General features: G+C 70.4%; 104 protein-coding genes and 2 pseudogenes (2 of these 106 cut by a window edge). 56 read left to right on the top strand and 50 right to left on the bottom strand.

The window, feature by feature from the left end; translation table 11 throughout:
• Both AB0C16_RS20630 and AB0C16_RS20625 read right to left on the bottom strand, forming a co-directional pair.
• Positions 1–570: the 5' portion of a DNA alkylation repair protein gene (locus AB0C16_RS20630; protein WP_357685134.1), read on the bottom strand. The gene continues 111 nt to the left of window position 1, outside the view; the window shows 570 of its 681 coding nt (coding positions 1–570); its start codon is at positions 568–570; its stop codon lies beyond the left edge, outside the window.
• The gene (locus AB0C16_RS20625; RefSeq protein WP_357685132.1) at positions 567–1,229 is read right to left on the bottom strand and encodes a TetR/AcrR family transcriptional regulator; all 663 of its coding nucleotides are present in this window, start codon (positions 1,227–1,229) and stop codon (positions 567–569) included. The genes AB0C16_RS20630 and AB0C16_RS20625 overlap by 4 nt, the downstream gene beginning before the upstream one ends.
• Before the next feature lie 156 nt (positions 1,230–1,385).
• Here AB0C16_RS20625 and AB0C16_RS20620 point away from each other — a divergent pair, with 156 nt between their 5' ends.
• Both AB0C16_RS20620 and AB0C16_RS20615 read left to right on the top strand, forming a co-directional pair.
• Positions 1,386–2,942: a glycoside hydrolase family 3 N-terminal domain-containing protein gene (locus tag AB0C16_RS20620; protein ID WP_357685130.1), complete on the top strand. Its 1,557-nt coding sequence runs from the start codon at positions 1,386–1,388 to the stop codon at positions 2,940–2,942.
• Positions 2,943–2,946: 4 nt separating this feature from the next.
• Positions 2,947–3,618, top strand: a complete 672-nt coding sequence (locus AB0C16_RS20615) for a pentapeptide repeat-containing protein (protein WP_357685128.1) — start codon at positions 2,947–2,949, stop codon at positions 3,616–3,618.
• Between the two features lie 106 nt (positions 3,619–3,724).
• On the opposite strand, the gene AB0C16_RS20610 is transcribed toward AB0C16_RS20615, so the two are convergent.
• Positions 3,725–4,396 (bottom strand): NIPSNAP family protein, encoded by a 672-nt coding sequence (locus AB0C16_RS20610; protein ID WP_357685127.1) that lies wholly within the window; start codon positions 4,394–4,396, stop codon positions 3,725–3,727.
• Positions 4,397–4,659: 263 nt separating this feature from the next.
• Here AB0C16_RS20610 and AB0C16_RS20605 point away from each other — a divergent pair, with 263 nt between their 5' ends.
• Positions 4,660–5,457, top strand: coding sequence for a hypothetical protein (locus AB0C16_RS20605; protein ID WP_357685125.1), 798 nt, complete (start codon positions 4,660–4,662; stop codon positions 5,455–5,457).
• Between the two features lie 7 nt (positions 5,458–5,464).
• Here the strand turns inward: AB0C16_RS20605 and AB0C16_RS20600 are convergent, their stop codons facing one another.
• From AB0C16_RS20600 to AB0C16_RS20585, 4 genes and pseudogenes are all read right to left on the bottom strand, one after another.
• Positions 5,465–6,211, bottom strand: coding sequence for an SDR family oxidoreductase (locus tag AB0C16_RS20600; RefSeq protein ID WP_357685123.1), 747 nt, complete (start codon positions 6,209–6,211; stop codon positions 5,465–5,467).
• Positions 6,212–6,224: 13 nt separating this feature from the next.
• Entirely contained in the window at positions 6,225–6,497 is a 273-nt protein-coding gene (locus AB0C16_RS20595) for a hypothetical protein (RefSeq protein ID WP_357685121.1), read from the bottom strand.
• Positions 6,498–6,638: 141 nt separating this feature from the next.
• Positions 6,639–7,934, bottom strand: coding sequence for a DUF2252 domain-containing protein (locus AB0C16_RS20590; protein WP_357685119.1), 1,296 nt, complete (start codon positions 7,932–7,934; stop codon positions 6,639–6,641).
• Positions 7,935–8,013: 79 nt separating this feature from the next.
• A pseudogene (locus tag AB0C16_RS20585) lies at positions 8,014–8,088 on the bottom strand (flavin reductase family protein); the annotation flags it as partial.
• Between the two features lie 630 nt (positions 8,089–8,718).
• Between AB0C16_RS20585 and AB0C16_RS20580 the strand changes: the two are divergent.
• The 3 genes from AB0C16_RS20580 (at position 8,719) to AB0C16_RS20570 (ending at position 11,049) form a co-directional block, all read left to right on the top strand.
• Entirely contained in the window at positions 8,719–9,456 is a 738-nt protein-coding gene (locus AB0C16_RS20580; protein WP_357685117.1) for a GntR family transcriptional regulator, read from the top strand.
• A gap of 200 nt (positions 9,457–9,656) precedes the next feature.
• Positions 9,657–10,259 (top strand): GNAT family N-acetyltransferase, encoded by a 603-nt coding sequence (locus tag AB0C16_RS20575; RefSeq protein ID WP_357685115.1) that lies wholly within the window; start codon positions 9,657–9,659, stop codon positions 10,257–10,259.
• 109 nt (positions 10,260–10,368) lie between these two features.
• Positions 10,369–11,049 carry a copper homeostasis protein CutC gene (locus AB0C16_RS20570; protein WP_357685113.1) on the top strand — a complete coding sequence of 227 codons (681 nt, stop codon included), beginning with the start codon at positions 10,369–10,371 and terminating at the stop codon, positions 11,047–11,049.
• A 4-nt stretch (positions 11,050–11,053) separates the two neighbouring features.
• Here AB0C16_RS20570 and AB0C16_RS20565 read toward each other — a convergent pair whose 3' ends face one another.
• On the bottom strand, positions 11,054–12,223 hold the full coding sequence (locus AB0C16_RS20565; RefSeq protein WP_357685111.1) for an aldolase: 1,170 nt from the start codon (positions 12,221–12,223) through the stop codon (positions 11,054–11,056).
• Positions 12,224–12,249: 26 nt separating this feature from the next.
• Entirely contained in the window at positions 12,250–13,557 is a 1,308-nt protein-coding gene (locus AB0C16_RS20560; RefSeq protein WP_357685109.1) for an FAD-dependent oxidoreductase, read from the bottom strand.
• A 243-nt stretch (positions 13,558–13,800) separates the two neighbouring features.
• On the opposite strand from AB0C16_RS20560, the gene AB0C16_RS20555 reads away from it, so the two are divergent.
• The 3 genes from AB0C16_RS20555 to AB0C16_RS20545 all read left to right on the top strand — a co-directional run bounded on the left by AB0C16_RS20555 (position 13,801) and on the right by AB0C16_RS20545 (position 16,889).
• Positions 13,801–14,268 (top strand): hypothetical protein, encoded by a 468-nt coding sequence (locus AB0C16_RS20555; protein ID WP_357685107.1) that lies wholly within the window; start codon positions 13,801–13,803, stop codon positions 14,266–14,268.
• A gap of 133 nt (positions 14,269–14,401) precedes the next feature.
• Positions 14,402–15,073: a hypothetical protein gene (locus AB0C16_RS20550; protein ID WP_357685105.1), complete on the top strand. Its 672-nt coding sequence runs from the start codon at positions 14,402–14,404 to the stop codon at positions 15,071–15,073.
• 70 nt (positions 15,074–15,143) lie between these two features.
• A complete protein-coding gene (locus tag AB0C16_RS20545; protein ID WP_357685103.1) occupies positions 15,144–16,889 on the top strand; it encodes a proline--tRNA ligase in 1,746 nt (581 codons plus the stop codon).
• A gap of 62 nt (positions 16,890–16,951) precedes the next feature.
• On the opposite strand, the gene AB0C16_RS20540 is transcribed toward AB0C16_RS20545, so the two are convergent.
• Positions 16,952–17,401 carry a ferritin-like domain-containing protein gene (locus tag AB0C16_RS20540; RefSeq protein WP_357685101.1) on the bottom strand — a complete coding sequence of 150 codons (450 nt, stop codon included), beginning with the start codon at positions 17,399–17,401 and terminating at the stop codon, positions 16,952–16,954.
• Entirely contained in the window at positions 17,398–17,886 is a 489-nt protein-coding gene (locus tag AB0C16_RS20535; protein WP_357685099.1) for a hypothetical protein, read from the bottom strand. Before AB0C16_RS20535 ends, AB0C16_RS20540 begins: the two co-directional genes overlap by 4 nt.
• A 222-nt stretch (positions 17,887–18,108) precedes the next feature.
• Here AB0C16_RS20535 and rimP point away from each other — a divergent pair, with 222 nt between their 5' ends.
• From rimP to truB, 8 genes are all read left to right on the top strand, one after another.
• Complete coding sequence (gene rimP / locus AB0C16_RS20530; protein ID WP_357685097.1) at positions 18,109–18,603, top strand: ribosome maturation factor RimP; 495 nt, start codon at positions 18,109–18,111, stop codon at positions 18,601–18,603.
• Between the two features lie 12 nt (positions 18,604–18,615).
• Positions 18,616–19,620, top strand: a complete 1,005-nt coding sequence (gene nusA / locus AB0C16_RS20525) for a transcription termination factor NusA (RefSeq protein WP_357685095.1) — start codon at positions 18,616–18,618, stop codon at positions 19,618–19,620.
• Positions 19,604–19,918: a YlxR family protein gene (locus AB0C16_RS20520; RefSeq protein ID WP_357685093.1), complete on the top strand. Its 315-nt coding sequence runs from the start codon at positions 19,604–19,606 to the stop codon at positions 19,916–19,918. The genes nusA and AB0C16_RS20520 overlap by 17 nt, the downstream gene beginning before the upstream one ends.
• Positions 19,919–20,029: 111 nt before the next feature.
• Positions 20,030–23,158, top strand: a complete 3,129-nt coding sequence (gene infB / locus AB0C16_RS20515) for a translation initiation factor IF-2 (RefSeq protein WP_357685091.1) — start codon at positions 20,030–20,032, stop codon at positions 23,156–23,158.
• 121 nt (positions 23,159–23,279) lie between these two features.
• Positions 23,280–23,576: a DUF503 domain-containing protein gene (locus AB0C16_RS20510; RefSeq protein WP_189127202.1), complete on the top strand. Its 297-nt coding sequence runs from the start codon at positions 23,280–23,282 to the stop codon at positions 23,574–23,576.
• Between the two features lie 40 nt (positions 23,577–23,616).
• Positions 23,617–24,105, top strand: a complete 489-nt coding sequence (gene rbfA / locus AB0C16_RS20505; protein WP_357685088.1) for a 30S ribosome-binding factor RbfA — start codon at positions 23,617–23,619, stop codon at positions 24,103–24,105.
• Positions 24,102–25,130: a bifunctional oligoribonuclease/PAP phosphatase NrnA gene (locus tag AB0C16_RS20500; RefSeq protein ID WP_357685086.1), complete on the top strand. Its 1,029-nt coding sequence runs from the start codon at positions 24,102–24,104 to the stop codon at positions 25,128–25,130. Before rbfA ends, AB0C16_RS20500 begins: the two co-directional genes overlap by 4 nt.
• The gene (gene truB, locus AB0C16_RS20495; RefSeq protein ID WP_357685084.1) at positions 25,130–26,002 is read left to right on the top strand and encodes a tRNA pseudouridine(55) synthase TruB; all 873 of its coding nucleotides are present in this window, start codon (positions 25,130–25,132) and stop codon (positions 26,000–26,002) included. The genes AB0C16_RS20500 and truB overlap by 1 nt, the downstream gene beginning before the upstream one ends.
• 4 nt (positions 26,003–26,006) lie before the next feature.
• Here the strand turns inward: truB and AB0C16_RS20490 are convergent, their stop codons facing one another.
• A complete protein-coding gene (locus AB0C16_RS20490) occupies positions 26,007–27,014 on the bottom strand; it encodes an SAM-dependent methyltransferase (RefSeq protein WP_357685082.1) in 1,008 nt (335 codons plus the stop codon).
• Between the two features lie 83 nt (positions 27,015–27,097).
• Here AB0C16_RS20490 and AB0C16_RS20485 point away from each other — a divergent pair, with 83 nt between their 5' ends.
• The 6 genes from AB0C16_RS20485 to AB0C16_RS20460 all read left to right on the top strand — a co-directional run bounded on the left by AB0C16_RS20485 (position 27,098) and on the right by AB0C16_RS20460 (position 33,919).
• On the top strand, positions 27,098–28,024 hold the full coding sequence (locus AB0C16_RS20485) for a bifunctional riboflavin kinase/FAD synthetase (RefSeq protein ID WP_357685273.1): 927 nt from the start codon (positions 27,098–27,100) through the stop codon (positions 28,022–28,024).
• Positions 28,025–28,200: 176 nt separating this feature from the next.
• A complete protein-coding gene (gene rpsO, locus AB0C16_RS20480) occupies positions 28,201–28,470 on the top strand; it encodes a 30S ribosomal protein S15 (protein ID WP_189127169.1) in 270 nt (89 codons plus the stop codon).
• Positions 28,471–28,749: 279 nt separating this feature from the next.
• A complete protein-coding gene (locus AB0C16_RS20475) occupies positions 28,750–31,071 on the top strand; it encodes a polyribonucleotide nucleotidyltransferase (protein ID WP_357685079.1) in 2,322 nt (773 codons plus the stop codon).
• 132 nt (positions 31,072–31,203) lie between these two features.
• On the top strand, positions 31,204–32,511 hold the full coding sequence (locus AB0C16_RS20470; protein ID WP_357685271.1) for a pitrilysin family protein: 1,308 nt from the start codon (positions 31,204–31,206) through the stop codon (positions 32,509–32,511).
• Positions 32,512–32,573: 62 nt separating this feature from the next.
• The gene (gene dapB, locus AB0C16_RS20465) at positions 32,574–33,311 is read left to right on the top strand and encodes a 4-hydroxy-tetrahydrodipicolinate reductase (protein WP_357685077.1); all 738 of its coding nucleotides are present in this window, start codon (positions 32,574–32,576) and stop codon (positions 33,309–33,311) included.
• A gap of 134 nt (positions 33,312–33,445) precedes the next feature.
• A complete protein-coding gene (locus tag AB0C16_RS20460; RefSeq protein ID WP_357685075.1) occupies positions 33,446–33,919 on the top strand; it encodes a GNAT family N-acetyltransferase in 474 nt (157 codons plus the stop codon).
• 250 nt (positions 33,920–34,169) lie between these two features.
• Here the strand turns inward: AB0C16_RS20460 and AB0C16_RS20455 are convergent, their stop codons facing one another.
• The 4 genes from AB0C16_RS20455 to AB0C16_RS20440 form a co-directional block, all read right to left on the bottom strand.
• Positions 34,170–34,490 (bottom strand): SDR family NAD(P)-dependent oxidoreductase, encoded by a 321-nt coding sequence (locus AB0C16_RS20455; RefSeq protein WP_357685270.1) that lies wholly within the window; start codon positions 34,488–34,490, stop codon positions 34,170–34,172.
• Positions 34,491–34,811: 321 nt separating this feature from the next.
• Entirely contained in the window at positions 34,812–35,687 is an 876-nt protein-coding gene (locus AB0C16_RS20450) for a 1,4-dihydroxy-2-naphthoate polyprenyltransferase (RefSeq protein ID WP_357685073.1), read from the bottom strand.
• Positions 35,688–35,700: 13 nt separating this feature from the next.
• Positions 35,701–36,309, bottom strand: a complete 609-nt coding sequence (locus tag AB0C16_RS20445) for a GNAT family N-acetyltransferase (RefSeq protein WP_357685071.1) — start codon at positions 36,307–36,309, stop codon at positions 35,701–35,703.
• 43 nt (positions 36,310–36,352) lie between these two features.
• Positions 36,353–36,862, bottom strand: a complete 510-nt coding sequence (locus AB0C16_RS20440) for a CGNR zinc finger domain-containing protein (protein WP_357685069.1) — start codon at positions 36,860–36,862, stop codon at positions 36,353–36,355.
• Between the two features lie 44 nt (positions 36,863–36,906).
• Here AB0C16_RS20440 and AB0C16_RS20435 point away from each other — a divergent pair, with 44 nt between their 5' ends.
• On the top strand, positions 36,907–37,212 hold the full coding sequence (locus AB0C16_RS20435; RefSeq protein ID WP_357685067.1) for an antibiotic biosynthesis monooxygenase: 306 nt from the start codon (positions 36,907–36,909) through the stop codon (positions 37,210–37,212).
• On the opposite strand, the gene AB0C16_RS20430 is transcribed toward AB0C16_RS20435, so the two are convergent.
• Entirely contained in the window at positions 37,188–38,585 is a 1,398-nt protein-coding gene (locus AB0C16_RS20430; protein WP_357685065.1) for a PLP-dependent aminotransferase family protein, read from the bottom strand. The two genes, AB0C16_RS20435 and AB0C16_RS20430, sit on opposite strands and share 25 nt — an antisense overlap.
• Between AB0C16_RS20430 and AB0C16_RS20425 the strand changes: the two genes are divergently transcribed.
• The 3 genes from AB0C16_RS20425 to AB0C16_RS20415 are packed head-to-tail and all read left to right on the top strand — an operon-like array spanning position 38,584 to position 40,996.
• A complete protein-coding gene (locus AB0C16_RS20425; protein WP_357685063.1) occupies positions 38,584–39,516 on the top strand; it encodes a DMT family transporter in 933 nt (310 codons plus the stop codon). The genes AB0C16_RS20430 and AB0C16_RS20425 overlap by 2 nt on opposite strands.
• A 43-nt stretch (positions 39,517–39,559) precedes the next feature.
• Positions 39,560–40,582 carry a hypothetical protein gene (locus AB0C16_RS20420; RefSeq protein WP_357685061.1) on the top strand — a complete coding sequence of 341 codons (1,023 nt, stop codon included), beginning with the start codon at positions 39,560–39,562 and terminating at the stop codon, positions 40,580–40,582.
• A 15-nt stretch (positions 40,583–40,597) separates the two neighbouring features.
• A complete protein-coding gene (locus tag AB0C16_RS20415; RefSeq protein ID WP_357685059.1) occupies positions 40,598–40,996 on the top strand; it encodes an ASCH domain-containing protein in 399 nt (132 codons plus the stop codon).
• On the opposite strand, the gene AB0C16_RS20410 is transcribed toward AB0C16_RS20415, so the two are convergent.
• On the bottom strand, positions 40,986–41,465 hold the full coding sequence (locus tag AB0C16_RS20410; RefSeq protein ID WP_357685057.1) for a winged helix-turn-helix domain-containing protein: 480 nt from the start codon (positions 41,463–41,465) through the stop codon (positions 40,986–40,988). The genes AB0C16_RS20415 and AB0C16_RS20410 overlap by 11 nt on opposite strands.
• Positions 41,466–41,504: 39 nt before the next feature.
• Entirely contained in the window at positions 41,505–42,020 is a 516-nt protein-coding gene (locus AB0C16_RS20405) for a GntR family transcriptional regulator (protein ID WP_357685055.1), read from the bottom strand.
• 179 nt (positions 42,021–42,199) lie between these two features.
• Between AB0C16_RS20405 and AB0C16_RS20400 the strand changes: the two genes are divergently transcribed.
• Entirely contained in the window at positions 42,200–42,388 is a 189-nt protein-coding gene (locus tag AB0C16_RS20400; RefSeq protein WP_357685054.1) for a hypothetical protein, read from the top strand.
• 865 nt (positions 42,389–43,253) lie between these two features.
• Here AB0C16_RS20400 and radC read toward each other — a convergent pair.
• Both radC and AB0C16_RS20390 read right to left on the bottom strand, forming a co-directional pair.
• Positions 43,254–43,943: a DNA repair protein RadC gene (gene radC / locus AB0C16_RS20395; protein ID WP_357685052.1), complete on the bottom strand. Its 690-nt coding sequence runs from the start codon at positions 43,941–43,943 to the stop codon at positions 43,254–43,256.
• A 75-nt stretch (positions 43,944–44,018) separates the two neighbouring features.
• Positions 44,019–44,735 (bottom strand): GntR family transcriptional regulator, encoded by a 717-nt coding sequence (locus tag AB0C16_RS20390; protein WP_357685050.1) that lies wholly within the window; start codon positions 44,733–44,735, stop codon positions 44,019–44,021.
• A 321-nt stretch (positions 44,736–45,056) separates the two neighbouring features.
• Here AB0C16_RS20390 and dapA point away from each other — a divergent pair, with 321 nt between their 5' ends.
• Positions 45,057–45,974 carry a 4-hydroxy-tetrahydrodipicolinate synthase gene (dapA, locus tag AB0C16_RS20385; RefSeq protein WP_357685048.1) on the top strand — a complete coding sequence of 306 codons (918 nt, stop codon included), beginning with the start codon at positions 45,057–45,059 and terminating at the stop codon, positions 45,972–45,974.
• A gap of 54 nt (positions 45,975–46,028) precedes the next feature.
• Positions 46,029–47,714, top strand: a complete 1,686-nt coding sequence (locus tag AB0C16_RS20380; RefSeq protein WP_357685046.1) for a ribonuclease J — start codon at positions 46,029–46,031, stop codon at positions 47,712–47,714.
• A 473-nt stretch (positions 47,715–48,187) separates the two neighbouring features.
• On the opposite strand, the gene AB0C16_RS20375 is transcribed toward AB0C16_RS20380, so the two are convergent.
• The 3 genes and pseudogenes from AB0C16_RS20375 to AB0C16_RS20365 all read right to left on the bottom strand — a co-directional run.
• On the bottom strand, positions 48,188–49,015 hold the full coding sequence (locus AB0C16_RS20375) for an ABC transporter permease (RefSeq protein WP_357685044.1): 828 nt from the start codon (positions 49,013–49,015) through the stop codon (positions 48,188–48,190).
• Positions 49,012–49,776: an ABC transporter permease gene (locus AB0C16_RS20370; RefSeq protein ID WP_357685042.1), complete on the bottom strand. Its 765-nt coding sequence runs from the start codon at positions 49,774–49,776 to the stop codon at positions 49,012–49,014. The genes AB0C16_RS20375 and AB0C16_RS20370 overlap by 4 nt, the downstream gene beginning before the upstream one ends.
• 71 nt (positions 49,777–49,847) lie before the next feature.
• Positions 49,848–50,492, bottom strand: a pseudogene (locus AB0C16_RS20365) (ATP-binding cassette domain-containing protein); the annotation flags it as partial.
• A 112-nt stretch (positions 50,493–50,604) separates the two neighbouring features.
• On the opposite strand from AB0C16_RS20365, the gene AB0C16_RS20360 reads away from it, so the two are divergent.
• The 3 genes from AB0C16_RS20360 to AB0C16_RS20350 all read left to right on the top strand — a co-directional run bounded on the left by AB0C16_RS20360 (position 50,605) and on the right by AB0C16_RS20350 (position 53,163).
• Positions 50,605–51,789: a sensor histidine kinase gene (locus AB0C16_RS20360; protein ID WP_357685041.1), complete on the top strand. Its 1,185-nt coding sequence runs from the start codon at positions 50,605–50,607 to the stop codon at positions 51,787–51,789.
• Positions 51,786–52,427 carry a response regulator transcription factor gene (locus AB0C16_RS20355; protein WP_357685039.1) on the top strand — a complete coding sequence of 214 codons (642 nt, stop codon included), beginning with the start codon at positions 51,786–51,788 and terminating at the stop codon, positions 52,425–52,427. The genes AB0C16_RS20360 and AB0C16_RS20355 overlap by 4 nt, the downstream gene beginning before the upstream one ends.
• A 100-nt stretch (positions 52,428–52,527) precedes the next feature.
• On the top strand, positions 52,528–53,163 hold the full coding sequence (locus AB0C16_RS20350) for a DUF402 domain-containing protein (RefSeq protein ID WP_357685037.1): 636 nt from the start codon (positions 52,528–52,530) through the stop codon (positions 53,161–53,163).
• A gap of 60 nt (positions 53,164–53,223) precedes the next feature.
• On the opposite strand, the gene AB0C16_RS20345 is transcribed toward AB0C16_RS20350, so the two are convergent.
• Positions 53,224–54,348, bottom strand: a complete 1,125-nt coding sequence (locus AB0C16_RS20345; protein WP_357685035.1) for a hypothetical protein — start codon at positions 54,346–54,348, stop codon at positions 53,224–53,226.
• A complete protein-coding gene (locus tag AB0C16_RS20340; protein WP_357685033.1) occupies positions 54,345–55,601 on the bottom strand; it encodes a glucarate dehydratase family protein in 1,257 nt (418 codons plus the stop codon). Before AB0C16_RS20340 ends, AB0C16_RS20345 begins: the two co-directional genes overlap by 4 nt.
• 104 nt (positions 55,602–55,705) lie before the next feature.
• Here AB0C16_RS20340 and AB0C16_RS20335 point away from each other — a divergent pair, with 104 nt between their 5' ends.
• Positions 55,706–57,178, top strand: a complete 1,473-nt coding sequence (locus tag AB0C16_RS20335) for an aldehyde dehydrogenase (NADP(+)) (RefSeq protein WP_357685031.1) — start codon at positions 55,706–55,708, stop codon at positions 57,176–57,178.
• Between the two features lie 173 nt (positions 57,179–57,351).
• On the top strand, positions 57,352–57,951 hold the full coding sequence (locus AB0C16_RS20330) for an isoprenylcysteine carboxylmethyltransferase family protein (RefSeq protein WP_357685029.1): 600 nt from the start codon (positions 57,352–57,354) through the stop codon (positions 57,949–57,951).
• 107 nt (positions 57,952–58,058) lie between these two features.
• On the opposite strand, the gene AB0C16_RS20325 is transcribed toward AB0C16_RS20330, so the two are convergent.
• Positions 58,059–59,471 (bottom strand): aminotransferase class V-fold PLP-dependent enzyme, encoded by a 1,413-nt coding sequence (locus tag AB0C16_RS20325; protein ID WP_357685027.1) that lies wholly within the window; start codon positions 59,469–59,471, stop codon positions 58,059–58,061.
• Positions 59,472–59,701: 230 nt separating this feature from the next.
• On the opposite strand from AB0C16_RS20325, the gene AB0C16_RS20320 reads away from it, so the two are divergent.
• Positions 59,702–60,406 (top strand): carbon-nitrogen hydrolase family protein, encoded by a 705-nt coding sequence (locus AB0C16_RS20320; RefSeq protein ID WP_357685025.1) that lies wholly within the window; start codon positions 59,702–59,704, stop codon positions 60,404–60,406.
• A 76-nt stretch (positions 60,407–60,482) separates the two neighbouring features.
• On the opposite strand, the gene AB0C16_RS20315 is transcribed toward AB0C16_RS20320, so the two are convergent.
• From AB0C16_RS20315 to AB0C16_RS20295, 5 genes are all read right to left on the bottom strand, one after another.
• Entirely contained in the window at positions 60,483–61,388 is a 906-nt protein-coding gene (locus AB0C16_RS20315; protein ID WP_357685023.1) for a 5-dehydro-4-deoxyglucarate dehydratase, read from the bottom strand.
• 12 nt (positions 61,389–61,400) lie between these two features.
• A complete protein-coding gene (locus tag AB0C16_RS20310) occupies positions 61,401–62,162 on the bottom strand; it encodes an IclR family transcriptional regulator (protein ID WP_357685021.1) in 762 nt (253 codons plus the stop codon).
• Between the two features lie 67 nt (positions 62,163–62,229).
• Complete coding sequence (locus tag AB0C16_RS20305; protein WP_357685019.1) at positions 62,230–63,093, bottom strand: carbohydrate ABC transporter permease; 864 nt, start codon at positions 63,091–63,093, stop codon at positions 62,230–62,232.
• Positions 63,090–64,019 (bottom strand): sugar ABC transporter permease, encoded by a 930-nt coding sequence (locus tag AB0C16_RS20300; protein ID WP_357685017.1) that lies wholly within the window; start codon positions 64,017–64,019, stop codon positions 63,090–63,092. The genes AB0C16_RS20305 and AB0C16_RS20300 overlap by 4 nt, the downstream gene beginning before the upstream one ends.
• 28 nt (positions 64,020–64,047) lie before the next feature.
• Positions 64,048–65,355: a sugar ABC transporter substrate-binding protein gene (locus AB0C16_RS20295; protein WP_357685015.1), complete on the bottom strand. Its 1,308-nt coding sequence runs from the start codon at positions 65,353–65,355 to the stop codon at positions 64,048–64,050.
• A gap of 135 nt (positions 65,356–65,490) precedes the next feature.
• On the opposite strand from AB0C16_RS20295, the gene AB0C16_RS20290 reads away from it, so the two are divergent.
• From AB0C16_RS20290 to AB0C16_RS20270, 5 genes are all read left to right on the top strand, one after another.
• A complete protein-coding gene (locus AB0C16_RS20290; RefSeq protein ID WP_357685013.1) occupies positions 65,491–66,285 on the top strand; it encodes an NAD(P)-dependent oxidoreductase in 795 nt (264 codons plus the stop codon).
• 363 nt (positions 66,286–66,648) lie between these two features.
• A complete protein-coding gene (locus tag AB0C16_RS20285) occupies positions 66,649–67,542 on the top strand; it encodes a sugar ABC transporter permease (RefSeq protein WP_357685011.1) in 894 nt (297 codons plus the stop codon).
• Complete coding sequence (locus AB0C16_RS20280; protein ID WP_357685009.1) at positions 67,526–68,395, top strand: carbohydrate ABC transporter permease; 870 nt, start codon at positions 67,526–67,528, stop codon at positions 68,393–68,395. Before AB0C16_RS20285 ends, AB0C16_RS20280 begins: the two co-directional genes overlap by 17 nt.
• 39 nt (positions 68,396–68,434) lie before the next feature.
• Complete coding sequence (locus tag AB0C16_RS20275; protein ID WP_357685007.1) at positions 68,435–69,718, top strand: extracellular solute-binding protein; 1,284 nt, start codon at positions 68,435–68,437, stop codon at positions 69,716–69,718.
• A gap of 62 nt (positions 69,719–69,780) precedes the next feature.
• A complete protein-coding gene (locus AB0C16_RS20270; protein ID WP_357685005.1) occupies positions 69,781–71,061 on the top strand; it encodes a Gfo/Idh/MocA family oxidoreductase in 1,281 nt (426 codons plus the stop codon).
• 118 nt (positions 71,062–71,179) lie between these two features.
• On the opposite strand, the gene AB0C16_RS20265 is transcribed toward AB0C16_RS20270, so the two are convergent.
• Genes AB0C16_RS20265 through AB0C16_RS20250 form a run of 4 tightly spaced genes read right to left on the bottom strand, consistent with a single transcriptional unit; the run spans position 71,180 to position 75,921 of the window.
• A complete protein-coding gene (locus tag AB0C16_RS20265; protein ID WP_357685268.1) occupies positions 71,180–73,066 on the bottom strand; it encodes a DUF6807 family protein in 1,887 nt (628 codons plus the stop codon).
• Between the two features lie 47 nt (positions 73,067–73,113).
• Positions 73,114–74,163, bottom strand: coding sequence for a mandelate racemase/muconate lactonizing enzyme family protein (locus tag AB0C16_RS20260; protein WP_357685003.1), 1,050 nt, complete (start codon positions 74,161–74,163; stop codon positions 73,114–73,116).
• The gene (locus tag AB0C16_RS20255) at positions 74,153–75,037 is read right to left on the bottom strand and encodes a 5-dehydro-4-deoxyglucarate dehydratase (RefSeq protein WP_357685001.1); all 885 of its coding nucleotides are present in this window, start codon (positions 75,035–75,037) and stop codon (positions 74,153–74,155) included. Before AB0C16_RS20255 ends, AB0C16_RS20260 begins: the two co-directional genes overlap by 11 nt.
• Complete coding sequence (locus AB0C16_RS20250) at positions 75,034–75,921, bottom strand: NAD(P)-dependent oxidoreductase (protein ID WP_357684999.1); 888 nt, start codon at positions 75,919–75,921, stop codon at positions 75,034–75,036. The genes AB0C16_RS20255 and AB0C16_RS20250 overlap by 4 nt, the downstream gene beginning before the upstream one ends.
• A 214-nt stretch (positions 75,922–76,135) precedes the next feature.
• Here AB0C16_RS20250 and AB0C16_RS20245 point away from each other — a divergent pair, with 214 nt between their 5' ends.
• Both AB0C16_RS20245 and AB0C16_RS20240 read left to right on the top strand, forming a co-directional pair.
• Positions 76,136–77,107, top strand: coding sequence for a LacI family DNA-binding transcriptional regulator (locus AB0C16_RS20245; RefSeq protein ID WP_357684997.1), 972 nt, complete (start codon positions 76,136–76,138; stop codon positions 77,105–77,107).
• Positions 77,104–78,054 (top strand): aldose epimerase family protein, encoded by a 951-nt coding sequence (locus AB0C16_RS20240; RefSeq protein ID WP_357684995.1) that lies wholly within the window; start codon positions 77,104–77,106, stop codon positions 78,052–78,054. Before AB0C16_RS20245 ends, AB0C16_RS20240 begins: the two co-directional genes overlap by 4 nt.
• On the opposite strand, the gene AB0C16_RS20235 is transcribed toward AB0C16_RS20240, so the two are convergent.
• Entirely contained in the window at positions 78,036–80,507 is a 2,472-nt protein-coding gene (locus AB0C16_RS20235) for a SpoIIE family protein phosphatase (protein ID WP_357684993.1), read from the bottom strand. The two genes, AB0C16_RS20240 and AB0C16_RS20235, sit on opposite strands and share 19 nt — an antisense overlap.
• A gap of 574 nt (positions 80,508–81,081) precedes the next feature.
• On the opposite strand from AB0C16_RS20235, the gene AB0C16_RS20230 reads away from it, so the two are divergent.
• The 8 genes from AB0C16_RS20230 to AB0C16_RS20195 all read left to right on the top strand — a co-directional run bounded on the left by AB0C16_RS20230 (position 81,082) and on the right by AB0C16_RS20195 (position 92,343).
• Entirely contained in the window at positions 81,082–85,167 is a 4,086-nt protein-coding gene (locus AB0C16_RS20230) for a HAMP domain-containing protein (RefSeq protein WP_357685266.1), read from the top strand.
• Positions 85,164–85,784, top strand: a complete 621-nt coding sequence (locus AB0C16_RS20225) for a response regulator (RefSeq protein WP_357684990.1) — start codon at positions 85,164–85,166, stop codon at positions 85,782–85,784. The genes AB0C16_RS20230 and AB0C16_RS20225 overlap by 4 nt, the downstream gene beginning before the upstream one ends.
• 50 nt (positions 85,785–85,834) lie before the next feature.
• Positions 85,835–88,339, top strand: coding sequence for a DNA translocase FtsK (locus tag AB0C16_RS20220; protein ID WP_357684988.1), 2,505 nt, complete (start codon positions 85,835–85,837; stop codon positions 88,337–88,339).
• A gap of 78 nt (positions 88,340–88,417) precedes the next feature.
• On the top strand, positions 88,418–89,182 hold the full coding sequence (locus AB0C16_RS20215) for a RodZ domain-containing protein (RefSeq protein ID WP_357684986.1): 765 nt from the start codon (positions 88,418–88,420) through the stop codon (positions 89,180–89,182).
• Between the two features lie 45 nt (positions 89,183–89,227).
• Entirely contained in the window at positions 89,228–90,637 is a 1,410-nt protein-coding gene (gene rimO, locus AB0C16_RS20210) for a 30S ribosomal protein S12 methylthiotransferase RimO (protein WP_357684984.1), read from the top strand.
• Positions 90,634–91,206, top strand: a complete 573-nt coding sequence (gene pgsA, locus AB0C16_RS20205) for a CDP-diacylglycerol--glycerol-3-phosphate 3-phosphatidyltransferase (RefSeq protein ID WP_357684982.1) — start codon at positions 90,634–90,636, stop codon at positions 91,204–91,206. Before rimO ends, pgsA begins: the two co-directional genes overlap by 4 nt.
• Positions 91,207–91,208: 2 nt before the next feature.
• Positions 91,209–91,700, top strand: a complete 492-nt coding sequence (locus tag AB0C16_RS20200; RefSeq protein ID WP_357684980.1) for a nicotinamide-nucleotide amidohydrolase family protein — start codon at positions 91,209–91,211, stop codon at positions 91,698–91,700.
• A 286-nt stretch (positions 91,701–91,986) separates the two neighbouring features.
• Complete coding sequence (locus AB0C16_RS20195) at positions 91,987–92,343, top strand: helix-turn-helix transcriptional regulator (RefSeq protein WP_113701653.1); 357 nt, start codon at positions 91,987–91,989, stop codon at positions 92,341–92,343.
• Here the strand turns inward: AB0C16_RS20195 and AB0C16_RS20190 are convergent.
• The 6 genes from AB0C16_RS20190 to AB0C16_RS20165 form a co-directional block, all read right to left on the bottom strand.
• The gene (locus tag AB0C16_RS20190) at positions 92,340–93,119 is read right to left on the bottom strand and encodes a DNA-formamidopyrimidine glycosylase family protein (RefSeq protein ID WP_357684977.1); all 780 of its coding nucleotides are present in this window, start codon (positions 93,117–93,119) and stop codon (positions 92,340–92,342) included. The genes AB0C16_RS20195 and AB0C16_RS20190 overlap by 4 nt on opposite strands.
• Positions 93,120–93,273: 154 nt before the next feature.
• Positions 93,274–93,723 (bottom strand): Rrf2 family transcriptional regulator, encoded by a 450-nt coding sequence (locus tag AB0C16_RS20185; RefSeq protein ID WP_357684975.1) that lies wholly within the window; start codon positions 93,721–93,723, stop codon positions 93,274–93,276.
• Between the two features lie 8 nt (positions 93,724–93,731).
• On the bottom strand, positions 93,732–95,747 hold the full coding sequence (locus tag AB0C16_RS20180; RefSeq protein WP_357684973.1) for an endonuclease/exonuclease/phosphatase family protein: 2,016 nt from the start codon (positions 95,745–95,747) through the stop codon (positions 93,732–93,734).
• Positions 95,748–95,825: 78 nt separating this feature from the next.
• Positions 95,826–97,043, bottom strand: coding sequence for an aminopeptidase (locus AB0C16_RS20175; RefSeq protein WP_357684971.1), 1,218 nt, complete (start codon positions 97,041–97,043; stop codon positions 95,826–95,828).
• Complete coding sequence (locus tag AB0C16_RS20170; protein WP_357684969.1) at positions 97,024–98,169, bottom strand: MFS transporter; 1,146 nt, start codon at positions 98,167–98,169, stop codon at positions 97,024–97,026. Before AB0C16_RS20170 ends, AB0C16_RS20175 begins: the two co-directional genes overlap by 20 nt.
• Positions 98,166–98,684 carry a helix-turn-helix domain-containing protein gene (locus tag AB0C16_RS20165; protein ID WP_357684967.1) on the bottom strand — a complete coding sequence of 173 codons (519 nt, stop codon included), beginning with the start codon at positions 98,682–98,684 and terminating at the stop codon, positions 98,166–98,168. Before AB0C16_RS20165 ends, AB0C16_RS20170 begins: the two co-directional genes overlap by 4 nt.
• Before the next feature lie 100 nt (positions 98,685–98,784).
• Between AB0C16_RS20165 and AB0C16_RS20160 the strand changes: the two genes are divergently transcribed.
• The gene (locus AB0C16_RS20160; protein WP_357685264.1) at positions 98,785–99,966 is read left to right on the top strand and encodes an ROK family transcriptional regulator; all 1,182 of its coding nucleotides are present in this window, start codon (positions 98,785–98,787) and stop codon (positions 99,964–99,966) included.
• A gap of 92 nt (positions 99,967–100,058) precedes the next feature.
• On the opposite strand, the gene AB0C16_RS20155 is transcribed toward AB0C16_RS20160, so the two are convergent.
• The 4 genes from AB0C16_RS20155 to AB0C16_RS20140 form a co-directional block, all read right to left on the bottom strand.
• Positions 100,059–101,498 (bottom strand): glycoside hydrolase family 3 protein, encoded by a 1,440-nt coding sequence (locus AB0C16_RS20155; protein ID WP_357684965.1) that lies wholly within the window; start codon positions 101,496–101,498, stop codon positions 100,059–100,061.
• 70 nt (positions 101,499–101,568) lie between these two features.
• Positions 101,569–102,420, bottom strand: coding sequence for a carbohydrate ABC transporter permease (locus AB0C16_RS20150; protein WP_357684963.1), 852 nt, complete (start codon positions 102,418–102,420; stop codon positions 101,569–101,571).
• The gene (locus tag AB0C16_RS20145) at positions 102,420–103,421 is read right to left on the bottom strand and encodes a sugar ABC transporter permease (protein ID WP_357684961.1); all 1,002 of its coding nucleotides are present in this window, start codon (positions 103,419–103,421) and stop codon (positions 102,420–102,422) included. The genes AB0C16_RS20150 and AB0C16_RS20145 overlap by 1 nt, the downstream gene beginning before the upstream one ends.
• Positions 103,422–103,433: 12 nt before the next feature.
• Positions 103,434–104,756, bottom strand: coding sequence for an extracellular solute-binding protein (locus AB0C16_RS20140; RefSeq protein ID WP_357684959.1), 1,323 nt, complete (start codon positions 104,754–104,756; stop codon positions 103,434–103,436).
• A gap of 140 nt (positions 104,757–104,896) precedes the next feature.
• On the opposite strand from AB0C16_RS20140, the gene AB0C16_RS20135 reads away from it, so the two are divergent.
• The 4 genes from AB0C16_RS20135 (at position 104,897) to AB0C16_RS20120 (ending at position 108,901) form a co-directional block, all read left to right on the top strand.
• Entirely contained in the window at positions 104,897–106,045 is a 1,149-nt protein-coding gene (locus AB0C16_RS20135) for an ROK family transcriptional regulator (protein ID WP_357684957.1), read from the top strand.
• A 12-nt stretch (positions 106,046–106,057) separates the two neighbouring features.
• Entirely contained in the window at positions 106,058–106,720 is a 663-nt protein-coding gene (locus tag AB0C16_RS20130; RefSeq protein WP_357684955.1) for a M15 family metallopeptidase, read from the top strand.
• A 26-nt stretch (positions 106,721–106,746) separates the two neighbouring features.
• On the top strand, positions 106,747–107,688 hold the full coding sequence (locus tag AB0C16_RS20125) for a DUF5996 family protein (RefSeq protein ID WP_357684954.1): 942 nt from the start codon (positions 106,747–106,749) through the stop codon (positions 107,686–107,688).
• A gap of 127 nt (positions 107,689–107,815) precedes the next feature.
• Positions 107,816–108,901, top strand: a complete 1,086-nt coding sequence (locus tag AB0C16_RS20120) for a glutamate--cysteine ligase (RefSeq protein ID WP_357684952.1) — start codon at positions 107,816–107,818, stop codon at positions 108,899–108,901.
• 25 nt (positions 108,902–108,926) lie between these two features.
• Here the strand turns inward: AB0C16_RS20120 and AB0C16_RS20115 are convergent, their stop codons facing one another.
• The 3 genes in view from AB0C16_RS20115 to AB0C16_RS20105 are tightly spaced (at most 51 nt apart) and all read right to left on the bottom strand, a layout consistent with a single transcriptional unit that may run on beyond the window.
• Positions 108,927–110,711, bottom strand: a complete 1,785-nt coding sequence (locus AB0C16_RS20115) for a gamma-glutamyltransferase family protein (RefSeq protein ID WP_357685262.1) — start codon at positions 110,709–110,711, stop codon at positions 108,927–108,929.
• Between the two features lie 51 nt (positions 110,712–110,762).
• Positions 110,763–111,731, bottom strand: coding sequence for an oligopeptide/dipeptide ABC transporter ATP-binding protein (locus tag AB0C16_RS20110; protein WP_357684950.1), 969 nt, complete (start codon positions 111,729–111,731; stop codon positions 110,763–110,765).
• Positions 111,728–112,314: the 3' portion of an ABC transporter ATP-binding protein gene (locus AB0C16_RS20105; protein WP_357684948.1), read on the bottom strand. The gene runs 379 nt beyond the window's last position; the window shows 587 of its 966 coding nt (coding positions 380–966); its start codon lies beyond the right edge, outside the window; its stop codon occupies positions 111,728–111,730. Before AB0C16_RS20105 ends, AB0C16_RS20110 begins: the two co-directional genes overlap by 4 nt.

Here is a 112,314-nt window from a genome sequence, read left to right as displayed (position 1 = left end):
CGCCCAGCCGATCGCCTTGCGGGCGAAGAAGTCGTTGTCGGACAGGCTCGGCTCGATGCACGCGTAGAGCAGCGCGGTGTCGGTGCGGTCCTTGAACCGGTTCTGGCTCAGGATCGCGGTGCGCCGCTTCCACAGGTCGCGGTCGTGCGCCCACTCCAGCAGCATCGGCCGCATGGAGTCGGGGAACGCGGTCAGCAGACCGCCGATCCGGTGTGTGGCCAGCTCGTCGACCAGATCCCACCAGGCGCCGGTGACGATCATTTCCTCGTACATGGGCACCGTGTAGAGGGTCTGGAAGTCGCGGTAGTAGCGGTAGCCGCTCAGTTCGACGGCCGCGTAGCGCTCCTCGCGGTATTCGGCCTCACGCCATAACTCCAGCACCGCCCGGCGCCACTCGGGCGCGGTCGCGATGCGGTTGCCGGCGAACACCCGCCTGAGCGCGGCCCGCCGGGGCCCGGCCTGGACGCCGAGGAACGGCATCGTGGACTTCATGTACGCGCGCATCGCGGCGGCCTTGCCGGGCTCCGCCGCCTCCTGCAGTGCCAGCCGCACCGCTTTGCCGAGGCTCATGCCCGCTGGCTGGTCCGCTCGCCGGTGGCCAGGCCGTCGAAGAGCACGGTGATGTAGTGCTCGGCCAGCCCGGTCGTGTTGAACCGCCCGCCCGGGCGGAACCAGCGCACCGCGACCCAGATCGTGTCGCGGATCATCCGGTAGGTCAGCTTGGCGTCGACGTCGCCCCGGAACTGCCCGGCCGCCTGGCCCGCCTTGATCTGCGCGACCCACATCTGCTCGACCTCGTCCTCGGCCTTGACCAGGTAGTTGAACCGCTCGAACTGACGCAGGTAGCTCCAGTCGTTCTGCATCACGGTGATGGCCGCGCGGTGGGGCTCCAGGGTCCCGAACCCGATGCGCACCATCTCCGACAGCACCGAGCGGGGGTCGGAGCCGGACTCGAGTGCGGCGCGGTAGCGGGCGATGAGATCATCGAGGAAGGTCGACAGCACCTCGTCGACGATCGACTCCTTGGAGTCGAAGTGGTGGTAGAGACTTCCGGACAGGATGCCGGCCTCGTCGGCGATGTTGCGCACGGTCGTGGCCTGGAAGCCCTTACGGGCGAAGAGCTCCGCGGCCAGCTTGACGAGATGGTCACGGCGCTCGGAGGCCGGCCCCGACGAGCTCGCGCGCTGGCGCTTCGCGGTGGCGGAACCGGAGTTCTTTCGCGTGGTCACGTTCTCCATTATGAGCCCTCAGACAATCGCTTGTTCACCGAAGTGTTCCAGCTCACCCGGTGTTCTCGATGCTACCAAGCGCTTGCTACAAGGATCGGTTTCCCGGCTGTGACCTGCCTCTAGTAAATAGGAAACTTTCCTATTAGATTCTGGGGCATGCCCAACAGCGGTGACCTCCTTCGCCTGGCCGACGCCGTACTCCTGCCCGGTTTCGAGGGGACGGCGCCCCCTGACTGGCTCCGCCGCCGGCTCGGCGAGGGGCTGGCCGGCGTCGTCCTGTTCTCGCGCAACATCACCGGTCCCGCGCAGGTGGCTGAGCTGACGGCCGCGCTCCGGGCGGAGAACCCCGAGGTGCTGGTCGGCACCGACGAGGAGACGGGCGAGGTGACCCGGCTGGAGGTGGCCACCGGCAGCAGCCGTCCCGGCGGCTACGCCCTCGGCGTGGTGGACGACGTGACGCTGACCGAGGCGCTGGCCGGGGACCTGGGCGACGAGCTGGCCGCCGCCGGCATCACCATCGACTTCGCCCCTTCCGCCGACGTCAACTCCAACCCGGACAACCCCGTCATCGGCCTGCGCGCCTTCGGGGCCGACCCCGCGCTCGTCGCCCGGCACACCAGGGCGTTCATCCGCGGCCTGCAGTCCGCCGGAGTGGCGGCCTGCGCCAAGCACTTCCCCGGCCACGGCGACACCTCGGTCGACTCCCACCACGGCGTGCCCGTCGTCGCCACCGACGGGATCGAGGACGCGCTGCACCCCTTCCGGGAGGCGATCAGGGAAGGCGTCCGGTCGATCATGACGGGCCACCTGCTGGTGCCGGCGTACGACGCCGGACTGCCCGCCACGCTCAGCCCCAAGGTGCTCACCGGCCTGCTCCGCGAGGAGCTCGGTTTCGACGGCGTGATCGTCACCGACGGGATCGAGATGGCCGCCGTCTCGGGAAGGTACGGCATCGGCGGCGCGTCCGTCCGCGCCATCGCCGCCGGAGCCGACGCGATCTGCGTCGGTGGCGAGCGAGCCGGCGAGGCGACCGCCGTCGAGGTGCGCGACGCGATCGCCGCCGCCGTCACCCAGGGGCTGTTGTCCGAGGAACGCCTGGCCGACGCCGCGCGCAGGGTCCAGGAGCTGGCCACCTGGACCACCTCCTCGCGCAGGGGCCGGGAGTCGGCCGCTCGGACCACTTCCTCGCGCGGGGGCCGGGAGTCGGCCGCCTGGACCGCCGCCCCGGGCCGCGCCGCCGGCCGGGACGGCGACCTCGGTCTAGCCGCGGCCCGCCGCGCGGTCAGGGTAACCCGCAGATCGACCGCAGACGTGCTGCCGTTCACCGGCGCGGCGCAGGTGGTCGAGCTGGCCCCCGAGATGAACCTGGCCATCGACAAGCGCACCCCGTGGGGCGTGGGGGAGCCGCTCCGCGGGCTGCTGCCCGGCACCCGGGTCGCCAGGCTCACGGTCGGCCAGGCGACGGGAGCCGAGATCGAGCGGCTGATCCGTGAGGCCACCGGGCGCCCGCTGGCGATCGTGGTCCGCGACGCGCACCGCCACCTCTGGCAGGCCGAGGCGCTGCGCCACCTGCTCAGCGCCCGCCCGGACGCCGTGGTGGTCGAGATGGGCCTGCCCGAACGCTCCGACCTCGGCGCCGTGCACATCGCCACGTACGGCTCGGCGCCGGTGTCCGGCCTGGCCGCGGCCGAGGTGATCACCGGTAGCCTCTGACAGCGTGAACTTCGACGGCGAAGACCTCTCCCACACCTCCCTGACCGACCGGCTGCCGCCGGACGAGGCCCATACCTTCCGCTCCTGCGACCTCACCGAGACCGACCTGTGGGGCGCCTCGCTGGCCGGCGCGCGCTTCGAGTCGTGCGTGCTGGAGCGGACCGACTTCCGCAAGGCGGACCTCGACGGCGCCTCGTTCACGGGCGGCGGCGGGATGCGGATCAGGTTCAGCGACGCCGACCTCATCGACGTGACCTTCACCGACGTCGACCTGTCGTCCGCGCAGTTCGGCGGGGCGCTGCTGACCGACGTCTCCTTCACCGGCTGCCGGCTGATCGGCGCCTCGCTCACCGGCTCCCGGGGCACCGGCTTCAGGGTCAGCGGGTCCAACCTGACCATGGCCAACCTCGGCGGCTGCTCGCTGCGCGGCGAGTTCATCGAGGGCGTCCGCTTCGACGACGCCGACCTGTCGGGGTGCGACTTCACCGGCGCGACGTTCAGCGACTGCCGGCTCCGCGGCGCCAGGTTGCTGAAGACCGTCTTCGCCAAGGCCGACCTGCGCGGCGCCGACCTCGGCGACTCCGACGACGACCGTGTCCGCGCCTTCGCGGGCGCCACGATCAACCACGCCCAGGCCGCCGCCATCCTCGCCGCCCGCGGCATCACCGTGGTCTGACCCCTTCACCGGGCGCCGGCGCTCCGCGATGACGACCGGTGATCAATGGTGATCACCTGTGGTGGCCACCAGTGGCCACCCCTGTGTCATCAGGTGTCATCCCCGGTCATCGCAGGGCGGAGCGGGCCGTGGGGGCGAGGCGCAGCCGCTGCGGCGGGGCGGTCAGGCGATCCGCCAGCATCGGCAACGGCACGTCATGCTCGTCCTCGGCCCGGTCGAAGCGGGCGAACCACACGAACACATTCTCGCCGGTGCGCACCGGGAGGGCGGGGAACGTGTTGGCCGCGTGCTCGCTCTCGAGACAGGCGACCGGCGACACCCCGGCCTCGGCCAGCGCGGGCAGGACCCGGTCGGCGAAGAAGGCCGAGAAGCCCTCCCCGACGTGGTAGATCGTGGCCACGTAGCGTGAGGACGGCAGGGCGCCGGCACCGATGGGTGGCCGGTCCGGCCGGTCCGCGGCCGCGAAGGGGGCGGGCGCTCCGGCCGCCGGGCGCAGGAGCAGCACGTCGTCCGAGTCGATCATGGTGGCGTTGGCCGCGTCGCGGTTGGCCTTCCAGACGGGACCGCCGTAGAAGGCGGTGAGGGCCAGCCGCCGAGATTCCATATCAGGAAATTTCCGTATCCAGGAGAACAAGTCCGGCGAGTCAAGGTCGCGGAACTGGGCGACCACCCCCATGCCGGCGTCCTCCTGAGCCTCGATGAACTCGCGCTCGAACAGCTCGATCAGCGTGTCGCGCCGTCCAGGACGCATCGTGTACTGGCGCAGCTCGTAAATCATGGGGCCGACCCTAGGAGCGTTCCCCTGACATCCTCTGTCAGCGACAGGGTGACCGAACAATGTTCTCGTCACGTATCGTTACCGAAGGTCAGCGCATGGTTATAGGATCGCCATGACCTTGATCTGTGGATCAACCACTGGTCAAGGTGTCAGTGAAGGAGTGCGAAGTGGTCAGCAGGTCGCCGGTCCGGTGCGGGTGCAGGGCCCCGCGCGGCGCGGCTTCCGCCCTCGTTAGCATCACTCGGGTGACCACCTGTGCATATGTGACATTTGATGATCGTGACGCCCACGACGACGAGCGCGAGCCGGCCCTGGGCGCCTGGCGGGAGGCGGGCCTCGACGGGCGCGCCGAGAGCTGGGACGACCCCTCGGTCGACTGGAGCGCCTACGACGCCGTCGTGGTCCGCTCGGTCTGGGACTACGTCGATCGCCGGGCCGAGTTCCTGGCTTGGGCGCGCCAGGTGGAGAGCCGGACCCTGTTGCTCAACCCGGCCTCCGTGCTCGAGTCCAACACCGACAAGACCTACCTGCGAGACCTGGGGGTGCCGATCGTGCCCACCCACTGGTCGGCGGAGGGCCTGCCGGTCTGGCCCGAATACGTCGTCAAGCCCGCGATCTCGGCGGGAGCCCGCGACACGATCAGGACCACCGACCGGGCCCGGGCCGAGGCCCACGCCGCCGCGCTCCAGGCCGCCGGCCGCACCCCGATGGTCCAGCCCTACCTCGACATGGTCGAGTCCGAGGGCGAGACCTCGCTCCTCTACTTCAACCGCCGGTTCAGTCACGCGGTCCGGCGCACTCCGATGCTGTCACCGGGAAGGGCGGGCGCCGACCACGTCAGGGCGGAGCCGCGCACCCCAGCACCGGACCAGGTCGAACTCGCCGAGAAGGTGCTTGCCGCCATCCCCCAGGCCCTTCTGTACGCGCGGATCGACCTGGTCCGGCTTCCCGACGGCAGCCCCGTGGTGATCGAGGTGGAGCTGACCGAGCCCTACCTTTTCCTGCGCTACGAGCCCCGTGCGGCGGGCAACCTCGCGAGGGCTCTGCGCGAGCTGGTCTGAGCGGCCGTCAGCAGGAGACGCCGCCGTCCACCGGGATGATCGCGCCGGTGAGGTAGGCGCCGCCCCGCGAGGAAAGGAAGATCGCCGTCCCGGCCATGTCGTCGGGACGGCCGATGCGGCCGAGGGGCACGTGCGACGCGACGAGCTCGCGACTCGCCGGATCCTCCAGCGCGAAGGCCATCATCTTCGACGGGAACGGCCCGGGCGCGATCGCGTTGACCGTGATGTGCTCCGGCGCGAGCTGCCTGGCCAGATGCCGGGTCAGCATGTGCACCCCGGACTTGGCGGCCGAGTAGGCGTAGTTCTCCATCGACGGCACCCTGATCCCGTCGACCGATCCCACGTTGAGCACCCGTGCCGGATCGTCGGCGCTCGCGGCGGCCCGCAGCTGTGGCAGGAACTTCTGGGTGAGGTAGAAGACGCCCTTGACGTTGATGTTCCAGAGCTTGTCGAAGGCGTGCTCGGGATACTCCTCCAGCGGCGCGCCCCAGGTGGCGCCCGCGTTGTTCACCAGCACGTGCAGCGGGCCGTCCACGGCCGCGACGAGCGCGCCCACGCCCTCGGGCGTGGACAGGTCCGCGGGCACGCCGACGCAGCCGAGCTCGGCGGCGGTCTTCTCGACCTCGGGCGTCTTGCGCGCGGAGATGTAGACGGTCGCTCCGGCGTCGACGAACCCGGCCGCGATCATGCGCCCGATGCCCCGGGATCCACCGGTGACGACGACGGTCTTGCCTTCCACCGAGAACAGATTCATGTTCTGGAGCATTTCATACCGACTGGTCGGTCGCTAGCCGGAAATCCTTCACCCAGAGCCCCAGCAGCCCGCGGAAGTGCGCCACGAACCGGTCTCGCTCGGCGGCCGGGTAGGTGGCCGTCACGGCGAAGTACTCCCGGGTGTCCAGGTCGAGCCGCGGCCTGCGCCCGGTGCCCAGGCAGAACACGCTCCACCGCACCAGCGCCTTGATCGCCCACGGGAAGTAGTAGTGCAGGCTCGTCAGCGCCACGTCCGGGCAGGCGTTGGCGTAGTCGATGGGATGCACGTCCGCGCCCTTGACCAGCGTCTCGCAGGAGTTGAACTCCCACCGGAAGAACCTCCGTCCCCAGGAGTAACCCGACCAGATGCCTCACGATGGTTCCTCCCACCCGGTTCCTGCCAGGCCAGGGGGACGCCTCCGCCGCTGTCACACTCCGGGAAGGCGGCCGTTGCGGAACAGGTCGACGAACGTCTGATGGTCTTGCCGGGCCTGTGCCCCGTACCGATGCGCGAAATCCACCAACATCGCGATAAATCCGGGCCTGTCGCCCTGCACCACCGCCACGATCGACTCCTCCGTCGAGAAGTCCACCAGGTCGTGGCTCGACTCGTCGTCCGCCACCGCGTGCATGCGCGCCACCGCCCGCCCGAGATCCCGCATGATCGCCTGGAGCTCCTCGGGCTCGTTGACGTCGCCCCAGTCCAGGTCGGCGGAGTAGGGCGAGACCTCGGCCACCAACTGGCCGACGCCGTTCAGCGTCGTGTAGCCGAGCCACGGATCGGCGTAGGCCTGCAACGCCCGCTGGGACTCCGCGGTGCGATGCCCCTGATGCTGGAAATAGCCGGACACCTTCTCGTCCGTGATGTGCCGCGCCACCGCGGGCACCTGCGCCTGCTTCATGTAGAGGATCACGTCGTTCTCCAGCGCCTGCGAGCGTCCCTCCAGCAGCAGGTTGTACGACGGCAGCCCGGCCGACCCGATGCCCACCCCCTTGCGCAGGGCCACGTCCTTGATGACGTGCTCGACCGGGTTCGACTGCCCCGGCAGCGTCGTCAGGTAGTCGTCGAACGCGGCCAGCACGGCCGTACGGGTCGCCCGGTCGACCGGCTCCCGCCCTTCCATGATCGCGAAGCGCCGGTCGTAGGCGTCGATCACGGTCTCCACGTCCAGCATCGCCACCCGCGTGTTCAGCCGGGCGGTCTGCAGCACCCGGTGCAGCACGCCGGTCGTGGTGTCGATGGTGAGCGCCCCGATCGCGTCGTCGCCGCCGTGCGCGATCCCGGTCAGCTCGGCCAGGTACGCCGTGCCGAACCCGGCGACCAGCGCGCCGATCACCTCGTCCGACAGCGCCTTGGCGTACCCCATCAGCGCGACGCTCGCCGCGAACCGCTTGAGGTCCCAGGTGTAGGGCCCGACGTACGCCTCGTCGAAGTCGTTGACGTTGAACACCAGCACGCCGGAGGCGTTCATGTAGGTGCCGAAGTTCTCCGCGTGCAGGTCGCCGTGGATCCACACCCTGCTGGTCGCCGGATCGAGGTAGGACCGGTCGGCGAACGTCTCCGTCAGGTCCGCGTAGAACAGGCAGGCGCTGCCCCGGTAGAACGCGAACGGAGAGGCCGCCATCTTCCGGAACTTCCGCCTGAAAGCCGCGGGATCACGCTTGATCGAGTCACCGAACTCGGTCATCAGCACGTCGAGCAGGTACGTGGAGCGTATGGACATACCTGGAAGGTAGGCCGCCCGAGAGCTCCCGCCTATCCCCGGCCCCTCCTCGGCGAGGCGCCCGGCTCAGCGGAAGCACCACGCCGAAGGCCACCAGCGGCGGATCAAGCGAGACGGAGGTGAAGGAGTTGGCCGCCAGGCCGCACGGCTCGCCGCCTGCCGCCCAGGGCGTTCTGCCCCCGCGTGCCGTTCTGAGAAATGGCGCTGGGAGGTGGTCGAGAGAGGATCGCGCGCCCTGGCGGGCGTGGGGGACCCGCCAGGGCGCGCTTCCTGCCCCATGCGCGGTGACGCCAGGACTCCGGCGAGGGATGGAGTCCTGGGCCGTTGGTTCGCGCACGGAGTCGGTGAGGGAGTAGGGGACTCCGCGTGCCGGTGGCGTGCGGCGATGCGTTGTGCTGCGCCTGCCGGGTCGTCGATGGGGTGCGTGACCTCGAACCCCTCCTCGTTCCAGACAAAGGAACCGTCTTCGCACCACATGGTCAGCTCGGTTGACACGAAGCGCACGGACGTGCCACGACCATTGCTCTGGTGGGTGTGGCTGAACCCCTGGCGACGCAACGCGTAACGCAGTAAACGTGTTGCATCGTGTGGGTCATGCCAGGGCAGGTATGGCATACCCGCGCGGACCGGCAGCACGGCCTACACCCCCTCACCGGCCTTTCGATGGATTTGTACCAACGAATGGATGATGCGGCTGCCGGGGCCGTTCGGTCAAGGGGTTGTGGCCTGCTAGAACCAGATCGTCTAAATTGTTGGAACAAAAGGGGTGAAAGTGGCAAGGTCGGTGCTGTATCAGCAGGTGGCTTCGGAACTCCGGAAGGCCATCTACTCCGGTGTACTCGGTCCCGGAGCGCAGCTGCCGACCGAGGCTCAGCTCATGGAAGACCACGGGGTGAGCCGCAACACCGTCAGGCTGGCCCTCGGCGAGCTCGTCAACGAGGGGCTCGTCACGCGCACCCCCCGGCGCGGCACGGTGGTCCGCGACCGCCGGCCGCTGCTCATGTACCCGCAGCGCGAGCTGGAGCCTCAGCCCACCGGAGAGGTGCGCGAGGCCTTCGCCTTCGCCGTCTCGCAGGAGGGCCGGGAGCCCAGCCAGCTCATCGAGGTGCTGACCGTCACCCCCGTCGAGGAGATCGCCAGCAGGCTGGAGCTCGCCGACGGCGAACTCGCGGTGGTGCGCCGGCGCCTGCGCTTCGTCGACGGACAGCCGTACAACACCAATGATTCCTATTTTCCCCGTGATCTGGTCGCCAACTCGGAAATCGCCAGGCCAGGCGACATCGCGCGCGGCGCGAACCGGGTGCTCGAGGAGCTCGGGCACGAGCAAATGCGAGTAGTTGACGACATTTGGGCGCGTATGCCCAACCAAGAGGAAGCTGAGAGGCTTCAATTGGAACTCGGTACCCCAGTTGTGGTGTATGTCCGAGTTGGCTACGACAGGGCTGATTTGCCGGTGCGTGTCGCGGTGTCGGTGCTCCCCGCGGACAAGCACTTGATCAGGTACGAGCTCGACCGCCGCTGATCGAGCTCGGTTGGGGGTGATCCCGCCGGCCGCCCACAGCGAGTAATCCGGCCTCGCAGGGCTAGGGGAGTGGTGCATGCTCCCCTAAAACCCGATTTATCCGTTTATATCGCCTTCCGTCACCCGACCCTATCCAGTGCGCCGCACCTAAGTCACTCTCCGTAATCGTTCGACCGCATAACGCGATGAAGGGATGGATCATGCTCTCCAACACCCTCCTGCACCCGCTCGCCCTGCGCCAGGCGGAGCCGGCCGATCTCAAGGGGGTGCTGAAACTGCTGGCCGACACCGCCGAGTGGCTCTACTCGCGGGGGGTGCGGCAGTGGCCGCGCGCCGGCTTCACCGCCGCGCGGATCGAGCCCCTGATCGAGGAGCGGGTCCTGTATCTGCTGGACGACGAGCTCCGCTACCTCGACCCCGACGAGGACGCGCCGCCGGTCGCGACGATCGCCGTCGACGAGCACGCGGACGCCGAGTTCTGGACCCCGGCCGACGACCCCGGCGCCGCCCTGTACGTGCACAAGCTCGCGGTGGCCCGGCCGTGGTCCGGCAGCGGGCTCGGTGACGCGCTGCTCGACTGGGCCGGGGCGTCGGCCTACGCGACCGGACGGCCCTGGCTCCGGCTCGACTGCGCCAAGCGGAACCCCGCGCTGCAGGACTACTACCGCCGCCGCGGCTTCGAGCACGTGCGCACGGTGGACCTGCCGCACCGCAGCTCCGGCGCGCTCTTCCAGCGTCCCGCGGAGGACGTCGGCATCACGGCGTTCCGCGACCTCACGGTTCCCGAGCTGATCGCGGTCTGACGTCCCCGGCGCCCGCCCGCGCCCGGGGCGAACCGGGTGCCGGGCGGAGACGGGATCTTCTGCCGTCATTCATGCAAAATGGTGCAGAGCACCCTATAACCTCTGCTGCATGACCGGATCCCTCCTCGAGGTGATCGCGCTCGACGTGCGCGACGCCGTGGCCGCCGAACAGGGCGGCGCCGACCGTCTGGAGGTCGTCGCCGACATGGCGTCCGACGGGCTCACCCCCGCGCCGGAGACGGTCGCCGCGATCGCCGCGGAGTGCCCGCTGCCCCAGATGGTGATGCTCCGCCGCGACGCCTCCTTCACGGCCGGCGCCGACGTGCTCGACCGGCTGAGCCGCGACGCCAAGGCACTGGCCCAGGCGGGAGCGGCCGGCTTCGTCTTCGGCTTCCTCGACGGCGCGGGCGCCGTCGACCTGGCGGCCACCGAGGCGCTCATCCACGCCGTGTCGCCCCTGCCGTGGACGTTCCACCGCGCCGTCGACCAGGCGGCCGACATCCAGGCCTCCTGGCGCGCCGTGCGCCTGCTCCCGAACCTCGCGACCGTCCTCACGTCCGGCTCGCCCACCGGCGTCGGCGACGGCCTGCCCGTGCTCAAGGGACGCGCCGACGCGGGCGACGGCTCGATCATCCTGGCCGGCGGCGGGCTCCGGGCCGCGCACGTCCCGCCCCTGCTGGACTACGGCGTCAGGGCCTTCCACGTCGGCTCCGCCGTCCGCGCGAGCTGGTCCGACCCGGTCGAGTGGCGTCTCGTCCGCCGCTGGCGCGACCTGGTCGAACGCGACTGAACGGTCACCCGGCCGGGCGCTCGTCGAGGGCGGCGTCGGCGCGGCCGAGCGCGGCGGCCATGGTCTTGACCGTGGCGGGCTCGTCCATGACCCCGCCCCCCGCCTCCCGGCGCTCCTCCCAGGCGCGCACCCGCTCGCGGTAGGAGTCGTAGCGCGCCAGATGGAAGGCGTAGACCGTGGCGAACCGGCTCACCAGGTGAGAGGGATGCATGTCCCATCCCTGGTGAAAGCCGTGCGCCAGCGAGTGCTTGACGAGCCCGGCGTGCCGCCGCCACAGCGCCCGCACGTCGGCGGCCGAGCCGGAGGCGGGGGAGGCGGCCAGCGACCCGTCGGACAGCTCGACCCCGGTGCCCGCGAACGCCACCTGCATCACGTGCCGCGCGTGGTCGCACGCCGGATGGTCGAGCCGCTGCTCGTGCGGCGGCAGCCCGATCGCCGCCGTGTAGTCGAACACCCCGAAATGCGCCGCGGCCAGCCTGCCGCCGAGCGACTCGGCCAGCTCCGCGCTCAGGAACCGCAGCGTCTGCGGCGCCTCCACCTGCATCTCGAACCGCAGCCGCACCCCGAGCGCCGCCTCCAGCCGCTCCAGGAAGCCCGCGAACTGCCGCAGATAGTCCGCCATCAGCACCTTCGGGAAGGTCACCGTGAACCCGGGAGGCAGCTCGCCGGCCCGCTCGACGACTCCGGTGACGAACCCGTCGAGCGTCCGCACCGAGCGCGCCGGGTCGCCGTCGGCGAACGACTTGACCCGCGGCCCCCACCGGCGCGGCAACGTCCCCGCCGCCCGCATCTCGGCCACCGCCGCGGCCGCCCGCTCCGCGTCGCCGTCCTCCTGATCGGGCCGCACGCCATAGCCGTCCTCGAAGTCGATCCGCAGGTCCTCGATGGGCTCACGGCCGAGCTTGCGCAGCACCCGCTCGTGTACGGCGGCCGCCAGCGCGTCGGGCACCCCGAACACCTCGGCCAGCTCGGCGGGGCCCGCCAGATGCTCCCGGGCCAGGGCCAGCGCCCCGCCGCCCCAGTCGGCGACGGTGGCGGCGGAGAACCGGTCGGCCGGCACGTACACGGTGTGCACGGGTTGCCGGCCGGAGCCGGCGCCCGGATAGCGGGCCTCCTGGGCCCGGTAGGTCTCCTCGAACCCGGCGAGCGGGACGTCTCCCACGGTGACACGCATGTCCCGCACCCTAGCCGGGAAGAGGATCACTCCCCAGGGTGGTAGGCGCGCAGCATGGCCTCCAGGCCGGCCAGCTTGACCCGCTCGCCCCGGCCCAGCGACCTGGCCAGCTCGCCCTCGGCCGCCTCGATGGCCAGCCACTGCTCGTAGGTGACCGGCCGCACCCCGCGCTCGGCCAGCAGCGTGTCGATGTCCGTGGTCCGCGCCGGATCCCGGCCGGCCAGGTCGGACAGGAGTGTGCGGACGGTCTCGGCCGCGTCGGACTTGTTGGTGCCGATCACGCCGGTGGGGCCGCGCTTGAGCCAGCCCGAGACGTACTCGCGGTCGCGCACCCGGCCCGCCTCGTGGGGCACCGTCATCGTCTCCTCCGAGAACGGCACGCCCGGCAGCGGGACGCTCTGGTAGCCGACCGAGCGCAGCACCATGCCGACCGGGAGCGTCTCGAACTCACCGGTGCCCACCACCCGGCCCTCCGGCGACAGCCGGGTGCGTTCGAGCCTGAGGCCCTCCACCCGCTCCGAGCCGAGGATCTCGACCGGCCTCATCCAGAAGCGCACGTCGAGACGGCGGGGCCGGCCGGCCGGCTCGCGGGCCGCCCAGGACCGCAGGACGTCGATGTTGCCGCGGATCTGCCGCGGGAAGTCGTCGCCCGGCACCACGGCCTCGTCCGGACGCACGCACACGTCGGCGTTGGTCAGCTCGCCGAGCTCACGCAGCTCCTTCAGGGTGAACTTGGCGTGCTCGGGACCCCGGCGGCCGACCATGTGGATGGCCTTCACCTGGCTCTCCTCCAGGCGTTCGAGCACGTCGTGCGGAACGTCGGTGGGGCTCAGCTCGTCGGCCGTCTTGGCCAGGATCCGCACCACGTCCACGGCCACGTTGCCCACGCCGATGACGGCGACCTCGGGGCTGTCGAGGACGAACCTGGAGGAGTCGACGTCGGGATGGCCGCAGTACCAGTTGACGAAGTCGGTGGCGGCCACGCTGCCCGGCAGGTCCTCACCCGGGATGCCGAGCTTCCGGTCCACCATCGCGCCGGTGGCGTAGACGACGGCGTCGTAGGCGGTGAGCAGGTCGCCGACCGTGACCTCGGTGCCGAGGGTGAGGCCGCCGAGGAAACGGACCTCGGGAAGCTCCAGGACGCGGCGCAGGTAGTTGGCGATCGACTTGATCGACGTGTGGTCGGGCGCGACACCGTATCTGACCAGACCATATGGTGTGGGCAACCGCTCGATCACGTCGACCTCGACCTGACCGGCGGACTGCTTGACCAATGCCTCGGCCGTGTAGATCCCGGCAGGGCCGGACCCGATGACCGCCACGCGCAACGTCACGTCGCCTCCTTAGCCGGCGATTCTGCAACACGGAGCCCGTGCTCCACCAGATGTAACGGACCGGCGTGTTCGATGTATCCCCGGACGCCTGGATCGACGAACCTGTACCCCTTTTTGAACTTTCTCCCCAGTCTGATCCGTAAGGACGTCATCGTGCCTTCGGGGAGTAGAAACCAAGCGCTCGCTTGGTTGAGGCTATCGGCGCCAAACACTTGCGGGAAGGGCGCGATCGCGATCAAAGTGATGCTCGTGAGGCGAAAGCACGCGCTACGGCGTCCGAAGGACGGCCCGCTCCCGGGGGCTCACGACGACGACCTTTCGCCCACGAGTTCCCGCAGGTACGAAGCCTTCGGCCGGGTGATGGCCGCGCTCGCCGCCGAGGCCGAGTTCATCGAGTCGTGCCGTGACCTGACCTGGTGGCGCGGCTCCGAGCGGAGCTGGCACCTCGAATGGCGCGACGGCCCCTACGCCTCCGAGGTGGCGGCGCTGCTCGACGAGCGGATGGGCGGCCTCGTCACGACCGCCGGCCCCGGTGGCGGCGCCTCGGCCGTGCTCCACGTGATGGGCGTCCGGTTCGTGCTGCGGGCCATCGATCCGATGGGCAGGGCGCGGGTCCGTGCCCGGCCGGGCTTCTGGCGGCTGGCCGAGGCGCTCGACACCACCCGCGCCACCAACACCCGCCATCCCTGGGAGGAACTGCTCGGCGGGTAGTCACCCCGGCCTTCGAGCAAGCGATTGCTTAGTCAGAAAGGGTTAACCGAAATTTGCCTTTTCTGTAGGATTGCATAATCTTCAAGGGGTCATCCCTAGACATTCCCGGGGCAGGGATGACCAGGGAATGGAGATGAACGACACCGCAATCGACTATGCCGACTTCGCCGAGTTCGACCGGCGGCAGCGCGGCATCGAACGTCACGTGCTGGCGGCCTTCCTGGGAGGACTGGTCGTCGGCCTGGTCGGCATGCTCCTGTCCGGCAAGGGCCCCGAGTGGGTCGGGCAGATCTACGATCCCTATGCCTACGTCGCGCTGACCCTGATCGTGGGGGCCACCGCGTCCGGGTTCGGATGGGCGCTGCTGACGACCTTTCTCGCCGCCGTGTCCATGCTGGTCGCGGCCATGGGCGGGAGCGCGTTCCGCGGTGAGCTCACCTTCGACGTGATCGGCGACACCCCCGCCGGGCTCAACTGGATGGTCGCCATGCTGGTCGGCCTCGGACTGCTCGCCTACCTGACCCGCAGGCGCGACCACTGGGGCGACCTCGCCGCCGGCCTCGTGGGGGCGGTGCTGCTCACCGACGTGATCGACCGGGCCACGCCGGGTTTCATCGGCGACGTGCGGGAGTTCTGGCCGGGGCCCGCCCTGCTGATCGGCGCCCTGTCCGTCATCCTGGTGATCGTGGTGCGCAGGAGCGCCCGGGGCCGCGTGCGCGCGCTCGCCGTCACCGCCGTGCTGGCCGGCGTGTCCGCCCTCGTGCTCGCCGGTTCGGTGTCGGGCTGGTTCCCGCTCCCCGTTTAACCGGAGCGGCGTGCCGCCTCGAGTCGATAGCCTGTAATCCTTCACATCCAGGCTCGACCAAGGAGTAGCCGTGTTGCTGCGCATGTCGTCGTTGTTTCTTCGCACCCTGCGGGACGACCCGGCAGACGCGGAAGTGCCGAGCCACAAGCTCCTCGTCCGTGCCGGCTATGTCCGGCGGGTGGCGCCCGGCATCTATTCGTGGCTGCCCCTCGGCAAGATGGTGCTCGAGAACGTAGCCCGCGTCGTCCGCGAGGAGATGGACCGGATGGGCGGCCAGGAGGTGCTCTTCCCCGCCCTGCTGCCCCGCGAATACTACGAGGCCACCGGCCGCTGGACCGAATACGGTGACACGCTCTTCCGGCTGCGTGACCGCAAGGGCGCCGACTACCTCCTCGGGCCCACGCACGAGGAGCTCTTCACCGACATGGTCAAGGGCGAATACTCCTCGTACAAGGACTATCCGGTCACGCTTTACCAAATTCAGACCAAATACCGCGATGAGGCGCGGCCTCGCGCAGGCATCCTGCGCGGCCGGGAGTTCCTCATGAAGGACTCCTACTCCTTCGACCTCGACGACGACGGTCTCAAGCGCTCCTACGAGCAGCACCGCGAGACCTACATCAAGACCTTCGACCGGCTCGGCATCAACTACAAGATCGTGTTCGCCACGTCCGGCGCGATGGGCGGCTCGGCCTCGGAGGAGTTCCTGGCGCCGACCCCCACGGGCGAGGACACCTTCGTCGCCTGCCACTCGTGCGGCTACGCGGCCAACGCCGAGGCCGTCACCACGACACCCCCCGCCGCCGGGTCCCTCGACGGCCTGGAGGAGCAGCGGGTCCTCGACACCCCCGGCACCCCGACCATCGAGACGCTGGTCTCGTACGTCAACGAGCACCACGGCCTGTCGATCACCGCCGCCGACACCCTGAAGAACGTCGTCGTCAAGGTCTCCACGCCCGGCTCCGACAAGGTCGAGACCCTGGTCATCGGCGTGCCCGGTGACCGCGAGGTCGACTTCAAGCGCCTGGAGGCCGTGCTGGCCCCCGGCGAGCCCGCGATCTTCGAGGCCGACGACTTCGCCAGGCACCCCGGCCTGGTGCGCGGCTACATCGGCCCGCAGGTGCTGCGCGACCTCGGCATCCGCTACCTCGTCGACCCCCGCGTCGTCACGGGCAGTTCCTGGGTGACCGGCGCCAACCAGCCCGGCAAGCACGCCGCCCACGTGGTCGCGGGGCGCGACTTCGTCCCCGACGGCACGATCGAGGCCGCCGAGGTGCGCGCCGGAGACCCCTGCCCCCGCTGCGGGTCGGCGCTGTCCATCGATCGCGGCATCGAGATCGGCCACATCTTCCAGCTCGGCCGCAAATACGCCGACGCCGCCGGCCTCGACGCGCTCGGCCCCGACGGCAAGCCGATCCGCATCACGATGGGCTCCTATGGCATCGGCGTCTCCCGCGCGGTGGCCGTCATCGCCGAGCAGCTGCACGACCCGCTCGGCCTGGTGTGGCCCCGCGAGGTGGCCCCCGCCGACGTGCACATCGTCGGCACCGGCAAGGAGCACCAGGTGGAGGCGGCGCTGGAGCTGGGCGCCGAGCTCGAGTCCCGGGGCCTGCGCGTGCTGGTGGACGACCGGGCCGGGGTGTCGCCCGGGGTCAAGTTCAAGGACGCCGAGTTGCTCGGGCTGCCGACCATCGTGGTCGTGGGCCGCGGGCTCACCCAGGGCGTCGTGGAGCTGCGCGACCGGGTCTCGGGAGACAAGTCGGAGATCCCCCTCGCCGAGGCCGCCGACCTCATCACCGCCGCCGCCCGATCCTGAGCTCTCGCCCGAACCTGAAACGCGTCGCCCGATCCCGATCCCACCCGCCCGGGCGCCCCGGGTCAGCCGCCCGGTGTCGTGCCGGACGGCCGCGGGGTCGGCGCGGGCAGGCCGGGGAAGGCGCTGATCGTGGGCTGGAACGAGTAGGACCGGGTGACCGACTCCTGCATGGCCAGCGCCGCGTACTTCCGCAGCTCCGCGTCGTCGCAGGCGGCCAGCTCCAGGTAGGCGGCCGTCATGCCCGCCTCCACGTGCACCGCGAGCCGTACGGCGTCGGCGGCCCTGGTGGGGACGACGGGCAGGGCGTAGGACGCCTCCGGCTCCGCCGGTCGGCCGCCCCGGCCCGTGATGAACGTGCGGAGCTGGTCGCGGCGGGCCCGGTGGGCGTCGAACGCCCTGGTCGCCATGGCCCGCAGCGCCCCTGAGGTGCGGGCGCCGATCAGGCCGTAGGCGAAGACGGCCGCGTGCTCCCCGGACAGCGCCTTGCGCAGCTTGTCGGCGTCGTCGCTCACAGCGACCTCGGCAGGGCGACGGCGTGGGCCGCCTCGCAGGCGCCGATGCTGGCCACCAGCTGGGCCATGGCCGGGGACACACCGGTCAGCTGGCGGGTGCGCAGGGCGGCCGCCCTGCGTTCGAGGGCGCGCAGCCGCGACAGCGACACCTTGGGCGTGGCCGTGGCAGAGGGGGTGGCGGAGCCGGTGGCCGACGGGGCGGCCGACGGGGCGGGGACATCGGGGAAGCGCCTGCGCAGCTCGGCCACATGGGCCCGATGGCGATCCCTGAACGGGGCCAGCTTGGCGCCGCCCGCCGCGATCAGCGTGGAGTAGAGGGCGATCGTCGCCTCCTTCTCGGCGATCAGCTGCCGGGCCAGCACGCGCTCGGGCGGCTCCGGCACTGGTGAGGCGGGCGGGGCGCCGGTCGTGGTGCTGCATCCCGCCAGTGCCGCCGCGGCTGCTCCGCCCGCCAGCACGGCTCGCCGGGAGAGAGAAGGGCGCACGGACAGGGACCTCCAGGACGACGGACCGCAGCTAGCATCGTAAGGGCTCGTGCCCCCGCTCGCTGTCAGGCCGGGCTCGCCATTCCCCCCGCGTCGAGTGGCGCTCTTTCCGTGCCCTCGTACAGATAGGGTGTCAACTGTCGTCGCTGGCTGAGAGCCCGCACGGCGGAGAGCCAGTGGCGAGGTCCGCCCGGCTGAGACTTGACAATAGGGGAGGTCGATATGGGCAGCGCATCACCCCGCGACCACCTGATGAAGCTCCTCGAGCCCGTCGTCAGCGCGGAGGGCCTCGACTTGGAGGACGTCACGGTCACGCAGGCCGGCAAGCGCCGGCTGCTGCGCGTGATCGTCGATCGAGACGGCGGGGTGAGCCTCGACGACGTCGCCGATGTGAGCCAGGCCGTCTCCGCCGCGCTGGACGATGACGACACGATGGGCATCGCGGCCTACACACTCGAGGTCTCCTCACCGGGCGTCGACCGCCCGCTGATCGAGCCGCGCCACTGGCGGCGCGCCGCCAAGCGGCTGGTGAAGGCCGAGCTGAGAGACGGCACCGTGGTGGAGGGCCGAGTGCGCTCGGCCGACGAGAGCGGCGTCGACCTCGAGATCGACGGCGCCGATCGCCGGCTCGACTATCAGGACCTGACCCGCGGACGGGTGCAGGTGGAGTTCCGCCGGATCGACGACGACACCGACGTCGACGGCGACGAAGGCTAAGGGGGAAGCCTCGTGGACATCGACATGAGCGTCCTGCGCAGCCTGGAGCGGGAGAAGGACATCTCCTTCGACCTGGTCGTCAAGGCGATCGAGGACGCGCTGCTGATCGCATACTTCCGCACCGAGGGCGCCGCGCCCAAGGCGCGGGCCGAGCTCGACAAGGCGAGCGGGCATGTGACGATCTGGGCGGCCGAGCTCGACGACGACGGCGAGATCGTCCGGGAGTACGACGACACACCTGGCAATTTCAGCAGGATCGCGGCGACCACCGCCAAGCAGGTGATACTGCAGCAGTTGCGCGACGCCGAAGACGAGATCAACTTCGGCGAGTTCGCCAGCCGCGAGGGCGAGCTGGTCTCCGGCGTGATCCAGCAGGGCAAGGATCCACGCGTGGTGCTGGTCGACCTCGGCAAGATCGAGGCCGTGCTGCCGCACAACGAGCAGGTGCCCGGCGAAGACTACGTTCACGGCGAGCGCATCCGCGCCTACGTGGTGCAGGTCAAGAAGGGGCACAAGGGGCCCTCGGTCACGCTGTCGCGCACCCATCCCGGTCTGGTGAAGAAGCTGTTCGCGCTCGAGGTGCCGGAGATCGCCGACGGGACCGTCGAGATCGCCGCGGTGGCCCGCGAGGCCGGTCACCGCACCAAGATCGCGGTCAGGTCCCGCAAGCAGGGCGTCAACGCCAAGGGCGCCTGCATCGGCCCGATGGGGTCCCGGGTGCGTAACGTGATGACCGAACTACACGGCGAGAAGATCGACATCATCGACTGGTCCGAGGACCCGGGCGAGTTCGTCGGGAATGCTCTGTCTCCCGCGCGTGTTTCCCATGTGGAGGTCCTCGATCTCGAGGGGCGAGTGGCGAGGGTGACCGTGCCCGACTACCAGCTTTCGCTGGCCATCGGCAAGGAAGGGCAGAATGCCCGGCTCGCTGCCAGGCTCACCGGATGGCGGATTGACATCCGCCCTGACACCCAGGCCGAGGATGCCGCCGGTTCCGTAGATGCGTCAACGCGGTAAGCTGGAATATGGTGGCCACGCAGCCCCACAGCGCACCTGTGTGGGCTGCAGGGGTCGCACGGCAAAGTCCGAGCTGCTCCGCCTGGTGCTGGTCGAGGATCATGTGACCCCTGACCTGCGAGGACGGCTCCCTGGCCGGGGTGCATCGCTGCATCCGTCCATGAGTTGTCTGGAGCTTGCCGAGCGTCGCCGGGCGTTTCCGCGCGCATTCCGCGTGCCGGGACCGCTTGACGTCTCGCGCGTGCGGGCGCACCTGGAAGAGGAGAAATACGAAATGTCATGTAGGACGCCGAGTTGATGGGCGGAGTCAGATTGCTATGAGCGCCTGATGAGCACGCGGCGATGAAGACGTCAAGGTAGCGACGGTCCGGACGGCACAGCCAGCCTCCCGGGCCAGTAAGGGAGTGCAGTGGCGAAGGTCCGGGTATACGAGCTCGCTAAGGAGTTCGGCGTAGAGAGCAAGGTCGTCATGGCCAAGCTCCAGGAGATGGGAGAGTTCGTCCGTTCGGCGTCCTCCACCATCGAGGCGCCGGTGGTCCGCAGGCTCACCGAAGCATTGGGCGCATCCAAGGGTGGGTCCTCAAGGGGCGGCGGTTCGCCGTCCAAGCCGCAGCCACCGAAGGCTGCACCACGGCCGGCGGGTGGCCAGGCCGGCAACGGCGTCGCCGAGGCGTCGACCCCCACAGTCCCGCGTCCGGGTCCCAAGCCCGGTCCGCGTCCCGGCCCGGCGACGAGCGGCACGCCGCGTCCGCCGGTGCCCATGCCCCAGCAGCAGCCGCCGGCGCAGCAGCCTGAGGCCGCTCGTGGCGACACGTCCGGGGCTCCGCAGGCCCGTTTCGACAGCGGCGCGCGTCCTGACAGCGCTCCCCGCGCCGACGGTGGCGCGCGTCCGGCGCCAGGCCCGCGTCCGGGCCCCGCGGCCCGTCCGGGTCCCAAGCCCGGTCCCGCGGCCCGTCCCGGCGCGTCCGGTGGCGGTGCCTCCGGCGGCGCGCGTCCCGGGGCTTCCACCGGTGGTGGTCCCCGTCCGGGTCCCGGCCCCAAGCCGGGTCCTCGTGGCCCCCGTCCCGGCAACAACCCGTTCTCGTCCAACGCCAGCGGCATGGGCCAGTCCCGTCCGCCGCGCCCCGGCGCCGGCCGCGATGGCGGCGGCCCCGGTCAGCGTGAGCGTCGCGACGGCCCGCCGCGCGACGGCGGCATCCCGCGCCCGCCGCAGAGTCGTGGTGGCGGCGAGGGCAGGCCGGGCACGGCCGGTCCGCGTCCGGGTCCGCCCGGTGCCGCGGGTCCGCGTCCCGGTCCCGGTGCGGGTGGTCCCCGTCCCGGTGGTCCGCGTCCCAACCCGATGATGATGCCGCAGGGCCGTCCTTCCGGTCCCGGTGGCGGTGGCGGCGGTGGCCGTCCCGGTGGCGGTGGCGGCGGTGGCCGTCCCGGCGGTGGTGGCGGCGGTGGCCGTCCGGGTGGCGGTGGCGGCGGTCGTCCCGGTGGTGGCGGCGGCGGTTTCGCCGGTCGTCCCGGCGGCGGCGCGGGCCGTCCCGGCACGAGCACCGGTGGTCCCGGTGGCGGCGGCGGTTTCGCCGGTCGTCCCGGCGGCGGTGGCCGCGGTCGCGGCGGCGGCACCGCGGGCGCCTTCGGGCGTCCCGGCGGTCGTCCCGCGCGTGGTCGCAAGTCCAAGCGTCAGAGGCGCCAGGAGTTCGACAACATGTCGGCTCCGGCGATCGGCGGCGTGCAGGTCGCTCGTGGCAACGGCGCGACGATCCGCCTTCCGCGCGGCGCGTCGCTGGCCGACTTCGCCGACCGGATCGGCGCCAACCCCGCCGCGCTGGTGCAGATCATGCTGCACCTCGGCGAGATGGTGACCGCCACCCAGTCGGTCAACGAGGAGACGCTGCAGCTGCTCGGCGCCGAGCTCGACTACAACATCCAGGTGGTCAGCCCGGAGGAGGAGGACCGCGAGCTTCTCGAGGCCTTCGACATCGAGTTCGGCGAGGACGAGGGCGACGAGGCCGACCTGGCCGCGCGTCCGCCGGTCGTGACCGTCATGGGTCACGTCGACCACGGTAAGACCAAGCTGCTCGACGCCATCCGCAAGACCAACGTGGCGGCGCGCGAGGCGGGTGGCATCACCCAGCACATCGGCGCCTACCAGGTCGCCACCGAGCACGAGGGCGAAGAGCGCAAGGTCACCTTCATCGACACCCCGGGTCACGAGGCGTTCACCGCCATGCGTGCCCGTGGTGCCAAGGCGACCGACATCGCCGTGCTGGTGGTCGCGGCCGACGACGGCGTGAAGCCGCAGACGATCGAGGCCCTCAACCACGCCCAGGCGGCCGACGTGCCGATCGTGGTCGCGGTCAACAAGGTCGACAAGGAGGGCGCCGACCCCAACAAGGTCAGGGCCCAGCTCACCGAGTACGGCCTGGTGGCGGAGGAGTACGGCGGCTCGACGCTGTTCGTCGACATCTCGGCCAAGAACGGCACCGGCATCGAGGACCTCCTCGAGGCCATCGTGCTGACCGCCGACGCCGAGCTCGACCTGCGGGCCAACCCGACGATGGACGCTCAGGGCATCGCGATCGAGGCTCACCTCGACAAGGGCCGCGGCCCCGTCGCGACCGTCCTGGTCCAGCGCGGCACGCTCCGCGTCGGCGACTCCATCGTCTGTGGCGAGGCCTTCGGCCGCGTCCGGGCGATGCTCGACGACAACGGCGAGCCGGTCGACGAGGCCACCCCGTCCCGTCCCGTCCAGGTGATGGGTCTGACGGCCGTGCCGGGCGCCGGCGACAACTTCATCGTCGTCACCGACGACCGGATGGCCAGACAGATCGCCCAGCAGCGCGCGGCGCGCAAGCGCAGCGCCGACATGGCGAAGTCGAGCCGTCGCCGCACCCTCGAGGAGCTGTTCAGCGACCTCGAGAAGGGTCGCGTCGACGAGCTCAAGCTCATCATCAAGGGTGACGTGTCCGGTTCGGTGGAGGCCCTGGAAGACGCTCTGCTCAAGATCGACGTCGGGGACGAGGTCAACCTTCGGGTGCTGCACCGCGCCGTCGGTGCGATCACCGAGTACGACGTCAACCTGGCCGTCGCCGACGACAACGCGGTCATCATCGGCTTCAACGTCCGGCCCGAGCCCCGGGCACGCGACCTGGCCGAGCGCGAGGGCGTCGACATCCGCTACTACTCGGTCATCTACCAGGCGATCGAGGAGATCGAAGCGGCGCTCAAGGGCATGCTCAAGCCCGAGTTCGAAGAGGTCCAGATGGGCACGGCGGAGGTCCGCGAGATCTTCAAGGTGCCGAAGATCGGCAATGTCGCCGGTTCGCTGGTCCGCTCCGGTGTGATCGTCCGCAACAGCAAGGCCAGGGTGATCCGCGACGGCGTCGTCGTCGCCGACAACCTGACGGTCTCCTCGCTGCGGCGCTTCAAGGAGGACGCGACCGAGGTCCGCGAGGGCTTCGAGTGCGGCATCGGGCTCGGTTACAACGATCTCCGGATCGACGACGTGATCGAGACGTTCGAGATGCGGGAGAAGCCGCGCGCGTAAACACGCGGCCGGGCGCCCGGCGGACCATCCGCCGGGCGCCTCTCGTACGCCTGGGCCTGGTCACCACCGCAGCAGGCCCGGCGTGCGCTTCACTCACCAGTACAAGCGGTGGTTGCCAACAATGTATGTGGGTGCGCTTACCCTGGACATCCTGCTCGGCGACGTGCACTCGCTGAAGCAGAAGCGCTCGGTCGTGCGGCCGCTGGTCGCCGAGCTGCACCGGCGCTTTCCCGCCGTCGCCGTAGCCGAGACCGGCCATCTCGACCTGCATCGCAGGGCTGAAGTCGGCATCGCGGTGGTCTCCGCCTCAGCGGGCAACTGCAAGGAGGTGCTGGACGCCTGCGAGCGGGTGGTGGCGTTCCATCCTGAGATCGAGCTGCTGTCGGCCAGGCAGCGGCTCTACAACGACGATGACTGAACGACTGCACGACCACGGTCGTGCGTGAGGGGGAGCGAACATGGTGGATGCAGCACGAGCCCGCAAGCTCGCCGATCGCATCCAGCAGATCGTCGCCGAGATGCTGGAGCGTCGGATCAAGGACCCGCGTCTGGGCTTTGTGACCGTGACCGACACCCGCATCACCGCCGACCTGCGCGAGGCCACGGTCTTCTACACGGTGTTCGGCTCCGAGGCCGAGCGCGCCGACAGCGCCGCTGCTCTCGAAAGCGCCAAGGGCATCATCCGGTCCGAGGTGGGCAAGCAGACGGGCGTGCGCTTCACTCCGACACTGACGTTCACCCATGACCCGCTGCCCGACAGCGCCCGCCAGCTCCACGACCTGATCAACGCGGCCAGGGCCAGAGACGCCGAGGTGGCGCGCAAGGCGGAGGGCGCCGCCTACGCCGGCGAGGCCGACCCCTACAAGAAGCCCGACGAGGACGAGGCCGACCTCGACAAGAAGCCGGATGAGGACGACGCCGACCAGGCGGGACACCCGGCGTCGTGACACCCGACGTGCGTGACCGCATCGACCGCCCGCCCCGCGTGGGATCCGCCCCGTCCCCGATCTCCGAGGACACGTGGCGGCGGGCGCTCGAGCTGATCGCGCGGACCGACGAGATCGCGCTGGCCTGCCACGTGTCGCCGGACGGTGACGCGCTCGGCTCGATGCTGGCCACCGGCTTCGCGCTGAGGTCGATGGGCAAGCGGGTGGTCGCGTCCTTCGGCGACCGGCCCTTCGAGGTGCCGCGCCTGCTGCGCTACCTGCCGGGCCAGGACATGCTGGTCCCACCGCAGGACTACCCTGCGGCGCCCGAGCTGATGATGACGTTCGACTCCCCGTCGGCCGAGCGGCTGGGCATGATCGAGCCGAGTCTCGCCGCCGCCCGCGAGGTCATCGTGGTCGACCACCACCCGTCCAACACCGGCTTCGGCACGCTCGGCCTCGTCGACCCCGGCGCCGCGGCGACGACCATGCTCGCCGAGCAGCTCATCTACCGGCTCGGCGGCACCCTTGACCGTGACATCGCCACCTGCCTCTACACGGGGCTGGTGACCGACACCGGATCGTTCAGGCACTCCTCGACGTCGCCCGCGGCCCACCAGATGGCCGCCCGGATGGTCGCCACCGGGCTGCGCACCGACGAGATCGCCCGTGAGCTGTGGGACCGCTCACCGTTCGGCTATCTCAAGGTGCTCGCTGCCGCGCTCGACCGGGTGGTGCTGCGCGACGGGCTGGTCTGGACCTACGTCACGCGGGTCGACCGCGCCGCCTACGGCCTGCCCTATTCTGAGATCGAAGGCATCATCGACATCGTACGGCGCACCGACGAGGCCGAGGTGGCCGTGGTGCTGAAAGAGGACGACGAGGGCGCCTGGCAGGTGTCGACCCGGTCCAAAGGCACGGCCGACGTGGGATCGCTCTGCGCGGCGATGGGCGGCGGCGGGCACCGCAACGCGGCCGGGTTCACCTCGCACGAGAGCGTTGACGACACCATCGGCGCGATCCGCCGTCTGCTGGGGAAGGTCTGATGGCCGAGAGCGGTCTGATCATCGTCGACAAGCCGGCCGGCTGGACCTCCCACGACGTGGTGGCCCGCATCAGGCGCCTCGCGGGCACCCGGCGGGTGGGCCACGCGGGCACGCTCGACCCGATGGCCACGGGCGTCCTGGTGATCGGCGTGGAGAAGGCGACCCGCCTGCTCGGCCACCTGGCGTTGACGGAGAAGGTCTATTCGGCCACCATGCGGCTCGGCGTGACCACCAACACCGACGACGCCGAGGGTGAGGTCACCGCGACGGCTTCGGCGGCGGGCGTGACGCCGGCTGAGATCCGGAAGGGGATCACCGCGCTCACGGGCGAGATCATGCAGATCCCGCCGCAGGTCAGCGCGATCAAGGTCAACGGAGAGCGGGCCTACAAGCGGGCCCGTGCCGGTGAGGACGTCGAGCTGGCCGCCCGCCCGATCACCGTGCGCGCCTTCGAGGTGCTCGACATCCGGGGGCAGGACGACCTCGTCGACGTGGACGCGGTCATCACCTGCTCCAGCGGCACCTACATCCGGGCGCTGGCCCGCGACCTGGGAGCCGGGCTGGGCGTCGGCGGGCACCTGACGCGGCTGCGCCGCACCCGGGTCGGCCCCTACGACCTGTCGCTGGCCAGGACCCTCGACGAGCTGGCCGCCGACTGCGCGATCCTGCCCATCGGGGAGGCCGTCGCGGCGGCGTTCACGCGGCGGGACGTGACGGCCGAGGAGGCCGTGGTCGTCCGGCACGGCGGGCGGCTGCCGGCGGCCGGGCTGGGCAAGGAGCCGATCGGCGTGTTCGGCCCGGGCGGGGAGCTGCTCGCGCTGGTCGAGGAGCAGGGCCGGCTGGCCAAGCCGCTCGCGGTCTTCGTGACCTAGCGGGTCACCGCTTGCGGGCCACCATGACGTCGCGGACGATCGCCTGGTCCACCCAGTGCTCGAAGTCGGGGTAGTCGGCCACCTCGAGCCCGGCGGACGTGAGGATCAGCGCCAGCTGGTCGCGGTTGCCGCCGTAGGTGTTCCACGAGATGCCGAGCGCGCCGCCGGGCCGCAGCAGCTCCGTCCAGACCGGCACGGCCTGCCGGATCAGCTCGAGCGGGCTGCGTGAGAGCCCGCCGCCGCCCTTGCTGCCGTGCTGTACGCCGTAGGGCGCGTCGGTGACGATCACGTCGAACGAGTGTGGCTTGAAGAACTCCCGCCCGCGCAGGGTGTCGGCGTTGACCACCGAGACGTGCTGCACATCGCCCGCCTTGAACGCCTCCTTCGACAGCCCGAAGGTGATGTTGAGCCGCCGCCCGGCCAGCGCCCGCTCGCGCCGCACGGGCACGGTCTCGGCGGTGTGCTTGAGCCGTTTGTTCTTCAGCCAGGTTCTGAGGAAGCCGGAGTAGGCCTCGAAGTCCTTGCCGTCGATGTCGACGCCGTAGGCGTCGTATCCGTACATGAGGGCCTGGTTGAGCGTGGTGCCGCGGCCGCACATCGGGTCGAAGACCGCCAGTTTCCGGTCGAGGCCGAAGTCGGAGGCCAGCACGGTCACGTTGAGCAGCAGCTTGGTGAAGTGCTCGTTGGTCTTGCCGGCGTACTTCTGGATCGTGATCAGGTCGCTGCTCAGCCGGTCGAGCGGCCGCATGGTGAGCGGCCGCAGCAGGTCGCCCTCCAGCTCGAACAGCGCGTAGACCGACGACAGGTTGGACAGCAAATCGAGGTCACGCGAGGTCGGTGACCCCTCGAAGGTGACATAAGGTACGCCACCGAGGATGGTCTCCTCGATGTCCGACACCTGGCCTTCCATCGCGCGGCCGAAGACCGTCAGCTCGGCACGGGTCAGCCGGACGGAGCTGGCGGCGTAGACCCGGTTGAAGGCAGGCAGGATCAGGAGGGCGTATCGAGGCATGGTGCGATCGATCGTACCGCCCTCGATTGGAACGAAGACCGACCAGCATGGCAGGCTGGTGGGGATTGATCTGCCACGAGCGAATGGGGCCGGGTGTGCAGGATTCGGAGAGGGCCGTGGTCGCGATCGGCGTGTTCGACGGCGTCCACCGCGGACACCGGCGGGTGGTCGAGCGAGTCGTCGACATCGCCCGCGAGCGGGGGGCGCGCGGCGTGGCCGTCACGTTCGAGCCGCATCCCACGGAGGTGGTGCGGCCCGGCTCGCATCAGCCCCGGCTCAGCACGTCCAGGCGCCGCACCGAGTTGCTGGCCGGGCTGGGGGTCGACGAGGTCTGCGTGCTGGAGTTCACGCTCGAGCTGTCGCGGATGAGCCCCGGCGAGTTCGTCCAGACGGTCCTGGCCGACCGCCTGCGCGCCGCCGCCGTCGTGGTGGGGGAGGGCTTCACGTTCGGTCACCACGCGGCCGGCGACGTCGAGACCCTGCGCACACTGGGGGAGAAATACGACTTCACGGTCGAGGCCGTCCCGCTGCTCGACGGGGTCTCCAGCAGCGGGATCCGCGAGCGGCTCGTAGCGGGCGACGTCGAGGGCGCGACCGCGGCACTGGGCCGTCCGCACCGCGTGGAGGGCGTGGTCGTCCGCGGCTACCAGCGCGGCCGTCAACTCGGCTTTCCCACCGCCAACGTCGAGACGCCGCCGCACACCGCCATCCCCGCCGACGGGGTCTACGCGGGCTGGCTCGAATGCGTGCCCGTCGCCAACCTGCCCGCCCTGTACGAGGGCGAGCGCTGGCCCGCGGCCATCTCGGTCGGCACCAACCCGACGTTCGAGGGCGTCCCGCGCACCGTCGAGGCGTACGCGCTCGACCGCGACGACCTGGAGCTGTACGGCGTGCACGTGGCGGTCGACTTCGCCGCGAGGCTCCGCGGCAACACCAGGTTCGACTCCATCGAGGCGCTCGTCGCCCAGATCCACGCCGACGTCGCCGAGACCCGCCGCCTGACCGGCTGAGCCCGTGGCGCGTGACGATACGCGAGCATGCGACTCGGGGTGGTAACCTTGTATGTCGGCTCTGTGACGGCGGCGTTGAGCGCTGCCCGAAGGGCTTCGCTGCGGCGACTGTAGGCACGCACGGTCGTTCGCATTCCATATTCATTCGTGCGTGTCCGTATATTTGAAGGAGAGCCGTGTCCCTCGACACCGCTGCCAAGAAGTCCATCATCGCCGAGTACGCGACGGCCGACGGCGACACCGGGTCGCCCGAGGTGCAGATCGCGCTCCTCAGCAAGCGCATCAGCGAGCTCACCGAGCACCTGAAGACGCACAAGCACGACCACCACAGCCGTCGTGGTCTGCTCCTGCTCGTCGGGCGCCGGCGCCGTCTGCTGAAGTACCTGCAGAAGGTCGACATCGCCCGTTACCGCTCGCTCATCGAGCGGCTCGGACTGCGCCGATAACATGAGGAGGGAGCGGCGTCCGCGTCGCTCCCTTCGGTTATCAGCCCGGCGCGTCGGGAGGCATGCCACCGCGCGCCTGGCGTACAACTGAATATCCGAGACACTTACAGCCCCCGCGTCCGCACAAGCACCATGCGACCCGCGACGCATGCGGGCCGGTCCTCGGTAGTGGCTTCCGGTCATAAGGACCGGGCGCTTCGATCGAAGACCGGCGCTGCACCTAACGAGGGTGCCGGTGAGAAGAGGGCGCGGGAGACCGACCGACCAAGGAGGTCCCCCGTGGAGGGTGTCCACACCGCCGAAGCCGTCATTGACAACGGCACTTTCGGCACGCGCACGATCAGATTCGAGACCGGTCGACTTGCCCGTCAGGCGGCGGGTTCCGCCGTCGCCTACCTCGACAGCGACACGATGGTGCTGTCCGCGACGACCGCGTCCAAGTCGCCCAAGGAAAACCTCGACTTCTTCCCGCTGACGGTGGACGTCGAGGAGCGCATGTACGCCGCGGGCCGCATCCCCGGCTCGTTCTTCCGGCGCGAGGGCCGTCCCTCCGAGGACGCCATCCTCACCTGCCGGCTGATCGACCGGCCGCTGCGCCCGTCGTTCGTCAAGGGCCTGCGCAACGAGGTGCAGGTCGTCGCCACCGTGCTGGCGCTCAACCCCGACCACCTCTACGACGTGGTCGCGATCAACGCCGCCTCGCTGTCGACCCAGCTGGCCGGGCTGCCGTTCTCCGGCCCGATCGGCGGCGTCCGCGTGGCGCTGATCGACGGCCAGTGGGTGGCCTTCCCGACCCAGACCGAGCTGGCCCGCGCCACGTTCGACATGGTCGTGGCCGGACGGGTGCTCGCCGACGGCGATGTCGCGATCATGATGGTCGAGGCCGAGTCCACCAAGGACACGCTGAAGCTGGTCGCCGAGGGCGCCGTCGCGCCCACCGAGGAGACCGTCGCGCAGGGCCTCGATGCCGCCAAGCCGTTCATCAAGGTGCTGTGCGAGGCGCAGTCTCGCATCGCGCAGGTCGCGGCCAAGGAGACGGCCGAGTACCCCGTGTTCCTCGACTACCAGGAGGACGTCTACAACGCGGTCGAGGCCGCGGTGAAGACCGAGCTGGCCGCGGCGCTGACCATCGCCGCCAAGCAGGAGCGCGAGACCGAGCTCGACAAGGTCAAGGCGCTGGCCGGGGAGAAGCTGCTGTCCGAGTTCGAGGGCCGCGAGAAGGAGATCTCCGCCGCGTTCCGCTCGGTGATGAAGAACCTCATGCGCGAGCGGGTCATCAAGGAGGGCCTGCGCATCGACGGCCGCGGCACCAAGGACATCCGCGCGCTGTCCGCCGAGGTCCACGTGGTCCCGCGGGTGCACGGCTCGGCCCTGTTCGAGCGTGGTGAGACCCAGATCATGGGCATCACGACGCTCAACATGCTGCGCATGGAGCAGGTCATCGACACGCTCAACCCCGAGCGCACCAAGCGCTACATGCACAACTACAACTTCCCGCCCTACTCCACCGGTGAGACCGGCCGGGTGGGTTCGCCCAAGCGCCGCGAGATCGGCCACGGCGCGCTCGCCGAGCGGGCGCTGACCCCGGTCCTGCCCTCGCGTGAGGAGTTCCCCTACGCGATCCGGCAGGTCTCCGAGGCCCTGGGCTCCAACGGCTCGACCTCGATGGGCTCGGTCTGCGCGTCCACGATGGCGCTGCTCGACGCGGGTGTGCCGCTGCGGGCGATGGTCGCGGGCATCGCGATGGGCCTGATCGGCGACGGCGACAACTACGTCACGCTGACCGACATCCTCGGCGCCGAAGACGCCATGGGCGACATGGACTTCAAGGTCGCCGGCACCAAGGACGTCATCACCGCGCTCCAGCTCGACACCAAGCTCGACGGCATTCCCGCCTCGGTGCTCGCGGGCGCGCTGAAGCAGGCCAAGGGCGCCCGCCTGGCGATCCTCGACGTGATGCAGGAGGCGATCGACTCTCCGGCGGAGATGAACCCGACCGCGCCGCGGATCATCACGATCAAGGTCCCGGTCGACAAGATCGGCGAGGTCATCGGCCCGAAGGGCAAGATGATCAACCAGATCCAGGACGACACGGGCGCCGAGATCACCATCGAGGACGACGGCACGATCTACATCGGCGCCACCGACGGCCCGTCGGCCGAGGCCGCGCGGTCCGCGATCAACGGCATCGCCAACCCGCACATGCCGGAGGTCGGCGAGCGCTACCTGGGCACGGTCGTCAAGATCGCGGCGTTCGGCGCGTTCGTCTCGCTGATGCCCGGCAAGGACGGCCTGCTGCACGTCTCCCAGATCCGCAAGCTGCACGGCGGCAAGCGCATCGAGAACGTCGAAGACGTCATGAGCGTCGGCGAGAAGATCCAGGTCGAGATCGCCGAGATCGACCAGCGGGGCAAGCTCTCGCTCGTGCCGGTCGAGGTCATCGAGAAGGAGGCCGCCGAGAAGGAGGCCAAGGGCGAGTCCGGTGGCGCCGACGACGCGGAGGTCGCGTCCGCCGACGACAAGGCTCGCGAGGAGCGGCCCCGCCGCACCCGCACCCGCGTCCGCGCTCCCCGCAACGACGGGGACGACCGCAACTCGTGACCGAGCGTAGCGAGGGAACCATTAGACGCAGCACCTTGGTCACGGGGCCGACGAAGGAGGTCTCGTGACCGAGCGTAGCGAGGGCAGCAGAGGTGGCATGGTGATCACGTGGCCGGCACTGGAGGTCTCGTGATCACCGAGACGCTGCATCCCGGCCGTGATGGGGCCGGGGTGGTCAGGCGCACCGTCCTCCCCGGTGGGCTGCGCGTGGTGACCGAGACCATGCCGACCGTGCGAAGCGTCGCGGTCGGCATGTGGGTCGGCATCGGCTCACGCGACGAGGCCCCCGAACACACGGGAGCGACCCACTTCCTCGAACACCTGCTGTTCAAGGGCACGCCCACGCGTGACGCCATGGAGATCTCGGCGTCCATCGAGGGCATCGGCGGCGAGATCAACGCGTTCACCGCCAAGGAATACACCTGCTACTACGCGCGGGTGCTCGACGAGGATCTGCCGGTGGCGGTCGATGTCCTCGCCGACGTGGTGACCAGCTCGCTGGTGACCCCCGACGACGTCGAGTCCGAACGCGGCGTGATCCTCGAGGAGATCGCCATGCACGACGACGACCCGTCGGACGTCGTGCACGAGCAGTTCGCGGCAGCTCTCTACGGTGACTCGCCGATCGGGCGGCCCATCCTGGGCACGGTCGAGTCGATCAACTCCCTCGACCGCGACCGGATCGCCGAATACTACGGGCGCCACTACGAGCCACGCCGTACGGTCGTCTCGGTGGCGGGCAATATCCGTCACGAGGAGGTCGTCGAGCTCGTCACCCGCGCCTACGAGCGGGCGGGCGCCCTCGGCGGGCCCGCCGAGTTCGACCCGCCCCGCACGAGCGGACCGGGCGCCGAGACGTGGTCCGGGGCCACGGTGCTCGACCGGCCGACCGAGCAGGCCAACCTGGTGCTCGGCACGACCGGGCTGGCCCGCACCGACGACCGCCGCTTCGCGCTCGGCGTGCTCAACGCCGCGCTCGGCGGCGGCATGTCGTCCAGGCTCTTCCAGGAGATCCGGGAGAAGCGCGGCCTGGCCTACTCCGCCTACAGCTATACCTCGGGCTACGCCGACACCGGCCAGTTCGGCATCTACGTCGGCTGCCTGCCGTCGAAGATCGACGACGTGCTCAAGATCTGCCGTGACGAGGTGGCCAGAGTGGTGGCCGACGGGCTGACCGCCGACGAGATCATGCGCGGCAAGGGCCAGATGCGTGGCGGGCTCGTCCTGGGCCTGGAGGACACCGGCTCGCGCATGTCGCGGATCGGCAAGAACGAGCTGGTCTACGACGAGCTGATGTCCATCGACGAGGTGCTGGCCCGCATCGAGGGGGTCACGCCCGACGAGATCGCCGAGGTGGCCGGAGACATTCTGAGCCGGCCGCTCACGCTCGCCGTGATCGGCCCCTACGGTGACAGGGACTTCTCCGACGCCGTCTCCTGACGTACGGCTCACGCGGGCCCCTTGAGTGGGCCCGCGTGACCCGGCCGTATAGGGTTGACCCCGTGATCAAGGTAGGTGTGCTCGGCGCCCGTGGTCGTGTGGGCGTCGAGGTGTGCAAGGCGGTCGAGGCGGCTCCCGACCTGGAGCTGGTGGCCGCGCTCGACAAGGGCGACGCCATCGACGGCCTCGAAGGGGCCGAGGTGGTGGTCGACTTCACCCATCCCGACGTGGTCATGGACAACCTGCGGTGGGCCATCGAGCACGGCATCCGCCCGGTGGTCGGCACCACCGGGTTCGACGCCGAGCGGCTCGACATCGTGCGCGGCTGGCTGGCCGCCTCGCCCGGCACGAGCGCTCTGATCGCCCCCAACTTCGGCATCGCGGCCGTGCTCATGATGCACTTCGCGCAGCAGGCGGCCAAGCACTTCGAGTCCGTCGAGATCATCGAGCTGCACCATCCCAACAAGGCCGACGCGCCCTCGGGCACCGCCCGCCGCACCGCGGAGCTGGTCGCCGAGGCGCGGGCCAAGGCCGGGCTGGGCGCGATGCCCGACGCCACCAGCACCGAGCTCGACGGCGCGCGCGGCGCCGACGTCGACGGGGTCCACGTGCACGCCGTACGCCTCTCAGGCCTGATCGCGCACCAGGAGGTGCTGCTCGGCGGCGACGGCGAGATCCTCACGATCAGGCACGACACGATGAGCCGTTCGGCGTTCACCCCCGGTGTGCTGCTCGGCATCAGGCGGGTGCGCGAGCTGCCCGGCCTGACCGTCGGTCTGGAGCCCCTGCTCGACCTCTGAACCACGACGTGCCCACTGCCTGGTCACAGGCGGTGGGCACGAAGTGAGGAGGGGGTCTCGGCTCCGCACAGCCGAGCCACGATCTTCACATTAATACAGCGGCCAGATCCGCCCGGACATGAGACCGTGTCGCCATGGTGCGATGGGCCGAATCCAGCGAACTGTCCGATCTGATCTCCATTGAGCTGGCCGCCGACGGGCTCTTCCAGTCGGTGGGCATCGAGTTCCCGCCGGGGACGACACAGATCGAGGAGGTGGACGATCCCGGCTCGGTGCTGGTCGAGGGGGAGCCGCCCGCCGGGTTCGCGCTGGTGGGCTGGCTCGACGGCAACCTGCATCTGGAGCAGCTGGCCGTACATCCCTCGCGCATGCGGCAGGGCATCGGCGGGAGGCTGATCACGGCGGTGCGGGAGCACGCGCGGGCCTGCGGCGCGCCGGCGGTGACGCTGACGACCTTCAGGGACGTGCCGTGGAACGCTCCCTGGTACGAACGCCACGGCTTCACGGTGCTGCCCGACGCCGCCTGGGGGCCGGAGCTGCGGGCCCTGGTCGAGCAGGAACGTGAGCTGGGCATCGAGGTCGCGCCACGCGTGGTGATGCGCGGATAGCCGGGCCGGCTTTTGCCGGTTTTCCCTGTCGGCCCGTCAGGCGCTGCAAGCGGAGTACTTCACCGCCGTGGAGAGCATCATCAGCACCGGCGCCTACCGCACGGCGGCCGGGTGGTCCACGCGGGTGATGGAGCTCGTGGCCGCGCAGCTGCGGCTCGCGGAGTCGTGGGAGGTCGTCCCGACGCGATCAGGCACGGACGTGCTGGTCATGGCGCTCACCATGGCGGGGGTGCGCCCTGCTGGTCGAGCTTCAGCACTTCCGGTACTTCATGCGCGAAGACACGGCCGAGAATGGTGACCCGGCATTAGCGTGGAAGATGTCGATGCGCCCGTATTCGGTGCGGGCGCGGGCGACCATTTCCTGATTTCCCTCCCGGGTGGAGACGTCGGCGACGACGCCCACCGCACTGCCTGAATTCCCCCGGATGGCCTTGACGGTCTCGTCCAGCGCCGCGCGGTCGATGTCGACGCACACCACCGCGACGCCCGCTTCGGCGAGCCGCAGCGCACTGCCCTCGCCGATGCCCTGGCCCGCCCCGGTCACGACGGCGATCTTCCCGCTGAGGTCCATGTCCACTCCGATCGTCCTGCGGGTCCCGGCGACCCTCATGCGGCTCATCATGTTTATCGTGAGTCTTTTCGTCAATGGCATCTCCCCGGGCGTCGAATTTATCCCTCGATAATCGGGTGAACGACGTCCGGCTTGGACACCAGCGTTCATGAAGTGTGGGGATCGGCGCCATTCCGAAGTCGCACTCCATTTAGCCTGGTTCCCGGCCGGCCGTAACGTCGCCGGAAGTTCACGCCATGACCGAAATGGTTTGCCGCCGCCGTCGCTCGGGGGCCTGAGTGGCCGGGCCGGCTTCAGGTGTCCCGGGGCAGCCTCGTGACGCTACAGGGTGGTGGCCAGGCCGATCGCGAGGAGCAGGCCGTACACCATCTGGAGTCTGCCCGTCTGCTGGAGCGCGCCGATCAGGACGGGCCCCTCGGCGCCGCGCAGGACCGTGCGGACGGGGGCGATGGCCAGCGGTCCGGCCAGCACCGCGAGCGCGGCGAGCGGCGCGACCGGGATCATCGCCAGGGCGACCGCGAACGGCACGATCAGGCAGCCCGCGTAGAGGGCGCGGGTGCGCGGGGCGCCCAGCATCACGGCCAGGGTCCGCTTGCCGGCCTGCCCGTCGGTGCCCACGTCGCGCAGGTTGTTGACCACGAGCATCGAGCACGACAGCAGCCCGACCGGGATCGAGGCCACCAGCGCGGCCCAGGACAACTGCTCGGTCTGCACGTACGCGGTGCCGACCACGGGCACGACGCCGAAGAACACGAAGACCGACGCCTCGCCCAGGGCGCGGTAGCCGTACGGGCTCCTGCCCCCGGTGTAGAACCAGGCGGCGGCGATCGCGGCGGCGCCCACCAGCAGGATCCACCAGCCGCGGGTGACGACCACCAGGACCAGCCCGAGCACGGCCGCGGCGGCGAAGCAGCCGAGGGCCGCGGTCAGCACCTGACGCGGTGTGGCCGCTTGCGAGCCGACCAGGCGCATCGGCCCGACGCGCTGGTCGTCGGTGCCGCGGATGCCGTCGCTGTAGTCGTTGGCGTAGTTGACGCCGATCTGCAACAGCAGGGCCACGAGCAGCGCGAGGATCGCCCGCCACCAGTTGAAGCCGTGCTCGCCGATCGCCACGCCGGTGCCGACCATGACCGGCACCACGGCGTTGGGCAGGGTGCGAGGGCGCGCTCCGGCGAGCCACTGGCCGGTGGTTGCCATGTCGGAAAGTCCTCTAGCTGATGTCGGTGGTGAGCCTGACCATGCGGATCGGGCGGCCCATGTCGAGCACCCGCTCGGCCATGTCCTCGCCCCAGCCCGCCGACTCCAGGAAGCCCAGCACCGCGTAGTTGTCGGCGAACACCCAGGTGACGATCTGCCGGTAGCCGTCTTCGCGCAGGTGGTCGACGGTCGCGTTGAGCAGCCGGCTGCCGTGGCCGCGCCGGACGAAGTCGGGGTCGACCAGCAGCGTCAGCATCTCGGCCACCACGGTCGGGTCGAGGTCGGGATCCTCGGCGGGAGCGTGGGAGGCCAGGCCGACCACGCGCTCGCCGCCGCGCGGAGTGGCGAGGGCGGCGCTGCCGCCCGCGCCGAGCGCGGGGAAGCCCTCGGTGTCGAGGATGGTCTCCACCGCGACCAGCACCCGGTGCCGGGACGTGGGCGGGGCGACGATCGCCTCGTCCCACTGGCGCAGCCACATCTTCTCGGCCGCGGCACCGGTCATCTGCTCAAGTGGACCCTCGGGAAGGAAATCCCGATAGCCATAGCGCCAGGCACGAATCTGAACATTCGCCACCTGGAGCACATCCTCGCGCCGGGCCGCCCGGACGCCTACGTCTGCCATCTCGGCCCGCTCCTTCGCCTGCCGTCATGCCACAAGGCACGAGTTACACCGTATCGGTGTTTGAGCCTTGGGGACGACGCGAACCCTGCTTCCTGGCCCGGTAGGCGCGTGTTTTGGTGCGGTTGCCGCAGAGCCGCATAGAACACCACGAGCGGGACCGGTTTTTTGAGACGTCGATGAACGCCCACTGGCAGCCGTGCTCGGCGCACACCTTCAGCCGCTCCCAGGACGCGTCGGCGACCGCCGCGGAGATCCGGGCCAGACCGCCCTGGACGCCGTCCTCGACCGCGACGAGCTCCGGCCGCTCGCCGATCACCACCCTGAGCGGCAGCAGGGGCAACTCGGCCGGCTCCCGCCTGAGCGCCGCCCGCAGCCCCTCACGCAGCGCGACCGCGGTGGCCAGGTCGTCGTCGCCCGCCCGGTCACGCGGCCCGATGAGGTGGTGCTCGCGAAGCCAGACGGCCAGCTCGGCGGGAGAGGTCAGCTCCTCGGAGCCGGCCTCGAGATCAACGGTGTTGAGGAAGTCGCGCACGAGCTCCACTGGCCCCAGCATGTCACCACTGTACGGCAATTGCAGGTTGCAGCATGATGGTCCCTATGATCGTTCGCACCTGGCGGGGCTGGACTCGCGCCGCCGATGCCGAAGCCTACGAGGCCTACCTGATGAGCACCGGGTTCCCCGGCTACACCGCCACCCCGGGCAACAAGGGTGTCCAGTTCACCAGACGCGACGCCGGCGACCGGGCGGAGTTCTTCCTGATCTCACTCTGGGATTCGTGGGAGGCGGTCAGGGCGTTCGCCGGCGACGACCCCGGCAAGGCGGTCTTCTACCCGGAGGACGAGGCGTTCCTGGTCGACCGTGAGCTGACGGTCGACCACTACGAGGTGTTCGCCAGCGCCTGAGCCAGCCGCCGGACGCCTTCCGCCAGCTCCGCCAGGTGCGCGGCGGCGATGTGGGTGACGCGGATGCGCGGGCCGGGCGGCTCCGACGGGTAGTAGATCCTGCCGGGGCTGACGAGTACGCCGTTGCGCTGCGCGGCCTCGACCAGGGCCCGCTCATCGGTCTCCGGCGGCAGGCGTACCCACAGGTGCATGCCGCCTTTCGGCAGCAGGTGCAGCTCGGCGGCGGGGAGCCGGGCGGCCAGCTCGGCGGCGAGCGCGTCGCGACGGGTGGTGATCTCGGCGTGCAGGGCCGTCAGATGCCGCCCCCACGCGGGCGAGCCGACGAACTCCAGCGCCGTCTCCTGCAGCGGGCGGGCCACGAAGAACGACTCCACCAGCTGGCCGGCCCGCAGCCGGTGCGCGGCCGGACCCCGCGCGATCACCGCCGCCACCCGCATGCTCGGGGAGAGGATCTTGGTGAGCGAGGAGATGTGCACGACGGTGCCGTGCGGGTCCATCGAGACCATCGGCGGGGGCGCCTGCTCGATCAGGAACCGGGCGAAGTCGTCCTCGATCACGAACGCGCCGGCCGCCCGGGCCACCTGGAGCACCTGTTCGCGGCGCTCGCGCGGCATCGTGGCGCCCGTCGGGTTGTGCAGCGTGGGCTGGGAGTAGAAGACCCGCGCGCCGGTGACGGCGAAGGCCTCGGCGAGCAGGTCCGGTCGCACGCCCTCCCTGTCCATGGGCACGGCGGTCGCGCGCAGCCCCGCCGCCCTGGCCGCCAACAGCGCCCCCGGATAGGTGGGTGTCTCCACCAGCACCTGCGTGCCCGGCGCCGCCAGCGCCCGGAACGCGTGGGTGAGCCCGGCCTGCCCGCCGCTGACGATCAGCGCGTCTGCCGCGGTCACGTCGCCCCCGGCCTGCGTCGCGAACCACCTGCGCAGCTCGGCCAGCCCGGTCAGCGGCGGCATCGCCCACGCGTCGGGCCTGCGCGCGGCCCGTGCCGCGGCTGCGGCCAGCTGCCTGTCCGGCCGCAGCCCCGCGTGCGGATAGCCGCCGGTCAGCGGCACCACGCCCTCGGGAGGCCGGTCGAGCAGCGCCACCACGGCCGAGTCGTCGACCACCCGGTCACCCAGGGCGACGGTCTGCCAGGAGAAATCAGCGGTGTCGGCGGGCCTGTCCGGCCGGTGCGTGACGAAGGCGCCGCTGCCGGGCCTGGTGACCACCCTGCCCTCGGCGGCCAGCCGGCCGATGGCCCTGGACACAGTCACGGGACTCACGCTGTGCCGCCGCATGATCTCCCGGCTGGACGGGAGCCGGTCTCCCGGCCGCAACCGGGAGACCTCTTCGCGCAGTATCGCGGCGATCTGAGCGATACTGCTATCGTTGTTCATGAGTCATGAGAATAGCGCTATCGTCCAGCGGGAGATAGCGGTCCCGTCCGCTCAGGCGTCTCGCAGGACCGCCCGCCAGGGCACGGCTCTGGCCCTCCTGGGCGTGCTGGCCTTCTCCGGCTCCTTTCCGGCCACCGTCTACGCCATGCGCGGCTTCGACCCGTGGCTCGTCGCCCTGGGCAGGGCAGCCATCGCCGGCGTGATCGCCCTGGTCTGCCTGAAAGCCGCGAAAGTCTCACTCCTTCCGCCGCGACACCAGTGGCGCGCCTACTCGCTGATCTCCCTCGGCGTGGTTTTCGGCTTCCCCGTCTTCAGCGGCCTGGCCCTCGACCTCGGCGCCGGCACCGCGCATTCCGCCGTCGTCATCGGGCTCCTGCCCGCCGCCACCGCCGTCTGTGCCGTCCTGCGCGCCGGCGAGCGCCCCCGGCCACTGTTCTGGGCGGCCTGTACGGCCGGCGCCCTCGCCATCACGGCCTTCACCTTCACCAGGGGCCAGGGAACCGCGGCCTGGGCCGACATCCTCCTGGTCGGAGCCCTCCTATTGGCCGCCGTCGGCTACACCGAAGGCGGCAGGCTGTCCCGCGACACCCCCGGCTGGCAGGTCATCTCCCGCGCCCTCGTCCTGTCCCTCCCGCTCACCGTCCCCATCACCGCGGTGCTCGCACTGACCACCCCCATCCAGCCGTCAGCCGAAGCGCTGGCCGGATTCGCGTACGTGGGACTCATCTCGATGTACCTCGGTTTCTTTCCCTGGTACGCCGGGCTTGCCCGGGGCGGCATCGCCAGGGCCGGCCAGACCCAGCTCGTCCAACCCCTGCTCACCCTGGTCTGGGCGTGGTTCCTGATGGGGGAGAGGTTCGGGCCGGCGACTCTGGCCGGAGCCGTGGCCGTCCTCGTGTGCGTGGCCGCGACCCAGCGCGCGCGTACTTGAAAGCCATGACGCCGCCACGCAGGATGGGGGGTGGAGGTGTCACATGGCTGACCTCACGATCCCGGAAGGCGGCTTCTGGCCCGCGCCGCAGATCCCGCAACCCAACATCTACCCGATGGAGTGGCGGGTCGAGACGGCCAAGCTCGCGGCGATCTACGAGAAATCCAAGCGAACGCTCTGGAACCCTTCCGACCTGCCCTGGGACGCGCTCGAGCCCGGCGACTTCACCCGGGAGCAACGGCTCGGGATCATGTACTGGTTCGCCGTCCTGGCCAACTTCGACGCCTCAGGGCCGGCGGTCTTCGCCCGCGCCACCATCCAGGCGTTCGAGAAACACGAGGAGGACCCGGTCAGGAAGTGCTTCTTCTCCATCACCCGTGACGAGATGAACCACGAGGAATGCTGCCAGCGCACCATCGCCAAGCTCTGGCCCGGCGGCCCTCTCGACTGGACCCCGTCCGACGACCTGGAGAAGGCGGCACACAACAACATCGGCTGGCTTTACCACAACGGCGGCCGCTACTGGACGGGCTACAGCGCCGCCGTGGGCAAGTATTCACTGCCGGTGCTGTTCACCAGCTTCATGATGGGCGAGATGGCGGCGTCCACCCTGTTCAGGGGCATGGCCTCGGGCACGCGGCACCCGGTGTTCGACGAGATGTTCCAGCGCATCGGCCGCGACGAGTCCCGGCATCTCCAGATCTGCATGACCATCCTGGAGAACGAGTGGCCCGGCCTCACCGACGAGACCCGCTCGCTCATCACCCGCCAGCTCCGCGCCGGGTTCGTGTTCCTGTCGATGATCCTCTGGGAGCCGCCCGAAGGCTTCTGGGAGCTCCCGCCGTACTTCCTGGCCAACCACCGCGTCCTCATGGACCACGCCCGCGACGCCGGGCTGGGCGTCCTGTCGTACGAGGAGCAGGCGGAGAACTGGCGGATCGCCATGGCCCACGTCCGCGCGATCGTCGAACGCTGGGGCATCGCCTTCCCGGCCATCCCCGAGCTCGACCTCGAAGGAGTGCCGGTCGACTTCATCGATCCGGAGGAGATCATCCCGGTCTTCTGACGTACGATCCGCACCATGTGGGGACGTATGGATGGGCTCCGCGTGATGGAGCTGGGCACCCCGGGTGAGATGCGCAAGGAGCTCACCGACCTGACCCTGTCGGGGGCCAAGCAGGCCACGGCGGGGCTGCTGGAGCTCGACTACCACGCCCAGGGCGAGGCTTTGGAGCACATCGGCGAGCGGCTGGCGGTGGTGGACGACTCGGGGGCCCGCGCGGCCGTCGTCGAGGTCGTCGGCATCCGGCTCGTGCCCTTCGCCGAGGTCTCCTGGGAGTTCGCGCTGGCGGAGGGCGAGGGGTATCACTCGATCGAACACTGGCGCGACGTGCACCGCCGCTTCTGGGCCGCCGAGGGCTACCACGTCGACGACTCGTCCACAGTCGTCTGCCTCTGGTATCGCCTGGTCACTCCTTAGGCCAGCGCTCCTCAGCGGAGACATAACTGCCTCGCTGCGGAACGGTGTAGATCCATCCTTGCTCCCGCAGCAGGGCCAGGGCGCGGCGTACGGTCTCGCGGGCGACGTCGTAGTGCTGCACCAGCGCCGTCTCTCCAGGAATCGAGCGCCGGGGGTGAAACTCCCCGGCCTTGATCCGGTCGCTCACTTCACTTGCGATGTGCTGGTAGAGCGGAAGTTTCCGAGGGGCGCGCGGCGCCTGGTCGAGAGCACCCACGAAGGTCCCCTCGCCCTGAACGGTGTGTATGAGCCCTTCGTCGCGTAGCACACGAATCGCCCTGCGAGCGGTGGTGCGGGCGACGCCGAACTCCTGCTGGATCTGGGCCTCGCTTGCCACGGGGTCACCGGGAGAGAGCTCGTGGACGATCCGCGAACGGATGACCTCGCTGATCTGAAGGTAGAGATGGGTGTCGCCCTCGGGATCGAGCATGTGCCTAGGGTATACAGGTGCCTATACGTGGGGGGAGCGTTAGGAACCTTTGCTCGCGGGCCACTTCTCCGGGCTGGCCACGTAGGTTCCTCGGTAGGGGACGGTGAACACCCACCCCTCTTCCCTGAGGGCGGCTACGGCCTGTCGCGCCGTGACCTTGGCTACGCCGTACTCCTGCATCATGATCTTCTCGCCGGGAATCGCCCTGTTCGGCGCTATCTCGCCGCGCTGGATCCGCTCGGCGATCTCTTCGGCGATCTTCCGGTACATCGGGATCTTCCGGGAGGCGCGAGGGGCGCCGGGCTGGCCGACGAAGGTCCCCTCGCCTTGGATCGTGTAGGCCATGCCCTGCTCGCGCAACTCGCGAGCCACACGCCTGGCGGTCGTGCGCGCGATCTCGTAGTCCCTCTCGAGTTTGGCCTCGCTCGGCACGGGGTCGCCCGCTTTGAGGTCACCGCGCTCGATCTGCTCGCGGATCAGGTCGGCGACCTGCTTGTAGATAGGTGTGGGCCCGTCGCGGTCAAGCACGCTCGAATCATAGACGAAAACGTACATGAGCGCTCAAAGCAGACACTCAATAGGTATATGGATACGGACTAGACCTATAGATACGCCAGCGTTATAGTGTCCGGGTGTGCTTGGAGTGGAAGGAATTCCATGGCCGACACGTGGCGGAGCCTGTTGGTGTCCCGGCACTCATCGATTGGGAGCCTGAGCGGCCGCGGAGTGCTCGGGTGCGGGTGCGGGATCACACGTGTGACTGCCAGGCCGTCTTCTACGAGTTGTGCCAGGCGGGCGGGCTGAGGTTCATACGAAGGACGAGCAGGAAGGGCGGGCGGATGGTGGTGGATGAGTCTCCCTGGGTGATCGCCGCCGAGGCGGAGGCCCTGTGGCGGCGGCTGCTGGAAGGGAGGGCGCAGTGAGTGTGCGGCATCCCGGATGGCGTCCGGATCGTCCTCGGCCTCCCATGAACTTTTGAGGCTCCCGGGCCTGCCGACACCCGCCGAGGCGGGCCCGGGCCGGCGTGGCTTCGCCGACGAGGATGGAAGGTGCTCGCGAAGCCACGATCAACGAACCGCCATCCGCGCCGCGGTTCGTTCACCAGGACAGGCGACTGCCCGAGCTTGTCCGTTTCCCCGGCAGGTGTCATCCCACAGCACCGCACCTGCCGGGCCCAACGTCCTCGCGAATGCTCGCGAGGAGTCCGGCCCTCCAGCGGGTCATCCGGTCGCACGGGCTCGCTGGAGTGTCCCTCGCGGGCCGCATGGAATCCTCTCGGGCGAGAGCGAAACGGATTCCGTCGCGCCCGCGAGGGACGACCGCGCCGACGCGCCACCTGGCCGCGTCGGAACGCACCTCGCAGACGCATCACTCACGCTCCCTGGCGCCTGCGAGGTGCCACGGCTCCGGCCGCCTCACTGCCGCAGAGGCGGCCGGAGCACCCTTCGCGGGCCCTGACAGTGCTCCCCAGGGCTCGCGAAGGGAGGGTTGCTCCGGCGGATCGTTTGGTCGCGACGATCCGCCGGAGTCGTCCCCCGCCGCGCCACGTGCGTTCTGCAAGGCGCATGTCGCCGGCGGGGGAGCCATCCGCGCCCTCATCCGCGCCCGAGAGGATTGGCGATGTGCCCGTCGGGAGGGCCCGAGGTCGAGGACGTGGCCCCGGCCCTCTGGCAGCGGGACCACATCTGTGCGGGAGTGCGAACCGCGACCTTCGTTGACGGCCGACCCGCGGCAACAGGATGGCACGGTGTCCCGAGACGAGGCGATCGTTCTGCGCTATCGACGGGATCATGGTTTTTGGCCGCCGGTGAGCATGTCAGGCCAGGTTGGGATGCGTCGCCAGGACGTGTCGGTCACGATCAGGTGATCGAGGAAGCGTAGGCCCACCGTCTCCGCGGCCTCCGCGACGCGTGCCGTGGCGGCCAGGTCGTCGTCGCTCGGGTCGAGGGAGCCGCTGGGATGGTTGTGCGCGAGACCGAACGCCGCCCCGCCCGCGGTCAGCACCGCGGTGATGATCTCCCGGACGGGGACCGTCGTGTGGTCGGCCCCGCCCTCGGTGAGCACCGTGCGCCTGAGCACCGCGCCGCGCGTGTCGCAGACCACCACGACCAGGCGCTCGCGCGAGTGGCCCCGCAGCAGGGGAGCCGCGACCGTGGCCAGGTCAGAGGAGCCGGTGACCCTGTCACGCTCGGGCTCGGCCTGCGCTCGCCGTACGAGATGGAAGGCCGCCGCCACGCGCGCGGCCTTGGCGGGACCGACGCCGGGCACGGCGAGCAGCCGGTGCGGGTCTGAGCGGGACAGCCCGTCGAGGTCGCCGCAGTGCTCGATCACCTGGGCGGCCAGATCCATCGCGCTCGAGCCGCGGAAACCTGAGCCGAGCAGCACGGCGAGCAACTCACGGTCGGCCAGCGCCGTCGCACCGCTCGTCATGAGCCGCTCGCGTGGCCGCTCCCGTGCCGGCAGATCCTTCACTCGCATCGGCAACCTCCACCACGGTTGTATCAACGCGCACCGACAACCTCGGCGGCGTCACCATGGGGCGGAGTCGCCTCGTCAGAGCGGCATGCTGTACATGACCCGGAAGCGGTCGCCCGGGATCACGATGTCGCTCGTCTCCACCGGCCGGTCGCCCGCCCAGTGGGTTCGTTCGACGTGCAGGACGTGCACGCCGGCCGGCAGGTCGAGGGCGTCGATCTCGTCGGGCCGGGGGACGCGGGTGCGGACGCTCTCGACGATTTCGGTGACCTTGATGCCATGGGTGTACAGCCTGGCGACCAGACTCCGACGCTCCTCCTCCGAATAGGCGGCGAACTCCAGTGGCTCGTACGAGGTGGCGAGTTGGAGGGGTTTGCCGTCGCTGCGAAAGACGTAGTGTGTCCTGGTCAGCGTGGCCGATGGGTCGAGCCGGAGCCGTCGGGCGAGGTCGGCGCCCGCCTCGGCGGGCTCGCTGTGCCAGTCCCAGGTCACGCGCCTGCCCTGTGACTGCAGGTCGGCCGCGAACGGGGCAGGGTGGTCGAGAAAGCGCCATCGGTGCAAGGGCGCCAGGTCTGGGTGCTCCCTGACGTAATGGCCTGAGCCCACGCGGCCGATGATGAGGCCCTCGCCCGCCAGCACGCGCAGGGCGTGGCGGGCCGCGGTCTCGCCGACCTGATATTTGCGGGTGAGCTGCGCCCGTGAGGGAATGGGCGCGCCGGGGGGAAGGGTGCCGTCGTTGATCTGTCGCCGGATGTCTTCGACGACACGCAGGTAGACCGGATCTGAGGTGGCCACTAGTCCATCCCTGGGGGGTTCGTGTGAGGCGTTGCCCCATGTTGCCGTATTCGGCAGGTAACCGACCGTCATCGATGACCCTTGGAGCCCCAACTTTGCGGCAGTGGAAAATTATCGGCCAAACCCTGTAACGCCGATGTAAGAGTGGCCGATTGTTCGGTAGAGGTCGTCGATGTGTGTACCCCCGAGCACATATCGGCGGCCTCTTCCATTGCGTCCTCACCTCAAGATGTCGACAAAGGGTGGCGAAAAGGGCTTCCGGGCAGGCGAAGCGGGGTGGCGGCGTCCACCGGATTCGGGAATCCAGGTAGCGTTCGCACTATGGCATCGCCAACTGGAACCACGGACGCACCCTTCGGCCGCATGCTGACCGCGATGGTCACGCCGTTCACTGCGGGCGGCGCGGTCGACTACGAGGCCGTGCGCCGCCTCGCCGTCTATCTGGTCGACGAGCAGCGCAACGATGGCCTGATCGTGAGCGGGACGACCGGCGAGTCGCCCACCACCTCCGATGACGAGAAAGAGCGCATTCTGAGCGCCGTGCTCGAGGCAGTCGGCGATCGTGCCACCGTGGTGGCCGGGGTGGGCACCAACGACACCCACCACAGCGTCAAGCTGGCCAGGACCGCGGCCCGGGCCGGCGCCCACGGCCTGCTCGTGGTGACGCCCTATTACAACAAGCCCCCGCAGGAGGGGCTCTACCAGCACTTCGCCGCGGTGGCCGACGCCACCGAGCTGCCGGTGATGCTCTATGACATTCCGGGGCGCAGCGGCGTTCCGATCAAGACCGAGACCCTGATCCGGCTGGCGCAGCACGAGCGCGTCGTGGCCGTGAAGGACGCCAAGGGCGACCTGTTCGCCGGCACCCAGGTGATGACGGCGACCGATCTCGCCTTCTACTCCGGTGACGACCTGCTCAACCTGCCCTGGCTGTCCGTCGGCGCGGCCGGGTTCGTCAGCGTCGTCGGGCACGTCGTCGGGGCCCGGCTGGCCCACATGATCGACCTCTATCGCAACGGCGACGTGACGCAGGCCCTGGGCGTGCACCGGCAGCTGGCGCCTGTGGTCGATGGGATCATGATGAGCGCCGGTGGCGCGATCATGGCCAAGGCGGCGCTGGGCATGGTGGGAGTTCCCGTGGGGCCGGTGCGGCTGCCGCTGGTCACCGCGACGGACAAGCAAATCGCCGAGCTGCGGGTCTGCCTGGTAGCCGGCGGGGTGAAGTTGACAGACGCATAGAAACGGGGAGGAACCAGAAGTTTTGAGAACACGATTTGACCACAGGGGCCCGGCATGAGCCATCCACATCCTGATCTCGGCCCCCCACCGGCCCTGCCCGAAGGCGGCCTGCGCATCGTCGCGCTGGGCGGACTGGGCGAGATCGGCCGAAACATGGCCGTCTTCGAATACGGCCGCCGCCTGCTGATCGTCGACTGCGGGGTGCTGTTCCCCGAGCCGGACCAGCCGGGGGTCGACCTGATCCTGCCCGACTTCGAATACATCAGGGACCGGCTCGACGACGTCGAGGCCATGGTGCTGACGCACGCCCATGAGGACCACATCGGGGCGGTCCCCTACCTTCTGCGCGAGCGGCGCAACATTCCGCTCATCGGGTCCAAGCTGACGCTGGCCCTCATCGAGGCCAAGCTCACCGAGCACCGCATCCAGCCGACCAAGGTCGAGGTGGCCGAAGGAGAGCGGCACAGGTTCGGGCCGTTCGACTGTGAGTTTCTCGCGGTCAACCACTCGATTCCCGACGCGCTGGCGGTGGCGATCAGGACGCCCGCCGGCATCGTGCTGCACACCGGTGACTTCCGGATGGACCAGCTGCCGAGCGACGGCCGCCTTACAGACCTGGGCGGGTTCGCCAGGCTCGGCACCGAGGGCGTCGACCTGCTGATGTCCGACTCGACCAACGCGGAGGTGCCCGGGTTCGTCACCAGCGAGCGGGAGATCGCGCCGGTCATCGACGAGGTGATCCGCACCTCCGAGCAGCGGGTCATCGTGGCCAGCTTCGCTTCCCACGTGCACCGCATCCAGCAGGTCATGGACGCGGCCGCCCGGCACGGCCGCAAGGTCGCACTGGTCGGCCGGTCGATGGTGCGCAACATGGGCGTGGCCCGCGACCTCGGCTACCTCAAGGTGCCGCCGGAGTTGATCGTCGACTCCCGCGACATCGAGGAGTGGCCGCCGGAGGACGTGGTGCTCGTCTGCACCGGGTCTCAGGGCGAGCCGATGGCGGCGCTGTCCAGGATGGCCAACCGCGACCACCCGATCCGCGTCGCCCAGGGCGACACCGTGCTGCTGGCCTCGTCGCTGGTGCCCGGCAACGAGACCGCGGTCAACAAGGTGATCAACGGGCTGACCCGCTGGGGTGCCCGCGTCGTGCACAAGGGCAACGCCAAGGTGCACGTCTCCGGGCACGCGGCCGCGGGTGAGCTGCTCTACGTGCTCAACCTGACCCGGCCGTCCAACTTCATGCCCGTGCACGGCGAATGGCGGCACCTCCGGGCGCACGCCAAGCTCGCCGCGCTCACCGGCGTGCCCGACGACCACATCGTGATCGCCGAAGACGGCGTCGTGGTGGACCTGGTCGACGGCCGGGCGAGGATCGTCGGCGCCGTCCACGCCGGATACGTGTACGTGGACGGGTCCTCGGTCGGCGAGATCACCGACACCTCGCTGAAGGACCGCCGGATCCTCGGCGACGAGGGTTTCATCTCGGTGGTCGTCGTGGTCGACTCGAATACCGGCAAGCTCATGGGCGGGCCCGAGATTCACGCGCGGGGCTCCGGCATCGATCCGGCCCAGTTCGACGAGTTCATCCCGCAGATCCAGAGGGCGCTCGAGGAGAAGGCCGCCGACGGGGTGATCGACACGCAGGAGATCCGGCGGGTGGTCCGCCGCACAGTCGGTCGCTGGGTGAGCGACACCTACCGGCGTCGGCCGATGATCATCCCTGTGGTGCTCGAGGTCTGAGGCTCCCTCCGGTACGGCAGGCCTGTCCGCCTGCCGTACCGACCGGCGGCCGGGCCTCCGCTGATCAGGTGCTCGGCTGTACGGGGTGAAGGCCCGGCCTGCGAGGGGGCCCGGTCGACGCGAGGCGGGTCGACCACGCGCACGAGGCAGATGTCCCGGGTGGGGGGCTCGGCGAGGACCGCCTGAGTGGTCACGCTGGTCCCACACGGAATTTCACCATCCTCGACTGCTCTGGTCGGCACGGCCTGTATGGGGCCTGTTCCGGTGTCGGTCTGCACTGCCTCGGTGCGCCCGCCTCGGTGCGCCCGCCTCGTGCGGCCCGCTTCTTACGCTCCGTATCGGTACGGTTGCTGTCGGTCTGCACCCGGTCGGTGCGGCCTATCTCGGTGCGGCCGGTGTCCGTACCCCGCCCCACGCGACGGAACTGCGCGACCATGCCGAGGTTCGTTGTCCGACCGCTCCTCAGATCAGCTTTAAACGTCTCGTCGGCACAGCAGCCATGCCCCTGCGACTATCGGCAACAGTGCGTAAGTGGCGAGCACCACGGCCGCCGCTGTGGGCGGCAGGAGCGACCCGTACACGGAATGGGTGAGGTCGTCGCCGGTGATCTGGCCGGGGAGTCCCCCGATCATCACCGAGCCGAGACGCTCGCTCCACGGCTCAGGCAGGTTGCCGACGATCATCGGGATCACGTAGACCAATCCGACGAGGATGGTGATCGCACCGGCCGTCGAGCGCAGGATCACACCCAGTCCTAACCCGAGCAGGGCGAACACCGGGACAGAGAGGCCAGTGGTGATCAGCGTCGGTAGCCTGTCGACCAGCGGCGTCGTATAGACGCCCGCGAACCGGTCATCGATCACCCAGCGGCACAGAAAGTATGTGCCGAACTCCACCGTTGGCCCCATCATCAATCCGAGCGCGCCCACGACCGTGGCCTTCGCCGTCAGCACCGGCCAGCGCCTCGGCACTACCGCGAGACTCGCCCTGATCATGCCCGTCACGTATTCCGATGTGATGGTCAAGACACCCAGAACGCCTAGGCAGAGCTGAGGGACGATCACCAGCACCTTCTCCAACTCCGCGAGGCTTGCCCTCGACCGCTGGTCTGGCGGTGCACTGTCGTACATTCCGGCAGCCATCCATGCGAGCCCGACGCCCAGGAGGATGGTGCCGAGGCTGAGAGCCAGGATGAGGTGACTGGAGCGGACCGAGCGGACCTTCAGCCATTCCGAGGCGAGCACGTTCGTCGAGGCTTCTCGAGCCCTGAGATTCCTGGATCTGCTCGTGAAAGAGGTCATGCGTCTCGTCTCCTCAACATGTGGAAGCCGACGGCCAGCGCGATGACCGCGTAGCCCTGACGCATTGCCGACACGCCCCAAGGTGGCAGGAAGCTGTCACCGAACCCTCTCGACGGTCGCTGGCCGGCGATCTGCGGCACCAGGTTGGGCAACATGAGTGCGGTGACTCGGGTGTGCCATGGGGCGGGCAGGTAGGCGGCGATAGTCGGCAGAACGAACAACACCGGGACCACCGAGACGATGGAGCCCGCCGTCGACCGGGTGACGAAGCCCAGCCCCAGGCCCACTAGTGCCAGGACCGTCACCGACGACCCGGAGGCGAGCAGTATCGGCAGATCGTGCGAGAAGACGGTCTCGTTGAAGCCCAACGGTCGGTCATCCGCTATCAGCCAACTCACTACATAGGTGATCAGAATGACGACGTGGGCTGCGACGAACGTGACAGCGCCGGCCACTCCCGCCTTGGCCAGCAGCAGCGCACCCCGTCTGGACACAGCGGTCAGGCCGGACCGGATCATGCCCGTGGTGTGCTCCGAAGTGATCGCGAGCACGCCGATCACCACCAGACTGATTTGGATCAACGGCAGGAATGCCTGCTCGGGTGCCGCTGCCTGGACTGATCCGCGTTCGGCCGTCAGGCCGCTCACATAGAACGTCCACACCACACCGAGAGCCACCATGAGGGCTGCGATTCCGATGGCGTGGTAGGTCGGGGTGACCGAACGCAACTTCAGCCATTCGGACGATAGGACGGCTCTCATCTTGAGGATCCGAACTGCACGCTGGTCGCCGTCAATGCCATGTAGGCGTCTTCGAGGGTCGGATGACTCGCGATGAGCTCCTCGACCGTCGCGTCGGCGACCAGCCTGCCCCGGCCCACGATGATGATGCGCTCGGCGGTCAACGCCATCTCGCTCATCAGATGGCTGGACAGCAGGATCGTCCGACCCTCGCCCGCGAGGGTGCGCATGAGGTCACGGATCCAGCGCACGCCGTCGGGATCGAGACCGTTCACGGGCTCGTCGAACATCAACACCTCAGGGTCACCCAGCAGGGCGGCCGCGATGCCGAGCCGCTGTTTCATGCCGAGTGAGAAGCCGCCCACCCGCTTGCGGGCCACACCCGCCAGCCCCACCTGCTCCAGCACTTCGGCCACTCGCCGCGGGCCGATGTCATTGGTGCGGGCCAGGCACAGCAGGTGGTTGTAGGCGCTGCGACCGCCGTGCACGGCGTTGGCGTCCAGCAACGCGCCGACTTTGCGCATGGGGAGGCTCAGCGAGGCGTATGGCCGGCCGTTGACCAGGGCCTCTCCCGAAGTGGGAGCGTCGAGGCCGAGGATCAGCCGCATGGTGGTGGATTTGCCCGAGCCGTTGGGGCCGAGGAAGCCCGTCACATGGCCGGGTGTCACCGTGAAGGTCAGGTCGTCCACCGCGAGCGTGGCACCGTAACGTTTGGTCAGGCTTCTTAGTTCGATCACGCCGTAAACGATGAGGCAAAGCGGTCGCTCGACACATCAGACCACGGTCCGAATATCAAGGTCAGACCCTGGGCTGACGTGCCCGGCCCGCCGAACCGGCTACCTTCAACGCGTGCACGAGCCACACCCCCTCTTCGTCAGGCGCTTGAGCCGTGGCCAGCTGATGGTCCTCGATCTGCTGGCCGGGCTGGCGTTCTCACTCCTGTTCCTGACGGCAGTGACCAACGCCACGGGCGTGCCGCCGTGGGCGAGGCTGGTCATCCCCTTCGCACTGGGGTTGCCGCTGGCCCTGCGAAGGTCGTGGCCGATGCCGATCTTCTGCCTCACACTGGCGCTCGCGATACTGGCGGTGCTGCTCGGCGCCGTGACCTTCGCCTATGTCTCACCGGCCTACGCGCTCTACGTCGTGGCGCTGGCCGACATCGGAGGTGCCCGGGTGCCGACCACGGCGATCGCGGGGCTCACCCTGGTCACCTTGGGCGGTCTGGTCATGGCAGGAGGCGTCCGGCAAACAGGGGAGCCGACCTGGACGACACACCTCGATGTGCCGCTGATCGGCATCGCCGCGCTGGGAGGTGCCTGGACGGTCGGGCGGGCCGTACGAGAGCGAAGGGTCTACGCGGCCCGCGACGCCGATCGGCTCGCTGAGCAGGCGGTGACGGAGGAACGACTGCGCATCGCCCGCGAGCTCCACGACGTGGTCGCCCACAGCGTTGGCCTGATCGCGGTCAAGGCGGGCGTGGCCAACCATGTCATGAGCACCAAGCCCGAAGAGGCACAGGACGCGCTTCGGGTGATCGAGACCGCGAGCCGGAGCGCGCTTGTGGAGATGCGCCATCTGCTCGGTGTCCTCCGTTCCGCGGAGGTGCCCGACCTTGGTCCCGCTCCGGGGCTCAGCGGACTCGCGGGCCTGGCCGAGCAGGCCAAGATGGCGGGCGTCGACGTGGACCTCGACGTCAGGCTCGGGTCGGAAGGGAACCGGTTACCCGAGGGGGTCGAGTTGTCGGTCTATCGGATTGTGCAGGAGGCGCTCACCAACGTGGTCAAGCATGCCGCGCCCGCGCGCTGCCGCGTGACGCTGGTCGCCGACGAACGGGAGGTGCGGATCGAGGTGATGGACGACGGGCCTGGGCGCCGCGTGATCCCTGTCGAGGCCGCAGGGCATGGGCTGATCGGGATGCGGGAGCGGATCATGATGTACGGCGGAGAGTTCGAGGCGAGGGGCATTCCTGGACAGGGATTTCGTGTCGTGGCCCGCCTGCCGTATGTCCACACTTCTCCTGGAGGTGCTTCATGATCCGTGTTCTGGTGGCCGATGATCAGGCATTGCTCAGGGGGAGCTTCAGGGTGTTGGTCGACTCCGAGCCTGACCTGACCGTCGTGGGGGAGGCATCTACGGGGGCCGAAGCGGTCTCCGTCGCGCTGCGGGAGCGGCCTGACGTGGTGCTCATGGATGTCCGGATGCCGGAAATGGATGGCATCGAGGCCACCAGGCGCATCGGTAACGTTTCGCGCGTTCTGATCGTGACCATGTTCGACCTCGACGCCTACGTGTACGACGCCCTTCGTGCCGGGGCGAGTGGGTTCCTGCTCAAGGACACCCCGCCGGCCGAGTTGCTGGCCGCAGTCCGGGTGGTGGCCGGTGGTGACGCCCTGCTGGCTCCGACCGTGACACGGAGGCTGATCGAGGAGTTCACGCGCAGCCCGGCCGTGCCCCGCGTGCACGGGCTCGAAGGGGTGACCGAGCGGGAGCGGGAGGTGCTCACACTCATTGCGCGTGGTCTGTCCAACAACGAGATCTGCGCCCACCTGCAGTTGAGCTTGGCCACGGTCAAGACACACATCAGCCGGTTACTGGCCAAGCTCGAAGCTCGAGACCGGGCGCAGCTCGTTATCGCCGCATACGAGAACGGGCTGGTGGGTTCGGCTCAGTGAAGGGCTCCATCGTCGCGGTGCTTGTACCTGGGGGTCCGGCATTGCGACCCCGTCAGCGGCTCGCGGTATCGGCTCGCGGTGTGGTGCTTGGGATGGGGCGGTGCCGGAAGAGGCCGTGGTGGAAACATGGTGGTGCCGGGCTGTGGCCGAAAGACGATTGAGGTTAGGGATGGCCGTCAACGGGGGTTGTGGTTTTGGTTTGACGACGGTTGGTTCCGCGTTCGGTAACGTCCCGAGCATGAGTGACGTAAAGGTGGTCTTCCGGAAGTACGGCGGAGCGTTGCACTGGAATCATGCGGCGACGCTACTTGGTGAGGACGAGCACGGAGTATGGGTCGCGGTGCCTGGCGGGACCTACGCGCGTAAGGGAACGGGGCCGCCGGTCATGTCCAAGACCGCGAGCATCATGCTGTTTCCGCGCGACGCCTGGTGGACCGCGTCCTTCAATGCCCCGCCGCACAAGGTGGAGATCTACGTGGATGTGACGACCGTGCCCGAATGGAGGGATGGCGAGGTGACCATGGTCGATCTCGACCTCGACGTGATCCGGATGCGGGATGGGCGGTTGATTCTGGATGACGAGGACGAGTTCGCCGAGCATCAGGTGTCGCTGGGATATCCCGCCGATGTGATCGAACGGGCGGAGGAGACGGCCCACTGGCTGATGGTCGCCGTGAAGGAGGGGCAGGGCGTGTTCGGCGGCGCCCACGTCGGCTGGCTGCTTCAAGTGACGTGAGCGGCTTTACTCCCTCATGCGGTTCGGTGATAGCAGTGGGGTTTTGGGGACGGTGAATTTCTAGCAGGACAGGCGGAGGGCTTCGGCGATGGCGGCCAGGCGTGGAGGTGAGGCCAGGCCGGCGTGGTAGAGGTGAAACTCCGCGGCTCCCGCCTTGGCGTACGTCCTGAGCAGGTCGGCCAGGGCCACCGGATCGGCCGGGCGGGGAGGAAGGGCGAGGACATAGGCGCCCACCCGCTGACCGGGGCCACAGAGTGCGGAGAGAAGTGAGAGACGGGCGGCATCCGAAGCCGGGTCGCCCCAGCAGTTGCCGACCAGCACGTCGGCGCCGGGCTCGCCGGCTGGGAGGGCGGCGAAGGCGCCGGTGGCCCAGGGGTCGGGGTCGGCGTGCAGGGTGATGGGCACGCCAGGCGTGGTCTCGCGGGCCGCGGCGATGAGGCGGTGGCGTAGAGAGGCCGACAAGGCGACGCGTACGGCGCGTACCTCGTCGGCCAGGGGGCCCAGAGTGTCCTCGACCGACGCGGGTCGGCTCCCGGAGTGGGCGTCGATCGCCGCTCGGACTCGTTCTCCGGTGCCCGAGGGATAGCGCTGTGCGCAGGACGTGCAGAAGCAGAGTGTCAGGAGGTCACCGTCGACGGCCGTCCAGTCGGCGCCGGCCGTCTTCTCGTGGACGCTCTGGTGGCCGAAGCCCATGGGGCCGCAGGCTTCCAGGATCAGCGCGTCGGGCCGGCCGGCGGCGAGCACCTCGCGCACGAGGCGCTCGCAGTACTCCACGACGTCGTCGAAGGCCGGGCACAACGCGTACGGGTAGGCGTCGCCGAAGGCGTTGCGCACCACCAGGTCGGGGTGGGCGGCGCCGAGGGCGGAGTTGTGGGTGAGCACCGTCCAGGCGTGGACCTGGAGTCCGGCGGCGCGCAGGGCGTCACTGGCTCGCAGATACGCGTCGGGGCTGGTCCAGGTCGGCGGCCTGGGTGCCAGGCGGCCCCAGGCGGAGGTACGAATCGGGAGGTAGAAGGCCGCATGAGACACGTCCAGGACCCGGTGCGAGGGATGGTACGGCGTGGCCGCGCGGGTGGAGTGGTAGCTCGCGGCCAGTGCGACCGCCTCGACGCCCAGGCCGGCGAGCCGTTCGGGAGCGGAGGGATCGCCGACGATGTCCCAGGGGTAGGCGTAGGCCACGTTCACCAGCGTGGTCTCCTCGCGGTGAAGGAAGGCTCGAAGCGCCGCATGTACGCGGTGTCGTCCCGGGCGGTGATGCCGCACTTCAGATACCGCTCATGCATGATGGCGAGGGCGTCGCGGTCCAGTTCCACGCCCAGGCCGGGGCCGGAGGGCACGCGCACCGCGCCGTTGACGAAGCCGAGGCTGCCTGGGGCGATGACGTCCTGGCCGTCCTGCCAGGGCGTGTGCGTGTCGCAGGCGTAGGTGAGGTTGGGGGTGGCGGCGGCCAGATGGGTCATGGCTGCCAGGCTGATGCCGAGATGGGAGTTGGAATGCATGGAAAGGTCAAGCCCGAACGTGGCGCAGAGGGAGGCGACGTGCGAGGAACGCACCAGACCGCCCCAGTAGTGGTGGTCCAGGAGCAGCACACCGATGGCGTGCCGGGCGATGGCCGGGGGCAGGTGTTCCGGAGTCACCACGCACATGTTGGTGGCCAACGGCATCGGCACCTCGCGAGCGACCTGTGCCATGCCGGAGATGCCCGGCGTGGGGTCCTCCAGATACTGCAGCATGCCGTCGAGTTCCCGCCCGACCTGGATCGAGGTCTCCACGCTCCAGGCGGCGTTCGGGTCGAGCCGCAGCGGCACACCCGGGAACGCCTCGTGCAGCGCCTTGATCGCCTCGATCTCCTCGGCCGGCGGAAAGACGCCGCCCTTGAGCTTGATCGAGGTGAAGCCGTGCTCCTTGATGAACAGCGCCGCCTGGGCGACCATCCCCTCCGGATCGAGCGCCGCGCCGAACCTGTCGGAAGGGGTGTCCGGGTGACCGGCCCACTTGTAGAAGAGGTAGGCGCTGTACGGCACGGCGTCGCGCACCCTGCCGCCGAGCAGGTCGACGACCGGCACCCCGGCCGCCTGGCCCCTGATGTCCAGGCAGGCCACCTCGAAGGGCGCGAACACCCGGTCGATGCTCTTCTCCTTGGTCGCGATCCCGGTGAGCCCGTGCATGTCGGTCACCACGTCGCCGACGATCGCGGTGATCCTCGCGTACATCTCGTTCGTCGCGTGCACGTCCAGGCCGGTGAGCGCCTCGGCGCAGTCGCGCACCTTGTTCAGGTGGCCCAGGTCGCCGTACGTCTCGCCGAGCCCGCTCAACCCCTCGTCGGTGACCAGCTCGACGATCGTGCGCAGTGCCCACGGCTCGTGCACGCCGGCGGCGTTCAGCAGGGGCGGATCACGGAAGGCGACGGGCGTGACGCGGATCTGCCGAATGATCATATGACCGCCGTCCATATATGTGAACCATTGCCAGATTTGTGGACAGGTAGTCGCAACTGTAAGAATCAGGCTGAGAAAGTGTCAAGACTCCGAAGGGCCAATCGATGATCTACGGACACGACCCGAGGACGGGAGAGACCCTGGGGGTCGCCCTGTCCGAAACGGACCGCGACGGAGTCGACCTGATCGTCTCCGCCGCGACGGCCGCCGGCGAGGCCTGGCGGGTCACCCCTGCGGCCGAGCGGGCGCTCGCGCTCGAGGCGGTCGCCGACGCTCTCACCTCCCACGTCGACGAGCTGTGGCGGCTCGCCGACCAGGAGACCGCGCTGGGAGAGGCGCGCCTGCGCGGCGAGGTCGCCCGGGCGGCGGGGCAGTTCCGGCTCTTCGCCCGGGTGATCCGCGACGGCGGCTATCTGGACGCCGTCATCGACCACGCCGACCCGTCGGCCACGCCGCCCCGGCCCGAAGTGCGCCGGATGAAACACCCCCTCGCGGGAGTCGTCGCGGTGTTCGCGGCCAGCAACTTCCCGTTCGCGTTCTCGGTGGCCGGCGGCGACACCGCCTCCGCGCTGGCGGCGGGGTGCCCGGTCGTGGTCAAGGCGCATCCCGGACATCCGAACACGTCGGAGCGCGTCGCGAAGATCGTCCGAAACGCCCTGCCGTACCCCGATCTGCTGGGGCTTGTGCAGGGGATGCGGGCCGGTGCGGACCTGGTGCGGCACCCTGACGTGGTGGCGGCCGGGTTCACCGGGTCCGTCGCCGGAGGCAAGGCGATCCAGGCCCTGATCGACGAGCGGGAGGTGCCGATCCCGTTCTTCGGCGAGCTGGGCAGCGTCAATCCGGTCGTCGTCCTGCCGTCCGCGTCTCGGGCCGACGTGGCGACGGGGTTCGCCGCCTCACTGACGCTGGGGGTGGGGCAGTTCTGCACCAATCCGGGGCTGATGTTCGTGCCGGACGACGACGAGTTGCGCAAGGCGCTGGCCGCCGCGGTCGAGGGCACCACCGGGGGGCCGATGCTGGCCGAGCGGATCAGAGACGGCTACCTGGGCGGGCTGGAGCGGCTCGGGGAGCTCCCCCTGCTGGCCGAGGGCAAGCCGGGGGAAGGAAAGTGGGCGGTGACGCCGAAGGTGTTCACCACGGATCTCGATTCGTTCGCCGGGAAGCTGCCCCGGATCGCTGAGGAGTGCTTCGGACCGGCCTCCGTCGTCGTGACTTATCGAGATGTTTCGGAGCTGAGGGCCGTGCTGGAGAGGTTGGAAGGATCGTTGACGGCCACCGTGCACGCCACCGATCCCGACGAGGCGGCACAGGTCGCCGAGGTGCTCGGCCGGAAGGCCGGGCGGCTGATCTGGAACGGTTGGCCCACCGGGGTCGCCGTGTGCTGGGCGATGCACCACGGTGGTCCGTGGCCCTCTTCGACGGCACCCGCGCACACCTCGGTCGGCGCCACGGCCATTGACCGATGGCTCGCTCCCAGGGCTTACCAGGACTGGCCTGAGGCGTTGCTGCCGGACGTGCTCAAGGAGGCCAACCCGCTCGGTGCGCCGCGCCGGGTGGACGGTGTGCTGGAGCACTGACCGGCCGGGCCGGTCGTGTCCTACCTGCCGGGCAGGCGGTGCCGGGATCGAGGTGCGGCTTCTCGCGGCGGATCTCCAAGTCCGGTGAGGAGCGTCCCCTCAGGGGCCCGCGGTGTCGCTGGTGGGTCGAGGAGTTGATCCGAGGAAGGGTGTAGCGGAGGAGGGGGGCTGTCATGGCGATCGCCGCACTGGCCCTGTTCATCGCCTTCCTGCTGCTCGTGGGCGGGGCGCGTACCTGGATTCAGGTACGCCGCACCGGAAACACCGGTGATCGGCGCCGAGTGGCGCGGCAGGATTCGCGCCAGCGGTGGATTGACGGGTTGGGCACGATGGGGGCTTTGAGCCTGGGCGTGGTGTCTCCGGTCGCTGCCCTGCTGGGGCTGGAGCCCGTGGTGGACAGTTCGCCGTTGGAGATCAGCGGCCTGGTGCTGGCGATCCTGGGGATGGTCGCCAGCTTCGCCGCCCAGCTCGCCATGGGGGATTCCTGGCGGGTCGGCGTCGACCCCGGTGAGCGGACCACGCTGGTCACGTCCGGGCCGTTCGGGCTGGTTCGCAACCCGATCCTGACTGCGGTCCTGATCACGTGCACCGGCCTGACCTTCATGGTGCCCAACATGGTCGGCCTGGCCGGGCTGGTCGCCGCCGTGGTCGCCAACCAGTTGCTGGTTCGCCTGGTGGAGGAGCCTTACTTACTCCGCGTGCACGGCGAGGACTACCTGCGTTATGCCGCGGCCGTCGGGCGGTTCGTGCCTGGCATCGGTCGGCTGAGGTAGGTTTCTCGGCCTCGCGAGAGGGCGTGCCTGGGCTCGACAGAGGCCGGGTGCGATGGTCCCGGCTGTATGGCTCAGGTTTGGTCGGGGTTGTGGGCCGTGGGAGGACTTCAGGTGGTCAGGGCGTCGCGGGCGGTGCGGATGGCGTGCAGGGCCTCGTCCACGCGGTCGCGATGGGTGCGGAAGCTGACCACGCTGATCCGCAGCATGTAGTGGCCGTCGATGAGCGTGCTGGACAGGAAGACCCGGCCGGCGTCGTTGACGTGTTTCAGCAATGCGGCGTTGAACGCGTCCGCGTCGCCCCGCTCCGGGACCCAGCGGAAGGCGACCGTGGTCAGCCGGGGCTCCCAGGGCACCTCGAAACCGGCCTCTCGCAGCGAGTCGTAGGCGTACCCGGCCAGGTCGAGCTTCTCGTCCAGGGCCTCCCGGAAGGCGGCCAGGCCGTGCAGTTTGATGGGCAGCCACAGGCGGAGACCGCGGAAGTCGCGGGTCAGCTCGGGGGAGTATTCCGAGAAGTTCGGGATCTCCTCCTCCGCGCCGAGGTCCTGCAGGTAGTCGGCGGACAGGTGGTGCGCCTCTCGCAGCAGGGCTCCGTCGCGGACGAGGAGCGCGCCGGTGCCGTAGGGCAGGAACATGGCCTTGTGCGGGTCGAGCGTGATGGAGTCGGCTCGTTCGATGCCGGAGAGCAGATCCCGTCCGCGGTCGGTGAGCTGGAACGGCCCCCCGTACGCGGCGTCCACGTGCAGCCACAGCCGCTCCGAACGGGCGATCGTGGCCAACTGGTCGAGAGGGTCGATGGCGCCGGTGTTCGTCGTTCCGGCGCTGGCGATCACCAGGAACGGGCGCAGCCCGGCTCTGCGGTCCTCCTCGATGAGCCGGGTGAGGGCGAGCGGGTCCATGGCCAGAGTGTCCAGGGTGGGCACGGTCCGTACGTTCCGCCGGGGGATTCCGGCGAGCATGGCGGCCTTGGCCGATGAAGCGTGCGTCTGGCCGGTCACGTAGAGGACGCCGTCGAGGAAGTCCTCGCCCAGGCGGGCGGCGCGGGCGGTGACGATGGCCGAGAAATTGGCCAGCGAGCCGCCGCTGGTCAGGATGCCGCGGGCCTGCTCCGGATAACCGAACAGGTCGCACAACCAGCGAATCGCGGTCCATTCGAGTTGGGCGCAGACGGGGGCGAGGTTCCACACGGACACGTACTTGTTGAGCGCGGAAGCCAGGAAGTCGGCGAGCGCGGCCGAGTAGAGGCCGCCGCCGGGGATGTAGGCGAGGTAGCCGGGGCCCGCGCTGGTGGCGCCCTTGGTGGCCGCCGCGGCGACCGTCTGGAGGAGTTCGGGCAGGGGCGTGCCATGTTCGGGGGCGCGTTCGCGGAGGTCCGTGGCGAGTTGCTGCGCGCCGTCCAGGTCGAAGGCGGGCATGGTGGGCAGGGCGCGGATGAAGTCCTCCACGAGGCCGAGGACCGCCTCGCCCATCTTGCGCGTCTCGTCGGGGCCGGGCTCCAGGGGGTGTTCAGGGAAGTGCGGCATAGGCCGGATCCTGCCATCTGGTACGCCTCCATCCCAGATCTGACGCGCCTGAGTGACGCCAGGTGTCGCGGGAGGCGGTGGGCAGCGTGTGGCGCATCCCCGGGCCCGGGTGCACAGGAACGGCCCTGGGGCTGAGGTCTGGGGAGCAGTCCTCGGGCTGGGGTACGGGGACAGCGTCGGATGCCGCCTTAGTATGAGATGTCGATCTTCCGTCGTGGGGTGAGTTGTGTATGCGTGAGCCACTCGTCGTCGCCGTCGCCCAGCCGTCGTGCGTGCCCTATGACGTGGCCGCCAACGCGGTCACGCACGCTGAGGCGGTCCGGGCCGCGGGAGCCAGGGTGGTGGTCTTTCCCGAGTTGTCCCTGACGGGGTACGAGCTGGACGCCCCCGCGATTTCGGCCGGCGATCCGCGATTGGCCCCTCTCATCGAGGCCTGCGCCGAGACCGGGGCCGTTGCACTGGCGGGGGCGCCGGTGCGTGGCGAGGCGGGCCGGGCGTACATCGCGATCCTGGCCGTCGACGGCACCGGGGCGACGGTGGCGTACCGGAAGATGTGGCTGGGCACGGAGGAGGCCGAGCGGTTCACCGCCGGAGACAAGCCGGCCGTGCTCCAGGTCGACGGCTGGCGGCTCGGTCTCGCCGTCTGCAAGGACACCGGTGTCGCGCAGCACGCCGCCGATGTCGCGGCCCTGGGGATCGACGCCTACGTCGCGGGGACGCTGAAGACCCCGGAGGAGTCGGCCGTCCAGGACCAGCGGGCCCACCGGGTCGCCACCGGCCACCGGGTCTGGGTGGTGGTGGCCAGTTTCGCCGGTTCGACCGGCGGGGGGTTCGCGCGGGCCGCCGGCCGTTCGGGCATCTGGGCGTCCGACGGCGCCGTGATCGCCCAGGCCGGGCCCGAGGTCGGTGCCATCGCACGCGCGATGCTTCGTTGATCGGTGCCGTCGCACGCGCGACGCCCCGAAACGCGCTGGCATCTGTCGTGGGGGGCCGGACCCGGCTCAGGGCGGGTCAGGGGGTGATGACCTCCAGGCCGGCGGCCAGGATCTCCTTGAGTTCGGCCACGTGCTCCGGCGACGGGTCCACCAGCGGCGCGCGCACCCCGCCCACCTCCAGCCCGCGCAGCCGCACCCCTGCCTTGACCAGCGACACCGCGTAGCCGGGGACGCGGTCGCGCAGCTCCACCAGCGGCAGGTAGAAGCGGGTGAGCAGCCGCCGGGTCAGCGGCTCGTCGCCGCTGGTGACCGCCTGGTGGAAGGCCAGCGCGATCTCGGGCGCGAAGGCGAAGGCGGCGCTGGAGTAGAGCGTCACCCCGAGCCCCCGGTAGGCGGGCACGGTCAGCTCGGCCGTGGGCAGCCCGTTGAAGAAGGTGAACTCCCGGTCGGTGGCCTGCCGGACGGTCAGGATGATCCGCTGCAGCAGGTCGAGGTCGCCCAGCCCGTCCTTGAACCCGATCACGTTCGGCACGCCGGCCAGCTCCGCCACGGAGGTGGGTGAGAAGCGGGCGGTGCCCCGCTGGTAGATGATGACCGGCAGCCCGCCGGCCTCGGTGACTTCGCGCACGTAGTGGACGAGGCCGGAGGGTGGGGCGGTGACCAGGTAGGGCGGCATGAGCAGCAGCCCGTCGGCCCCGCTGTCGGCCGCGGCCCGGGCGAGGGCCTTGGCGGTGGGCAGCACGCCGCCGGCCCCGCCGAAGACCGGTACCCGACCCGCTGCGGCGGCCACGGAGGTGGACACGACCCGTGCGTATTCGCCGGGATCGAGTGCGTTGAACTCACCCGTGCCGCACGCGGTGAACACTCCTCCCGCCCCGGCCGCGACTCCCTGCTCGACGTGCTCGGCCAGCACCGGTTCGGCGAGGTCGCCGTCGGCGCCGAAGGGAGTCACCGGAAAGAAGAGAACACCATCTAGCCGCATGAACAGTCCTTTCTAGCGGATGCCCTCCCGCCTGAGAGTGGCAGCCAGCTTGCGGGTGTGGTTGATCACCGCGTCGGTGATCTTCTCGACCTCGGCGGGTGAGAGACCCACCGGCATCGAGCAGCTGATCGCGTCCGTGGCGGGGATCCGGTAGTCGACCGCGACCGCCACGCACGCCACGCCGGGGGTGCCCTGCTCACGTTCGTAGGCCCAGCCTCTGGTGCGGACCTGGTCGAGCTCCCCGGTCAGCTTGGCCAGGTCGGTGATCGTGTGCTCGGTCATGGCCGGCATCGGGTCGGGCACCAGGGCCGCGACCTCGTCGTCGGTGAGCTGGGCGAGCAGCGCCTGCCCGAGCGCCGTCATGTGGGCGGGCAGCCGCCGGCCCACGCGGGGGATCACGTGGTGAGCCTCGCGGGACTCCCTGGTGGCCAGGTAGAGGACGTGCGCGTCGTCGCGGCGGGCGAAGTGGGCGGTCTGCCCGGTCTCGGCGCGAAGGTCCTCCAGGGTCTCCTGAGCGAACGGCAACGCCGGGTCCTTGTCGAGGTAGGCCGTGCCGGTCAGCAGGGCGTGCGGGCCGATGCCGAACGCGCCCCGGGCCTTGTCGATCTCCACCCAGTTGAGCTCGACCAGCGTGCGCATCAGGGCGTGCAGGCTGCTGCGAGGGAAACCCGTGCGCTGCTGGAGCTCCGACAGGGTCAGGGTTTCGGGGGAGGTGGCGAGGGCCTCCAGGATGCGTACCGTCCGCTCGGCGGACTTGACCAGCTGCGGCTCCATGCTCGTCCCATCTCGATGACGACTCCAAAGTGTCAGGATACGGGATGCCGTCCAGATACATGGACACCTATCCCTTGATCGCGCCGCTGGTCAGGCCGTGCATGAACTGCCGCTGGAAGGCCAGGAACGCGATGATCGACGGGAGCAGCGCCAGCAGCGAGGCCGCGAGCAGCACGCCGATCCCGACCTCCTCGTCCGAGCGGAGCGAGCGCAGGGCGATGGGCAGGGTCCACATGCTCGACTCGGGCGCCACGATCAGGGGCAGCAGATACTGGTCCCAGATCATCGTGAAGCCGAAGACGCCGATCACGCCGAGCGCCGGACGGCACAGCGGCAGGATGATCGTGAAGAACGTCCGCAGCTCGCCCGCCCCGTCGATGCGGGCGGCCTCTTCCAGCTCGACCGGCACCTCCTTCATGAACTCGGTCATGACGAGGATGGAGAACCCCCAGGCGCCCACCGGCAGGATCATGCCCGCGTACGTGCCGATGAGGTCGAGGCGCAGCACCGGCAGGTCGGCCAGCACCAGCGACAGCGGGATGGCGATGATCTCCTCGGGCAGCATCATCGTGGTCAGCATGATCAGCATCACGATCGACCTGCCCCTGAACCTCTTGCGCGCCAGCGAGTAGGCGGCGAAGACGCTCACGATCATCTGCAGCAGCAGCCCGAACCCGACCACCACGAACGAGTTGAGCAGGTAGCGGTAGACGTTCTTGTCGGCGGCCTGGACGAAGTTGTCGAGCGTGAACGCGTCCGGCCAGAGCGAGAAGCCGGTCGGGTCGAGCGTCTTGTTGAACGCGCTGACCAGCAGCCCGACCAGCGGGCCGGTGAAGACGACCACCATCGCGGCGTAGACCAGGATTTTCGCGGTGGTCGCGACCGGCCCGCGCCGGGACTCCAGGCCGAGCGCGCTGTCGAATCTCATCATGCGGCCTGCCTCCTGCGCATGACCTGGACCAGCACGGTGAGCAGCAGGGTCGCCGCGAAGAGCACGATCCCGCCGGCCGCCGCGATGCCCAGCTCGCTCTTCTGGAACCCGAGCTTGTAGATCAGCGTCATCAGCACCTCGGACGAGCCGTTGGGCCCGCCGTTCGTGAGCACGTAGACCTCGACGAAGACCCGCAGCCCGCGGATCGCGGCGAGGGTGAACAGGATCCAGAACACCGGGCGCAGCGCGGGCAGCGTGATGTGCCGCAGCCGGCGCCAGGTCGAGGCCCCGTCCACCGCCGCGGCCTCGTACAGTGTGCGGTCCACGCCGACCAGCCCGGCCAGGAAGATCATCATGTCGTACGGAGTGCCGCGCCAGACGCTCATGCCCATGATCGACAGCAGTGAGGAGTCCTCGCTGGCCAGGAAGGGCTGCGGGGCCACGCCCGCCCAGCCGAGGATGCTGTTGAGCAGGCCCGTGTCGCCCGGGTGGTACATGATCCGCCACACCTCGGCCACGGCCGCCATCGTGGTCACCACCGGCAGGAAGGCCGCCGTCCTGACGAACCACAGGTAGCGGGCCGGTCCCTCGATGAGCAGCGCGAACAGCAGCCCGAGCACCAGCGAGCCGGCCGTGGTGCCGAGCGCCAGCACGAGGCTGTGCCAGATCGCCGAGGTGAAGGCGTCGTCGGTCATGATCGTGAGGTAGTTGTCGGCGCCCACGAACCGGTCGCCGAGGTAGGGCCGTACCTCGAAGAGGCTCATCCGCAGGCCCTCGAACATGGGGATGAACTTGAAGTAGAGGAACAGCAGCAGGGCGGGAGACAGGAACGCCCAGGCGATCAGCGTCCCCCGCCGCCGCACCCTGTCCGAGGGGCGGCGGGGGACGACCGAGGGGGTCCGCGCCCGCGTGAGCGTCGGAGTCATCCGCTCTCTCTCGTCGGTCGCATGATCGTCAGGAGGCCTTCTGTGACTGCAGTTCCTGGGTCAGCGTGGTGTTCAGGGCGTCCATCTTCGCCTTGACGTCGGCGGAGCAGTCGGCCCAGACGGCGTTGATGGCGTCGGCGGAGTCCTGGCGGATCGGCGCCCAGTTGGGCACCGGCGGCGCGTAGACCGCGTCGGCGTAGGCGTCCTGGAAGACCTTCCAGCGCGGATCCTGCCGCTCGGCGGCCAGGTCGACCTGGTTGTTGACCGGCAGTCGGACGATGGCGCCGTTGGCGTCCTTGTTCATGCCGATCCGCTGGCCCTCGGGCGACACGGCGAACTCGGCGAACCTCTTCTGTCCGGCCTCGTTGCCGGAGCCCGCCATCAGGTAGACGTTCTCGCCCTCGCCGAGGGTGCCGGGGCCGCCGGACGGGCCCTGGGGCACCGGGATGACCTCGATCTTGTCGGTGCCGATGCTCTTGACGAACCTGGCGAGCACGTAGGGGCCGACCAGGTAGATGCCGCCCTGGCCCTTCTCGAACACCTCGTGCGTGACGGTCGTGTCGTTGCTGACCGCGCCGGGGTTGACCGTCTTGCTCGTGCAGAAGTGGTTCTGCAGGTACTGGACGGCCTCCACGGTCTTGGGGTCGTTGACCGTGGAGGTGAACTTGCCGCCGCCCGCGGCCTTGATGAAGTCGCCGCCGTTGGCGTAGATCAGGGAGGAGGCGTACCAGGAGGCGTAGCCGCGCTTGGTGCCGGCGGGGATGACGAAGCCGGAGGTGTCCTTCTGGCCGTTGCCGTCGGGGTCCTCGTCGGTGAACGCCTGTGCCAGCTTGGACAGGTCGTCCCAGGTCTTCGGCTCGTCCAGGCCGACCTTCTCCCGCCAGTCCTTGCGGACGATGAGCGCGAAGGCCTGTGCGGAGAACGGCGCGGCGTAGTATTTCCCGTCGCCGCCCTGGGCCGCCTTCCAGGCCAGCTCCGCCACCTGGTCGCCGCCGGACAGTGAGGCCTTGTCGACCTCGCGCAGCCAGCCCTGCGTGTGCATGTTGCCCAGTTGCGCGGTGTCGTTGATGACGATGTCGGGAAGCTTCTTCTGCGCCGCCTGCTGCTGGAGCTTGGTCTCGAAGTCGTCGAAGAGGGCGACGACCTTGGTGGTGATGCCGCTGGCCTTGGTGAAGGCGTCGGCCAGCTTGACGGCTGTCTTGGCGGAGTCGGAGTCGGGCGCCTGCCTGATCCAGATCTCCAGTGCCTCGTCCGAACCCGATCCCCCGGAGCCGCAGCCGGTCAGCATTACGGCCAGGGTCGTCGCGATCGCGACCCCGAGCAGATGGCGTGACATCAGACCGCCTCCCGTTCACATACTTGAACATGTATCGCGGATGTGGAGCTTGTTCATGCGAACGTAACGAGCGGCCTATATCACGGTCAATATTCAAGGATGTGAATTTGAATCAGATTTGTGTACACAAGGACCATGCGCATTCTGATGACCGGCGCCGCCGGAAAGGTCGGGACCCTGCTGCGTCCCCTCCTCGCCCGTGAGGGCCGCACGATCCGCCTGTCCGACCTGCTGCCGCTGGAGGCCGGGCCCGGGGAGGAGGTGGTGACGGCCGACCTCACCGACGAGGCCGCCATGACCGAGGCGATGAAGGACGTGGACGCGGTGATCCATCTGGGCGGCCAGAGCCGGGAGCGCCCGTGGGCCGACATCGTCCGGGCCAACATGGACGGCACCCACGTGCTGCTGGAGGCGGCCCGGCGCGAGGGTGTGCGGCAGGTGGTGATGATGGGCAGCCACCACGCGGCCGGCTTCCAGACCCGGCCCGCCTCTGGCGGAGACCTGCCCGACTACGCCTTCCCGCGGCCCGACACCTTCTACGGCGTGAGCAAGGTGGTGATGGAGGCGCTGGGCAGCCTCTACCACGACCGGTTCGGCATGAACGTGACCGTGATCCGGCTCGGCACCTGCAACGAGGCTCCGGCCGACACGCGCGGCCTGGCCACCTGGATCTCGCCCGGCGACCTGGCCCGCCTGCTGGAGGCGGCGCTGACGGCGCCCGGCCACCACGTCGTGTGGGGCGTCTCGGACAACACGCGCCGCTGGTGGTCGCTGGAGGAGGCGCGGGCCATCGGGTACGTCTCGCGGGACGACTCCGAGGTGCACGCCGGCCCGCTGCTCGCCGAGCACGGGGAACCCGATCCGGGCGAACCCCTGCATGACCGCGCGGGTGGCGTGTTCACGCTCAACGAGTTGGGCGGCACCTGGTAGGACCGGCCTGTCCGGCGAGGTTCATCCCTCGCCGGTGGCCGCGCTCCCATTGTGCAACCGGTTGTAGGAGATTCCAGCCAGGGCGAAAACGTTAACCGAACTCCCTAAGCCAGCGTGAGGCTTTGACCAGGGAGTTCACGGTTAACGATATATCGATAACGGGTTTGTAACGTCTGCAAAGGGTTGACGAAACTTTCGCGTCCCCTATAGGAAGGCGCTATCCGATCCCGCCGTGCCGGGCAGGCCCTGGAATGAGGGATGTATGTATCCATGTCCGACTCAGTTTCCGTAACGCCGGAACGTGTGCCCGTGGCCGCGCCGCCGCCCGCGCAACCGCCCGGAAAGCGGCGCCGCGCCAGACAGGTGAACGCTCACAAGAGGCACGAGGCGCGCACCGCCTACGTCTTCCTCGCGCCCTGGTTCCTCGGCCTGTTCGTGATCACCGTCGGCCCGATCCTGGCCTCGCTGTACCTGTCGTTCACCGACTACAGCCTGCTGGAGGAGGCGAAGTGGGTCGGGCTGGACAACTACTCCCAGATGTTCACGCAGGACACCCGGTTTCTCACCTCGCTGAAGGTCACCACGATCTACGTGGTCGTGTCGGTGCCGCTGCAACTGGCCTTCGCCCTGGCCCTGGCACTGGCGCTGGACCGGGGGCTGCGTGGGCTGCCGTTCTACCGCTCGGTCTACTACCTGCCCTCACTGCTCGGCGGCAGCGTCGCCATCGCCATCCTGTGGCGCAAGATCTTCGGCACCGAGGGCCTGGTCAACGCGGTGCTGGGATTGTTCGGCCTCGAGGGCACCGGCTGGGTCTCCGACCCCGACACCGCGCTCGGCACGCTGATCATCCTGCACGTGTGGACGTTCGGGGCGCCCATGGTGATCTTCCTGGCCGGGCTGCGGCAGATCCCGCAGAGCTACTACGAGGCCGCGGCGGTCGACGGGGCCAGCAAGCTCCGCCAGTTTCGGTCGATCACCATGCCCCTGCTCACGCCGATCATCTTCTTCAATCTCGTACTCGAAGTGATCAAGTCGTTCCAGTCGTTCACCCAGTCGTTCATCGTCAGCAGCGGCACCGGGGGACCGGTCGACTCCACGCTCTTCTACACGCTCTATCTCTACCTGAAGGGCTTCAAGAGCTACGAGATGGGCTACGCGGCCGCCATGGCCTGGGTCCTCCTGCTCATCATCGCCGGTCTGACCGGCGTGAACTTCATCGCGTCGAAGTATTGGGTCTTCTATGGCGACACGAAGTAACGCGGCCCCGTTCCTGTTCCGCCCGTTACCGCGGGGCGGGCGGCTGCTCAAGCACCTGCTGCTGATCGGCTTCGGCCTGGTCATGCTCTACCCGTTGTTCTGGATGGTGTCCAGCTCGCTGAAGCCGGAGGAGCTCATCTTCCGGGAGCCGGGCCTGTGGCCGCGTGAGGTCACGCTGGACAACTACGGCGAGGGCTGGACCGCGCTCAAGCACACCTTCGGCTACTACCTCTGGAACTCCGCCGTCATCACCGGCCTGTGCGTGGTGGCCAACCTGGTCGCCTGCTCGCTGGCCGCCTACGCGTTCGCCCGGCTGGACTTCCCGCTGAAGAAGCTCTGGTTCGCGATCATGCTCGGCTCGATCATGCTGCCGTACCACGTGACCGTCGTGCCGCAGTACATCGTCTTCGCCGAACTCGACTGGATCAACACGATCTGGCCGCTGATCGTGCCCAAGTTCCTGGCCACGGACGCGTTCTTCATCTTCCTGATGGTGCAGTTCATCCGCACCCTGCCGAGGGAGCTGGACGAGGCCGCCGCCATCGACGGCGCCGGCTACTGGCGGATCTTCCTCCAGGTCATCATCCCGCTGTGCACGCCGGCGCTCGCGACGACCGGCATCTTCACCTTCATCTGGACGTGGAACGACTTCTTCAGCCAGAACCTCTACCTGACCAACAGCGACAACCTCACGGTGGCCGTCGCCCTGCGCCAGTTCCTGGACTCGAGCGGGGAGTCGTCCTGGGGGCCGATGTTCGCGATGTCCATCGTCTCGCTCGGTCCGATCTTCGGGTTCTTCCTGGCCGGTCAGAAGTACCTGATCCGTGGCGTGGCGACCACCGGTCTCAAGTAGCCCTCCGCACCCCCCAACTCTCCAAGAGGAGGTAGAGCTTTGAATTCAAGCTCTCGCAAGAAGATGTGGACGGCCGTCGTCGTCTCGGCTGCGCTGATGACCGGGGCCGGCGCCTGCGGCGGCGACAGCGGCGGCGAGGCCGCAGGCGGTGACAAGGTACAGATCACGTTCGCCTACTGGGGCAGCGACGCCCGGCAGAAGCTCACCGAGCAGGTGATCCAGAAGTTCGAGGAGAAGAACCCGGCGATCGACGTCGAGGGCGACTTCTCCAACTGGGACAGCTACTACGAGAAGCTCGCCACCAAGGTCGCCGCGAACGACGCCCCCGACGTCATGAGCATCGAGATCCGCGGCCTGAGCGAGTACGCGGGCCGCGGCGCCCTGGCCGACCTGTCCGGCAAGGTGCCCTCCGCCGACCTCGACCAGCAGGTCCTCACCAGCGGGCAGATCGAGGGCAAGCAGTACGCCATCCCCACGGGCGTCAACGCGTTCTCCATGGTGGCCAACCCCTCGGTGCTGGAGAAGGCGAAGCAGAAGCTGCCCGACGACGCCTCCTGGACCTGGGACCAGTGGATCGGCCTGGCGAAGGACATCTCGGGCGCGGGAGGCGTGACCGGCGCCGAGTACAACCCCAACCCGGCCTGGCTGCAGATCTTCGCGGCCCAGCGCGGCGAGAAGATGTACGACGGCACCAAGATGGGCGTCTCGGCCGAGACGGTGAAGGCCTGGTGGTCCATCCACCAGCGGCTCATCGAGACCAAGGGCTCGCCCGACGCCGCCAAGAGCGCCGAGATCGGCGCGACCGGACCGGAGCAGTCGCTGCTCGGCACCAACGCCGGCGCGATGGGCATGTGGTGGAGCAACCAGCTCAACGCCCTGTCCAAGTCGTCGGGCCAGGAGCTCACCCTGCTGCGGATGCCCAAGGCGGAGGGCGCGAGCAGCAGCGGGATGTTCCTGCAGCCGGCCATGTTCTACACCGCCTCGGCCAAGACCGAGCACTCGGCGGAGGCCGCCAAGCTGATCGACTTCCTGGTCAACGACCCCGACGCGGCCGGTATCCTGCTGAGCGACCGCGGCCTGCCGACCAACGCCAAGGTGCTCGCCGCGGTGAAGGACAAGCTGCCGCCCGTCGACCAGAAGACGCTGACCTTCATCGAGGAGGTCAAGAGCGAGCTGAGCCCGATCATCGCCCCGCCGAAGGGCGCGCTCCAGATGGAGGACATCCTGAAGCGCAACACGGAGGAACTCCTCTTCGGCAAGGCGACACCGGACCAGGCCGCCCAGAAGTTCCTGTCGGAGGCGAACGCCGCCATCGCGGGCTGACGTCAGCACGGCCGGGGGCCCCGCACGGCCCCCGGCCGCCATCCCGGACTCGGGGAGAGCAGTTGAGCACCAGGTACGCCTTCGTCGGCCTCGGCCATCGCGCCCAGATGTACATCGACGCGCTGCTGGGCGACTGGCGGGACGCCGGGACGATCGTCGCCTTCTGCGACACCAACCAGACCCGCATGGACTACTACGTCGAACGCGTCGGCCGCCCGGTGCCGTGCTTCGGCCCGCAGGAGTACGGCAAGCTGCTGGAGACGGCCGACACCGTCGTGGTCTGCACGGTCGACGCCACCCACGCCCGCTACGTGTGCGCGGCCCTGGACGCGGGGCTCGACGTCATCGTGGAGAAGCCGCTGACCGTCGACGCGGAGAGCTGCGCGGCCATCGCCGAGGCGGCCGAGCGCTCCACGGGCAGGCTGGTCGTGACGTTCAACTACCGTTACTCGCCGCGCAACTCGGCGGTGAAGCGGCTGCTCGGCGAGGGCGCGATCGGTGACATCACCTCCGTCCACTTCGAGTGGACGCTCGACACCATCCACGGCGCCGACTACTTCCGCCGCTGGCACCGCGACCGCGCCAACTCGGGCGGGCTGCTGGTGCACAAGTCCACCCACCACTTCGACCTGGTCAACTGGTGGCTCGGCGCGGCGCCCGAGCTGGTCTTCGCGCAGACCGAGCTGCGCTTCTACGGTCAGGCGCTGCCCCGGGGGCCGCGTCCGGCGCGCGGCCACGGCGCCCCGGGTCTCGATACGGATCCCTTCATCCTGGACATCTCCGCCGACGACCGGCTGAAGCGGCTCTACCTGGACGCCGAGCACGAGGACGGCTACATCCGCGACCAGGACGTCTTCGGCCCCGGCGTGACCATCGACGACACCATGTCGGTCCTCGTCCGCTACGCGAACCGGGCCATGCTCACCTACTCGCTCACCGCGCACGCGCCGTCCGAGGGCTACCGGGTCGCCTTCAACGGCACGCGGGGGCGCGTCGAGCTGGAGGTGTGCGAGCGGCCCTGGACCCCGCCGCACGCCGCCGTCGACCCGAGCGCCGCGAGCAAGGAGCACGCGACCGGCTCCTGGGAGCGGCTCACCCTGCACCGGCACTGGCACGTGCCGGAGGAGGTGCCGATCGAACAGGGTGCCGGCGGCCACGGGGGCGGCGACCGGCTCCTGCTCGACGACGTCTTCCGGGGGCCCGGTGACGACCCTCTCGGCCGGCCGGCCGGTTACCGCGACGGCATCCGGAGCGTCCTCGTCGGCGTGGCCGCCAACCGCTCCGCCGCCACCGGCCGGCCCGTCCGCCTCACCGCCGCCGGCACCCGGCTGGCCGACACGTGAGCCGTGCCGCCGATCCGACGGACCCGCCGTCCAACGGGTCGGCACACCGGCTCGACGGTCGGACGCGCCGTCCAACCGGTCGCGCACCGGTCGGTCGTTGAGCCGGACGATGGCGGGGTCAGAGTTCGGCGGCCAGGGCGGCGGCCTCCCCGGGGGCCAGGCGGCCGTCGGCCACGGCCACGGTGACGCCGCGGGCCAGCTCGGCCCCGAACTCCAGCGGCGTGTCCCAGGCCAGCGCGGTGCCGACCCCCGGGTACTCCGCGACCCTGACGAACCACGGGTCGTCCGAGGTCTGGGCGAAGACCAGCGTCCAGTCCTCGGACGACAGCGCCAGCCAGGGCGCGCGGGAGCCGTGGACGTGTTCCTCGCCCTCGGCCGTGGCGGTGAACACGCGCGGCCCGCGCGAGGCGATGGGCGCGCGCCAGAAGAAACCGCCGTACCCCGCGCCCTTCCGGCCCTTGGTGGCCGAGCTCCGGACGGTCAGCGGCCCGCCGGTGAGGTTGCGCAGCGTGAAGGAGAACCGCAGCGCCCATCCCCGCGACAGCGGCGTGGCCCGCACGGACCGCTCCTCGCGCAGGAGGGGCTCCTCGCCCGGCCGCTCCCACAGCAGCGTCTCGGCGAACCCCGTGGAGTCGCGCCCGTCGAACGACACGTGACGCTGCACCCCGTGATCGTCCAGCCAGGTGGGTCCCTGGTCGCGGACGTAGGTGCGGCCGCCCCAGAAGTTGCGGCCGCCCACGTCGGTCACGGCCACGCCGGCGCCGAGGTGATGCGGATGGTCCTCCGGCCGCACCTCGGTCACCACGACGCCGCCGAGGGTCCGCACCGGGTGCAGGTAGGGCCGGGGCGAGGCGGTGAGCGGCAGCTCCGGGCGTGTGACGTACTCCGCGACGACCTCACCCGAGACGGTGAGCGGCACGGCCCAGCCCACCCCGAGCTCGGAGAAGAGCGCCAGCCGCTCGGCGCAGGCGCCGACCACGCCCGCGATGCCGGGCAGCACCGGGCCGTCGCCGGAGCGGTCCTGATGGTCCACGGAGATCGGCAGCGGGTCGGGCGCGAGCCTGATGGCCTCCATGACCCGCATGAACCCGCCGGTCCGCTGGATCGGCACGATCAGGCCGGCGCCCGAGCGGACGTGCTCGACCAGGTTCTCCAGCAGGTCGGCCCGCTCGTAGCGGAGCACCGGGCCGTCGTCCACCTGGACCTCGTCCACCGTGTACGTGAGCCTGATCCGCCCCCGCTCACCGTGGACGAGCACGTACGGCTCGTCCCGGGTGGCCGCGCAGAGGGTCACGGCGGCCACGATCGGCAGGCCGCCGGCCGTCACGACCCGGACGGACGACGTGTCGTCGGCCTCGATGGCGTTGGCGTGGAACAGCTCGGCCTCCACCGACGCGACCGCGTCCCGCTCCTCGGCCCCCGCCACGGCCAGCGCGGTGGCCAGCGCGTGCGCGAACGGGTTGGTGAGCGCGCCGTCCACGACGTCGGCGCCGTCCAGGCGGCGCCGGCCCGACCAGGCGCTCCGGGTGAAGTAGGAGGCGGGCCGCGGCCACGAGCCCGCCACCCCGATGCCCGTGACCCGGCCGATCGCGCCGCTCGCGATCAGCTCGCGCACCGCGGGGACGGCCGCCGAGCCGAGGCTCTGGAACCCCACCTGGCAGGCGAGGCCGGCCTTGGCGGCGGCCCGTTCCATCCGGTCGAAGTCGGCCAGCGTGGCCGCCGTCGGCTTCTCCACCAGCACGTGCGCGCCCGCTTCGAGCGCGGCCAGCGCGAGGTCGGCGTGCGTCGGGATCGGGGTGGCCAGGATCGCGATCCGCGCGCCGGTCCGCTCGACCAGGCCGGGCAGGTCGGCCGAGATCTCCGGCGCGCCGAGCCCGGCCAGCGCCTCGGGATCCACCGGCCGCACGTCGCAGATCCCTGCGAGCTCGACCTCGGGGGCGAGCCGCCGCAGCCGGTCCAGGTAGTGGGAGCCGTAGCCGTGGGCTCCGGCCAGCACGACGCGCATCGTCACCGTTCGTCCCCTCTCATCACCGCTCGTCTCGTCACCGCTCGTCACTTCCAGCGGAGCCCGAGGCCCCGGTGCGCTCCGGCCCGCAGCTCCGCGCCGCGGATCTGGACGGGGTACGGCTCGGCCAGCAGGCCCAGGGCCGCGAAGGAGGCGTCCTCGACCTCCTCGGCCAGGCACGGCAGCGGCAGCGCCAGCGCGAGCTGCCCGGACAGATCGGGCAGCAGGTGCGGATACACCGGCACGTCGTAGGCCCGCGCCAGCTCGGCGATGCGCAGGAACGGGGTGATCCCGCCCACCCTGACCACGTTGGGCTGCACCACGTCGCAGGCGCCCGCCGCCAGCAGGTCGCGGAAGCCGTAGACGGTGTAGACGTTCTCGCCGACCGCGATGGGCACGTCCACCGACCGGCGCAGCTCGACGTGCGCGGCGACGTCGTCGGCGGGCAGCGGCTCCTCCAGCCAGTGCGGGTCGAAGGGGGCCAGCGCGTGGGCGGCGCGGCGGGCGCGGTGCAGGTCCCAGCGCTGGTTGGCGTCGATCATCAGCAGCGTCCGCGGCCCGATCACCTCGCGGACCGCCGCCACCCGGTCGACGTCCTCGCCCAGGTCAGGCCGGCCGACCTTGATCTTGACCGCCGGGTAGCCGGCCGCCTTCCACCGCCCGGCCTGCGCGACCAGCTCCTCCAGCGAGTAGTGCAGGTTCACCCCGCTGCCGTACACCGGCACGCTGTCCCTGCGCCTGCCCAGCACCTCGACCAGGCCGCGTTCGCCGCAGCGCAGATCCCACAGCGCGAGGTCCAGCCCGGCCAGCGCGATCGTGGTGACGCCGCCGGGCCCGGCCTCGCGCAGGTGCCGCCAGAGCCGGTCCCACACCACCTCGGGATGCGGGTCGAGGCCGATGACGGCCTGCCGGATCTCGTGCTCCAGCAGTGCCCGTACGGCCCGCGCCCCGATCTGCGGCGTCCAGGAGAACCCGGTGCCCGTGCGGCCGTCGTCGAGCGTCACCTCGACGACCAGGACGTGGTTGGCGGGCACGTCGGGCCCCCACGGACGGGGCAGCGCGGCCGTGCGGGCCCGTACCGTGAGATCACGAATCATGGGCGCCCGCCAGCGACCGTCCGTGCGCGATTAGTGCCTCCAGCTCGGCCACGTGCTCGGGCGCGGGATCCACCAGCGGCGGGCGCACCGGGCCGGTGTCCAGGCCGCCCAGCCGCACCCCGGCCTTGACCAGGGACACCGCGTAGCCGGGGACCTTCGAGCGCAGCCGTACCAGGGGCTCGTAGAACTCGGTGAGCAGGTGGGCCGCGCCGGCGCGGAAGGCGGTGGCGATCTCCGGCGCGAAGGCGAAGACCGCGGAGGAGTAGAGCTCCACCCCGATGCCGCGGTAGGCCCCCATCGTGAGCTCGGCCGTCGGCAGCCCGTTGAAGAACCTGAAGCCGTCGCCGACCTCCCGGCGCACGGCCAGCACCGTGCGCTGGATCAGGTCGATGTCGCCCAGGCCGTCCTTCAGGCCGATCACGCCCGGGATCCGGGCCAGCTCCACCACCCGCTCGGGCGAGAGCACCACGGCCCCGCGCTGGTAGACGATCAGCGGCAGGATCTCGGCGACCGCGCGCACGTAGGCGGCGAACCCCTCCTCGGTGCCCATCGAGAGGTACGGCGGCATGAGCAGCAGCCCGTCGGCTCCGGCCGCGCGGGCGGCTCTGGCCTGCTGGAGGGCGGCGCCGAGCGGCCCGCCCGCGCCCGCGAACACCGGCACCCGCCCCCGCGCGGTCTCGACCGCCACCCGCACCGCGGTCGCGTGCTCGGACTCCGACAGGGCGGCGAACTCACCGGTGCCGCAGGCCGCGAACACGCCGCCGGGGCCGTGCTCGAGCCCTCGGCCGATGTGTTCGGCCAGCACCTTCTCGGCCAGTTCGCCGTCCGTGTCGAAGGGGGTGATGGGGAAGAAGAGGATTCCGCTGAGGTTCATCCGATCTCCAGTTCGCTGCGCCAGCTGCGCTTGGCGGTCCAGCCGAGCATCCGCTCGGCTTTGGCCGAGGTGAAGGCGGGGGAGGTGCCGGTCAGCCCGGCGGCGGTCGCGGCGGTCGCCGGATTGACCGCGGGGAGCAGTTCCGACAGCGGCTCCCGGGCCAGCGCGTCCGCCGCGCCGGCGAAGAACACCTCGCCGCCGGGCAGCTCGAAGAGCCGCTCGGCCAGTACGGCGATCAGCTCGGAGGCGTCCCTGGCGTCGATGTAGTTGAACAGCGACGCCCCGGCGAGGCCGGGCCGGCCGAGCCGCTCGGCGATCGTGTGGCCGGACTGGGTCGGGGCGCCCGCCCACTCCTCCGGGGCCACCACGAAGCACGGCCGCACCGCCGCGAACCTGGTGTCCGAGCTCCGGGCGAACGTCGCCATCGTCTGCTCGGCCGTGAGCTTCGACAGGCTGTAGGCGTTCCACGGCTCGGTGGGGTGCTCCTCGTCGATCGGCAGGTAGTGAGGGCGCCAGCCGCCGGGCGCGCCGTAGCCGATGACGGTCGGGCTGCTGGCCACCACGACCCTGCCGACCCCGAGGTTGCTCGCCGCCGCGCACACGTTGAAGGCGAGCTGCGTGTTGGTGCGGAAAGTCAGGGCGTCGGTCCGGCTGAACGGGGTCGCGATCGCCGCCAGGTGCACGACGACGTCGGGCCGGAACCGCGCCATGACGTCGTGGGCCTCGCCCGGGTCGGTCAGGTCGGCCGGCAGCGCGACGGCCGCCTCGGCTGGGGTCCCGGGGGTGACGTCGACGCCGACGACCTCGTGGCCGGCCTGCGCCAGGGTGGCGACCACGCTGCGCCCGAGTCGGCCGGCGCTGCCGGTCACCAGTGTTCGTGTCATCGGATCTTTCACCACTCCAGGAATCTCCATGCAGCAACCGGTTGCAAAAAGTATTGAGGTTCGGCTTCGAAAACGTCAAGCCGCGTGTCCGCCACCGCGGCGAGACGTACGGTCGCAAGAGGGATAGGATGCGAGGTAGGGCATGTCGATCGTGGATTGACAGCGATACAAACGCTTGCACTAAAGTACATATCATGGTCGGAGGAGGCCCAGCGTGGCGGTGACGATTCGCGACGTGGCCCGGGCATCCGGAGTGCACGTCTCCACGGTGTCACGCGCGTTCTCCGCGCCCCACCTGGTCAACCCCGAGACCCGGGTCAGGGTCCTCGCCGTCGCCGACGACCTGGGCTATCGGCCCAACCGGGCGGCCAGGGCGCTGACCACCGGCCGCACCCACAACCTCGGCCTCATCGTGGCCGACATCGCCAACCCGTTCTTCCCGCCGCTCATCAAGGCCGCCCAGGCCCAGGCCAGGCTACGCGACTACCACGTGTTCGTGGCCGACACCGACGAAGACCCCAAGGTCGAGGAAGAGCTGATCCAGACCCTCACCAAGCAGGTCGACGGCGTGCTGCTGTGCAGCCCCCGCCTGACCAACCGGACCATCGAACGGCTGCGCCAGGAGGTGCCCTTCGTCCTGGTCAACCGCCGGGTCAAAGGGATGGCCACGGTCCTCATGGACGTGGGCCGCGGGGCGCGGCTCGCCGTCGAGCACCTCACCGGGCTCGGGCACCGCCGGCTCGCCCTGGTCACCGGGCCCAGCGGATCGTGGACCAGCAAGGAGATGCAGGAGGCGGCCGCCGCGATGAGCGAGGTCGACGTCGCCTTCCTCGGCCCCAACCCGCCGACCGAGCAGGGTGGCCGGGCCGCCGCCGCCGAGGTGATCGCCTCCGGCGCGACCGGCGTGCTCGCCTACAACGACCTGGTCGCCATCGGCCTGATCGAAGGGCTCGCCGAGCGCGGCGTCGACGTGCCCGGCGACATCAGCGTGATCGGCGTCGACGACATCGTCGCCGGGCGGCTGGGCCGGCCGAAGCTGACCACCATCGCCATGCCGACCGCCACGGCCGGGCGCATCGCCGTCGACATGCTCCTCCAGTCGGTCGATTCCGAGGTGGCCACGGGGGTAACGATGCTGGAGACCGCGCTGATCGTCCGCGAATCCACGGGAGAGGCACACTCATGACGTTCGGAACCATGCCCTCGGGGGAGCGCGTGGAGCGCTTCGAGCTGTCCTCCGGACCGCTGCGGGCCGCCGTGCTCAGCTACGGCGCCGTCCTCCAGTCGCTGGAGGTGTCGGGCGTCGACGTGGTCCTCGGGCTCGGCACGCTCGACGACTACCTGACCCGCAGCCGCTACTTCGGCGCCATCGTCGGCAGATACGGCAACCGCATCGCCGGCGGCCGTTTCACCCTCGACGGCGCCGAATACCGGCTGCCGGTCAACGACGGCCCCAACAGCCTGCACGGCGGCGTCCACGGCTTCGACAGCAAGGTGTGGACCGTGGCCGACGTCACCGGCTCGTCCATCACCCTCACCCTGACCAGCCCCGACGGCGACCAGGGCTATCCGGGCACGTTGCGCGCCTCGGTCACCTACACGCTCGACGGCGACGCGATCCGCCTCGACTACACCGCCGAGACCGACGCGCCGACCGTGCTCAACCTGACCAACCACTCCTACTTCAACCTGGCCGGCCGCGGCGACGTGCTCGGCCACCGGGTGACGATCGACGCCGAGCACTACCTGCCGGTCGACGCCGTCAAGATCCCCACGGGGGAGATCGCGCCGGTCAAGGGCACGCCGTTCGACTTCACCTCGCCGTACGCCATCGGCGAAAGGCACGACGGCGCCTACGACCACTGTTTCGTGCTCGACGGAGCCCGCGGAGGCATCACGGTGGTCGAGCCCGAGAGCGGCCGCACCATGGAGGTCACCACCACCGAGCCGGGCGTGCAGTTCTACGCGGGCGGCATGCTCGACCCCACCGCCACGCCCTACGGCCCGCACGCCGCGTTCTGCCTGGAGACCCAGCACTTCCCCGACTCGCCCAACCACCCGGAGTTTCCCTCGACCGTGCTGAGGCCGGGCGAGGTCTTCACCTCCAGCACCACCTACCGCTTCACGGCCTGACCGTTGCGCAGCGTCGCCGTGGCCCTGAGCACCAGCAGGGCCACGTCGTCGTGCACCGGCTCCGAACCGAACGAGTCGACCGCCTGCCGCACCCTCTCCGCGACGGCGTGCGCGCTCAGCCCCGTGCATCCCGAGAGCAGCCTGGCCAGCCCGTCGCCGTCGTCGAGCAGCCGGTCGCCGTCGCGCCGCTCGGTCACCCCGTCGGTCACGCAGAGCAGCACCTCCCCGGGCGCCAGCTCGAACGTCTCCACGAAGAACCTGGCCTCGTGCTCGATCCCGAGCAGCAGCTGCGGGCTGGCCACGGCCCGCACCTCGCCGTCGGCGCGCAGCAGCAGGGGCGGCGGGTGACCCGCTGAGGCGATCGTGCACAGCGCGCCGCCCTGCGGCAGCGGGGTGAGCTCGCCGCAGAGCAGGCTGAGGAAGCGCCCCTCCTCGTCGTCCTCCAGCAGCGTCTGGTTGAGCCGGTGCAGGATGTCGGCCACCGTGTAGTGCTCCTTGGCGAGCAGGCGTACGGCATGGCGGGCCAGGCCGGTGATCGCCGCCGCCTCCGGACCGCTGCCGCACACGTCGCCCAGCGCGAAGCACCAGTGGTCGGCCACCGTGAACAGGTCGTAGAAGTCGCCGCCCACGTCGGCGCCCTCCTCGGCGGGCTCGTAGACGACCGCCGATTCCAGGCCCGGCATGGTGGCCACGCCCATCGGCAGCAGGCTCCGCTGCAGCACCCGTGACGTGGTCGCCTGCCGGGTGTAGAGCATGGCCGTGTGCAGGTTGAGCGCCACCAGCCGGCACAGGTCGGCCAGCAGGTCGGCCAGCTCCAGCGGGAGGGTCGGCTCGACCCGTCCGATGACCAGGGCGCCGTGCGACCTGCCCTGGGTGAGCAGCGGGAACGACAGCACGCTCTCCGCGCCGACCGGCCAGCTGATCTCGCCCAGAGCCCCGCGTGGGACGGACGGCAGCGACGTGCGCAGTGCGGAGTTGTGCCGCTCCTCGGTGTGCCACACGTGCGCGAGCCTGGTCATGCCGGCCAGGTCGGTCAGGTAGACCGCCGCCCAGGTGGCGATCTTGGGCACGACCAACTGGGCCGTAAGCGCCGCGATGAGCTCCTCGTCGTGCACGCCCGCCAGCAGCTCGCCCGCCTCCGCCAGGAACGAGAGCCGGCCCCGGTGGGCGCGGTCCTGCTCGGCCGCCCGCTCCCGCTGCACGGTCACGGCCACCTGGTCGGCGATGTGCTGCAGGCTGACCGTGAGCTCCTGGTCGAACCGGCCGGGCCCGGCGGCCGCCGCCACCAGGTAGCCGATCACCTCGCCCGCCACGCGCAGCGGCGCGCACACCAGCGACCTGGCCCGCAGCTGCTCGGCCAGGGCCACGTCGCCGGCGAGCAGGTCGTCGACGACCACGGGCACCTTGCGGTCCACCCCGAACACGCCGGCCGCCACCACCCCGACCAGCCCGGCCGTCGCGCCCGCGCCGGCCGCGACGCCGAACCGGTTGCCGCTCTCGCCCCGCAGCAGCACGTACGAGGCGTCGCCGCCGCTGGACGTGTGGACGATCTGGGCGATGGTGTCGAGCACCTCGGCCAGCGGACGGTCGCGGTCGAGCAGGTCCTTGATGCGCCTGCCGGACTCCCGCCTGGGCGGCGCCGCCGGGGCGGCCAGGACGTACCTGTGGTCGTTGGCCACCACCATCCAGATCGCCCGCCGGTCCCTGGCACGGCCGTCCGTCCGCAGGTGGGAGATGTAGACCGGGATCAACCGGCCGTCGAGGTGACGCATCCGCGACTCGCCGCGCCAGCGGCCGAGGTTCAGCGTGTCGGAGAGCGACAGCGAGTAGGGGCCGTGCCCGCGCCAGGCGACCAGCTCCACCAGCCGCATGCCCGCGGCCCGCTCGGCCGGCCAGCCGAGCAGCGCCTCCGCCTCCGGATTCCAGGAGAGCACCCGCCCGTCGACATCGGCCACGATGACCCCGACGTGCAGGGTCTCGACGGGCGCGGCGACCTCCGCGGGCGCCGCGGCCGGGGTGCCCATCGCGACCTCGTGAGCGCCCGGCCCGTCGGAGAACTCCATGCGCACCCACACGCGCTTGGCGGTGCCGGAGTAGGTGACGCCCCACGCGTCGGCGAGCAGGCCGGCCAGCGCGAGACCGCGCCCGGAGGTGGCCATGGCGTCGTCCGGCAGCGGCTCGGCCTCCGGGATGATCCGCGTCGGGTGGTGGTCGTCGACCTCGATCTCCAGCCTCGGCGGCGCGGCGCGCGCGTCCAGGCGGCAGGTCAGCTCGATGCCGGTGCCCGCGTGCACCACCGCGTTGGTGACGAGTTCGCTGGTCAGCAGCACGGCGTCCTCGGCCAGATGGCCCAGGCGCCACTCGCCGAGCACCTGGCGGACGAAGCGCCGGGCGGCCGCGGGGGCATGCGGGGTGCCGTCGAAGGCCGTGCTCGACACGCGGGTCGTGTCCACTATGCGTCCTAGAACATCACTCGATGTGGCAGTTCGGTCACTCTCAGGGTGGCAGACTGTGGGCCGTTCATGCCTCCAGTTGCGAAGAAGGCAGCCGTGGTCGCGCAGTTGGAACCCCCTCTCGCCTCCCAGATCCTGCGGCAGGCGGACCTCAGACCGCTGCTCGTGGCCCTTCAGCGGCTGCGTGACGGCAACTTCCGGGCCCGGCTCGACGTGCCGCCAGATCCCTTCCGTCGAGGTGGCCAGGCAGGGCCACCTCGACGAGCGGCTCACCCCGAGCCCCGGCGCGGGCAGCTGGGGGGTCAACGTGACGGCCGTCAACTCACTGATCGACGCGCTGGTGATCCCGGCCGCCAAGGCCACCCGCGTGCTCAACGCCGTCGCCGACGGCGACCTGTCGCAGCGGGTCGACCTGCTGGAGGACAACCGGCCGCTGCGCGGCGGCCTGCGCCTGATGGGCAAGGCGGTCAACCGCATGGTCGACCAGCTCGCGCTCTTCTCCGGCGAGGTGACCCGGGTCGCCCGCGAGGTGGGCACCGAGGGGCGGCTCGGCGGCCGGGCCAAGGTGCAGGGCATGTCGGGCAGCTGGCGTGACGTGACCGAGGCGGTCAACGCCATGGCCGCCCGGCTCACCGCGCAGGTGCGCGACATCGCGGTGGTGACCACGGCCGTGGCCAGGGGCGACCTCACCCGGCAGGTGACGGTCGAGGCCACCGGCGAGCTGCTGGAGCTCAAGCTGACCGTCAACACGATGGTCGACCAGCTGTCGGCGTTCGCCAGCGAGGTGACCCGGGTGGCGCGCGAGGTGGGCACCGAGGGGCAGCTGGGCGGCCGGGCCGAGGTCAAGGGCGTCCTCGGCACCTGGAAGGACCTCACCGACAACGTCAACTTCATGGCCTCCAACCTGACCACCCAGGTGCGCTCGATCGCGCAGGTCACGACGGCGGTGGCCAACGGCGACCTGTCGAAGAAGATCACGGTCGACGCGCGGGGCGAGATCCTCCAGCTGAAGGACACCATCAACACCATGGTGGGCCAGCTGTCGGCGTTCGCCGACGAGGTCACGCGGGTGGCGCGCGAGGTGGGCACCGAGGGGCGGCTGGGCGGTCAGGCGCAGGTGCGCGGTGTCCGGGGCGTCTGGAAGGACCTCACCGACAACGTCAACTTCATGGCCTCCAACCTCACCACCCAGGTGCGCGACATCGCCCAGGTGGCCACCGCGGTCGCCCAGGGCGACCTCAGCCGCAAGATCAGCGTGGACGTGAAGGGCGAGATCCTCCAGCTCAAGGACACCGTCAACACGATGGTCGACCAGCTGTCGGCCTTCGCCGCGGAGGTCACCCGGGTGGCCCGCGAGGTCGGCAGCGAGGGCCGCCTCGGCGGTCAGGCGCAGGTGCGCGGGGTGAGCGGGGTGTGGAAGGACCTCACCGACAACGTCAACTTCATGGCCGACAACCTCACCACCCAGGTGCGCAGCATCGCCCAGGTGGCCACCGCGGTCGCCAAGGGCGACCTCAGCCGCAAGATCACGGTCGAGGTCAAGGGCGAGATCCTGGAGCTGACCAACACCATCAACACGATGGTCGACCAGCTGTCGGCGTTCGCCGACGAGGTGACCCGGGTGGCGCGCGAGGTGGGCACCGAGGGGCAACTGGGCGGCCGGGCCGAGGTCAAGGGCGTCTCGGGCACCTGGAAGGACCTCACCGACAACGTCAACTTCATGGCCGACAACCTCACCAGTCAGGTGCGCAACATCGCGCAGGTCACGACGGCCGTGGCCGACGGTGATCTGTCGAAGAAGATCACGGTCGACGCGCGGGGCGAGATTCTTCAGCTGAAGGACACCATCAACACGATGGTCGACCAGCTGTCGGCGTTCGCCGGCGAGGTGACCCGGGTGGCGCGTGAGGTGGGCACCGAGGGGCGGCTGGGCGGTCAGGCGCAGGTGCGCGGGGTGAGCGGGGTGTGGAAGGACCTCACCGACAACGTCAACTTCATGGCCTCCAACCTGACCAGCCAGGTGCGCAGCATCGCGGTGGTCGCCACCGCCGTGGCCAACGGCGACCTGTCGAAGAAGATCGACGTCGACGCGCGGGGCGAGATCCTCGAGCTCAAGACCACCATCAACACCACCGTCGACCAGCTGTCCGCCTTCTCCGGCGAGGTGACCCGGGTGGCCCGCGAGGTCGGCACCGAAGGCAGCCTCGGCGGTCAGGCGCAGGTGCGCGGGGTGAGCGGGGTGTGGAAGGACCTCACCGACAACGTCAACTTCATGGCCTCCAACCTGACCAGCCAGGTGCGCAACATCGCCCAGGTCGCCACCGCCGTGGCCAACGGCGACCTGTCGAAGAAGATCGACGTCGACGCGCGGGGCGAGATCCTCGAGCTCAAGACCACCATCAACACGATGGTCGACACCCTGTCCTCGTTCTCCTCCGAGGTGACCCGGGTGGCGCGCGAGGTCGGCTCCGAGGGCAGGCTCGGCGGGCAGGCCGAGGTCGAGGGCGTCTACGGCACCTGGGAGCGCCTCACCAAGAACGTCAACGAGCTGGCCGGCAACCTCACCACCCAGGTGCGCGCCATCGCCGAGGTGGCCAGCGCCGTCGCCCAGGGCGACCTGAGCCGCGCCATCAGCCTCGAGGCCAAGGGCGAGGTCGCCGAGCTGAAGAACAACGTCAACCTGATGGTGGCCAACCTGCGCGAGACCACCCGGGCCAAGGACTGGCTGGAGAGCAACCTGGCCCGCATCGCCGGCCTCATGCAGGGCCACCGCGACCTGGTCGAGGTCGCCGACCTCATCCTGCGGGAGCTCACCCCGCTGGTCAGCGCCCAGTTCGGCGCGTTCTTCCTGGCCGACCCCCAGTCGCTCGACGGCGAGCTGGCCTTCATCGCCGGCTACGGCGCCGCCCACGACAGGGACGTGCTGCCCGACCCGGGCACACCGGGTCCCGGCCTGATCAGGCAGGCGGCGCTGGAGAAGAAGCGCATCCTGCTCAGCGACGTCCCCTCCGACTACATCAAGGTGCACACCGGCCTCGGCGAGGCGGCTCCCGCCAGCGTGGTCGTGCTGCCGATCCTGTTCGAGGACAACGTGCTCGGGGTGATCGAGCTCGCCTCGTTCAGCCGGTTCAGCGAGGTCCACCTGGCCTTCTTCGACCAGTTCGTGGTCACCATCGGCGTGGCCATCAACACGATCATCGCCAACGCCCGCACCGAGTCGCTGCTGTCGGAGTCGCAGCGGCTGGCCCAGCAGCTCCAGGGCCGCTCCGACGAGCTGCAGCGCCAGCAGGCCGAGCTGCGCAGGTCCAACGCGGCGTTGGAGGAGAAGGCGCACCTGCTGGCCACCTCCTCCCGCTACAAGTCCGAGTTCCTCGCCAACATGTCCCACGAGCTGCGCACGCCGCTCAACAGCCTGCTCATCCTGGCCCGGCTGCTCGCCGACAACCCCGAGGACAACCTGTCGGCGCAGGAGGTCGAGTTCGCGACCACCATCCACAACGCGGGCAGCGACCTGCTCCAGCTGATCAACGACATCCTCGACCTGTCGAAGATCGAGGCGGGCCGGATGGACGTGCGGCCGGAGGAGCTGCCGCTGAGCAAGCTCCTCGACTACGTCGACGCCACGTTCCGGCCGCTGACCGTCGACCGGGGCCTCACCTTCGAGATCGCGGTCGGCCCCGGCGTGCCGCGCGAGCTGTTCAACGACGAGCGGCGGCTCCAGCAGATCCTGCGCAACCTGCTGTCCAACGCGGTCAAGTTCACCTCCGCCGGCGAGGTCAGGCTGGAGGTCTCCATCGCCCGCGACCTCGACAGCCCGGTGCTCCGCGACGCCGCCGAGGTGGTGGCGTTCGCGGTGCGCGACACCGGCATCGGCATCGCCCCCGACAAGCTGCCCGCCATCTTCGGCGCGTTCCAGCAGGCCGACGGCACCACCAGCCGCAAGTACGGCGGGACGGGCCTCGGCCTGTCGATCAGCAACGAGATCGCCAGGCTGCTCGGCGGCGAGATCCACGCCAGCAGCGAGCCCGGCAAGGGCAGCACCTTCACGCTGTACGTGCCCGCCAGGTGCCTCACCTCGACCGTCACGGCCGAGCAGGCGGAGCACGAGGCCGCGCACGGCGGCGGGTGGCGGGCCGACCCGGCTCGCAAGTCGATCGAGAGCCGCGCCGTCCAGCAGCAGGCCGTGTGGCCGAGTGCCGACACCGACGACCTCTGGCACTCGGCGACCAGGCTCACCGAGATGCGCGACGGCCCCCTCGGAGAGGAGTTCGCGGGCAAGCGGGTGCTCATCGTCGACGACGACATCCGCAACGTCTACGCCCTGACCCACGTGCTCGGCCGCCTCGGCATGGAGGTGATCTACGCGGAGAACGGCAGGGAGGGCATCGAGGCGCTCGAACGCGAGGAGAAGATCGCGCTGGTGCTGATGGACGTGATGATGCCCGAGATGGACGGCTACGAGACGCTGGTCGCCGTGCGGTCGATGCCGAGGTTCGCCGAGCTGCCGATCATCGCGCTGACGGCCAAGGCGATGCCGGGCGACCGGGAGAAGACGATCTCCTGCGGAGCCTCCGACTACGTGCCCAAACCGGTCGACCTGGATCATCTGCTGGATGTGATGTGCGGATGGCTCGCGGGGGAGAGGAAGGCGGCCGAATGAACCGGCAGGTCAAGATCCTGCTCGTCGACGACAAGGAGGAGAGCCTGATCGCGCTCGACGCCGTGCTGCGCCCGCTGCAGCAACCGCTGTTCAAGGCCAGGTCGGGGCAGGAGGCCATGAAGCTGATGCTGCGTAACGACTTCGCGGTGGTGCTGCTCGACGTGCTGATGCCGGGCATGGACGGATTCGAGACCGCGGCCCACATCAAGCGGCTCGACCAGACGCGCGACGTGCCCATCATCTTCCTCACCGGCACCGACACGGGCAGCGGCGCGGCCTTTCGCGGCTACGCCGTGGGGGCGGTCGACTACATCACCAAGCCGTTCGACCCGTGGGTGCTGCGCTCCAAGGTCGCCGTCTTCATCGAGTTGTCCCGCAAGAACGCCGTCCTCCAGGAGCAGGCCGCGCTGCTGTGCGACCTGGTGCAGAACGACACGGTGCTGTCGCGCAACTCGCGGACGCTGGCCGAATTCGCCGACCGGCTGTCGGCCGTCGAGTCCCGGCTCGACGGCCTGGCCGCGACGTGCTCCGGCGACGAGGGGCTGGGTGCCACGGTCAAGGGTCTGGCCGACGACGTGGCGGCCATGCGGGCCGCGTTCGACACGGTTCGTCTCTGATCGGCGAGCCTGAGTGCGTTGGGCGGTGTCTCCGACGTACCTTTGGCATCATGGCCACCCGTCCGCCGAAAAGCACAGCGAAGGGGCCGGCGAAGCGGTCGACCTCGCCTCGATCGACCCCCGCGAAGCGGGGATCCACGTCGTCGGGGCGATCGAGGGCGAAGGGGGCCGCGTCGGCTCGCAAACCGCCCATGACCCACCAGGACCCGATCAGCTGGGTCTTCACGATGATCGGCAAGCTGATCGTCGGCCTGTGGATGCTGCTCGCCAACGGCATCGGCAGCACGGCGCGGGCGCTCGGCAAGAACGCCCGCGAGCTCGACCCCGTCCACCGGCGCGACGGGGTGGGCCTGGCGGTCCTCGCGGGCGCGATCGTGGTCGCGGCGATGACCTGGCGCACGTCCGATGGGGCGGTGCCCGGCGTGGTCAACACCGTCGTGCGCGGGGTGTTCGGCTCGCTGGCCTGGGCCCTGCCGCTGCTGCTCGGCCTGCTGGCCTGGCGCTACCTCCGCCATCCCGACCAGAACGCCGACACCGGGCGGATGGTGATCGGCTGGAGCGCGCTGCTCGTCGGCGTGCTCGGCGTCATCCACGTGGCCAACGACGTGCCCTACCCCGCGGGCACGGCCAACGACGGGATGGAGCGCATCTCGCAGGCGGGCGGCCTCGTCGGGTTCATCGTCTCGGCGCCGCCGATGAGCATCCTGCCGTCCTGGATCACGATCCCGCTGCTGCTGATGCTGTCCGGGTTCGGGGTGCTGGTGATCACGGCCACGCCGGTGCACCGGATCCCCGAACGACTCGCGGAGCTGCGTCACCTGCTGTTCGACCGGCACGCCCCGGCCGACGAGCAGCAGCCGGGCAGGAAGCGCGCCAGGCCCAAGAAGCCCGCGTCACCCGAGGTCGGCGACCTGATCAAGCCGTACGACACGCCTGTGCTCGCCGACCAGGGCAAGCGCGGCGACCACTCGCCGGAGATCGTGCCCGGCCTGGCCGACGAGGAGGAGCCGGCCGCCTCGGCGAGGAAGGCGGAGCCGCCGCAGCCCACTCCCGCGCCGCGCAAGGTCGAGCAGCTCGTGCTGTCGCCGCAGGCGGGCCCCTACGGCCTGCCGGACCTGCAGTTGCTCAAGCCGGGCAGCCTGCCCAAGCCGCAGACCAAGGCCAACACCACCGTGGTCAACGCGTTGACCAGCGTGCTGGAGCAGTTCACCATCGACGCGCAGGTGATCGGGTTCACCCGCGGGCCGACCGTGACCCGCTACGAGATCGAGCTCGGGCCCGCGGTCAAGGTGGAGAAGGTCACGGCACTCACCAAGAACATCGCTTACGCCGTCAAATCCGCAGATGTCAGGATCCTGTCGCCCATTCCGGGGAAGTCGGCGATCGGGGTGGAGATCCCGAACGCCGACAAGGACCTCGTCGCGCTCGGCGACGTGCTCCGGGCCCAGGTGGCCCAGGCCGACCACCATCCGATGATCGTCGGCCTTGGCAAGGACGTCGAGGGACGCACCATCGTGGCCAACCTCGCCAAGATGCCCCACCTGCTGATCGCGGGCGCCACCGGGGCCGGCAAGTCGGTCTGCGTCAACGGGCTCATCACCTCGATCCTCATGCGCGCCACGCCCGACGAGGTGCGGATGGTGCTGGTCGACCCCAAGCGGGTCGAGCTGTCGGTCTACGAGGGCATCCCGCACTTGATCACGCCCATCATCACCAACCCCAAGAAGGCCGCCGAGGCCCTCGAATGGGTGGTGGGCGAGATGGACCGCCGCTACGACGACCTGGCGGCCAGTGGGTTCCGCCACGTCGACGAGTTCAACAAGGCCGTGCGGGCCGGCAAGCTGCAGCCCCCGCCGGGCAGCGAGCGCGTCTACCAGCCCTACCCCTACCTCCTGGTCATCGTGGACGAGCTGGCCGACCTGATGATGGTCGCCCCGCGCGACGTCGAGGACTCCATCGTCCGCATCACGCAGCTGGCCCGCGCCGCCGGCATCCACCTCGTCATCGCGACGCAGCGGCCCTCCGTCGACGTGGTCACCGGCCTGATCAAGGCCAACGTGCCCTCCCGGCTGGCCTTCGCGGTCTCCTCACTCACCGACTCGCGGGTCATCCTCGACCAGCCCGGCGCCGACAAGCTGATCGGGCAGGGCGACGCGTTGTTCCTGCCGATGGGGGCCAGCAAGCCCATCCGCATCCAGAACGCGTTCGTCTCGGAGAAGGAGATCGCCGAGATCGTCGCGCACTGCAAGACGCAGATGCAGGCCGAATACCGCGACGACGTCGCCGCCGCGCCGGTCAAGCGCGAGATCGACGAGGACATCGGCGACGACCTCGACCTGGTCGTCCAGGCCGCCGAGCTGATCGTGACGACCCAGTTCGGCTCGACCTCGATGTTGCAGCGCAAGCTCCGCGTCGGCTTCGCCAAGGCGGGCCGGCTGATGGACCTGCTCGAGAGCCGCAACGTGGTCGGCCCGAGCGAGGGCTCGAAGGCCCGCGAAGTGCTGGTGAAACCGGATGATCTGCCGGGCCTGCTGGCCGACTTGCGTGGCGAATGACCCCGGTGCGACCCCGCCTGGCGATTACTGATTGAATGTGACTAACTACGCATCGTCGGGGGCGGGGAGGCGTGCGCCGTGGAAGAGCAGAGCATAGGGGCCATACTGGCGGCTGCCAGGCAGTCGGCGGGGATGACGGTCGCGCAGTTGAGCGCGATCACCCGCATCCGTGAGGCCATCATCTACGCGATCGAGCGAGACGACTACGCCCAGTGCGGGGGCGACTTCTACGAGCGCGGGCACATCAAGGTGCTCGCCAAGGCCGTCGGGCTCGATCCCGACGCCATGGTCCATCTCTACGACGAGCAGCACGGCGGCGGGCTGGTGCCGGTGCGGGCCGCGACCGTGTTCCAGACCGACCGCAAGCTCAGGATCCGCGAGCGGCGGGCTCCCAACTGGACGATGGCGCTGGGGGTCGCGTTGGCCATCGTGGTCGTGTTCGGCGTGGTCAGGGTGCTGGGGGGCGCCACCGACCAGCACACCGTCGGGACGCAGCCGATGTCGGCCTCGCCCAGTGTGCCGCCCAACTCGCCGATCCACGAGCCGCCGCGCGGCGGCTCGGCGCTGGCCGGCCGGGCGGGCGAGAACGAGGTGGTGGTCAAGATCAAGGCCGAGCGCTCCTCGTTCCTCAACGTACGCGACTCCCGGGGACGCAAGCTGTTCTCCGGCACGCTGCCGGCGGGCAAGAGCTCGACCTGGCGGGCCGCGTCTCAGGTGAGCCTGCTGATCGGCGATGCCGGAGCGGTGGCGCTCCAGGTCAACGGCCAGGATCTCGGTCATCCCGGGCAAAGTGGCGAGATCGTGCGCCGCTCTTTCGGGCCTCCCACAGCACCACGGAGGTAGCCCGTGCATCGGGGGTGTCCAACTCCCGATACCGTAGTGTTCACCATGTCATCCCGCCGAACCGCATCGCTGATAACCCTGGGCTGCGCACGCAACGAGGTCGACTCCGAGGAGCTCGCCGCGCGACTGGAGGCTGCCGGTTGGCAGCTGGGCGACGACGACCCCGATGTCGTCGTCGTCAACACGTGCGGCTTCATCGACTCGGCGAAGAAGGACTCCATCGACACGCTGCTCGCCGCCGCCGACTCCGGAGCCAAGGTGGTCGCCGCGGGCTGCATGGCCGAGCGCTACGGCAACGAGCTGGCCGAGGCACTGCCCGAGGCCAGCGCGGTCATCTCCTTCGACGACTACTCCGAGATCGGCGGCCGTCTCGACGACGTCCTCGCGGGCAGGCCGCTCAAGCCCCACACCCCGCGAGACCGCCGCACCCTGCTGCCCATCTCACCGGTCGACCGTGCCGCCGCGCCCAGGGCCGGCATCCCCGGTCACGGCGATCTGCCCGACGGGGTCGCGCCCGCCAGCGGTCCCCGGGTGCTGCGCAAGCGGCTCGACGAGAGCCCGGTGGCCTCGCTCAAGCTGGCCTCCGGCTGCGACCGGCGCTGCACGTTCTGCGCCATCCCGGCCTTCCGTGGCGCCTACGTCTCGCGCGACCCCGAGGAGCTGGTGGCCGAGGCCGACTGGCTGGCCCACCGCGGCGTCCGCGAGCTCGTCCTGGTCAGCGAAAACTCGACCTCCTACGGCAAGGACCTGGGCGATCTGAGGGCGCTGGAGCGGCTGCTGCCCAGGATGGCCGCCGTCGAGGGCATCGACCGGGTCCGGGCGAGCTATCTCCAGCCCGCCGAGCTGCGGCCGGGGCTGATCGACGTGATCGCCGGCACCGAGGGCGTCGCCGCCTACTTCGACCTGTCCTTCCAGCACGCCAGCGGCCCGGTGCTGCGCCGGATGCGCCGTTTCGGCGACCCCGACCGCTTCCTCGGCCTGCTCGAGTCGATCCGCGAGCGCGCCCCCGAGGCGGGTGTGCGCTCCAACTTCATCGTGGGCTTCCCCGGCGAGACCGAGGAGGAGTTCGGTGAGCTGGTCGGCTTCCTGGAGCGGGCCAGGCTCGACGTGATCGGCGTGTTCGGCTACTCCGACGAGGACGGCACCGAGGCGGCGGGTTTCGCGGGCAAGCTCGACCAGGAGGTCATCGACGAGCGGGTCCGCCTGCTGACCGAGCTGGCCGAGGAGCTGACCGCGCAGCGCGCCGAGGAGCGCATCGGCACCGAGGTGGACGTGCTCATCGACGACGACCTCGGCGACGGCGGCTACGAGGGCCGGGCCGCGCACCAGGGTCCAGAGGTCGACGGCTCCGTCACGGTTCAGGGCATCGGCCTGGTCCGGGGCCAGATCGTGCGCGCCGTCGTGGTGGACGCCGAGGGGGTTGACCTGATCGCGCGCATCAAGGCCAGTCCATGACCAGGGACGAGCGCCGCGTGGTGAGCCCGTGGAACATCGCCAACGTCCTCACGGTTCTCCGGTTGGTGCTCGTCCCGTTCTTCGTCGTCTGCCTCTTCCTGCCGGGCACCGGCTGGCGCCTGGGCGCGCTGGCGGTGTTCGTCGTGGCCTCGATCACCGATCATCTCGACGGTGAGCTGGCCAGGCGCTACGGGCTGATCACCGACTTCGGCAAGATCGCCGACCCGATCGCCGACAAGGCGCTGACGGGCGCGGCGCTGGTCTGCCTGTCGATCCTGGGCGAGCTGCCGTGGTGGGTCACGCTCGTGATCCTGGGCCGCGAGCTGGGCATCACGCTGCTGAGGTTCGTGCTGATCCGGCACGCGGTCATCCCGGCCAGCTATGGCGGCAAGGTCAAGACCGTCCTGCAGATCGCCGCGATCGTCCTCTACATCCTGCCCGGTGTGCCCGATCCGATCCGCTGGATCGTGATGGGCGCCGCCCTGGTCGTGACCGTGGCCACGGGCGTCGACTACCTGATCCGTGCCATCAAGCTCCGCCAGGTGGCCAGACGCGCACGCGGGGAGTGAGCATGACCCAGGCCGCCGAGGTGCTGTCCCTGCTGATGGGCCGGGCGGCCACGGTGGCCGTGGCCGAGTCGCTGACCGGGGGGCTCATCGGCGCCAGGTTCACCTCGGTCTCGGGGTCGTCCAAAGCGTTCAGAGGCGGGGTGATCTCCTACGCCACCGATCTGAAGCACACGCTGCTGGCCGTGCCCGAAGATCTACTGGAGCGGGAAGGGGCCGTGCATCCGGAGGTCGCGGAGGCGATGGCCCTGGGAGTGGCGCGGGTGTGCGGCGCGACGTACGGCCTGGCGGTGACGGGAGTGGCGGGGCCGGAGCCCCAGGACGGCAGGCCGGTCGGCACCGTGTTCGCGGCCGTCAGCGGGCCCGGCGGCAGATTGTGGCGACGAGAACTGAGTCTGAAAGGGTCGCGCGAACGTATCAGGGTAAAGACGGTGGACGAGGCTGTAGATCTCCTAGCAAGTGTGCTGAAGCCAAATAAAGGGGAACAATTCGGGTGATTACCGTGTTACGTCCCGAGCGAACATGCCAACCACGGTCTCACGCGCTGTCCGTGGATACGGGTACGGTGGAGCTGTGAGTGAGGTCCGTGAGCCAACTGCAAGCACCGAGCGCCCGGCAGGCGGGCCTGATGAGTCACGCAAAGAGCCACGCGCGGCGAGCCAGGGGCGGCGACGCCCGATGATGACGGCGAGGAGTATGTACGAAGCGAAGAAGAAGGATATGCGGCACGATCCGATCGCGCGGGGCGTGGTGAAGACATCCGCGCCGGGGAGGGAGCGACAGATGATTTTGCTGCGTCAGCTGCTCGGCGACGTGCTGAGGCGGCTGAGGGTGCGGCAGGGGCGCACTCTCCGTGAGGTGTCCACGCTGGCTCGTGTCTCGCTCGGCTACCTGTCAGAGGTGGAGCGCGGCCAGAAAGAGGCGTCCTCCGAGCTGCTCGCGTCCATTTGTGGTGCTCTCGGGGTGCCGCTGTCGCAGGTGTTGCGTGAGGTTTCCGACCAGTTCGCGCTGGCGGAGCTCCAGGCTGCCCCTGTGCTCGCCGACGCGCCCGAGCACGAGCGGATCCCTCTTGCCGAGTCGGTCCCCGGATCGATCTCCGATTCCGTGTTCCCCGAAGTCAAGGACATGGTGGCCGCCTAGCGCGGCTGGCAGTTGCCACACCACAGGATCAGCCGTTCCTGTGACCGTGTCCCCATCTCCCCGCGACTGATGCGTGTGCCGCATCGGCGGCAGGGACGGCCGAACCTGCCGTAAACCCACGTCTGGTCGGTCGGGCGGCGATCGCCCGTGGTGACCGTGCCTGCGTGCGCCTTGTTGGCGTCCAGCAGCCGCTGTGCCAGCGTGACCAGCCCCTCCAGGTCGTCGATGTCCCCGACTCTTCGCCACGGCCAGATCCCGCGCAGGAACAACGTCTCGGCCCGGTAGATGGTGCCGATGCCGGCCAGATTGCGCTGGTCGAGCAGCGCCTCGCCGATCGTCCTGTCCAGGTCCTCCCGCAACCGCCTCACAGCCTCCGCCGGGTCCCAGTCGTCGCCGAGCAGATCGGGCCCCAGATGGCCCACGACCCGCGACTCCTCCGCGGTCTTCAGCAGATCGACGATCCCGAGCCTGACCCCCACGGCCTGCCACTGGTCGTTGGCCAGTACGAGCCGGACCACGTCGCCGTGAGCGGTGCGGCGCGTGGCCGGCATGACCCGCCAGCTACCGTCCATCTTCAGGTGGGTGTGCACGGTCAGCCCGCCCTCGACGCGGGTGAGCAGGTGCTTGCCCCGCGAGGCGGTCGTCAGCACGGCCCGCCCGCTCAGGTCGGCGGTGGCGTGCCGCGGGACACGGAAGTCGGACCGGGTGAGCACCCGCCCGTCGAGGGCCTGCCGCAGCCGGGCGGCGGTGCGGTGGACGGCGTCTCCTTCGGGCATGAGCCCAGTCTAGAAACCGGCCCCCGCGTTCGTCGGCCCGCGTTCGTCGGCCCGTTTTCGTCGGCCCGTTTTCGTCGGCCCGTTTTCGTCGGCCCGTGCTTGCCAGGCCGCGCTTGTCGGGCCGCGTCTGCCGGGGGTGCTTGCCCGGAGGGCGTCAGTCCCAGGCGGCGGGGTCGGCGGCGAGCGCGCGGACGCGCTCGGGGAGAGCGCCGCTGGCCACCTGCTCCAGCGTGACCTCCTCCAGGATCGCCCGCTCGGTGGCGCGCAGCGCGATCCACACCTGCTGCAGCGACTCGGCCGGGCCTCGGTAGCCGACGTGCTCGGGGCGCTCACCGCGGACGTTGGCCAGCGGCCCGTCGACCGCCCTGATCACGTCGGCGAGCGAGATCTCCGCGGCGGGCCTGGCCAGCACATAACCCCCCTCGGGGCCTCGCTGGCCGCGCACCAGACCGGCGCGGCGCATCTGGAGCAGGATGTTCTCCAGGTATTTGGGAGGCATGTCCTGCTCCTTGGCGAGCTCACCCACGGTGGTCGGGCCGGCCCCGGCGGCGGCGAGTTCGGCGGCGGCACGGAGGGCGTAGTCGACCCGAGCGGAAAGGCGCATGTTGTCGATTATCCCTCCTGGTCAACAGTGGTTAGTCGCAACGTTGTCAGAACGGGCAGATGATCGGAGTACGGCAGGCGCGGTGCCTGCGCGGAAACCGCGGTCAGACCCCGGCTGATCAGCACGTGGTCGATGCGCTTGACGGGCGCCTCCGCCGGTGATGTGGGTGGGTCGCCGAGCGCGATCAGCGGGTCGGACAGGCCCGCCGCCTCCAGCACCCGCATCTCGGGATCGGCCGGTTCGGTGTTCAGGTCGCCGGCCAGGATCACCGGCCTGGGCGGCCCTTCGGAGGAGGCGGTGGCTCCCGGCCCGGCCTGCCCGGCGTCGAGCCCGGCGGCCAGGTTGCGCGCGATGGCCGCCACCTCGGGCGCCTGTCCGGCGGGAGCCTGCAGGTGGGTGTTCACGATGCCCAGCTCCCTGCCTCCCACGTCCAGGACGACGGCCTGGGCCTGGGCGCCCGTCGGGTAGTCGTGCCGGCCCAGCTTGTGCGAGTGGATGCTCTTGATCGGCAGGTTGGTGAGCAGGGCGTCGCCCCACACGTCGTCGGCGGCCGGGGCGAAGTGGTAGCGCATGTCCAGCCGGCGGGCGATCCGCGCCAGGTCGTCGTGGCCGCCGTTCAGCAGCCAGCCCCGGTCGACCTCGCTCAGCAGCACCACGTCCGGCTTCTGGGCGGCTGCCCATGTCGCGATGTCGCCCAGCGACAGCCGCCCGTCGAGGCCGTACCCCATCCGGATGTTGTAGGTGATCAGCGTGATCGTGTCACCCTCGGCAGGCCGTACGGCCGGCGACGGCGGCCAGGCGATGGCCGTCGCGATGAGTCCGGCCATGACCGCCAGGACGGTGTTCTCCCAGGCCGCCCCGGACGGCACCTCGCGGGGGTGGAACCGAGCGCGTGACGGCCGCAGGCCCACGGCGACGGCCAGCACCGACACCGCGATGGGGATCACCTGGTTCGGGATGCCGAGGTTCAGGTCGTAGGCCGCGTAGTAGGCGAACATCGCCACCAGGAACACGACCCCGCCACCGAGCACCGCCACCCCCTGCGCCCGGCTCCCGCGCCCGGCGCCTGCCGCGTGCGCGGGCTCGGATTCGGTCGTGGCCTCGATCTCAGACTCGGGTCTGGTCGCGTTCTCGGAGGACCCGGACCCGGACCCGGCCCCTGAGCGGGAGCCCGAATCCGGCAGGGGGCGGGAGGACGAGGTGAGGACGGGGGCGAGGCAGAGGATCGTCACCGCTCCGGCCACCGCGCCCACACCCGGCCAGGGCGCCGTGAGCAGGAGCGCCGTGGACGCCACCAGCCCAAGGCCGGCGGCCAGGAGGACGGCGGGCCCGTGCCTCGGCCGCAGGACGGCCGAGACCGCGGCGACGGCCGCCACGGCCACCGGCCCGACGCCCAACGCGGTCCACACGAGTGAGGGGCCCTCGGCCGCCTTGGCCCAGGACGTGGCGGCCAGCCCGGCGAGCAGCAGCGCCGGGCCGAACAGGAACCAGGTGGGCCAGGGGGCGGGCTCCGCGCCCCGCTCCGGCGTGCGGAACGCGGCCCGGACCAGCGCGAGGAACAGGGCGCAGATCATCGTCACCATGAGCCACGGGAGCACCCCGTCGCGCCAGACCAGGTCCACCCCGTCGAGCAGCAGGTGCACGAGGATCGAGAACGACAGACCGCCCGTGATCCCCACGGGCGCCGCGGGCCGGGGGACCGTGCGGGCACAGCCGTACAGGAAGACGAGGCCGGCTGTGACGCCCGCCGAGGCGACGTACAGCTGCTCGACCCCGGCCTGCAGCAGGAGCCGCGCGAGGACGAGCGCCACCGCGCCGCCCGTGAGCGCCCACCGGGGCGGCAGGAGGAGGGCCAGGAACGGCAGCGTGAACCAGGCGGCCGCGTAGAGGCCCATCAGCTCGGGAGGCGTGGAGCCCGCCTGCCCGAACAGCGTGATCAGCGACGGCAGGAACACGCGGAGCACGTCGTACAGGAGCGCGACGCCCACGCCCAGCATCAGGGCGGGGACCCGGGGGATGGTCATGAGCCATCCTCGGATTCGGCGCGGCTGCCGGGCAAGGCCCCGAGCGCCCGATTTCCGGCAATCTTGCGAAATCCGCGCTCAGACCTGCCATTCCTCGCCGCGGAGCAGCTCGATCACCGTGCCGTCGTGGCGGATTCCGGTGACGGTGACGTCGGGGCCGCCGACCATGAAGTCGACGTGCACGCCGGAGGAGTTGACCCCGGCCTCGTCGAGCCCGGCGGCATCGCGCTCACGCAGGTGAGCGGGGACACCGGGGGGCAGGCCGGCGCCCCAGGCGAGGTGGCAGGTGGCGTTCTCGTCCAGCAGCGTCTCGAGGTAGGTGACGCCCGACCGGCCGACCGGAGAGGTGCCGTCGACGAGCGCCAGCTCGCCGAGCCGTGCCGCCCCGGCGTCGGTCGCCTGGTGGGTGCGCACGACGTCCGCGCCGGTGGTGGCCCTTACGTCGGTCACCACGCCGCCGGTGAAGGTCAGCTCCATGTCGCGGATCACGGTGCCGACGAGGGCGAGTGGGCGCGTCGCCCGGATCCTGCCCTCCACCCGGCGGTAGTCGGGCGTGGTGAACACCTCCTCGGTGGGGAGGTTGGCCTGGAAACCCTGCCCCTGGACGGAGGTGAGCCGTGCCGCCGTCCAGTGCGCCTCGGGCAGCAGGCCGATGGTCAGGTCGGTGCCGGGGCCCTCGAACCGGACACGGTCGAGGCGCAGCTCGTTCAGCACCTCCGCACGGCGGAGCAGTTCGTCGAGCCGTTCCTGCCAGGCGGCGCGAGGATCGGGCTGGTCGAGGCGGAGGATGGACCGCAGGTGCTCCCACAGCCGTGCCTCGTCGGGCTCGCCGAAGACCGCGCGCGCCCACTCCGGTGTCGCGTACGGCACCATCGTCCACCGGACCAGGTTGTTCAGCTGCAGCCGCTGCCGTGAGGAGAGGTTGGGCATGCGGTCCAGCGCGGACCGCACCGGGTCCTGGTCGGCGAGCAGATCGGGCGAGGCGAAGCCGCGGATGTTGACCAGGACGCCGTGGTGGCGCGCCAGCTCCTCGTTGCGCGCGTCCAGCCAGGCCGGGACCTCGGCCAGGGTCGCCACGTCCGCGTGCCGGATCCGGGAGCGCTTGGCGTGGGGGTCGAAGTACCAGATGTCGGCGTAGCGGGCCCCTCGGGCGTACGCCGCCTCGACCAGGGTGCGGGCGAGCGGGGCGTGCTCGATCTCGGCGTTGATCAGCACGCGGTCGTCGGCGCGGATCGGCACCGCCACGTCGAAGACGATCTCGGCGTAGCCGGCCAGCTCAGCGGGGGTGATGGTCAAGGCTGCCTCCAGAGGGGGAGAGGTCTCGCGCGCGGCGAGCGATGGGGATGAACAGCAGGAGCGCCATGGCGGACACGCCGCCCGCGATGGCGAAGCCGGATGCCAGGCCCAGCGATTCGGCGATGACGCCGAGGGCGAGCGCGGCGGTGAGGAAACCGAGGTCGAAGAACGCGGTCGTGGTGGCCACCGCGGCACCGCGCTGCCCGGGGGGCAGGCCGGCCACCGCGATCGCCAGGAACGCCGGAAGTCCCAGCGCCTGCCCGGCTCCGATCACCGCGCTCGCGCACAGCGTGCCGGTCACCGAAGGCCAGACGGCGAGCCCGATCAGCCCGGCGGCCGTGAGCGCGAGGGAGGCGAGGCCCCTCGTGCGCGGATCGGTCCGGGCGACCAGGCGGTGGCCGCCCAGCCGCACCGCGAGCAGCACGCCGCCGTAGACGAGGAAGTGCGTGCCGCTGCCGCCGTGACCGAGTGTGGCGACGTACAGCGGGATGAAGGCGCTGAAGGCGGTGTAGCCCCACACTCCCGCGAGGTAGGCGAGGCCGGGAAGTAACGCCGCACGGTGGACGAGAGGCCCCCCGCTCCGCCTGCCGGCCGGTTCCGCGCAGCCGCCGAGCATCCAGGAGGCGGCGGCCATCCCCGTGGCCGTGGCCCCGGCGAGCACCCATACGGCGTCGAACCCGGCGGCCGAGTACACGGTCTCGGCGAGTGCCGGTCCGGCGAGCAGGCCCACGTTGACGGCGACGGAGAACAGGTTCATCGCCGCGCCCGGCCGGTCCTGGTCGCTCGCGGCGGTGGCCAGGCCGACGTAGGCGAGGGCCTCGCCGACCCCGGCCACGGCCCGGCACGCCAGCAGCGCCGGCAGCGAGTCGGCCAGGAGCAGCGCGAAGGTGGCGCTCGCGAGCACCACGCCGCCGGCGCGGGCGGCCGTCGCGCGCCCCCACCGGTCGGCCAGCCGGCCCGCCAGGGGCCGGGCGAGCACGGCGGTCACGGCCGCGGTCGCCAGGCAGGCGCCCACCGCGCCCGTGCCCTGGCCGAGCGGGCCGGTGACGAACCTGGGGATCATCGGGATGAGCAGGCCGACCGACAGAAAGCACAGTCCCGTGCTCAGCAGCAGAGGGCGGATCAACGATCGTCGCCCATCTCCAGGAGCAGGGCGGTCATGCTGACCTTGACGCTGTCGGCCGAGCGCGGCGGCCGAGCCTTGTCGTGCACCATGGCGACCGCCTGGCCGATCAGCCCGACGACCTCCTCCCACACGGACCTGTCGAGCCACACCTCCGCGTCCATGGACATGCGCTGGTCGCGGGCCTGCTCCAGTCGCCGTGCGAGGTCGGTGAACATCGCGTCGTGCAGGAGCCGCCTGCCGGAGCGGTCGAGCCGCATCCCGCTGGAGAGGTCGTAGCGGTAGCGCCGCCGGGGCCGGCCCCTGCCGCCGGGCGGCGGATGCTCGTCCACCTGCTCCAGGAAGCCGGCTTCGGCGAGCTGGCGCAGGTGGTAGCTGGCCGAGGCGTGGGCGATGTCCAGCTCCCGCGCGACCTCGGTGGCCGACATGGAGGCGCCGGTGAGCAGCGACACGATCCGGATGCGCAGCGGGTTCGCCAGCGCGCGCAGCGGAACCAGCTCGTCCTTTTCCCAAGACATGTTGGGATTATGGCATTCCCAACATGCCTTGGGAAAGTCTGGAACGGGCGAAGAGCGCTAAACTTCCAACAACCTTTTCGAAATGACGGTGGGATACAGCGTGGAGCGACGCCCTGGTGTGCCCAGACTGCTCAGGGAGATCAACGACCGGGCCGCGCTGGAGCTGCTGCTCGCGACCGGCCCGATGACGCGGGGGCAGATCGGCGACCTGACCGGGCTGTCCAAGGTGACCGCCTCGCAGACGCTCGCCCGGCTGGAGGAGCGCGGCCTGGTCCAGATGGTGGGCACCCAGGCGGGCGGGCGCGGCCCCAACGCCGCCCTCTACTCCGTCATCCCCTCCAGCGCCTACGTGGCCGGGCTGGAGGTGGGTCCCGGGCTCGTCTCGGCCGCGGTCGCCGACATCCACGGCCACACGGTGGCGGAGGTGACGTTCGAGCCCGACGGCCAGGACGACCTGGTCCCCGTCGTGCACGAGGCGATCATGAAGGCCTGCCGCAGCGCCAAGGTCGGCGTCGGCAGGCTGCGCGGCGTGGTGATAGGCACCCCGGGCGTGGTCGACCCGCGCACCGGCGACGTCCGCTACGCCTTCGACCTGCCGGGCTGGCACGAGGGCAGCCACGAGGCGCTGGCCCGCGACCTCAAGCGCGAGGTCACGATCGAGAACGACGTCAACCTCGCCGCGATCGCCGAGCGGGTGGACGGGGCCGCCAAGGGACGTGGCGACTTCGTCCTGCTCTGGGCCAGCCGCGGCCTCGGCCTCGCGGTCGTGCTCGGCGGCAAGCTGCACCGGGGCCGCTCGGGCAGCGCGGGCGAGATCGGCTACCTGGCGGTGCCGGGCGTGCCGCTGCCCGAGGACATCCGCACCGCCCCGGGCCGGCTGCCCTCGCTGGCGGGCGGCCTGCAGTCGCTGGTCAGCGCCGAGGCGGTGGCCGAGCTGGCCCAGGGCTACGGCTTCGCGGCCGGCAGCGCGGGGGAGTGCGTCGAGGTCGCCCTGGCCGCCGGGTCCAGGGGCGAGCCGCTGCTCGACGAGATAGCCCACCGGCTCGCCCTGGGCGTCGCCGCCGTGTGCGTGATCCTCGACCCCGGCCTGGTGGTGCTCGCCGGAGAGGTGGGTCACGCCGGCGGCACCGCGCTGACCTCCCGGGTGGAGGAGGCCGTGGCCAGGATCTGCCCCGTGCGGCCGCAGGTGGTCACCACCACCGTGACCGACCGCAACCCCGTGCTGCGCGGCGCCGTGCTCGCCGCCCTGGACCAGGCCCGCGAGTCGCTGCTCAAATCGTGAGCCCGTGCGAGCCGGTCAGGTCGTGAGCCCGTGCGAGCCGGTCAGTCGTGGGTCCCTGGGAGCCGGTCAGGCTCGTGAGCCCGTGGGGCTGTTCAGGTCGTGAGCAGTTCCACGGCCGCTTGGGCGTTGGCCCGGGCGGCGCCGTACGTCGCGATGTAGGCGGCGCTGCCGGGCCGCCAGATCGGCAGCCCCATCTCGATCACCGTGGCGTCGGGCCGGGCGGCCACCAGGGCCGAGACGAGCGCCCGGCTGGCCTCGTACCTGTGGGCGTCCTTGACCACCACGACCAGCGACCGCTGCCTGGCCTTGGCCAGCAGCAGCGCCACGTCCGCGGCGGCGGGCTCGATCCGGACGATCTCGGCCTCCGGCAGCCACGGCCCGACCCCCCACGGCACGTCGCCCACCGCGATGGTCGGCGGCGTGTCCACCTCGATCACCAGCGGCTCGACCAGCGGTGCGGTGGAGCCGGTGAGGCGCACCGCGCGGCGGGCGGCGTGCAGGCCGACGCCGTTCCGCTCGGCCGGGGACTCACCCGGGGTGCCGAACCAGGAGCGCAGAACCGCCAGCCTGGCCGCGGACTCCTCCAGCCTGGCGACCGGCAGCCGCCCGTCCCGGACCGCCGCCACGATCTCCGCGATGATCCGCAGCACGTCGTCGTAGCCGGGTCGCGGGCCCAGGCAGAGCAGGTCGGATCCGGCCGCCAGGGACAGGACCGCGCCGCCGCCCAGGCCGACGCCGTCGGTGATCGCGGCCATGTCCAGCGCGTCGCTGATCACCACGCCGTCGTAGCCGAGCTCGCCCCTGAGGAGCCCGGTCAGCGCGGCGCCCGACAGCGTCGCCGGCAGGTCGCCGGTCAGCGAGGGCACGGCCACGTGCGCCGTCATGATCGACTTGGTGCCCGCCTCGACCGCGGCTTGGAACGGCGCCAGCTCCCGCGCGCGCAGCACGGCCGGCGTGACGTCCACGACGGGGATCGCCAGGTGGGAGTCGACCCGGGTGGCCCCGTGGCCCGGGAAGTGCTTGACGCAGGCGGCCACGTTGACCGACTGCAGCCCCTGGACCGCGGCGACCGTGTGCCTGGCGACCAGGTCCGGATCGTCACCGAACGACCGGGTGCCGATCACCGGGTTGTCGGCCTCGGTGTTGACGTCGGCGTCGGGCGCCATGTCCAGGTTGACCCCGCAGGCGGCCAGCTCCGAGCCGATCGCCCGGTAGACCTGACGGGTGAGCTCCACGTCGTCGACGGCGCCGAGCGCGGCGTTGCCCGGATACGGGCTGCCCACGTGGTAGGCCAGCCGGGTGACGTCGCCGCCCTCCTCGTCCAGCGAGATCACGGGCTCACCGGCGCCCCGCAGCGAGGTGGTGAGGGACCTCAGCTGGTCCGGGTCGGCGACGTTGAACCCGAAGAGTGTCACGCCGCCCAGGCCGTCCTCCAACTCGCGCGACACCCAGCCGGGCGCCGTGGTGCCCTGGAAGGCGACGAGCAGTGTGCCGGCCGCGAGGCGGCGCAGCCCCCGATCACTCTGACTCATGGCTCCTCATCAGATGGAAACGTGCAGCGTCACGTACGGCGCGTGCCGCGCCGTACGTGATTGGCGGGTGTCAGCCCTTGACGGCGCCGGCCACCAGGCCGGAGACCATGCGGCGCTGCACCAGAAGGAAGAAGACGACGACCGGGATGGTCATCATCGTGGAGCTGGCCATGATGGCCCCCCAGTCCGTGCCCTTCTGCCCGAAGAAGAACTGGATGGCGACGGGCATCGTGTAGCCGGACGACTCGCTCATCAGGACCAGCGCGAAGATCAGTTCGTTCCAGGCGGTGATGAAGGAGAAGATGCTGGTGGCCACCAGACCGGGGGCGACCAGCGGGAAGAGCACCTTCCAGAACGTGGTGAACCTGCTCGCCCCGTCGATCCAGGCCGCCTCCTCCAGCGACTTGGGCACCGCGGCGACGAACGTGCGCAGCATCCAGATGCCGAACGGCAGCGTGAGGCCCACGTTCACGACGATCAGGCCGAGCAACTGGTCGTAGAGGCCGAGCCGCTTGACGCTGAGGAACAACGGGATGAGCAGCGCCTCGGCCGGGATCATCTGCACGATCAGCAGCAGGATCAGGAACGTGTTGCGTCCCTTGAACCTGAAGCGGGCCACCGCGGTCGCCGCGAGCAGCGCGAAGACCGCCCCGATCAGCACCGTGCCGAGCGCCACGATCGCGCTGTTGCGCAGGTAGAGCCAGATCGAGTGACCGGCGACGCCCTCGCTCAGCACCCGCTCGATGTGCTCGAAGGTGAAGTGGGTGGGGAACGGGATGAACTCGGTGGTGAAGATCTGGTCGTTGGACTTGAACGCGGTCGAGACCATCCAGTAGACGGGGAAGATCGCGAACAGGAACACCAGGAGCCCGGTCGCGTTGAGGACGGCCCTGCCGAGCCGCTTGCGCGCGAGGGGGGTCATCACATGTCCTCCTGCTTGACCAGCTGCCGGACGTACACCGCGGTGACGATCAGCAGGATCACCGTCAGCACCAGGGCGATCGCCGAGCCGGTGCCCAACTTCTGCGGCGCCCGGAACGCCTCTGCATAGGAGTAGATCGACAGGTTGTACGCCTCACGGTTGCTGGGACCGCCCATGAGCACGTACAGCTGGCTGAAGACCTTGAAGTCCCAGATGATCGAGAGCACGGTCAGCACCGCGAACACCGGCTTGAGCAGCGGGAAGGTGATCTTCCTGAACGTCCGCCAGGCCGACGAGCCGTCCACCTTGGCCGCCTCGTACAGCTCGGCCGGGATCCCCTTGAGCCCGGCCAGCACGGACACCGCGATGAACGGGAAGCTCGCCCAGACGACGGTGAGGACCAGCACCATGTAGATGGACCAGGCGTCGTTGAGCCAGGGCTCGCCGGTCCAGTCGGCCCGGCCGAAGATCAGGCTGGACAGCCAGTCGGGCAGCAGGTTGAGCGCCCAGTTGATGATGCCCGCCTCGGCGTCGAACAGCCACTTCCAGATGATGCCCTGCGCCACCGGCGGAACGGCCCAGGCGAACATGATGCCGACCACCACGAACGTGGACATCTTGCGGCCGAGGTTGTTGAGCAGGACGCCCACGGCGGTGCCGACGACCAGTGTCAGCGTCACCGCGACGGCCGCGAAGACGACCGTGTTGCGCAGCGCGGACCAGAAGATCTCGTTGCCGAGGATCCGGGTGAAGTTCTCCCAGCCCACCGATTCGGCCGGCCTGGTCCCTCTGATCTGCGCCAGGCCCACCTTCTGGAAGGCCATGATCCCGACCTGGACCAGCGGGTAGAGCAGCAGCGCCCCGATCACCAGCAGGCCGGGGACCAGCAGCACGTAGGGGATCGACCAGACGGGCAGGCCGCTCGCCTTGGCCCGGCCGCGCGGGGAGCGGGGCCGCCCCGGGGTGGAGGAGCGTTCTCCACCCGGGGCGAGTGTCGACATGTCGGTCATGGGTCAGGAGGCGTTGAGGATGTCTTCGATTTCCTTGTTGGCCTTGGCCAGCGCCTCGTCCGCCGTCGCCTTGCCCTCGATGACCGTGCGGGCCGCGTTCTGCAGCACCGCCTTGGTCTCGTTGGCCTCGGTCCAGTTGGGGCTGGCGGGGAAGGCCTTGGCCTTGGCGAAGGCGGCGGCGAACGGCGCCTGGGCCGGGTCCTCGGCGAGCTTGGCCAGCGCGTCCGGGTAGACCGGCAGCAGCCCGCCGTCGGTGGCGTACTTGACGCCCCACTCCTTGCCGGAGGCGAGCCTCACGAAGTCCTTGGCGGCGTCCTTCTCCTTGGCGGTGCCCCACACGGCGATGTCGTTGCCGCCGAGGAACGACTGGGCCTCGCCGCCGTCCTTGGACGGCAGCGGGAAGAAGGCCAGCTTGTCACCCTTGAGCTTGCCCTTGCTGTCCTCTTCGATGCCCGGCAGGTCCCACGACGCGGTGAGGTACATGCCGACCTTGTTGTTGGCGAAGCGGGTGCGGATGTCCACGGTGTTCTGGGTCAGCCGCGCCTTGCTGGACAGGCCGTCGGTCACCAGGCCGGTGTACTGCGCGAAGCCGGCCTTGAAGCCCGGCTCGGTCACCTTGCCGACCCACTTGTCGCCCTCCTTGACGGCGTACTCGCCGCCGGCGGTCCAGGCGAGGGCGCCGAGCAGGTGGTTGGCGTCGGAGCCGCCGTTGAAGGCGAAGCCGTCGACGTCCTTGCCCTTCTCGGCCTGGATCTTCTTGGCCGCGGCGACCAGCTCGTCCCAGGTCTTCGGGATCTCGAGCTTGAGCTCCTTGAACCAGTCGGCGCGGTAGAGGACCGCCCGGCTGCCGCCGCCCCACGGCACGGCGTAGGTCTCGCCGTCGATGGTCTCGAGGCCCATGAGGTTCTTGGGGATCTGGGTCTGGTCTCCGGCGCCGACGATGTCGGTGATCGGCTCCAGGGCGTCCTGGCTCTGCCAGAGCGGCACCTGGTCGTTGCCGATCTCGGTCACGTCGGGCCCGGCGCCGCCGGCAGCGGCGGCGGTGAACTTGTCGTTCACCTGTGGCCAGGGGATCCACTCCACCTTCACCTTGGCGCCGGTCTGCTGCTCGAACGCCGCCACCAGCTCGTCGGTGTACTTCTGCGCCGCGGGGTTGCTGTCACCCAGGCGCCAGAAGGTCAGCTCCTTGCCCGCGTACTTGGGGCCGGAGGCGGAGGCCGCCGTGCTCGGCTGGGTGCTGGGGGCCTCGCCGGAGCCACAGGCGGCCAGGCCCAGGGCCAGCGCGGCCGTGGTGACCGTAGTGGCTGTGATCTTCGCGATCTTCACAGGATTCTCCCTTCCCGGGTGCTGGCCTACGGTCGGCACCTGGCTGAACGTCGATCTCGCGGACGAGTGCTGTTAAACTAACAAGAAACTTTCCTTAAAGAAACGCCTGTTAGCCGATCGTGACGAGAGGGGCGGGTCGTATGGGTAAGAGTCCGGGAATCCCCCGGCTGCTGCGCCGGCTGAACGATCGCTCGGCACTCGAACTCCTCCTCGCCGACGGTCCTCTCACCCGCGCCGAGCTGGGCGAGCTGACCGGGCTCTCCAAGGTGACCGCAGGTCAACTGCTGGCCCGCCTGGAGGAAAGAGGGCTGGTGGAGGTGGCCGGGGAGCGCGCGGGCGGACGGGGGCCGCACGCCGCCCTCTACGCGGTCGTCCCCTCCAGCGCGTACGTGGCCGGGCTCGAAGTCCTGCCCGACAGCCTCAAGGTCGGTGTGGCGGACATCACAGGCCGGATCGTGGTCGAGATCACCCTCAACCCGTCCGACACCAGGGACCCGGTCAGGGCGGTGCACGCCGCCGTCCAGAGGGCCTGCGCGACGGCCGGCGTGGACATCGCCCGGCTGCACGCCTTCGTCATCGGCACCAGGGGCGTGGTCGACCCGCGCAGCGGCGACGTCCGCTGGTCCTACGACCTGCCCTCCTGGCACGTCGGCGTGCTCGCCAGCCTGCGCGAGACGCTCGGCGTCCCCGTCACGATCGAGAACGACGTCAACCTGGTCGCGCTGGCCGAGCACCGCTACGGCGCGGCCACCGGTCACGACGACTTCGCGGTGATGTGGGCCGGCATCGGCCAGGGACTCGGCGTCATGCTCGGCGGCCGGCTGCACCGGGGCATCAGCGGGGGAGCGGGCGAGATCGGCTGGCTGCCCGTGCCGGGCGAGCCGCTGCCCGCCGACGTCTCCCAGCCGCAGTCGGGTTCCTACCAGCGCCTGGTGGGCCAGTCCGCGCTGCGCGACCTGGCCGAGGCGCACGGCGTGACCGGCGTCTCCGTGGCCGACCAGGTGCGCCACGGCGGCGACGCCTTCCTCGACGAGGTGGCGGGCAGGCTGGCCGTCGGCGCCGCCGCCGTGGCCGTGGTGCTCGACCCCGGGCTGATCGTGCTGTCCGGCGACATCGGCCGGGCGGGCGGGGCGCGCCTGGCGGACAAGGTCGAGAAGGCGGTGGCCCGGATCTGCCCCAGCCAGCCCAGGGTGGTCACTACCGGGGTGGCGGGCAATCCCGTGCTGCGCGGGGCCCTGGTGGCGGCGCTGGAACAGGCTCGCGAACAGGTCTTCTCCGACACTGTGTGAGAATTTCAGCCCATGTGGCAGCCATCGAGCGACATCGTGCTCATCTCCGACCCGCGGGTGGCCGCGATCCCCGTACGAGAGTCCGGCGAGGCGCTGGCCGACGTGAGAGGGCGGCTGCGCGTGGATCAGCGCCTGGCCGACGACGCCGGGGCCTACGCCCATCTGCGGTCGGGGCTGCTGGCCAGGCTCGAACGTGCCGAGCGGCGGCTCCCTGACGGGTTTCACCTGCTGGTCGTCGAGGGGTATCGGCCCGTCGCCACACAGCGCCGGTATTTCGAGGAGTATCAGAGCGAGCTCCAAGCCACGTTCCCCGAATTATCACCTGACGAGGCCTATATCGCGGCAAGTCGTTATGTGTCGCCTGTGGAGGTCGCCCCGCACACCGCCGGCGCCGCCGTCGACCTGACCCTCTGCGCGCCCGACGGCACGGAGTATGACCTGGGCACCCGGGTGAACGACAATCCGGAGGACAGCGAGAACGCCTGCTACACGGCCGCGGCGAACATCTCCGCCGGAGCCCGGGCCCACCGCAAGATCCTGGCCGCCGCCCTCGAATCGGCCGGTCTGGTCAACTACCCCACCGAATGGTGGCACTGGTCTCACGGCGACCGCTACTGGGCGTACACCAAGGGAGTCTCCGCCGCCCGATACGGTCCCGTAGATCCCCCCGTGTAGCGCCCCCACTGGGGAACGATGCACTCATGGAACTCTTCCCCGCGATTCCGCTGGCCGACTGGCAGGACACCAAGGCCACGCTGCACAGGTTCTGCCAGGTAGTGGGCAAGATCCGGCTCGCCGCCGGGATCCGGCGCAACCACTGGTGGAACGCGCCGTTCCACCTCACCGGCAGAGGTCTCACCACCCGCCCGATGGGGCAGACCGACGGCAACCCGATCTTCACGATCGACTTCGACTTCGTCGGCCACCGGCTGATCGTCACCACGATCGACGGCCGCGCGGTCTCCTTCCCGCTCTACGGCCAGTCCGTGGCGTCCTTCTACCAGGCCACCATGGAGGTGCTGGCGTTCATGGGCGTACGGGTCGAGATCGACCTGCCCCACCCGTTCGACCTGCCCGACGCCGCCCGGCCGTTCGCCGACGACACCGAGCACGCCCACTACGACCCCGTCCAGGTCATCCGCTACTGGCAGGTGCTCAGCCAGGTGAACCTGGTGCTGGAGGAGTTCGCCGCGGGCTACTCGGGCAAGATCAGCCCGGTGCACCACTTCTGGCACACCTTCGACATCGCCTGCACCAGGTTCTCCGGCCGCGTGGTCGACCAGCCGCCCGGCGTCGACCCCGTGACCCGCGAGGCCTACTCGCGGGAGGTGATCAGCTCAGGGTTCTGGTTCGGCGACGACGCCTTCCCCGAGCCGGCCTTCTACTCCTACACCGCTCCCGAGCCCGAGGGGCTGGACCGTGAGCCCCTGTCGCCGCCGGCCGCCCAGTGGATCGAGCAGCGAGGCGGCCACCTGGCCGTGCTGCGCTACGCCGACGCCCGGTCCGAGGCCGACCCGCGCGCCGCCGTGCTCGCCTTCTACGAGAGCGCCTACGAGGCCGGAGCGCGGCGCGCCGGCTGGGACATCGGCCGGCTGGCCTGCCCGGGCGGGATCACCGATCCGCAGCTGGTCGACGACCACTGAGACCCCCGCCGCGGGCAGTGGCCGCAGGGGTGGGATTCGGTGTCCTGCGAGGGTGGAGAGTTTCGCGGAGATACGACAACGGGCACAAACCGTACGGATGCTCCCTGACTACCCTGCGAGGTGGGTCGTGGTTCCGTTGATCGGGATTGAAGAGGAGTACCTCGTCGTCGATCCGCACACCCGCCACGTGGCGCCCCGAGCCGCCGAGGTGCTGGCCGCGGCGACCGACATGCTGGACGTGGCCCACGAGATCACCCGCTTCCAGGTGGAGGCCCGCACCGCGCCCTCCGCGGACCTGACCGAGCTGGGCGCGCAGCTGCGGGCCGCGCGCAAGGAGGTGGCCGGGGCGGCCCGGTCGTGCGGGCTGGCCGTGGTCGCCAGCGGCATCCCGGTGCTGGGCAACGTCATGCCGCCTCCGCTCAGCGACGACGTCCGCTACGAGCAGGGCCGCGTGCTCTACCGGGCGCTCCACGACGAGATCAGCATCTGCGCCCTGCACGTGCACGTCGACGTGCCCGACGAGGAGCACGCCGTCTACGTGGGCAACCACCTGCGCCCCTGGCTGCCCACGCTCATCGCGCTGGCCGCGAACTCCCCGTTCTTCGTGGGCCGCGACACCGGCTACGCGTCCTGGCGGGTGATCAGCTGGGGACGCTGGCCGGTGTCCGGGGCGCCGCCGTACTTCCCGACGTTCGCCGACTACGAGCTGGCGCTGCGGGCGCTGTCGGAGTCGGGCGCGCTGATGGACCCGAAGACCGTGTTCTGGGACGCCCGGCCGTCGCCCAAGCTGCCGACCGTCGAGGTGCGGGTCGCCGACGTGCCGCTGGACGTCAGCGACAGCCTCACCATCATCGGCCTGATCCGCGCCCTGGTCGTGACCGCGCTCGCCGAGGTGCGGCGCGGCGACCGGGGGCTGCCCATCCCGTCGGAGGTGCTGCGGGCCGCCTACTGGCGCGCCGCCCGCGACGGCCTGCGGGGTGACAGCCTGGACGTGCTGTCCGGCAGGCTCGTGCCCGCGCCGGTGATGGCGGGCCGCCTCCTGCGGCACGTACGGTCCGCGATGGCCGAGGCCGGTGACCTGCCGTTCGTCGAGGAGGGCCTGGACCGGCTGCTCCGGAGGGGATCGGGAGCGGTGCGCCAGCGCCGGGTGCACGCCCGCGGCCACGACCTGGCCGAGGTCGTGGACGACCTCATCGAGGCCACCGTCGCCTGAGGCGCTGACCGGAGGTGGCCCCGGCTCAGCGGCCGGCCGCGTAGCCCTGGGCGCCGCGCGGGTTGGCCGCCGCCTTCAGGAACACGCCGTCCCGGGCGACCGCGCTCAGCCTGCCCAGCGACCACGGCTCCCGCACCTCCACCTCGTGCCCGCGCCGCCGCAGCTCGGCCACCACCTCCGCCCCCACCCGGTCCTCGATGTGCATGACGCCGGGCCGGGACTCACGCGGGAAGAACGAGCTGGGAAAGTGCTCGGAGTGGAACATGGGGGCGTCGACGGCCTCCTGGAGGTTCAGGCCGCCGCCGTGCACGAGGGCCAGGAAGAGGTTGAGGCTCCACTGGTCCTGCTGGTCGCCGCCCGGAGTGCCGAACGCCACCCACGGCCGGCCGTCGCGGAGCGCGAACGACGGCGACAGCGTGGTGCGCGGGCGCGCGCCCGGCCGCAGCGAGGCGGGCAGCCCCTCCTGCAGCCAGAACATCTGCCCCCTGGTGCCCAGGCAGAAGCCCAGCTCGGGGATGGTGGGAGAGCTCTGCAGCCAGCCGCCGCTGGGGGTGGCGGACACCATGTTGCCGTGCCGGTCCACGACGTCCACATGGCAGGTGTCGCCGCGCACGCTCCCGTCGGGGGAGACGACCTGCTCGACGGCGCCGCGCCCCACGGTCGGCTCCCCGACGCCCGCGGACGAACGGGCGCCCGAGACGCCCGGCGCGGTGCCCGCCGAGCCGGGGGAGGGGAAGTCGGGCAGGCGCGGAACCCGCCCGCCGGGGCTGCCGGGACGCAGCTCGGCGCTGGCCTCGGGCCCCACCAGGGCCCGCCGCTCGGCGTTGTAGGCCTCGCCGAGCAGGTCGGCCATGGGCACGTCCGTGTCGCCGTACCAGGCCTCGCGGTCGGCGAAGGCCAGCTTCGCCGACTCGACCACCGTGTGCACGTAGTCGGCGCTGAGGTGCCCCATCCCGGTCAGGTCGAACCCGGACAGCAACGCGAGCTGCTGCAGGAAGACCGGCCCCTGCCCCCACGGGCCCGTCTTGCACACCGTGTGCCCGTGGTAGTCGAACGTGACCGGCTCCTCCACCGACGCCGTCCAGCCGGCCAGGTCGTCGCCGGTCAACAGCCCGCCGTGCACCTCGCCCGAGCTGTCGCGCCAGGCGGTCTTGGCGCTGAACCCGGCGATCGCCTCGGCCACGAACCCCTGGTAGAAGGCGTCGCGGGCGGCCGCGATCTGGCCTTCGCGCGTGCTCGACGCCGCCTGAGCCACGGCCACCAGCCGCCGGTAGGTCGCCGCCAGCACCGGGTTGGCGAGGGCGGTGCCCGGCGCCGGCACCCTGCCACCGGGCAACCAGGTCGCCGCCGACGTCGGCCAGTCGTCCACGAACAGGTCCCTGACCTGCTCGATCGTCGCGGAGATCCGCTCCAGCACCGGAACGCCGCGCTCGGCGTAGTGGACGGCCGGCGCCAGCACGTCGGCCAGCCGCCAGGTGCCCCACCGCTCCAGCATCAGCATCCAGCCGCCGAACGCCCCCGGAACGGTGGCCGCGAGCAGTCCGGTGCCCGGCACGACGTCGAGTCCCAGCCCGGCGAAGCGCTCGATGGTGGCGGCCGACGGGGCGACGCCCTGGCCGCACACGACCGACACCCGCTGCTCTGCCTCGCTCCACAACAGGATCGGCACCTCGCCGCCGGGGCCGTTCAGGTGCGGCTCGGCCACCTGCAGCACGAACCCGGCCGCCACCGCGGCGTCGAAGGCGTTGCCGCCGCGTTCGAGCACACTCATGCCGGTGGCGGCGGCCAGCCAGTGTGTGCCGGCCACCATGCCGAAGTCTCCGGTCAGCTCAGGTCTGGTGGTGAACAACACGTGTTCCTCTCATCGGGGGGAGGCCGCGTCCGGGACGCGGTCGGCCGTGACCAGGTGGCAGGCGGCGGGATGGCCGCCCCCGCGCGGGTCGGTCAGCTCGGGTTCGACGGTACGGCAGGCGTCGTACGCCAGCGGACACCTGGTGTGGAAGCGGCAGCCGGCGGGCGGGTCGACCGGGCTCGGCACGTCGCCGCCCAGCACGATCCGGCGCCGTCGGCGCTGCCTGACCGGATCCGGCACCGGAGCGGCCGACAGCAGGGCCTGCGTGTAGGGGTGCCGGGGCTCGGCGAAGATCTCGGCCGTGGGCCCCGACTCCACGATCCGGCCCAGGTACATGACGGCGATCCGGTCGGCCAGGAACTCCACCACCGACAGGTCGTGCGTGATGAACAAGCAGGAGAAGCCCAGGTCGCGCTGCAGATCGTTGATCAGGTTGAGCACCGACGCCTGCACCGACACGTCCAGCGCCGACACCGGCTCGTCGGCCACCACCAGCTTCGGCCCGAGGATCAGCGCGCGGGCCAGGCCGACCCGCTGCCGCTGCCCGCCGGACAGCTCGTGCGGGAAGCGGCCGCGCGTCTCGGGACGCAGCCCGACCTTCTCCAGCATGGCCGCCACCCGCCCGCCCACCTCGAGCCTCGTGGCCGCCTGGTGCCGGAGCAGCGGCTCGCCGACGATCTGCTCGATGGTAAAGCGCGGGTTCAGGGAGGAGTAGGGGTCCTGGAAGACGATGTGCATGTCCCTGCGCAGCGGGCGCAGCCGCCGGCGCGACAGGTGGGTGATGTCGCGGCCGTCGAGACGGATGGCGCCCGAGGTGGGCTCGGTCAGCCGCAGCACGCACCTGCCCACGGTGGACTTGCCGCTGCCCGACTCGCCGACCAGGCCGAGCACCTCGCCCTGGCCGATCTCCAGCGACAGGCCGTCCACCGCGCGGACCGGGCCGTAGTGCTTGACCAGGTCGTCGATCTGCAGGATCACTGCCGTCCTCCCGGGTGGAAGCAGGCCGCCAGGTGGTCGCCGGCCTGCCTGACGAGCTGGGGTCTGGACAGACGGCAGTCCGCCTGGGCGCGCGGGCAGCGCGCCTGGAACGCGCACTCGTCCGGATCCGACAGCGTCGAGGGCACCATGCCGGGGATCTCGGCGAGCCGCCCGCCGACCGCGGCCGACGGTAACGCCCGCATCAGCCCGAGTGTGTACGGATGACGAGGCGACGCGAACAGCTCGACGACCGGCGCCTGCTCGACGGCCCGTCCCGCGTACATCACCACGGCGCGGTCGGCGATGTCGGCCACCACGCCCAGGTCGTGCGTGATCAGGATGACCGCCGTGCCGAGCCGGTCGCGCAGGTCGCGGAACACGTCCAGGACGCCGGCCTGGATGGTCACGTCCAGCGCGGTCGTCGGCTCGTCGGCGATCAGCACGCGCGGCGAGCAGGCCACCGCGATCGCGATCATCACCCGCTGGCGCATGCCGCCGGACAGCTGGTGCGGATACTCCTTGACCCGGCGTCGCGGCAGCGGGATGCCGACCAGTTCGAGCAGCTCCACCGCCCGCTCCCGGG

Source organism: Nonomuraea sp. NPDC048916 (assembly GCF_040649575.1).
GTDB lineage: Bacteria > Actinomycetota > Actinomycetes > Streptosporangiales > Streptosporangiaceae > Nonomuraea.
Note: the sequence above shows the minus strand (reverse complement) of the source record. Positions and strands in the feature narration are given on the sequence as shown.

Excerpts from the sequence above, each read along its gene's own strand:
- AB0C16_RS20370 (WP_357685042.1), bottom strand. The coding sequence starts at position 49,776 with ATGAGAGCCGTCCTATCGTCCGAATGGCTGAAGTTGCGTTCGGTCACC.
- AB0C16_RS20180 (WP_357684973.1), bottom strand. The coding sequence starts at position 95,747 with ATGACCATCCCCCGGGTCCCCGCCCTGATGCTGGGCGTGGGCGTCGCG.
- AB0C16_RS20420 (WP_357685061.1), top strand. The coding sequence starts at position 39,560 with ATGGCTGACCTCACGATCCCGGAAGGCGGCTTCTGGCCCGCGCCGCAG.
- AB0C16_RS20570 (WP_357685113.1), top strand. The coding sequence starts at position 10,369 with ATGACCGGATCCCTCCTCGAGGTGATCGCGCTCGACGTGCGCGACGCC.
- AB0C16_RS20565 (WP_357685111.1), bottom strand. The coding sequence starts at position 12,223 with ATGCGTGTCACCGTGGGAGACGTCCCGCTCGCCGGGTTCGAGGAGACC.
- AB0C16_RS20185 (WP_357684975.1), bottom strand. The coding sequence starts at position 93,723 with ATGCGCCTTTCCGCTCGGGTCGACTACGCCCTCCGTGCCGCCGCCGAA.
- AB0C16_RS20610 (WP_357685127.1), bottom strand. The coding sequence starts at position 4,396 with ATGATTTACGAGCTGCGCCAGTACACGATGCGTCCTGGACGGCGCGAC.
- AB0C16_RS20445 (WP_357685071.1), bottom strand. The coding sequence starts at position 36,309 with ATGGCAGACGTAGGCGTCCGGGCGGCCCGGCGCGAGGATGTGCTCCAG.
- AB0C16_RS20115 (WP_357685262.1), bottom strand. The coding sequence starts at position 110,711 with ATGGTGGCCGGCACACACTGGCTGGCCGCCGCCACCGGCATGAGTGTG.
- AB0C16_RS20405 (WP_357685055.1), bottom strand. The coding sequence starts at position 42,020 with ATGTACGTTTTCGTCTATGATTCGAGCGTGCTTGACCGCGACGGGCCC.
- AB0C16_RS20325 (WP_357685027.1), bottom strand. The coding sequence starts at position 59,471 with ATGCCGCACTTCCCTGAACACCCCCTGGAGCCCGGCCCCGACGAGACG.
- AB0C16_RS20290 (WP_357685013.1), top strand. The coding sequence starts at position 65,491 with ATGCGCATTCTGATGACCGGCGCCGCCGGAAAGGTCGGGACCCTGCTG.
- AB0C16_RS20240 (WP_357684995.1), top strand. The coding sequence starts at position 77,104 with ATGACGTTCGGAACCATGCCCTCGGGGGAGCGCGTGGAGCGCTTCGAG.
- AB0C16_RS20430 (WP_357685065.1), bottom strand. The coding sequence starts at position 38,585 with ATGAACAACGATAGCAGTATCGCTCAGATCGCCGCGATACTGCGCGAA.
- AB0C16_RS20620 (WP_357685130.1), top strand. The coding sequence starts at position 1,386 with ATGCCCAACAGCGGTGACCTCCTTCGCCTGGCCGACGCCGTACTCCTG.
- AB0C16_RS20220 (WP_357684988.1), top strand. The coding sequence starts at position 85,835 with ATGGCCACCCGTCCGCCGAAAAGCACAGCGAAGGGGCCGGCGAAGCGG.
- AB0C16_RS20460 (WP_357685075.1), top strand. The coding sequence starts at position 33,446 with ATGGTGCGATGGGCCGAATCCAGCGAACTGTCCGATCTGATCTCCATT.
- AB0C16_RS20195 (WP_113701653.1), top strand. The coding sequence starts at position 91,987 with ATGATTTTGCTGCGTCAGCTGCTCGGCGACGTGCTGAGGCGGCTGAGG.
- AB0C16_RS20425 (WP_357685063.1), top strand. The coding sequence starts at position 38,584 with ATGAGTCATGAGAATAGCGCTATCGTCCAGCGGGAGATAGCGGTCCCG.
- rimO (WP_357684984.1), top strand. The coding sequence starts at position 89,228 with ATGTCATCCCGCCGAACCGCATCGCTGATAACCCTGGGCTGCGCACGC.
- AB0C16_RS20200 (WP_357684980.1), top strand. The coding sequence starts at position 91,209 with ATGACCCAGGCCGCCGAGGTGCTGTCCCTGCTGATGGGCCGGGCGGCC.
- AB0C16_RS20300 (WP_357685017.1), bottom strand. The coding sequence starts at position 64,019 with ATGACTCCGACGCTCACGCGGGCGCGGACCCCCTCGGTCGTCCCCCGC.
- AB0C16_RS20260 (WP_357685003.1), bottom strand. The coding sequence starts at position 74,163 with ATGATTCGTGATCTCACGGTACGGGCCCGCACGGCCGCGCTGCCCCGT.
- AB0C16_RS20510 (WP_189127202.1), top strand. The coding sequence starts at position 23,280 with ATGTATGTGGGTGCGCTTACCCTGGACATCCTGCTCGGCGACGTGCAC.
- AB0C16_RS20355 (WP_357685039.1), top strand. The coding sequence starts at position 51,786 with ATGATCCGTGTTCTGGTGGCCGATGATCAGGCATTGCTCAGGGGGAGC.
- AB0C16_RS20280 (WP_357685009.1), top strand. The coding sequence starts at position 67,526 with ATGGCGACACGAAGTAACGCGGCCCCGTTCCTGTTCCGCCCGTTACCG.
- AB0C16_RS20145 (WP_357684961.1), bottom strand. The coding sequence starts at position 103,421 with ATGTCGACACTCGCCCCGGGTGGAGAACGCTCCTCCACCCCGGGGCGG.
- AB0C16_RS20550 (WP_357685105.1), top strand. The coding sequence starts at position 14,402 with ATGAACGACACCGCAATCGACTATGCCGACTTCGCCGAGTTCGACCGG.
- AB0C16_RS20415 (WP_357685059.1), top strand. The coding sequence starts at position 40,598 with ATGTGGGGACGTATGGATGGGCTCCGCGTGATGGAGCTGGGCACCCCG.
- AB0C16_RS20250 (WP_357684999.1), bottom strand. The coding sequence starts at position 75,921 with ATGACACGAACACTGGTGACCGGCAGCGCCGGCCGACTCGGGCGCAGC.
- AB0C16_RS20440 (WP_357685069.1), bottom strand. The coding sequence starts at position 36,862 with ATGCTGGGGCCAGTGGAGCTCGTGCGCGACTTCCTCAACACCGTTGAT.
- rbfA (WP_357685088.1), top strand. The coding sequence starts at position 23,617 with ATGGTGGATGCAGCACGAGCCCGCAAGCTCGCCGATCGCATCCAGCAG.
- AB0C16_RS20165 (WP_357684967.1), bottom strand. The coding sequence starts at position 98,684 with ATGTCTTGGGAAAAGGACGAGCTGGTTCCGCTGCGCGCGCTGGCGAAC.
- AB0C16_RS20305 (WP_357685019.1), bottom strand. The coding sequence starts at position 63,093 with ATGATGAGATTCGACAGCGCGCTCGGCCTGGAGTCCCGGCGCGGGCCG.
- AB0C16_RS20450 (WP_357685073.1), bottom strand. The coding sequence starts at position 35,687 with ATGGCAACCACCGGCCAGTGGCTCGCCGGAGCGCGCCCTCGCACCCTG.
- dapA (WP_357685048.1), top strand. The coding sequence starts at position 45,057 with ATGGCATCGCCAACTGGAACCACGGACGCACCCTTCGGCCGCATGCTG.
- AB0C16_RS20330 (WP_357685029.1), top strand. The coding sequence starts at position 57,352 with ATGGCGATCGCCGCACTGGCCCTGTTCATCGCCTTCCTGCTGCTCGTG.
- pgsA (WP_357684982.1), top strand. The coding sequence starts at position 90,634 with ATGACCAGGGACGAGCGCCGCGTGGTGAGCCCGTGGAACATCGCCAAC.
- AB0C16_RS20225 (WP_357684990.1), top strand. The coding sequence starts at position 85,164 with ATGAACCGGCAGGTCAAGATCCTGCTCGTCGACGACAAGGAGGAGAGC.
- rimP (WP_357685097.1), top strand. The coding sequence starts at position 18,109 with ATGGGCAGCGCATCACCCCGCGACCACCTGATGAAGCTCCTCGAGCCC.
- AB0C16_RS20575 (WP_357685115.1), top strand. The coding sequence starts at position 9,657 with ATGCTCTCCAACACCCTCCTGCACCCGCTCGCCCTGCGCCAGGCGGAG.
- AB0C16_RS20590 (WP_357685119.1), bottom strand. The coding sequence starts at position 7,934 with ATGTCCATACGCTCCACGTACCTGCTCGACGTGCTGATGACCGAGTTC.
- AB0C16_RS20485 (WP_357685273.1), top strand. The coding sequence starts at position 27,098 with ATGGGGCCGGGTGTGCAGGATTCGGAGAGGGCCGTGGTCGCGATCGGC.
- AB0C16_RS20265 (WP_357685268.1), bottom strand. The coding sequence starts at position 73,066 with ATGCGCGTCGTGCTGGCCGGAGCCCACGGCTACGGCTCCCACTACCTG.
- AB0C16_RS20255 (WP_357685001.1), bottom strand. The coding sequence starts at position 75,037 with ATGAACCTCAGCGGAATCCTCTTCTTCCCCATCACCCCCTTCGACACG.
- AB0C16_RS20410 (WP_357685057.1), bottom strand. The coding sequence starts at position 41,465 with ATGCTCGATCCCGAGGGCGACACCCATCTCTACCTTCAGATCAGCGAG.
- AB0C16_RS20155 (WP_357684965.1), bottom strand. The coding sequence starts at position 101,498 with ATGAGTCAGAGTGATCGGGGGCTGCGCCGCCTCGCGGCCGGCACACTG.
- AB0C16_RS20310 (WP_357685021.1), bottom strand. The coding sequence starts at position 62,162 with ATGGAGCCGCAGCTGGTCAAGTCCGCCGAGCGGACGGTACGCATCCTG.
- AB0C16_RS20380 (WP_357685046.1), top strand. The coding sequence starts at position 46,029 with ATGAGCCATCCACATCCTGATCTCGGCCCCCCACCGGCCCTGCCCGAA.
- AB0C16_RS20320 (WP_357685025.1), top strand. The coding sequence starts at position 59,702 with ATGCGTGAGCCACTCGTCGTCGCCGTCGCCCAGCCGTCGTGCGTGCCC.
- AB0C16_RS20435 (WP_357685067.1), top strand. The coding sequence starts at position 36,907 with ATGATCGTTCGCACCTGGCGGGGCTGGACTCGCGCCGCCGATGCCGAA.
- AB0C16_RS20600 (WP_357685123.1), bottom strand. The coding sequence starts at position 6,211 with ATGAATCTGTTCTCGGTGGAAGGCAAGACCGTCGTCGTCACCGGTGGA.
- AB0C16_RS20295 (WP_357685015.1), bottom strand. The coding sequence starts at position 65,355 with ATGTCACGCCATCTGCTCGGGGTCGCGATCGCGACGACCCTGGCCGTA.
- AB0C16_RS20130 (WP_357684955.1), top strand. The coding sequence starts at position 106,058 with ATGTGGCAGCCATCGAGCGACATCGTGCTCATCTCCGACCCGCGGGTG.
- AB0C16_RS20190 (WP_357684977.1), bottom strand. The coding sequence starts at position 93,119 with ATGCCCGAAGGAGACGCCGTCCACCGCACCGCCGCCCGGCTGCGGCAG.
- truB (WP_357685084.1), top strand. The coding sequence starts at position 25,130 with ATGGCCGAGAGCGGTCTGATCATCGTCGACAAGCCGGCCGGCTGGACC.
- AB0C16_RS20455 (WP_357685270.1), bottom strand. The coding sequence starts at position 34,490 with ATGGACCTCAGCGGGAAGATCGCCGTCGTGACCGGGGCGGGCCAGGGC.
- AB0C16_RS20315 (WP_357685023.1), bottom strand. The coding sequence starts at position 61,388 with ATGCGGCTAGATGGTGTTCTCTTCTTTCCGGTGACTCCCTTCGGCGCC.
- AB0C16_RS20375 (WP_357685044.1), bottom strand. The coding sequence starts at position 49,015 with ATGACCTCTTTCACGAGCAGATCCAGGAATCTCAGGGCTCGAGAAGCC.
- radC (WP_357685052.1), bottom strand. The coding sequence starts at position 43,943 with ATGCGAGTGAAGGATCTGCCGGCACGGGAGCGGCCACGCGAGCGGCTC.
- AB0C16_RS20555 (WP_357685107.1), top strand. The coding sequence starts at position 13,801 with ATGCTCGTGAGGCGAAAGCACGCGCTACGGCGTCCGAAGGACGGCCCG.
- AB0C16_RS20150 (WP_357684963.1), bottom strand. The coding sequence starts at position 102,420 with ATGACCCCCCTCGCGCGCAAGCGGCTCGGCAGGGCCGTCCTCAACGCG.
- AB0C16_RS20335 (WP_357685031.1), top strand. The coding sequence starts at position 55,706 with ATGATCTACGGACACGACCCGAGGACGGGAGAGACCCTGGGGGTCGCC.
- AB0C16_RS20135 (WP_357684957.1), top strand. The coding sequence starts at position 104,897 with ATGGGTAAGAGTCCGGGAATCCCCCGGCTGCTGCGCCGGCTGAACGAT.
- AB0C16_RS20230 (WP_357685266.1), top strand. The coding sequence starts at position 81,082 with ATGTCGGGCAGCTGGCGTGACGTGACCGAGGCGGTCAACGCCATGGCC.
- AB0C16_RS20340 (WP_357685033.1), bottom strand. The coding sequence starts at position 55,601 with ATGATCATTCGGCAGATCCGCGTCACGCCCGTCGCCTTCCGTGATCCG.
- AB0C16_RS20490 (WP_357685082.1), bottom strand. The coding sequence starts at position 27,014 with ATGCCTCGATACGCCCTCCTGATCCTGCCTGCCTTCAACCGGGTCTAC.
- AB0C16_RS20125 (WP_357684954.1), top strand. The coding sequence starts at position 106,747 with ATGGAACTCTTCCCCGCGATTCCGCTGGCCGACTGGCAGGACACCAAG.
- AB0C16_RS20520 (WP_357685093.1), top strand. The coding sequence starts at position 19,604 with ATGCGTCAACGCGGTAAGCTGGAATATGGTGGCCACGCAGCCCCACAG.